The 111,774-nt window shown below is 72.0% G+C and carries 104 protein-coding genes and 4 pseudogenes (1 of these 108 cut by a window edge); 56 read left to right on the top strand and 52 right to left on the bottom strand.

Annotation, left to right across the window (positions count from 1 at the left end):
- Positions 1-67 precede the first annotated feature (67 nt).
- The 4 genes from QNO09_RS26485 to QNO09_RS26470 all read right to left on the bottom strand — a co-directional run bounded on the left by QNO09_RS26485 (position 68) and on the right by QNO09_RS26470 (position 2,611).
- On the bottom strand, positions 68-634 hold the full coding sequence (locus QNO09_RS26485) for a VanZ family protein (RefSeq protein ID WP_283972754.1): 567 nt from the start codon (positions 632-634) through the stop codon (positions 68-70).
- A gap of 195 nt (positions 635-829) precedes the next feature.
- Entirely contained in the window at positions 830-1,492 is a 663-nt protein-coding gene (locus tag QNO09_RS26480) for a DUF4230 domain-containing protein (RefSeq protein ID WP_283972753.1), read from the bottom strand.
- Positions 1,493-1,594: 102 nt separating this feature from the next.
- Positions 1,595-1,972, bottom strand: coding sequence for an anti-sigma factor antagonist (locus tag QNO09_RS26475; protein WP_283972752.1), 378 nt, complete (start codon positions 1,970-1,972; stop codon positions 1,595-1,597).
- A gap of 201 nt (positions 1,973-2,173) precedes the next feature.
- Positions 2,174-2,611 (bottom strand): MarR family winged helix-turn-helix transcriptional regulator, encoded by a 438-nt coding sequence (locus tag QNO09_RS26470; protein ID WP_283972751.1) that lies wholly within the window; start codon positions 2,609-2,611, stop codon positions 2,174-2,176.
- A 103-nt stretch (positions 2,612-2,714) separates the two neighbouring features.
- Here QNO09_RS26470 and QNO09_RS26465 point away from each other — a divergent pair, with 103 nt between their 5' ends.
- From QNO09_RS26465 to QNO09_RS26430, 8 genes and pseudogenes are all read left to right on the top strand, one after another.
- Positions 2,715-4,169, top strand: a complete 1,455-nt coding sequence (locus QNO09_RS26465) for an aldehyde dehydrogenase family protein (RefSeq protein WP_283972750.1) — start codon at positions 2,715-2,717, stop codon at positions 4,167-4,169.
- A gap of 21 nt (positions 4,170-4,190) precedes the next feature.
- The gene (locus QNO09_RS26460) at positions 4,191-5,297 is read left to right on the top strand and encodes an NAD(P)-dependent alcohol dehydrogenase (protein WP_283972749.1); all 1,107 of its coding nucleotides are present in this window, start codon (positions 4,191-4,193) and stop codon (positions 5,295-5,297) included.
- A 112-nt stretch (positions 5,298-5,409) separates the two neighbouring features.
- Positions 5,410-5,893: pseudogene (locus QNO09_RS26455) on the top strand (helix-turn-helix domain-containing protein); the annotation flags it as partial.
- Between the two features lie 264 nt (positions 5,894-6,157).
- Positions 6,158-7,894, top strand: coding sequence for a sensor histidine kinase (locus tag QNO09_RS26450; RefSeq protein ID WP_283972748.1), 1,737 nt, complete (start codon positions 6,158-6,160; stop codon positions 7,892-7,894).
- A complete protein-coding gene (locus tag QNO09_RS26445) occupies positions 7,891-8,301 on the top strand; it encodes a roadblock/LC7 domain-containing protein (RefSeq protein ID WP_283972747.1) in 411 nt (136 codons plus the stop codon). Before QNO09_RS26450 ends, QNO09_RS26445 begins: the two co-directional genes overlap by 4 nt.
- Positions 8,298-8,669 (top strand): DUF742 domain-containing protein, encoded by a 372-nt coding sequence (locus QNO09_RS26440; protein WP_030845180.1) that lies wholly within the window; start codon positions 8,298-8,300, stop codon positions 8,667-8,669. Before QNO09_RS26445 ends, QNO09_RS26440 begins: the two co-directional genes overlap by 4 nt.
- Entirely contained in the window at positions 8,650-9,252 is a 603-nt protein-coding gene (locus QNO09_RS26435; protein ID WP_283972746.1) for a GTP-binding protein, read from the top strand. Before QNO09_RS26440 ends, QNO09_RS26435 begins: the two co-directional genes overlap by 20 nt.
- On the top strand, positions 9,249-10,499 hold the full coding sequence (locus tag QNO09_RS26430) for a cytochrome P450 (RefSeq protein WP_283972745.1): 1,251 nt from the start codon (positions 9,249-9,251) through the stop codon (positions 10,497-10,499). The genes QNO09_RS26435 and QNO09_RS26430 overlap by 4 nt, the downstream gene beginning before the upstream one ends.
- A 47-nt stretch (positions 10,500-10,546) precedes the next feature.
- On the opposite strand, the gene QNO09_RS26425 is transcribed toward QNO09_RS26430, so the two are convergent.
- The gene (locus QNO09_RS26425; RefSeq protein ID WP_283972744.1) at positions 10,547-11,578 is read right to left on the bottom strand and encodes a 7-epi-alpha-eudesmol synthase; all 1,032 of its coding nucleotides are present in this window, start codon (positions 11,576-11,578) and stop codon (positions 10,547-10,549) included.
- A 304-nt stretch (positions 11,579-11,882) separates the two neighbouring features.
- Between QNO09_RS26425 and QNO09_RS26420 the strand changes: the two genes are divergently transcribed.
- Together QNO09_RS26420 and QNO09_RS26415 are read left to right on the top strand one after the other, a co-directional pair.
- The gene (locus tag QNO09_RS26420) at positions 11,883-12,347 is read left to right on the top strand and encodes a pyridoxamine 5'-phosphate oxidase family protein (RefSeq protein ID WP_283972743.1); all 465 of its coding nucleotides are present in this window, start codon (positions 11,883-11,885) and stop codon (positions 12,345-12,347) included.
- A gap of 79 nt (positions 12,348-12,426) precedes the next feature.
- Complete coding sequence (locus QNO09_RS26415; protein ID WP_283972742.1) at positions 12,427-12,819, top strand: VOC family protein; 393 nt, start codon at positions 12,427-12,429, stop codon at positions 12,817-12,819.
- A 192-nt stretch (positions 12,820-13,011) separates the two neighbouring features.
- On the opposite strand, the gene QNO09_RS26410 is transcribed toward QNO09_RS26415, so the two are convergent.
- The gene (locus tag QNO09_RS26410; protein ID WP_283972760.1) at positions 13,012-13,290 is read right to left on the bottom strand and encodes a DUF4235 domain-containing protein; all 279 of its coding nucleotides are present in this window, start codon (positions 13,288-13,290) and stop codon (positions 13,012-13,014) included.
- 50 nt (positions 13,291-13,340) lie between these two features.
- Positions 13,341-14,366: a glutathione S-transferase family protein gene (locus QNO09_RS26405; protein WP_283972741.1), complete on the bottom strand. Its 1,026-nt coding sequence runs from the start codon at positions 14,364-14,366 to the stop codon at positions 13,341-13,343.
- Between the two features lie 139 nt (positions 14,367-14,505).
- Here QNO09_RS26405 and QNO09_RS26400 point away from each other — a divergent pair, with 139 nt between their 5' ends.
- Positions 14,506-15,426 (top strand): cation diffusion facilitator family transporter, encoded by a 921-nt coding sequence (locus QNO09_RS26400; protein ID WP_502962347.1) that lies wholly within the window; start codon positions 14,506-14,508, stop codon positions 15,424-15,426.
- 87 nt (positions 15,427-15,513) lie between these two features.
- Here the strand turns inward: QNO09_RS26400 and QNO09_RS26395 are convergent, their stop codons facing one another.
- Together QNO09_RS26395 and QNO09_RS26390 are read right to left on the bottom strand one after the other, a co-directional pair.
- The gene (locus QNO09_RS26395; RefSeq protein ID WP_283972739.1) at positions 15,514-15,963 is read right to left on the bottom strand and encodes a nitroreductase family deazaflavin-dependent oxidoreductase; all 450 of its coding nucleotides are present in this window, start codon (positions 15,961-15,963) and stop codon (positions 15,514-15,516) included.
- A gap of 103 nt (positions 15,964-16,066) precedes the next feature.
- Entirely contained in the window at positions 16,067-16,699 is a 633-nt protein-coding gene (locus QNO09_RS26390) for a LysE family transporter (protein WP_283972738.1), read from the bottom strand.
- A gap of 628 nt (positions 16,700-17,327) precedes the next feature.
- Here QNO09_RS26390 and QNO09_RS26385 point away from each other — a divergent pair.
- The gene (locus QNO09_RS26385; RefSeq protein ID WP_283972737.1) at positions 17,328-18,524 is read left to right on the top strand and encodes a cytochrome P450; all 1,197 of its coding nucleotides are present in this window, start codon (positions 17,328-17,330) and stop codon (positions 18,522-18,524) included.
- A gap of 13 nt (positions 18,525-18,537) precedes the next feature.
- Positions 18,538-18,735 (top strand): ferredoxin, encoded by a 198-nt coding sequence (locus QNO09_RS26380; protein WP_283972736.1) that lies wholly within the window; start codon positions 18,538-18,540, stop codon positions 18,733-18,735.
- Between the two features lie 9 nt (positions 18,736-18,744).
- Here the strand turns inward: QNO09_RS26380 and QNO09_RS26375 are convergent, their stop codons facing one another.
- Complete coding sequence (locus tag QNO09_RS26375; protein WP_283972735.1) at positions 18,745-19,296, bottom strand: TetR/AcrR family transcriptional regulator; 552 nt, start codon at positions 19,294-19,296, stop codon at positions 18,745-18,747.
- Between the two features lie 91 nt (positions 19,297-19,387).
- On the opposite strand from QNO09_RS26375, the gene QNO09_RS26370 reads away from it, so the two are divergent.
- Both QNO09_RS26370 and QNO09_RS26365 read left to right on the top strand, forming a co-directional pair.
- Positions 19,388-19,846 carry a nuclear transport factor 2 family protein gene (locus QNO09_RS26370; RefSeq protein WP_283972734.1) on the top strand — a complete coding sequence of 153 codons (459 nt, stop codon included), beginning with the start codon at positions 19,388-19,390 and terminating at the stop codon, positions 19,844-19,846.
- A gap of 28 nt (positions 19,847-19,874) precedes the next feature.
- Complete coding sequence (locus tag QNO09_RS26365) at positions 19,875-20,414, top strand: flavoprotein (protein WP_283972733.1); 540 nt, start codon at positions 19,875-19,877, stop codon at positions 20,412-20,414.
- A gap of 285 nt (positions 20,415-20,699) precedes the next feature.
- On the opposite strand, the gene QNO09_RS26360 is transcribed toward QNO09_RS26365, so the two are convergent.
- Positions 20,700-21,542 (bottom strand): phytanoyl-CoA dioxygenase family protein, encoded by an 843-nt coding sequence (locus QNO09_RS26360; RefSeq protein ID WP_283972732.1) that lies wholly within the window; start codon positions 21,540-21,542, stop codon positions 20,700-20,702.
- Between the two features lie 63 nt (positions 21,543-21,605).
- On the opposite strand from QNO09_RS26360, the gene QNO09_RS26355 reads away from it, so the two are divergent.
- The 3 genes and pseudogenes from QNO09_RS26355 (at position 21,606) to QNO09_RS40040 (ending at position 25,591) form a co-directional block, all read left to right on the top strand.
- Positions 21,606-22,544: a helix-turn-helix domain-containing protein gene (locus QNO09_RS26355; protein WP_283972731.1), complete on the top strand. Its 939-nt coding sequence runs from the start codon at positions 21,606-21,608 to the stop codon at positions 22,542-22,544.
- Positions 22,545-22,918: 374 nt separating this feature from the next.
- Positions 22,919-23,842 (top strand): annotated as a pseudogene (locus tag QNO09_RS40045) (RNA polymerase sigma factor); the annotation flags it as partial.
- 177 nt (positions 23,843-24,019) lie between these two features.
- Positions 24,020-25,591 (top strand): RICIN domain-containing protein, encoded by a 1,572-nt coding sequence (locus QNO09_RS40040; RefSeq protein WP_502962346.1) that lies wholly within the window; start codon positions 24,020-24,022, stop codon positions 25,589-25,591.
- A gap of 12 nt (positions 25,592-25,603) precedes the next feature.
- On the opposite strand, the gene QNO09_RS26345 is transcribed toward QNO09_RS40040, so the two are convergent.
- Both QNO09_RS26345 and QNO09_RS26340 read right to left on the bottom strand, forming a co-directional pair.
- Positions 25,604-26,863 (bottom strand): arsenic transporter, encoded by a 1,260-nt coding sequence (locus tag QNO09_RS26345; RefSeq protein WP_283972759.1) that lies wholly within the window; start codon positions 26,861-26,863, stop codon positions 25,604-25,606.
- Positions 26,864-27,030: 167 nt separating this feature from the next.
- Positions 27,031-29,418: a SpoIIE family protein phosphatase gene (locus QNO09_RS26340; RefSeq protein WP_283972729.1), complete on the bottom strand. Its 2,388-nt coding sequence runs from the start codon at positions 29,416-29,418 to the stop codon at positions 27,031-27,033.
- A gap of 255 nt (positions 29,419-29,673) precedes the next feature.
- On the opposite strand from QNO09_RS26340, the gene QNO09_RS26335 reads away from it, so the two are divergent.
- The 3 genes from QNO09_RS26335 (at position 29,674) to QNO09_RS26325 (ending at position 36,034) form a co-directional block, all read left to right on the top strand.
- Positions 29,674-32,769: a glycoside hydrolase family 2 TIM barrel-domain containing protein gene (locus QNO09_RS26335; protein ID WP_283972728.1), complete on the top strand. Its 3,096-nt coding sequence runs from the start codon at positions 29,674-29,676 to the stop codon at positions 32,767-32,769.
- 153 nt (positions 32,770-32,922) lie between these two features.
- Positions 32,923-35,166 (top strand): glycoside hydrolase family 9 protein, encoded by a 2,244-nt coding sequence (locus QNO09_RS26330; RefSeq protein ID WP_283972727.1) that lies wholly within the window; start codon positions 32,923-32,925, stop codon positions 35,164-35,166.
- Positions 35,167-35,242: 76 nt separating this feature from the next.
- Positions 35,243-36,034, top strand: coding sequence for an alpha/beta fold hydrolase (locus tag QNO09_RS26325; RefSeq protein ID WP_283972726.1), 792 nt, complete (start codon positions 35,243-35,245; stop codon positions 36,032-36,034).
- Here the strand turns inward: QNO09_RS26325 and QNO09_RS26320 are convergent.
- Positions 35,994-36,260, bottom strand: coding sequence for a hypothetical protein (locus QNO09_RS26320; protein WP_283972725.1), 267 nt, complete (start codon positions 36,258-36,260; stop codon positions 35,994-35,996). The two genes, QNO09_RS26325 and QNO09_RS26320, sit on opposite strands and share 41 nt — an antisense overlap.
- A gap of 124 nt (positions 36,261-36,384) precedes the next feature.
- The gene (locus tag QNO09_RS26315) at positions 36,385-37,317 is read right to left on the bottom strand and encodes a sigma-70 family RNA polymerase sigma factor (RefSeq protein WP_283972724.1); all 933 of its coding nucleotides are present in this window, start codon (positions 37,315-37,317) and stop codon (positions 36,385-36,387) included.
- A gap of 175 nt (positions 37,318-37,492) precedes the next feature.
- On the opposite strand from QNO09_RS26315, the gene QNO09_RS26310 reads away from it, so the two are divergent.
- The 3 genes from QNO09_RS26310 to QNO09_RS26300 all read left to right on the top strand — a co-directional run bounded on the left by QNO09_RS26310 (position 37,493) and on the right by QNO09_RS26300 (position 40,062).
- Complete coding sequence (locus QNO09_RS26310; protein WP_283972723.1) at positions 37,493-37,738, top strand: hypothetical protein; 246 nt, start codon at positions 37,493-37,495, stop codon at positions 37,736-37,738.
- 3 nt (positions 37,739-37,741) lie between these two features.
- Positions 37,742-38,119, top strand: a complete 378-nt coding sequence (locus tag QNO09_RS26305) for a toxin Doc (protein WP_283972722.1) — start codon at positions 37,742-37,744, stop codon at positions 38,117-38,119.
- A 323-nt stretch (positions 38,120-38,442) separates the two neighbouring features.
- Positions 38,443-40,062 carry an RICIN domain-containing protein gene (locus QNO09_RS26300; RefSeq protein ID WP_283972721.1) on the top strand — a complete coding sequence of 540 codons (1,620 nt, stop codon included), beginning with the start codon at positions 38,443-38,445 and terminating at the stop codon, positions 40,060-40,062.
- A gap of 57 nt (positions 40,063-40,119) precedes the next feature.
- Here QNO09_RS26300 and QNO09_RS26295 read toward each other — a convergent pair whose 3' ends face one another.
- From QNO09_RS26295 to abmR, 3 genes and pseudogenes are all read right to left on the bottom strand, one after another.
- Complete coding sequence (locus QNO09_RS26295) at positions 40,120-41,289, bottom strand: lactate 2-monooxygenase (protein WP_283972720.1); 1,170 nt, start codon at positions 41,287-41,289, stop codon at positions 40,120-40,122.
- An 83-nt stretch (positions 41,290-41,372) separates the two neighbouring features.
- The gene (locus tag QNO09_RS26290) at positions 41,373-42,071 is read right to left on the bottom strand and encodes an alpha/beta fold hydrolase (RefSeq protein WP_283972719.1); all 699 of its coding nucleotides are present in this window, start codon (positions 42,069-42,071) and stop codon (positions 41,373-41,375) included.
- Positions 42,072-42,130: 59 nt separating this feature from the next.
- Positions 42,131-42,495: pseudogene (abmR, locus tag QNO09_RS26285) on the bottom strand (ATP-binding transcription factor AbmR); the annotation flags it as partial.
- A 313-nt stretch (positions 42,496-42,808) separates the two neighbouring features.
- Between abmR and QNO09_RS26280 the strand changes: the two are divergent.
- Complete coding sequence (locus QNO09_RS26280) at positions 42,809-43,243, top strand: protease inhibitor (protein ID WP_283972718.1); 435 nt, start codon at positions 42,809-42,811, stop codon at positions 43,241-43,243.
- Positions 43,244-43,407: 164 nt separating this feature from the next.
- Here QNO09_RS26280 and QNO09_RS26275 read toward each other — a convergent pair whose 3' ends face one another.
- The 9 genes from QNO09_RS26275 to QNO09_RS26235 all read right to left on the bottom strand — a co-directional run bounded on the left by QNO09_RS26275 (position 43,408) and on the right by QNO09_RS26235 (position 53,192).
- Positions 43,408-43,614 (bottom strand): CDGSH iron-sulfur domain-containing protein, encoded by a 207-nt coding sequence (locus QNO09_RS26275; protein ID WP_283972717.1) that lies wholly within the window; start codon positions 43,612-43,614, stop codon positions 43,408-43,410.
- A complete protein-coding gene (locus QNO09_RS26270) occupies positions 43,595-44,251 on the bottom strand; it encodes a HemK2/MTQ2 family protein methyltransferase (protein WP_283972716.1) in 657 nt (218 codons plus the stop codon). The genes QNO09_RS26275 and QNO09_RS26270 overlap by 20 nt, the downstream gene beginning before the upstream one ends.
- A gap of 21 nt (positions 44,252-44,272) precedes the next feature.
- Complete coding sequence (locus tag QNO09_RS26265; RefSeq protein WP_283972715.1) at positions 44,273-45,280, bottom strand: iron-containing redox enzyme family protein; 1,008 nt, start codon at positions 45,278-45,280, stop codon at positions 44,273-44,275.
- Between the two features lie 172 nt (positions 45,281-45,452).
- Positions 45,453-45,653, bottom strand: coding sequence for a hypothetical protein (locus QNO09_RS26260; RefSeq protein WP_283972714.1), 201 nt, complete (start codon positions 45,651-45,653; stop codon positions 45,453-45,455).
- A 52-nt stretch (positions 45,654-45,705) separates the two neighbouring features.
- The gene (locus QNO09_RS26255; RefSeq protein ID WP_283972713.1) at positions 45,706-46,716 is read right to left on the bottom strand and encodes a Ppx/GppA family phosphatase; all 1,011 of its coding nucleotides are present in this window, start codon (positions 46,714-46,716) and stop codon (positions 45,706-45,708) included.
- A gap of 287 nt (positions 46,717-47,003) precedes the next feature.
- Positions 47,004-49,829 (bottom strand): NHLP bacteriocin export ABC transporter permease/ATPase subunit, encoded by a 2,826-nt coding sequence (locus QNO09_RS26250; RefSeq protein ID WP_283972712.1) that lies wholly within the window; start codon positions 49,827-49,829, stop codon positions 47,004-47,006.
- Between the two features lies 1 nt (position 49,830).
- Positions 49,831-52,056 (bottom strand): NHLP family bacteriocin export ABC transporter peptidase/permease/ATPase subunit, encoded by a 2,226-nt coding sequence (locus QNO09_RS26245; RefSeq protein WP_283972711.1) that lies wholly within the window; start codon positions 52,054-52,056, stop codon positions 49,831-49,833.
- The gene (locus QNO09_RS26240; protein ID WP_283972710.1) at positions 52,053-52,859 is read right to left on the bottom strand and encodes a biotin/lipoyl-containing protein; all 807 of its coding nucleotides are present in this window, start codon (positions 52,857-52,859) and stop codon (positions 52,053-52,055) included. Before QNO09_RS26240 ends, QNO09_RS26245 begins: the two co-directional genes overlap by 4 nt.
- 117 nt (positions 52,860-52,976) lie before the next feature.
- Entirely contained in the window at positions 52,977-53,192 is a 216-nt protein-coding gene (locus tag QNO09_RS26235) for a type A2 lantipeptide (protein WP_283972709.1), read from the bottom strand.
- Between the two features lie 742 nt (positions 53,193-53,934).
- Between QNO09_RS26235 and QNO09_RS26230 the strand changes: the two genes are divergently transcribed.
- Positions 53,935-55,245 carry a S1 family peptidase gene (locus QNO09_RS26230; RefSeq protein ID WP_283972708.1) on the top strand — a complete coding sequence of 437 codons (1,311 nt, stop codon included), beginning with the start codon at positions 53,935-53,937 and terminating at the stop codon, positions 55,243-55,245.
- 109 nt (positions 55,246-55,354) lie between these two features.
- Here QNO09_RS26230 and QNO09_RS26225 read toward each other — a convergent pair whose 3' ends face one another.
- The gene (locus QNO09_RS26225) at positions 55,355-57,511 is read right to left on the bottom strand and encodes a SpoIIE family protein phosphatase (RefSeq protein WP_283972707.1); all 2,157 of its coding nucleotides are present in this window, start codon (positions 57,509-57,511) and stop codon (positions 55,355-55,357) included.
- A gap of 283 nt (positions 57,512-57,794) precedes the next feature.
- Here QNO09_RS26225 and QNO09_RS26220 point away from each other — a divergent pair, with 283 nt between their 5' ends.
- The gene (locus QNO09_RS26220; RefSeq protein ID WP_283972706.1) at positions 57,795-60,239 is read left to right on the top strand and encodes a SpoIIE family protein phosphatase; all 2,445 of its coding nucleotides are present in this window, start codon (positions 57,795-57,797) and stop codon (positions 60,237-60,239) included.
- A gap of 64 nt (positions 60,240-60,303) precedes the next feature.
- Here the strand turns inward: QNO09_RS26220 and QNO09_RS26215 are convergent, their stop codons facing one another.
- Positions 60,304-60,999, bottom strand: coding sequence for a type 1 glutamine amidotransferase domain-containing protein (locus QNO09_RS26215; RefSeq protein WP_283972705.1), 696 nt, complete (start codon positions 60,997-60,999; stop codon positions 60,304-60,306).
- 155 nt (positions 61,000-61,154) lie between these two features.
- Here QNO09_RS26215 and QNO09_RS26210 point away from each other — a divergent pair, with 155 nt between their 5' ends.
- From QNO09_RS26210 to QNO09_RS26180, 7 genes are all read left to right on the top strand, one after another.
- Entirely contained in the window at positions 61,155-62,090 is a 936-nt protein-coding gene (locus QNO09_RS26210) for a LysR family transcriptional regulator (protein ID WP_283972704.1), read from the top strand.
- 82 nt (positions 62,091-62,172) lie between these two features.
- Positions 62,173-62,592, top strand: coding sequence for a CBS domain-containing protein (locus QNO09_RS26205; protein WP_283972703.1), 420 nt, complete (start codon positions 62,173-62,175; stop codon positions 62,590-62,592).
- 201 nt (positions 62,593-62,793) lie between these two features.
- Positions 62,794-62,976 carry a hypothetical protein gene (locus tag QNO09_RS26200; protein WP_283972761.1) on the top strand — a complete coding sequence of 61 codons (183 nt, stop codon included), beginning with the start codon at positions 62,794-62,796 and terminating at the stop codon, positions 62,974-62,976.
- A gap of 104 nt (positions 62,977-63,080) precedes the next feature.
- Positions 63,081-64,148 (top strand): glucose-1-phosphate thymidylyltransferase, encoded by a 1,068-nt coding sequence (locus QNO09_RS26195; protein WP_283972702.1) that lies wholly within the window; start codon positions 63,081-63,083, stop codon positions 64,146-64,148.
- Positions 64,145-65,125, top strand: coding sequence for a dTDP-glucose 4,6-dehydratase (rfbB, locus tag QNO09_RS26190; RefSeq protein WP_283972701.1), 981 nt, complete (start codon positions 64,145-64,147; stop codon positions 65,123-65,125). The genes QNO09_RS26195 and rfbB overlap by 4 nt, the downstream gene beginning before the upstream one ends.
- Positions 65,122-66,009 carry a dTDP-4-dehydrorhamnose reductase gene (gene rfbD, locus QNO09_RS26185; RefSeq protein WP_283972700.1) on the top strand — a complete coding sequence of 296 codons (888 nt, stop codon included), beginning with the start codon at positions 65,122-65,124 and terminating at the stop codon, positions 66,007-66,009. Before rfbB ends, rfbD begins: the two co-directional genes overlap by 4 nt.
- Positions 65,996-66,799, top strand: coding sequence for a class I SAM-dependent methyltransferase (locus QNO09_RS26180; protein WP_283972699.1), 804 nt, complete (start codon positions 65,996-65,998; stop codon positions 66,797-66,799). Before rfbD ends, QNO09_RS26180 begins: the two co-directional genes overlap by 14 nt.
- Positions 66,800-66,958: 159 nt before the next feature.
- Here QNO09_RS26180 and rfbC read toward each other — a convergent pair whose 3' ends face one another.
- Both rfbC and QNO09_RS26170 read right to left on the bottom strand, forming a co-directional pair.
- A complete protein-coding gene (gene rfbC / locus QNO09_RS26175) occupies positions 66,959-67,564 on the bottom strand; it encodes a dTDP-4-dehydrorhamnose 3,5-epimerase (protein WP_283972698.1) in 606 nt (201 codons plus the stop codon).
- 4 nt (positions 67,565-67,568) lie between these two features.
- Entirely contained in the window at positions 67,569-69,512 is a 1,944-nt protein-coding gene (locus tag QNO09_RS26170; protein ID WP_283972697.1) for a glycosyltransferase family 2 protein, read from the bottom strand.
- Between the two features lie 209 nt (positions 69,513-69,721).
- On the opposite strand from QNO09_RS26170, the gene QNO09_RS26165 reads away from it, so the two are divergent.
- Positions 69,722-70,231, top strand: a complete 510-nt coding sequence (locus QNO09_RS26165) for a metallophosphoesterase family protein (RefSeq protein WP_283972696.1) — start codon at positions 69,722-69,724, stop codon at positions 70,229-70,231.
- Positions 70,232-70,362: 131 nt separating this feature from the next.
- A pseudogene (locus QNO09_RS26160) lies at positions 70,363-70,554 on the top strand (SAM-dependent methyltransferase); the annotation flags it as partial.
- A gap of 114 nt (positions 70,555-70,668) precedes the next feature.
- Here the strand turns inward: QNO09_RS26160 and QNO09_RS26155 are convergent.
- The 5 genes from QNO09_RS26155 to QNO09_RS26135 all read right to left on the bottom strand — a co-directional run bounded on the left by QNO09_RS26155 (position 70,669) and on the right by QNO09_RS26135 (position 75,187).
- On the bottom strand, positions 70,669-71,271 hold the full coding sequence (locus QNO09_RS26155; protein ID WP_283972695.1) for a carboxymuconolactone decarboxylase family protein: 603 nt from the start codon (positions 71,269-71,271) through the stop codon (positions 70,669-70,671).
- A gap of 73 nt (positions 71,272-71,344) precedes the next feature.
- Complete coding sequence (locus tag QNO09_RS26150) at positions 71,345-72,397, bottom strand: alcohol dehydrogenase catalytic domain-containing protein (RefSeq protein ID WP_283972694.1); 1,053 nt, start codon at positions 72,395-72,397, stop codon at positions 71,345-71,347.
- 25 nt (positions 72,398-72,422) lie between these two features.
- Positions 72,423-73,430 (bottom strand): NADP-dependent oxidoreductase, encoded by a 1,008-nt coding sequence (locus QNO09_RS26145; RefSeq protein WP_283972693.1) that lies wholly within the window; start codon positions 73,428-73,430, stop codon positions 72,423-72,425.
- Positions 73,431-73,609: 179 nt separating this feature from the next.
- On the bottom strand, positions 73,610-73,942 hold the full coding sequence (locus QNO09_RS26140) for a putative quinol monooxygenase (protein ID WP_283972692.1): 333 nt from the start codon (positions 73,940-73,942) through the stop codon (positions 73,610-73,612).
- Positions 73,943-74,080: 138 nt separating this feature from the next.
- Positions 74,081-75,187, bottom strand: coding sequence for an XdhC family protein (locus tag QNO09_RS26135; protein ID WP_283972691.1), 1,107 nt, complete (start codon positions 75,185-75,187; stop codon positions 74,081-74,083).
- Positions 75,188-75,372: 185 nt separating this feature from the next.
- Between QNO09_RS26135 and QNO09_RS26130 the strand changes: the two genes are divergently transcribed.
- On the top strand, positions 75,373-77,355 hold the full coding sequence (locus tag QNO09_RS26130) for a GTP-binding protein (RefSeq protein WP_283972690.1): 1,983 nt from the start codon (positions 75,373-75,375) through the stop codon (positions 77,353-77,355).
- Positions 77,356-77,437: 82 nt separating this feature from the next.
- The gene (locus tag QNO09_RS26125; protein ID WP_283972689.1) at positions 77,438-79,297 is read left to right on the top strand and encodes a cellulase family glycosylhydrolase; all 1,860 of its coding nucleotides are present in this window, start codon (positions 77,438-77,440) and stop codon (positions 79,295-79,297) included.
- Here the strand turns inward: QNO09_RS26125 and QNO09_RS26120 are convergent.
- On the bottom strand, positions 79,290-80,546 hold the full coding sequence (locus QNO09_RS26120; RefSeq protein WP_283972688.1) for a YncE family protein: 1,257 nt from the start codon (positions 80,544-80,546) through the stop codon (positions 79,290-79,292). The genes QNO09_RS26125 and QNO09_RS26120 overlap by 8 nt on opposite strands.
- Before the next feature lie 180 nt (positions 80,547-80,726).
- Here QNO09_RS26120 and QNO09_RS26115 point away from each other — a divergent pair, with 180 nt between their 5' ends.
- From QNO09_RS26115 to QNO09_RS39730, 3 genes are all read left to right on the top strand, one after another.
- Complete coding sequence (locus QNO09_RS26115; protein ID WP_283972687.1) at positions 80,727-81,386, top strand: TetR/AcrR family transcriptional regulator; 660 nt, start codon at positions 80,727-80,729, stop codon at positions 81,384-81,386.
- Between the two features lie 375 nt (positions 81,387-81,761).
- Entirely contained in the window at positions 81,762-81,902 is a 141-nt protein-coding gene (locus tag QNO09_RS39735) for a hypothetical protein (protein WP_349636987.1), read from the top strand.
- A gap of 11 nt (positions 81,903-81,913) precedes the next feature.
- A complete protein-coding gene (locus tag QNO09_RS39730; protein WP_349636986.1) occupies positions 81,914-82,078 on the top strand; it encodes a hypothetical protein in 165 nt (54 codons plus the stop codon).
- 43 nt (positions 82,079-82,121) lie between these two features.
- Here QNO09_RS39730 and QNO09_RS26105 read toward each other — a convergent pair whose 3' ends face one another.
- The gene (locus QNO09_RS26105; RefSeq protein WP_283972686.1) at positions 82,122-82,487 is read right to left on the bottom strand and encodes a nuclear transport factor 2 family protein; all 366 of its coding nucleotides are present in this window, start codon (positions 82,485-82,487) and stop codon (positions 82,122-82,124) included.
- A 171-nt stretch (positions 82,488-82,658) separates the two neighbouring features.
- Between QNO09_RS26105 and QNO09_RS26100 the strand changes: the two genes are divergently transcribed.
- A complete protein-coding gene (locus QNO09_RS26100) occupies positions 82,659-82,946 on the top strand; it encodes a hypothetical protein (RefSeq protein WP_283972685.1) in 288 nt (95 codons plus the stop codon).
- Between the two features lie 57 nt (positions 82,947-83,003).
- Here the strand turns inward: QNO09_RS26100 and QNO09_RS26095 are convergent, their stop codons facing one another.
- Entirely contained in the window at positions 83,004-84,758 is a 1,755-nt protein-coding gene (locus QNO09_RS26095; RefSeq protein WP_283972684.1) for an ABC transporter ATP-binding protein, read from the bottom strand.
- A gap of 161 nt (positions 84,759-84,919) precedes the next feature.
- Between QNO09_RS26095 and QNO09_RS26090 the strand changes: the two genes are divergently transcribed.
- From QNO09_RS26090 to QNO09_RS26075, 4 genes are all read left to right on the top strand, one after another.
- Positions 84,920-86,008 (top strand): S-(hydroxymethyl)mycothiol dehydrogenase, encoded by a 1,089-nt coding sequence (locus QNO09_RS26090; protein ID WP_283972683.1) that lies wholly within the window; start codon positions 84,920-84,922, stop codon positions 86,006-86,008.
- Positions 86,008-86,637 (top strand): MBL fold metallo-hydrolase, encoded by a 630-nt coding sequence (locus tag QNO09_RS26085; RefSeq protein WP_283972682.1) that lies wholly within the window; start codon positions 86,008-86,010, stop codon positions 86,635-86,637. Before QNO09_RS26090 ends, QNO09_RS26085 begins: the two co-directional genes overlap by 1 nt.
- A gap of 89 nt (positions 86,638-86,726) precedes the next feature.
- On the top strand, positions 86,727-87,641 hold the full coding sequence (locus QNO09_RS26080; protein ID WP_283972681.1) for an SDR family oxidoreductase: 915 nt from the start codon (positions 86,727-86,729) through the stop codon (positions 87,639-87,641).
- 176 nt (positions 87,642-87,817) lie between these two features.
- Positions 87,818-88,513, top strand: a complete 696-nt coding sequence (locus QNO09_RS26075) for a L,D-transpeptidase family protein (protein WP_283972680.1) — start codon at positions 87,818-87,820, stop codon at positions 88,511-88,513.
- 31 nt (positions 88,514-88,544) lie between these two features.
- On the opposite strand, the gene QNO09_RS26070 is transcribed toward QNO09_RS26075, so the two are convergent.
- From QNO09_RS26070 to QNO09_RS26055, 4 genes are read right to left on the bottom strand one after another with little or no spacing between them, the layout of a single operon-like run.
- Positions 88,545-89,744, bottom strand: coding sequence for a Gfo/Idh/MocA family protein (locus tag QNO09_RS26070; protein ID WP_283972679.1), 1,200 nt, complete (start codon positions 89,742-89,744; stop codon positions 88,545-88,547).
- Between the two features lie 14 nt (positions 89,745-89,758).
- Entirely contained in the window at positions 89,759-91,108 is a 1,350-nt protein-coding gene (locus QNO09_RS26065) for an ABC transporter substrate-binding protein (protein WP_283972678.1), read from the bottom strand.
- Between the two features lie 10 nt (positions 91,109-91,118).
- Positions 91,119-92,042 carry a carbohydrate ABC transporter permease gene (locus QNO09_RS26060; RefSeq protein ID WP_283972677.1) on the bottom strand — a complete coding sequence of 308 codons (924 nt, stop codon included), beginning with the start codon at positions 92,040-92,042 and terminating at the stop codon, positions 91,119-91,121.
- Between the two features lie 18 nt (positions 92,043-92,060).
- Entirely contained in the window at positions 92,061-93,026 is a 966-nt protein-coding gene (locus QNO09_RS26055) for a carbohydrate ABC transporter permease (RefSeq protein WP_283972676.1), read from the bottom strand.
- 170 nt (positions 93,027-93,196) lie between these two features.
- Between QNO09_RS26055 and QNO09_RS26050 the strand changes: the two genes are divergently transcribed.
- From QNO09_RS26050 to QNO09_RS26040, 3 genes are all read left to right on the top strand, one after another.
- The gene (locus QNO09_RS26050) at positions 93,197-94,357 is read left to right on the top strand and encodes an ROK family transcriptional regulator (protein WP_283972675.1); all 1,161 of its coding nucleotides are present in this window, start codon (positions 93,197-93,199) and stop codon (positions 94,355-94,357) included.
- Between the two features lie 164 nt (positions 94,358-94,521).
- Complete coding sequence (locus QNO09_RS26045; protein WP_180989589.1) at positions 94,522-94,680, top strand: hypothetical protein; 159 nt, start codon at positions 94,522-94,524, stop codon at positions 94,678-94,680.
- A 64-nt stretch (positions 94,681-94,744) separates the two neighbouring features.
- The gene (locus QNO09_RS26040) at positions 94,745-95,569 is read left to right on the top strand and encodes an EamA family transporter (RefSeq protein ID WP_283972674.1); all 825 of its coding nucleotides are present in this window, start codon (positions 94,745-94,747) and stop codon (positions 95,567-95,569) included.
- 34 nt (positions 95,570-95,603) lie between these two features.
- On the opposite strand, the gene QNO09_RS26035 is transcribed toward QNO09_RS26040, so the two are convergent.
- Positions 95,604-96,950: a S1 family peptidase gene (locus QNO09_RS26035; RefSeq protein ID WP_283972673.1), complete on the bottom strand. Its 1,347-nt coding sequence runs from the start codon at positions 96,948-96,950 to the stop codon at positions 95,604-95,606.
- Positions 96,951-97,072: 122 nt separating this feature from the next.
- Complete coding sequence (locus QNO09_RS26030; protein WP_283972672.1) at positions 97,073-98,062, bottom strand: hypothetical protein; 990 nt, start codon at positions 98,060-98,062, stop codon at positions 97,073-97,075.
- 24 nt (positions 98,063-98,086) lie between these two features.
- Between QNO09_RS26030 and QNO09_RS26025 the strand changes: the two genes are divergently transcribed.
- The 3 genes from QNO09_RS26025 to QNO09_RS26015 all read left to right on the top strand — a co-directional run bounded on the left by QNO09_RS26025 (position 98,087) and on the right by QNO09_RS26015 (position 100,304).
- A complete protein-coding gene (locus tag QNO09_RS26025) occupies positions 98,087-99,265 on the top strand; it encodes a MalY/PatB family protein (RefSeq protein ID WP_283972671.1) in 1,179 nt (392 codons plus the stop codon).
- Positions 99,266-99,295: 30 nt separating this feature from the next.
- Positions 99,296-99,676, top strand: coding sequence for a PPOX class F420-dependent oxidoreductase (locus tag QNO09_RS26020; RefSeq protein WP_283972670.1), 381 nt, complete (start codon positions 99,296-99,298; stop codon positions 99,674-99,676).
- A gap of 64 nt (positions 99,677-99,740) precedes the next feature.
- Positions 99,741-100,304 (top strand): Gfo/Idh/MocA family oxidoreductase, encoded by a 564-nt coding sequence (locus QNO09_RS26015; RefSeq protein WP_283972669.1) that lies wholly within the window; start codon positions 99,741-99,743, stop codon positions 100,302-100,304.
- A 7-nt stretch (positions 100,305-100,311) separates the two neighbouring features.
- Here QNO09_RS26015 and QNO09_RS26010 read toward each other — a convergent pair whose 3' ends face one another.
- On the bottom strand, positions 100,312-100,722 hold the full coding sequence (locus tag QNO09_RS26010) for a Zn-ribbon domain-containing OB-fold protein (protein WP_283972668.1): 411 nt from the start codon (positions 100,720-100,722) through the stop codon (positions 100,312-100,314).
- A 151-nt stretch (positions 100,723-100,873) separates the two neighbouring features.
- Entirely contained in the window at positions 100,874-101,542 is a 669-nt protein-coding gene (locus tag QNO09_RS26005) for a TetR family transcriptional regulator (RefSeq protein ID WP_451521724.1), read from the bottom strand.
- A 220-nt stretch (positions 101,543-101,762) separates the two neighbouring features.
- Between QNO09_RS26005 and QNO09_RS26000 the strand changes: the two genes are divergently transcribed.
- Positions 101,763-102,449 (top strand): peptidoglycan-binding domain-containing protein, encoded by a 687-nt coding sequence (locus QNO09_RS26000; protein WP_283972666.1) that lies wholly within the window; start codon positions 101,763-101,765, stop codon positions 102,447-102,449.
- Positions 102,450-102,458: 9 nt separating this feature from the next.
- Complete coding sequence (locus tag QNO09_RS25995; protein WP_283972665.1) at positions 102,459-102,947, top strand: flavin reductase family protein; 489 nt, start codon at positions 102,459-102,461, stop codon at positions 102,945-102,947.
- 392 nt (positions 102,948-103,339) lie between these two features.
- On the opposite strand, the gene QNO09_RS25990 is transcribed toward QNO09_RS25995, so the two are convergent.
- The 3 genes from QNO09_RS25990 to QNO09_RS25980 form a co-directional block, all read right to left on the bottom strand.
- Complete coding sequence (locus QNO09_RS25990; protein ID WP_502962345.1) at positions 103,340-105,742, bottom strand: SpoIIE family protein phosphatase; 2,403 nt, start codon at positions 105,740-105,742, stop codon at positions 103,340-103,342.
- Between the two features lie 274 nt (positions 105,743-106,016).
- The gene (locus QNO09_RS25985; RefSeq protein ID WP_283972758.1) at positions 106,017-106,391 is read right to left on the bottom strand and encodes a hypothetical protein; all 375 of its coding nucleotides are present in this window, start codon (positions 106,389-106,391) and stop codon (positions 106,017-106,019) included.
- 264 nt (positions 106,392-106,655) lie between these two features.
- Positions 106,656-107,573, bottom strand: a complete 918-nt coding sequence (locus tag QNO09_RS25980) for a MurR/RpiR family transcriptional regulator (RefSeq protein WP_283972663.1) — start codon at positions 107,571-107,573, stop codon at positions 106,656-106,658.
- Positions 107,574-107,727: 154 nt separating this feature from the next.
- On the opposite strand from QNO09_RS25980, the gene QNO09_RS25975 reads away from it, so the two are divergent.
- Positions 107,728-107,889, top strand: a complete 162-nt coding sequence (locus QNO09_RS25975) for a hypothetical protein (RefSeq protein WP_283972662.1) — start codon at positions 107,728-107,730, stop codon at positions 107,887-107,889.
- A 53-nt stretch (positions 107,890-107,942) separates the two neighbouring features.
- Entirely contained in the window at positions 107,943-108,344 is a 402-nt protein-coding gene (locus QNO09_RS25970; protein WP_283972661.1) for a DUF3662 domain-containing protein, read from the top strand.
- 19 nt (positions 108,345-108,363) lie between these two features.
- On the opposite strand, the gene QNO09_RS25965 is transcribed toward QNO09_RS25970, so the two are convergent.
- Together QNO09_RS25965 and QNO09_RS25960 are read right to left on the bottom strand one after the other, a co-directional pair.
- Positions 108,364-110,028, bottom strand: coding sequence for a phospholipid carrier-dependent glycosyltransferase (locus QNO09_RS25965; protein ID WP_502962344.1), 1,665 nt, complete (start codon positions 110,026-110,028; stop codon positions 108,364-108,366).
- 36 nt (positions 110,029-110,064) lie between these two features.
- Positions 110,065-111,774 carry the 3' portion of a phosphatase PAP2 family protein gene (locus QNO09_RS25960; protein WP_283972660.1) on the bottom strand. Its footprint extends 210 nt past the window's final position, so the window shows 1,710 of its 1,920 coding nt (coding positions 211-1,920); its start codon lies off the right edge, out of view; it ends in the stop codon at positions 110,065-110,067.

Raw genomic sequence — 111,774 nt, 5'->3', positions numbered from 1 at the left:
CAGGGGGGACCCCCAGAGCACGCACCGAACGCCGCTCCTTCTCCCACGGAGATCCATCAGAAGCGGCCTAGGCCCGGTCGGCGGTGCGCCGGACCTTGCCGGTGGACGGTTCCTCGTCCGCCCGGTCCGGGCGCGGCTTGCGCGCGTGGACGGCCCTGCTGAGGCGGCGCCCCAGGAGCAGGTAGCCGATGAGCGCGCCCGTCGTGTTGAGGATGACGTCGTCGATGTCGAAGGCGCGTCCGGTGACCAGGGCGCCCTGCGCGAACTCCACGAGGAGCATCACGACCGCCGTCAGGAGCAGCACGCGCAGGATGCCACGGGTGCGGGGGGCGACCACCGGCACCAGGACGCCGAAGGGAATGCCGAGCGCGATGTTGCCGCCGATCTGTTTGACGGCGTCCCGCAGCTCGGGCTGGTCGAGATAGGCCTTGATGGAGCTGCCCGGCTGGAGATTGCTGTGGGTCAGCGCCTCCGAGGCGGGGGAGGGCTGCAGGGTCAGCCGGGCCAGCACCACGGCGAAGGCGACCATGAACAGGAACGCGCACAGTGTCGCCAGCAGCCGGACGGGCCACGGGAGCGGGCGTCGCTCGCTCCCCGACCCGGTGTTCCGGGGACGTGAGGCTGCACTGGCCATGAGGGGGTCCTCCAGTCTTCGACTGCCCTGCGTGACACGGCGGTTACCCCCGGGCGGGCCGACGATGCCGTGGGGGGCCGTTCTCGGTCCGTCCCCGACGAGGTCGCCGGGGACCGTTCCCACCCTCGGTTGCCCCGTGTTCGCCAGGGCACTCCAGGCCGGGAGCCGACGTGTGCCGCCCCGTTCGGAAGCCGATCAGCTCCCGTACGAGACCCGCACCTCCTTGAAGCCCAGGGAGCGCAGCAGGCCTTCGAGCATGTCGGTGGTGTTCGACTCGGCGCGTGCGGTCAGCTCGCTCTCCTTCGCCGCGTCGCCGATGTGCCGCACCGCGAGCTTCTGCACGGCCTGTTCGCCGTTGGGGTTGTCCGAGAAGAGGTCGCCGAGACGGTCGAGGAGACCGCGCTGCTTGGAGACCGCGTAGGAGCGGTCGGGGTCGAGGGCGGGCTCGCCCAGTCGGGCGTGGGGCAGCCGGAGCGTGGCGGACGTGCGGTCGTCGTTGACCTTCACGTCGTTCTCGCCGATCTTGCCGAGGTCGACATAGGCGTCGACGGTGCCCGCGCCGACGTACAGGGTGCGGGTGCCGCGGATCGCGTCGGGCAGCAGCTTGGCGTCCTTCTCCAGGTCCACGACGACCTGGAAGTTGCCGGAGGCCGCGTCGTAACGGCTGATGTCCTGGATGGACTTCAGCAGCGCGGGGCCCGACCGGTCCTGCGTCTCGGTGCCGAACAGGTCCTTCAGGCCCGGGAGCACGCTCAGCCGGAGCCCGGCGAAGAACACGACGAGCACCAGCACGAGCGCGGCCACCACCTTCGCCCAGCCGGGCATGCGCCCGGGGAGGCGCTTGACGGGAGTCGTCATGCGACGGCCCTCCTTCCTATTGTCCGGATGCCCGCCACGCCCCGGTCCAGACCGCCGAGTTGCGGATCGGGTGACTCGGCGGAAGCACGCGGGGCGCACTTCTCACGGGCGAGAGGTCGCCTCCGGCCGTTCCAGCGCCGCGTCCAGCGTCGGCTGCGGAGGCAGCACCCGGGACAGTCCGGTGATCCGCAGGACACGCAGGGTCAGCGGGTGGGAGCAGACCAGGAGCAGGTATCCCCGCCGGTCGAGCACCCGCGTGCGGGCCCGGTACAGCAGCCGCAGACCGGAGCAGTCGAAGAACTCGATCCCGCTGAGGTCGATCACGACCCGGGCGGCCGGGCGGTCCGTCTCCCGGTCCAGGTGCGGGGTGATCTCCGCGGCCGCGGCGAGATCGATCTCACCGCGGAACTCCAGCACCGTGTGCCCCCGTTCCTGGCGGACGCGCAGATGCCGGGTGAGCGGTGCAGGTTCCTGCCGCACGACGAGATCGCCTCCAGCCTGCTCCGTGCGTGGGGAGGGGCCACGGCTCAACGCCGTTCCCTGCCCTGCAAGTTACCCTCCATCGAGTGAATTTGAGCATGTTCGATTGACATATGTCTCCGAATTGCGGCCGAGTTGGCCGGTGTTCGCGCCGGGGTGTGCGCGGGAGCGTTCCGGGGGCGCGCTCAGGGGGTGGCGGGGTTACGACAGCGCGTGCCAGGCACTGGTGAGCGCCTGGCGGAACTGCTCCGTCTGGTGTGCCGTGAGGTCGCGCACCATCCGCTCCTCCAGCTCCCGGACCGGCCCGGCGTGCCGGGCGAGCAGCTCGCGGCCGGAGTCGGTGAGCAGGATCAGCAGCTCCCGGCGATTGCGGGGGTTGCGCTCCCGGCGCACCAGCCCGCGGCCCTCCAGGGAACGGACCAGGTCCGCGATCGACTGGGCGGTGACGAAGGAGTCGCGCGCGAGCTGGGCGGCGGACAGCCCGTCGTGGCGTTCCAGCACGGTGAGCGCCGTGTACTGCAGAGCGGTGATCCCGGACGGTCTGACCAGCTCGTCCAGATGCGAGCGCACGACGAGCTCCACTTGCTTGACCATGTAGAGCAGGGAAGGAGGCGCCTTGGTCACCGGTGAGTCGAGCATGGGGGCAGGCTAGACCATTGACAGGAAACCTGTCTGTAAAGAGACTGCGCACAGACAGGAATCCTGTTTGTTGAAATCTTGGCGACGACGCTGAGGAGTGGCGATGACCACCTTCGAGAGCACACCCGGGCAGCTGTTCATCGGGGGCCGATGGCGCGAGGCCGCCGACGGTGCGCGTACCGGGGTGGTCGACCCGTCCCGGGGCGCGGTCGTCACCACCGTGGCCGAGGCCGGTCCCGACGACGTCGACGCGGCCGTGCGCGCAGCCCGCGAGGCCTTCGACGACGGTGCCTGGTCCGGCCTGAGCGGGCGCGAGCGCGGCCGGGTACTGCACCGCGTCGCCGAGCTGATCCGGGAGAACGCCGACGAACTCGCCGCGCTGGAGAGCCTGGACGTCGGCAAGCCGATCACGCTGTGCGGCGCGGTCGACATCACCAACGCGGCCAACGACTACGAGTACTACGCCCATCTCGCCCAGAGCCAGGACGGCGCCCTGCGTGACCTCCCCATGAACGCCCTCGCCTACACCAGGCGCGAGCCCCTCGGTGTGGTCGCCGCGATCACCCCGTTCAACTTCCCGCTGATCCTGGCCGGTTCGAAGATCGCCCCGGCGCTGGCGGCCGGCAACACGGTCGTCCACAAGCCCGCCGACGAGACGCCGCTCAGCGCCCTGTACATGGCCCGGCTGCTCCAGGAGGCGGGCGTCCCGGACGGTGTGGTCAACGTCGTGACCGGCAGCGGCCCGGTGGCGGGCGAGGCGCTGTTGCGGCACCGCGGTGTCGACAAGGTCGCCTTCACCGGCTCCACCGCGATCGGCCGTCACGTGGCGAGCGTCGCCGGTGAGGCGCTCAAGCCCGTCACCATGGAGCTCGGCGGGAACGCCGCGCACCTCGTGTTCGAGGACGCCGACCTGGAGAAGGCCGTCGGCGCGGTCATCAAGGGCTTCGTCTTCAACACCGGTCAGTTCTGCATGGGCGGTCCCCGCCTGCTGGTGGCCCGCTCGGTGTATCCCACCCTGCTCGGCATCCTCGCCGAGGCCGTGCCCGGTGTGCCGGTCGGCGACCCGCGCGACCCGGCCACCGTCATCGGCCCGATGGCGGCCGAGAAGCACCTGAAGAAGGTCGAGGAGTACGTCGCCCTGGCCCGCAAGGAGGGCGCCCGCATCGTCTGCGGCGGGGAACGGCTCGACCTCGACGGCGGCTACTACTACAAGCCCACCGTCATCGCCGACCTGGCCAACGACTCCCGCGTCATCCAGGAGGAGATCTTCGGCCCGGTCCTCACCGTGCAGCCCTTCGACGACGAGGACGAGGCCGTCGCCCTCGCCAACTCCACGCCGTACGGCCTGGCCTCGGGCGTCCAGACCAGCCATCTCGCCCGCGCCCACCGGGTCGCCGACCGGCTCCAGGCGGGCATCGTCTGGATCAACGACTGGGCGATGCTCGACCCGGCGGTGCCCTTCGGCGGAGTGAAGGACTCCGGCTACGGCCGCGAATACGGGCCCGAGGCACTCGCCGGTTACACCAAGGTCAAGTCCGTCGTCGTCTCGCTCGACTGAGCACGTCAAGGAGTCATCGCGATGCCCACCACCACCCGTGCCGCGGTCGTCGAGTCCGGCGGCGCGCCCTTCACCCTCTCCGACGTCGTCCTCGACGAGCCCGGCCCGCACGAGGCGCTGGTCCGTATGGTCGCCACCGGCCTGTGCCACACCGACCTCGGGGTGGCCGGCGGCGGGCTGCCCTTCCCGCTGCCCGGGGTCCTCGGCCACGAGGGCGCCGGCGTGGTCGAGGCCGTCGGGCCGGCCGTCACCGGCGTCGCGCCGGGCGACCACGTCCTGCTCTCCTTCACCTCCTGCGGCGACTGCCGCAACTGCCGCGGCGGGCACCCCGCGTATTGTGCGACCTGGCTGCCGCTGAACCTGATCGGCGGCAGCAGGGCCGACGGGACGAGCACCATCAGCCGGGGCGGCGAGGCCCTGGGCGGCCACTTCTTCGGCCAGTCCTCCTTCGCCGAGCGGGCCCTGGCCGACGAGCGGAGCCTGGTCAAGATCGACCCGGACGTACCGCTGGAGTCGATCGCCCCGCTGGGCTGCGGTGTGCAGACCGGTGTCGGGGCCGTGTGGAACGTTCTCAAGCCCGAGACCGGCGGCACGGTCGTCGTCCTGGGCGCCGGAGCGGTCGGCCTGTCCGCCGTGATGGCGGCGGCCCTCACCCCGGCCACCAGGATCGTCGCCGTCGACCGGGTCGCCGAACGCCTGTCGCTGGCCGAGGAACTGGGCGCCACCCACACCGTCGACACCAGCGGCACGGACCTCGGCGCGGCCCTCGCCGACATCACCGGCGGGCAGGGGGCGGACGGCGTCGTGGAGACCACCGGCAACGTCGGCGTCCTGCGCCAGGGCGTCGACGCGCTCGCCGCCCGCGGCACCCTGGTCGTCGTTGGCGCCCCGCCCTTCGGCACGGAGGTCGCCCTGGACGTCAACGGCCTGCTCGGCGGCAAGCGGATCGTCGGTCTCACCCTCGGCGACAGCGAGACCCGGACCATGATTCCGGCCCTGGTCCGCCTGGTGAAGGACGGACGACTCCCGCTGCACCGCCTGATCAGCACCTACCCCTTCGGGGACATCGACCGGGCGGCCCAGGAGATGAGGTCGGGCAAGACCATCAAGCCGGTCCTGACGTTCTGACACCGCCGTGGCCGCCGCCCCCGGGGACCGGCGCCACGGCCCGCGTCCGCGACCGGACCGGACACGACCGCCGCGCCGACCCGCCGCCGGGGGAGCGGCGGCCGGGGACGCCTCGGGTGGGGCCCGCCTCGGTGTGGACATCTGCCCGCACCTCGTCCGCGAGGACCACGGCAGCCACCTGGCCAACAGCGTCGCGCGCCGACGCGTCGTCCCGCCCTCCCGGGACGGCGGCCAGGCCCGGTACATCGAGCAGCCCGTCCCCGAGCGGGGCGCCGCCGGCACCGCCCCCCCCGGCGCCTGGGCACTGGAGCGCCTCGACGCACCGCTCACTCCGGCCGACCGCTCCGGTCACGCCCGGATGAGCCGGCGCACCTTCGCCCGCCGCTGCCACGACGAGGTGGATCTCAGCCCGGGCCGCCGGCTGATCCGGCAACGCGTGGCCCGGGCCCGGCATCTGCTGGAGTCCAGCAATCTGACGGTCAATCAAATCGCGGGCGGGGTGGGCTTCGCGGCCGGAGCCTCCCTGCGCCGGCATCTGAACGCGGCGATCGAGGCCTCCGCCGCAGGCCTGCCGCCGCACGTTCCGGACCGCCCGCCGGCGGCCGGTGCACCCGCGCGACCTGGCAAGCGGCCAATTCCACTGGGAGCAAAGCCATTTGTCGACCCGTTGCCTTCTCTCGGAGCGTGACGGAACCCTCACCTCCGGCGGGCGGGCGCGGTTGATCCTTTGGGGTCGAAACCCGATAAGGTTCCCATCGGCGCTGCGAGTTGACGCGATCGCGTCCGGTCGACCCGCAGTGCGTACTCATGAGTGCGGTCCACACCCCCCCTGTTGATTCGTGTTGCTTCGAAGGATGCAGATGGAACTCGCCACTCCGCCACCGGCGGCGCGGGCCCCTGTCGCCTGGTACAGCTGGTGGTTGTTGCCGCTGGGACTGGGAGGCGGGACCGTTGCCGCCACGTTCATGAGCTCGGAGCGAATAACCGCGGCCGTCGCCGGAGTCGCGGCGACGGCGGCCGGTGCCGTGTGCGTACGCCTGCTGCTGCGCACCCGGGCCCAACTGCACCGGGCGGAGGGTTCCTTCCGCACCACGCAGGCCGAGCACAACCAGCAGTGGCAGCAGCATGTGGCGGCCCTGGAACGCAAGTTCGCCGCCGAGCGCGCCACCCTGGAGTCCCAGCTCAACGAGCAGAACGCGACGTACGAGCGGCGTCTGGCCGACCAGAGCGCCACGTACGAGACGCAGCTCGCCGACCGGTCCCGGGCCTATGAGGAACGGCTGACCGAGCAGGCCACCTCCTACGAGGCCCAGCTCGCCGACCAGGCCGCGGTCTGGCAGGAGCAGCTCTCCCACCAGCTCGCCGCGGTCGCCCGGCTCGCCGACGAGCAGCTGCCCGACGCGATGGAGAAGCTGCGTGCCGGCGATGCCATCGACGACCTGCTGCCCACGGTCAACCAGTGCGCCAAGGTCAGTTCGGAGCTCCAGACCGAACTGCGCAAGTTGCTGCGCACCTCCCTGATCGGCCTGGAGGCGGAGTTCGACCGCTCCACCTCCGCCGAGCAGGCGGTGATCAGCATCGGCAACCGCATCCACGTCCTGACCAGCAAGCTCCGTGGCCGTCTGCACGAGATGCAGGGCGAGCACGGCCGCCTGCCGGCCGTCGCCCGAGGCCTGATGGAGCTCGACCAGGAACTCGGCCCCGCCGACTCCCTCGCCGCGAGCATCGGTGTGCTCGGCGGCTCGGACCGGCCCGGCCGGCAGTGGCAGGAGGCACAGCGGCTGCTGAGCGTGGTGCGCGGCGGCATCGGCCGTATCAAGGACTTCCACCGGATCCAGGTGCGCCACCTGCCCGAACTCGGCGTCGACGGCGGTCTCGTGGACCACCTCACGCTGATCCTGGCCCACCTCCTGGACAACGCGGCCCGCTACTCGCCGCCCACCGAGCCGGTGCTCATCTCCGGCAAGGAGGTGCCCAACGGGGTCGGCATCGAGATCCAGGACTCCGGCAAGGGCCTGAGCGAGGAGAAGAAGCGCGAGGCCGAGCACGCCCTCGCGGGCACCGCGCCCGGCGCGGGCCTCGGCGGCATCACCGAGGACGCCAACATCGGTCTCCGGGTCGTCGGCGCCCTCGCCCGCCGCTACGGCATCCGCGTCACCTTCGCGGATTCGCCGTGGCTCGGCACGTCCGTGGTGATCGTGGTCCCGCACAAGTACTTCACTCCCCTGCCCACGGCCGCGACCGCACCGGCCGCGACCGCACCGGAGGTCCGCACCGCCACGGCCGTCCCGGCCTCCGAGACGGTCATCGCGCCGGCCCCACCGGCCGCGCAGGCCGAGAGCGGGGAGACCACGCCCGGCGGGCTGCCCCGGCGCCGCAGCAAGCGGAACGAGACGGAGGCGTCGAAGCAGGCCGGGCGGACCGAGCGGGGAACCGTCGCGGCCGTCCCGCCGGACGCGTCCTTCTCGGGACTCGCCGCCTTCGCCACCGCCGGACGCGACACGGCGGAGGCCTTCCCGGCGGCCGACGAACGCGACACCGTCGCCGGCCGCGAGTACACCGAGCACCGCACCGAAGAGAGCGATCAGTCCTCATGACGCAACAAGGAACAGACGTGAGCTGGGCGCTCCGCGATCTCGTCGAGAGCATCCAGGAGATCCGTTTCGCCCTGGTGGCCTCCAGCGACGGCAAGGCCATCACCTCCTACGGCGCCGAAGACCCCGACGACGTCGACCGCTTCGCCGCCGTGGTGGCCGGCCTGCAGGCCCTGGCCCAGCCGGTCGCCGAGCAGTTCCCCAAGTACGCCGGGCAACTGCGGCTCGCGATGATCGAGGTGGACGGCGGGCACCTCTTCGTCGTGCGCGCGGGTGTGGAGACGTACCTCGGTGTCCTCGCCAGGGAAGGCCTCGACCAAGGCCTGCTCGGACACCAGATGAGGGACCTGGCCCGCAGGATGGGTGAGCTCCTCGGTACCACTCCGCGCCAGGAGGAGCACTCTGGATGAGTGCTCCCCGCAGGCCGTCGGACCCGTCCGGTCTCGAGCGCTACTACGTCCTCACCGGAGGGCGCAGCGGACCGGGCGGTTCGGCGTCGAGCCTCGACGTGGCGACCCTGGTGGTCTCCCGCGCCGCCCCCTTACCGGGCATGCAGCACGAGCACGAGGAGATACTCCGCCGCTGCCGCGACCCGCTGTCGGTCGCCGAACTCGGCGCTCATCTCGGGCTCCCCTTCAACATTCTCGCGGTGCTGCTGTCCGACCTGCTGGACGCAGGTCGCGTCGAAGCCCGTAATCCCATCCCGGCACACGAAGCCGGCCGCGGGCCCGACCTCGCGCTCCTTGAGGAGGTACTCAGTGGACTTGAAAGGCTTTGACCAACCCGGAGGCTCGGCCGGGGACACCCGTTCGGTGAAGGTGATGATCGCCGGCGGGTTCGGCACCGGGAAGACCACCATGGTCCGGTCGGTCAGCGACATCAAGCCGCTCACCACCGAGGAGACCCTCACCCAGGCCAGTGCCGACGTCGACCATCTCATCGGCGTCGCCGACAAGACGCAGACCACCGTCAGCCTGGACTTCGGCAAGATCGGCATCAACGAGAGCCTGGTGCTGTACCTGTTCGGCACGCCCGGGCAGGAGCGCTTCTGGTTCCTGTGGAACGGGCTGTTCAAGGGGGCGCTCGGCGCGATCGTCCTGGTGGACACCCGGCGTCTGGAATCCAGCTTCCGGGCGATCGAGGAGATGGAGCGGCAGGACGTCCCCTTCGTCGTGGCGCTGAACGTCTTCCCCGACTCCCGGAACTACCCCGTCGAGGAGATCCGGGACGCCCTGGACATCCCCGAGAACACCCCGGTGGTGACCTTCGACGCCCGCGACCGGGCCTCCAGCCGGGATGTCCTGGTCGCCCTGATCCACCATCTGAAGGAACGCTCGGCCGTGGCCCTGGAGCCCCGATGAACGACTCGACCGAAGCCGGCCTCCAGGCCATGCGCGGCTGCCCCGTCGCCCACCACGGGGCCGACCTGGCCCGGCTGTACGGCCCGGACGCCGCCACCGACCCGGCGGGCATCTACGAGCGGCTGCGCAAGGAACACGGTTCGGTCGCGCCGGTCCTGCTCGAAGGGGACGTGCCCGCGTGGCTGGTCCTGGGCTACCGCGACAACCGGCGGGTGCTCGACAATCCCCGCCAGTTCAGCCGGGACGCGAGGATCTGGCGGGACTGGGCCGAAGGGCGCGTCGAGGAGACCTCGCCGCTCATCCCGATGATCGGCTGGCGGCCGGACTGCGTGTCGCAGGACGGCGAACCGCACCGCAGGCTGCGTGCGGCCGTCACCGACGGGCTCCAGGCGGCGGCGGCCCGCGGCATCCGGCGCCACGCGACCCGCCTCGCGAACAAGCAGATCGACGCGTTCGCGGACACCGGCCGGGCCGACCTCGTCTCGGACTACGCCGAGTACCTGCCGATGCTCGTGCTCTCGCGCATCCTCGGGCTCCCCGAGGCGGAGGGGCGCGACCTCGTCGAGTCCTGCGCCCACGTCCTCAAGGGTGGTGAGGACGCCCTCGCGCACAACGAGCGCATCATGGTGATCCTCGGCGAACTGGCCGAACGCAAGCGCGCCGAGCCCGGCGGCGACTTCACCACCGCCCTGCTGGGGCACGCGGCCGGTCTCGACGAGGAAGAGGTGGTCAGCCATCTGCGTCTGGTGCTGATCGCCGCGCACACCACGACCAGCAACCTGCTGGCCCGCGTGCTGCAGATCATCCTCACCGACACCGCCCGGCTGTCCGGACTGATCAGCGGTCAGCTGAACATCTCCGCCGTGGTGGAGGAGGTCATGTGGAACAGCCCGCCGCTGGCGGTGCTGCCGGGCCGGTTCGCCGCGAGCGACCTGGAGCTCGGAGGACACCGGATCCAGGAGGGCGACCTGCTGGTACTGGGCCTCGCGGCGGGCAACACCGACCCCGAGATCCGGCCGGACACGGGCGTCTCGGTCCAGGGCAACCAGGCGCACCTGGCGTTCAGTTCGGGTCCGCACGAGTGCCCCGGGCAGAGCATCGGCCAGTCCATCATCGAGATCGCGGTGGACGTCCTGCTGCACCGCCTGCCGGGCCTGACGCTGGCCGTGCCCCCGGAGGAGCTGACCTCGACCGCCTCCACCTGGGAGTCGCGGCTGGACAGTCTGCCGGTGGAATTCGCCGTATAGGGCCGCCAGGTGGGGCCCGGCCGGACGCCCGGCCGGGCCCCACCCGGTCATATGGTCAGCAGGTCGTCCACCGAGCCGCGCCCGGCCTCTTCGGCCGTGGCCACCGCGCCCTGCTTCGCCGCCGCGTAGCGGCCGGTCGTCAGGGCCCACTCGTAGTTGCCGTTGATCCAGTGCTGGATGGCCTCCACCCCCATCCGCACCCGGTCCCGCTCCGCGTCGTCGAGCCGCAACTCGTCGCACATCCCGGGAACGCTCTCCTGGAGTTCGAGGTACTCGTCGAGACAGCCGATCGTCATCCGGTACGCCTCGTCGACGGCCTCCTGCCAGGAACAGCCCCGTTCCCGGCGGAGCACGGCGATGAGGTTGTGGCCGTCGCCGCGGCGCTTCTCCCGCTCGAAGGAGTGGATGTCGTTCATGAACCCGATGGTGTCCGCCGCCAGATCGCGCATCCGCTCCATCACCGGATGCGCCATCGCCTGAGCCGGCACCTCGAAGCCGCGACTGCGCTCACCCGCGTCGATGCTGTGGTGGATGCCGACCGTACGGCGCCGGAAGGCCGTGTACTCGTCGAGCGCGAGCGTTCCCTCCAGGCCCCGGGCGGCCAGGTCGACCTCCTCGCAGTGCGCGACGAGGAACCTCCCCCAGGAGGCGGCGAACCGTGTCTGCCATGTCAGGGACATGCCATGCGAGAGACGGTTCCACACCTCGGTCCAGGCGAGGGATATCGGACAGACCACCCGGGGCGGACTGCCCGCCGGGCGCAGGGGAGTGGCGATCAGCTCCCGGGCGACCTCCGCTATGCGGTCGGCCCGGTCCGGCCGGCCGACATCGAACTGGTCGTCGAAGAGGAAGGCCAGGGAGAACCAGTTCATCAGGACGACCATGTCCTCGGCCGACGCGTGGGGATAGGTCCGGGCGGCGGCCAGGGGCAGGTCCCATGACCTGTACTCCTCGAACCCCTCCCGGCTGCGGACCAGGCGCATCTCCCACACCCAGCGCAGATGCCGCGCCCGGGCGAACTCCAGATGCTCACTGACGGGTGTGTCGAAGGGGAGGTCGAACCGGACGTCCTGAGGCATGTGCTTCCTTTCGGGAGACGGACCGCAGAGCCCCCCGTCCCTGCGAGCGGACGGTGCCATGACCGGCCGCGCACTCGAACTCGGCTTCGCACGGCGAACGTTGAATCGAGAAGCGGTACGAGACTGCCCACGGCGCGAATCGGCCATTCCGTGACAATGCCGTGATCTCGGTTACTGCGAAAGGCGCTCGAGCTGCGTACACTGCCTCCTCCCTCACGGGGCACGGCCTGTCCGCCGAGCCTCCGGCGCCCGGGACGCCACACTGGTCCGAGTCCGTTCGACGACTCGCCAGGAGGCCACCGCGATGACGTCCGCACGCGTTCGCAGCGCCGAGCAGCGCAGGAAGGACACCCTGCACCGCCTGGACCGCGACGTGGACGCCTGGGTCGCCACGGCGGACGGCGCGACGGGGACTCCGTACCTCGTCCCGCTGTCCTTCCTCTGGAACGGCTCGTACCTGCTCTTCGCCACACCCGCGTCCAGCCCCACCGGACGGAACCTGGCCGGGTCCGGCCGGGCCCGGGTGGGCATCGGGCCGACCCGTGACGTCGTCCTCGTCGAGGGCACCGTCGAGACGGCGCAGCCCGGCGAGCTGACCGGGCAGGACGCCGAACTCTTCGCCGCCAAGACCGGGTTCGACCCCCGTAGGCTCGCCACGTCGTACCTGTACTTCCGGGTCGTGCCGCGGCGGATCCAGGCCTGGCGGGAGGCCGATGAGCTCGAGGGCCGCGAACTCATGCGCGACGGACGGTGGTTGCCGACCGACTGAATCGGCCGGTCCGGGATATCCGCAAGATACGGGTCCGCGGGGCACGACCGCCTTGCGACCGGAATCCTGCGGAGGAGACATGGCACTGGTGAAAGCGGGGGTCCTCGTGCTCGACTGTGCCGAGCCCGAGAAGCTCGCCGTGTTCTACAAGGAACTGCTGGAGGGGGAGGAGTCGGACGTCACCGCCAACCGGGTGGAGATCAAGACCGCCGACGGCTTCCGGGTCGCACTGCGCCGGGACGTCAATGCCACTCCGCCCAGCTGGCCGCGCCCCGAGAACTCCCTCCAGGCCCACCTGGAGTTCGTGGTCGACGACCTCGACGCGGTAGAACGCCGCGTCATCAGCCTCGGCGGCCGCCCTCTGGAGGCCAAGGAGCCCTCGGGCCCGCTGGAGGAGCGCGGCTACGCCGACCCGGCGGGTCACTCCTTCATCGTGCGCCGCACCGCACCGACGACACCCAAGCAGGGCTGACCGCGCCGCGCACCCCGCGCCGCGAGGTCCGGCGGGCGAGCAGCCATGGACCCGCGCACCGGGGCGCGCCCCGCACGCACACGACCGGGGCGGACGGCCGGACGCACAGCACTGCCCCGCCCGGCAGAGGCCGGGCGGGGCAGTCGCGGTATCAGTCCCGGCCGGCAGAGGCCGGGCGGGGCCGTCGTGGTGTCAGTCCCGGCCGCCCTTCTCACCGGCCGGCCACGTGCCGGTCGAACGCTCGATGGCCTTGGCGCCCGCGCGGTCCACGGCGCTGCGCACCACCCCGAAGAGGGCGCCCTGGATCGCGGCGGCCAGGAGCACTTCGCCCCAGCCGCGGTCCTTGTCCAGCGCGTCGGGCGCGTCCTCCTCGTGCCGGATCGCCATCCACGTCTTGCGGAAGGCCAGCCCGGCCAGCCAGCCGCCCGACCAGCCGAGAACGAACCCGAGGGGCTGGTACGCGAGGGACATCTTCTTCTTCGCCACGAGAACTCCTTGATCGCTGAGGGGAATGAAAGGGGTCAGGGGGTGTGCGCCGCCGGGATCCGCTCCTCGGCGCGGACCGGCCCGGGCGGTGTGCCGTCACCGAACGGTCGGCCGCCCAGCTCCTCACGCCGGTGCGGGGTCAGCCAGCCGGACAGATCCGGGCCCAGCGGCACGATGCCGGTCGGGTTGATGCCCGTGTGCACCTGGTAGTAGTGGCGCTTGATGTGGTCGAAGTCGACGGTGTCGCCGAATCCCGGCGTCTGGTACAGGTCGCGGACGTACGCCCACAGCACCTGGTTCTCCGTCAGCTTCCAGCGGTTGCACTTGAAGTGGCCGTGGTAGACGGCGTCGAAGCGGACCAGCGTGGTGAACAGCCGGATGTCCGCCTCGGTGATCGTGTCGCCGACGAGGTACCGCTGCCGTTCCAGCCGGGCCGCGAGCCGCTCCAGCCGCCGGAACACACCCGCGCAGGCGGCCTCGTACTCCTCCTGCCCGGTGGCGAAACCGGCACGGTAGACGCCGTTGTTGACGTCCTCGTAGACGTCCGCCATCACTTCGTCGATCTCGTCACGCAGCGCGTCCGGGTACAGGTCGGGCGCGCCGTCGCGGTGCAGGGCCCTCCACTCGGTCGCGAGATCGAGGGTGAGCTGCTGGTAGTCGTTGGTCACCAGCTGCCCGCTGGGCACGTCCACCATCGCCGGCACGCTGACACCGCCGGGGTAGTCGCTCTCGCGGCGGTCGTAGGCCTCGCTGAGGTAGCGGATGCCGAGGACCGGGTCGCGGCCGTCCTCGTCCAGCGTGAAGCGCCAGCTGCGGTCGTCCTGGATCGGGTCGGCGACGGCCAGGGACAGGGCGTCCTCCAGGCCGAGCAGCCGCCGGGAGACCAGCGACCGGCTCGCCCACGGGCAGGCCCGGCTGACGACCAGACGGTAGCGGCCGGCCTCCACCGGCCAGCCGTCCCGGCCGTCGGCGGTGATGCGGTCCGCGAAATGCGCCTTGGAGCGTTTGAACGCCCTCCTTCCGTAGCCGGTGTTGCCGTCGTCGCCGTCGTCGCGGCTCATGGGGGTGACCTCCTTGCCGTACGTGGACCCTGGTGAACGCGTTCCCCGTTTTCCGCGGACGGCACGGTGTGAGCACCGCCGACCGGGGCAATCGGCGGAAGTGAGTGATGAGGGAAGTGATCGCAGGACACGCGTCACCGTGCTGGTGGCGCTCGCGGCCAATCTGGTGATCGCGGTGGCCAAGGCCATCGGCGGACTGGCAGCCGGGTCGCCGGCTTTGCTGTCCGAGGCGGCCCACTCGGTGGCCGACAGTCTGAACGAGGTGTTCCTGCTCGCTGCGCTGCGCCGCAGCCGGCGCCCCGCCGACCGGCGTCATCCCTTCGGCTACGGCAAGGAGCGCTTCTTCTGGTCGCTCCTCGCGGCCGTCGGGATCTTCGTCATGGGCGGCTGTTTCTCCTTCTTCCAGGGTTTCGAGGCCCTGACGAGTGGGGCGGAGGAGGATCTCGACGGCTATGTCGCCGGCCTGATCGTCCTCGGGATCGCCCTCCTCGCGGAGGGCGGTTCGCTGGTGCGGGCGCTGTACCAGGTGCGCGGGCAGGGAGGAGCGGGTGCGGGCATGCGCGATCCGGCCCTGCGGACGGTCGTCGCCGAGGACGGCACCGCGGTGCTCGGCGTCACCCTGGCCATGGTGGGCATGGCGCTGCACATGGCCACCGGCCAGGTGGTGTGGGAGGCGTCGGCCTCCCTCGCGATCGGCGCGCTGCTGGTCTACGTGGCCTTCCGGCTGGGCCGTGAGGCTCGTGACCAGCTGATCGGCGAGGCGGCCGACCCGGAGTCGAGCGGGCGGATCGAGGCGCTGCTGCGGGCCCAGCCGGAGATCGACAGTGTGGAGGCGCTGTTCACGATGAAGACCGGCCTCGACACGGCCCTGGTGGCCGCCCGCGTCGACCTGGTGCCCGGTCTGGACAGCGAGCGCGTGGAGGAGGTCGCCGTGCGCATCAAGCGGTCCATCGCCCATACGGTGCCCGAGGCGGACCAGATATTCCTCGATGTGACCGACCGGCCCGCCCGTGAGGCAGCGGAAAGCCCCGCCGCGACGGGGGAACGCGGCGGGGCCTGAATCTCGCGTGCCCCGCCGGTGCCGGTTCACACACCCGGGGGAGGAAGATTCTTCCGCCGGCTGCCCGCACGGGCAGCCGGCCCCGCGTCAGCCGGTCTCGTCCGCCTCCAGGACGAACACCGGGATGTCCCGGTCCGTCTTCTTCTGGTAGTCGGCGTAGGCCGGGTAGGCCGCGACGGCCCGCTCCCACCACGCCGCCTTCTCCTCGCCCGTGACCTCACGGGCGGTCATGTCCCGCTTCACCGGACCGTCCTGGAGTTCCACGTGCGGGTCGGCCCGCAGGTTGAAGTACCAGACGGGATGCTTCGGCGATCCGCCGAGGGAGGCCACCGCGGCGTAACGCCCCTCGTGCTCCACGCGCATCACCGGCGTCTTGCGCAGTTTGCCGCTCCTGGCGCCCCGTGAGGTCAGGATGACGACCGGCATCTTCGAGCCCTGCAGTGTCGTCCCCTCCGTACCGCCGGAGCTCTCGTACAGCTCCACCTGCTTGCGCACCCACTGCGTCGGGCTGGGTTCGTACTCGCCTTCGAGAGGCATGACATCCGTCCCATCGTCGCGTCCGCGGCTCATTGCCACCTGTCTTCAACACCCGTACGGCCCGGAATCATCCGCCCCGGTGGATCCGGCCGGAAACGGAGCCTCACCCGGGCGCGAGCGCCATCCGCGCGGCCAGAGCGGTCATCACCGCGCTCGCCGCCAGTGCCGTCGCCAGTCGGCCCCGATGGCCGGTCAGCGCGCGGCCCAGCAGGGCCCCGCTTCCGGCCAGCAGCACCTGCCAGCTCGCGGAGGCGGCGAAGGCGGCCAGCACGAACACGCCCTGCGCCAGCGGACCGGCGGGGCCCGTGGCCTGGGAACCGAGCACCAGGGCCGCGAAGTAGATGACCGTGGTGGGGTTCAGGAGAGTGATGCCCAACAGGCCCAGATAGGCCCGGGCGGGGCCCGGGGGAGCGGGGGCGGTGCGGGTCGCGAGCCGGTGGCCGCGGTACGCACGCAGCGCGGTGACCGCGCCCCATGCCGCCAGGGCGAGCAGCACCAGCACGCAGACCCACCGCAGCGGCCCGAGCACCGGCCGCAGCGCGGATGCCAGGGCCGTGCCGCCCAGGGTGGCGGCGAGGGCGTAGAGCCCGTCAGCGGTGGCGACACCGAGCGCGGCGCAGACACCGGTGCGCAGGGAGGTGCGGGCGGTGAGGGACACGAGGTAGGCCCCGACGGCACCCACGGGTACGGCGATGCCGTACCCGGCGAGCAGCCCCGCGACGAGTGCGGCGGTCATGACCGGGGCGGCGTCGGTCCTCCCCGGCGGCCGGACCGCTGCTGTCGGCGCGCGGCGGAAGCGGCGGCGGACAACGGCGGGAGAACGGTGAACGTAGGCATGGCCGGATCCTGAGGCCTGGCCCGCCGCACCGACAACCGGTTTTCGCATCGGCGTCGCCGTGCCCGCGCCCGGGCCGGGACATCGATCCGGTGACGGGGGCACAGCCTCGGACGGTTCGAATGGTCGCCGCGTCCGCGCCCGGGCCGGGACATCGATCCGGTGACGGGGGCACAGCCTCGGACGGTTCGAATGGTCGCCGCGTCCGCGCCCGGGCCGGGACATCGATCCGGTGACGGGGGCACAGCCTCGGACGGTTCGAATGGTCGCCGCGTCCGCGCCCGGGCCGGGACATCGATCCGGTGACGGGGGCACAGCCTCGGACGGTTCGAATGGTCGCCGCGTCCGCGCCCGGGCCGGGGCACCGATCCCGCGACAGGGGCACAGCCCGGCCGGTTCGAACGGGAAGACGGCACTCCCCGGCCATGTTGACGCCGCGACCGATCTGGCCGAACTTCGCGTCGCCTCATAGGTGCCTGGGGCATCTAATGAAGATCGGCACGACGCACTACTCGTCTGCGAGGTCTTCATGACGGACACGACCGCACCCGTCGCCTTCCCTCAGAGCCGGACCTGCCCCTACCACCCTCCCGCCGCCTACGACGCACTGCGCGCCGAGCGCCCTCTGACCCGCATCACCCTCTTCGACGGCAGTGAGGCCTGGCTCGTCACCGGGCACGCCACCGCCCGCGCGCTGCTGGCCGACCCGCGCCTTTCGTCCAACCGCGACCGGCCCGGCTTCCCCGCCCCCACCCAGCGCTTCGCCGGGATCCGCAACCGCAGAACCGCCCTGCTGGGCGTCGACGATCCCGAGCACCGTGCCCAGCGGCGGATGGTCGTCGGGGACTTCACCCTCAAGCGGGCCGTCGAACTCCGGCCACGTATCCAGCAGATCGTGGACGAACGGCTCGACGCGATGATCGCCGAGGGCCCGCCCGCGGACCTGGTGAGCGCCTTCGCGCTGCCGGTGCCGTCCATGGTGATCTGCGCCCTGCTCGGCGTCCCGTACACCGACCACGACTTCTTCGAGGCCCAGTCGCGACGGCTGCTGCGCGGCCCGGAGACCGCCGACGTCCTCGACGCCCGGGACCGGCTGGAGACGTACTTCGGCGAGCTGATCGACCGCAAGCGGCAGGACCCCGGCACCGGCCTGCTGGACGATCTGGTCCACCGGCAGCCGCGCGCGGGCGGCCTGGACCGCGAGGGCCTGATCGCCATGGCACTCATCCTGCTGGTCGCGGGCCACGAGACGACCGCCAACATGATCTCGCTCGGCACCTTCACCCTGCTCCAGCACCCCGAACGGCTCGCCGAACTGCGCGCCGACCCGCGGCTGCTGCCCGCCGCGGTCGAGGAGCTGATGCGGATGCTGTCGATCGCGGACGGCATGCTGCGCCTGGCCGTCGAGGACATCGAGGTGGCCGGGACGACCATCCGTGAGGGTGAGGGCGTGGTCTTCGCGACCTCCGTCATCAACCGTGACGAGACGGTCTACCCGGAGCCGGACAGGCTCGACTGGAGCCGCCCGGCCCGTCACCACGTCGCGTTCGGCTTCGGCATCCACCAGTGCCTCGGTCAGAACCTCGCCCGTGCCGAGCTGGAGATCGCCCTGCACAGCCTCTTCGACCGGCTTCCCACCCTGCGCCTGGCCGCCCCGGCCGAGGAGATCCCCTTCAAGCCGGGCGACACGATCCAGGGGATGATCGAACTCCCCGTGACCTGGTAAGAGGCTTCCGCACATGCGCATCGGCATCGACAAGGACGTCTGCATCGGCGCGGGGCAGTGCGCTATGACCGCCCCGGACGTGTTCACCCAGGACGACGACGGCTACAGCGCCCTGCTGCCGGGCGGGGAGGACAGCGGCAGCCCGCTGCTGCGGGAGGCGGCCCGCGCCTGCCCGGTCGGCGCCATCACCGTGTCCGGGACGGCGACCTGAGGCCGGACGTCACACGGCGTCCAGGAGTCGCCGGGCCGCCTCGCGCGCCTCTGCCGCGGGCTCGGCGCTCCTGGTGACACCCGCCGTGACCATGGCACCCTCGGCCAGCAGGAACAGCTGCCCGGCCGCCGCGCCGGGCAGCCCCGCGTCCGACACGAGCGAGCCGAGGTATTCCCGGAACGCCCGCTTGTGAGCGCGGACCTGGGCGGCCACGCCCGCCGACGTGGCGCCCAGCTCGCCGTACGCGTTGATCCAGGCGCAACCGCGGAAGCCCGGCTCGCCGAACCACTCGCCGAGCCAGTCGAAGACGGCCAGGATCCGCGCCCGGGGCTCCTCGTGCCGCTCGACGTAGGCGGCCAGCTGCCCGCGCCAGCGCGCGTCGCGCCGTTCCAGGTACGCCTCCACGAGTTGTTCCTTGGCCGGGAACAACTGGTAGAGCCGCTTGAGCGAGACGCCGGAGGCGCCGCGCACCTCGTCCATGCCGACCGACCGCACACCCCGTCCGTAGAACAGTTCCTCGGCGGCGTCCAGCACCCGCTCCCGGGCCAACGCTCTGTCCATGGACGTCCCTCCTTGACGCGAGAACGAGCGTTCTCCTACCGTAGCAGCCATCTGGAGAACGCTGGTTCTCCCTCGCTGACCGGGAGGAACCATGACCGACCGCCCGCCGCTGCCGCCCTTCACCCGCGAGAGCGCCGCACAGAAGGTCCAGGCCGCCGAGGACGCCTGGAACACCCGTGACCCGCACAAGGTCTCCCTCGCCTACGCTCCGGATTCCGTCTGGCGCAACCGCGACACCTTCGTCACCGGCCGCGCCGAGATCGTCGCCTTCCTGACCCGCAAGTGGGAACGCGAGCAGGAGTACGCGCTGCGCAAGGACCTGTGGGCCTTCGACGGCAACCGCATCGCCGTTCGCTTCCAGTACGAGTGCCGCGACACCGACGGGCAGTGGTGGCGCTCCTACGGCAACGAACTGTGGGAGTTCGACGAGCACGGCCTGATGGCCCGCCGGGAGGCGAGCATCGACGACGTGCCGATCGAGGAGAGCGAGCGCCGCATCCACGGTCCCCGGCCGCAGGCCGAACGGGGAGACATGTTCCCCCTCCGGTGAACCCGGGGGAGTCGCTAGGGTCTCCGGGATGACCGAACAGGCCGCCGCCCGAAAGCCCTTCCTCTACGTCGTCGTCTGCGCCGCCGGCGTCGCCACCGACGTCGGCGAACTGATCACCGCCGCGCAGGAACGGGACTGGGAGGTGGGCGTCATCGCGACACCCGTCGCCATGAACGGCTTCTTCGACACCGCCGCCGTCGAGGCGCGGACGGGCCGCCCGATCCGCTCCGCCTGGCGTACCCCCGGCGCGCCGCGCCCGTTCCCGGCGCCCGACGCCGTGGTGGTCGCGCCCGCCACCTTCAACACCGTCAACAAGTGGGCGGCCGGCATCGCCGACACCCTCGCCCTGGGCACCCTGTGCGAGGTCGCGGGCCTCGGCGTGCCGATCGCCGTCCTGCCGTGCGTGGCCGACACCCTGGCCACCCACCCCGCCTACCGGGACAGCCTCGAACGACTGGGCGGGATGGGCGTGCGGTTCGGCGAGCCGTACACGGGAGAGCCGGGACAGGGCGGCGGGCGTCCGGAGTTCGGGTGGGAACGGGCCTTGGACCTGATCGCACGCGGCTGACGGCCGGGCCCGCTCGCCCACCGGCCCCCGGACACAACGGTGATGACGCCCCGTCAGGCGGCCTGACGGGCCGCGTCTTCGAGCACACACGAACACGTACGCTCGCCGTGGAACCCTCCCGACGGCAGGAGCAGCAACGATGCAGTACGTGCAGCTCGGTTCCACGGGCCTGGACGACGCGGTGGCCGCCGTGGAGATCGGGCTGAGCGACAAGGAGCTGGAGGAACTGCGGAGCCCGTACGGCCCACACCCCCATCGCCGGGCACTGAGCGGGGTCGTCGCAGATCAGTGCGGCCCCTGCGGCGCGAACTCCGTTCCGCAGGGACCCGCCCCCTCGCTCTCCGCCAGTTCCACCCTCGCGCCGCTCATCGCCAGCGTCCGGTAGAACCGTCCGATCCGCTCCGCCGACCGTCCCACGTAGTGCCCGATGAAGGACCGTCGGAACCGCTCGGCCGCCCGGTTCGGCTGCGACCCGTGCACCAGGCTCCCGTTGAAGAACAGGACGTCCCCCGGCGCCATGTCCACCGGCACCGGCGCCAGGCCGGCCGGCGGCGGAACGTACTCCCGGGCGAAGGACACCTCCGAGTCGGCGAGCTCGGGGCAGAACAGGTCCATCAGATGCGTGCCGGGCACGACCTCCAGACCGCCGTTCTCCCGGTCGATCACATCGCAGGCCACCCATGCCGCCACGCACGTACCCGGCTCCACCCGCAGATAGAAGTTGTCCTGGTGCAGCGCCTGTCCCCGGGCCCCCGGCGGCTTGAAGTAGAACATGCTCTGCGCGGCCAGCACCTCCTCCCCGACAAGTGCCTCGAGGACCGTCCGCAGCCGGGCGTCCAGCAGGACCGCGCGCGCGAGGTCGTTGATCTCGTGCGGATGCATCACCCGGGGCCACACGTGCAGCGGGTCGGCGCCCGGCGTGTCCGCCGCGCGCGGCTCGAAGTGCCCGGGGACCGGGCCGGCCGCCCGCAGGGCCGCGAACTCGCCGCACAGCCGATCGATCTCGTCACCCCCGAAGAGTCCGCGTACCACCGTGAAACCGTCCTCCTCGAAACCCTCCCGGTACCGCCGGAGCCCGGCGGGGTCCAGGATGGAAGCGCCGATGGCGCCATGGCCCGTGACTGTCATGAACACACTCCTCGGTTCGGTGTCCTCGGTCCGGAACGCTAGGCCGCCCGGCCGCCGAGGAGGATGCCCGTGCGTGCTGACCGATTGCCCGACACCGCTGAGCTGGGAGACGCCAACGGTGCCGGGGACCCGGCTCCGCCGCCCGGGCTGGTCGTGGTCGGACACTTCGACCAGGCGCCGGGCTACGGCGTCACCCGGCCGCACGGCTCCCCGAGCTGGCTCTTCACCTGGACCACCGGAGGCCGGGGGCACCTGTGGCAGGGCGGTGTGCGGACCTCGGCCGGCGCGGGGGACCTGGTCGTGCTCGCGCCGGGCGTCCCGCACGGCTACGGGGTCGAGGCCGGGGCCCGCAACTGGCGGTTCTGGTGGGCGCACTGCCAGGCCCGCCCGTCCTGGACCGCGTGGCTGCGGCCGTACGACACCGGCGACGGGGTGTACGCGGTCACCTCCGCTCCGGCCGGGGTGCACGGCCGCGTCGGGACGGCGTTCCGGCGGATGCACGCCGACGCCCGCTGGACCGGCACCGGAGCACCGCCCGATGCGACGTCACCGGACGGGCAGGTCGCCGTGGCCCACGGCAGCGCGGCGCGCGAACTGGCCCTGAGCGCACTGGAGGAGATCGTCCTCCTCACCACCGCCGGTGCCCGGCCGGCGGCACCCCGGCCGGGACTCGACGCACGGATCCGCCGCGCCCAGGAGCTGATCGACGCCGACCCGGGCGCCCCGCACACCGTCCGTTCGCTCGCCCGAGAGGTCGCTCTGTCGCCGTCCCGGTTCGCCCATCTGTTCAGCCGGCAGCTCGGCCGGCCACCCATGCGTGCCCTGCGCGAGGCGCGGCTGCGCCACGCCGCCCGGCTGCTGGAGAACACCGATCTGCCCGTGCAACGCGTCGGCGCGGCCTCGGGTTTCGCCAGTCCCTTCCACTTCAACCGCGCCTTTCGCGAGCGCTACGGTGCACCTCCCGGGGCGTACCGCCAGACGCACGGCGGCCCGCCCGGCTGAGCGCCGCTAATGGTTCCGCGGGAGGTGCCGAAAGGGCGGCGCGGAAAGGCGGCCGACGGTGTGAGCTGCTGTGCGGGGCCCATCCCAATGGTTTCCGGCCCGGCTTCCGGAAACGGACAAAATGTGAGCCGCTAAAGGAAGCGGACCGTACGGAAAAGATTTTCCCTCGACTGATTGACACTTTGTCAAAAGGCGCTGGCCTGGCACGCAATGCACGAAACCGTGACATCACTTGTTCCTGGTCCCTGACTTGTGCAAAGGTGTGCCGTGTCGGCGTGTCCCCACACGCCTTTCTTCGTATGCGCGAGGCCGCCGGGTCGGCATACCCCTTGGTACGGACTTTTATTCCGCAGGTCCTTGAGAGGAATGCAGCCGTGAAAGACGCAGGCCCGTCGAATTCTCCGGCCTCGGCCCGCGGGCTCGGCGCGACGGACGAGCAACTGAGCGCGGAGCTCAGGAAGTGGACCGGGGCGACGCCCGCGCTCCAGCCCGTCGGCGAACTGCTGGACCGGCACTGGGAGGCGGCCTTCGCCTACGCCCGGCTGTGCACCGACGGTCCCCGCTCGGCGGGAATTCTCACCACGGCCGCGTTCACCCGGCTCTTCGGCGAGACCCTCCGTCAGAACGGCCCGACCTCCGCCTGGCGGCCCCATCTGCTCGTCACCGTACGGCGTATCGCGGCCGAGTGGGCCGTCGACCATCGGCACGACATGCTCCACCCGGAGCTCCTCTCCGGAACCGGGGACAGGGAGCGGCCCACCGCCCGTCTGCTGCCGCCGCAGCACCGGCGACTGCTGTCCGGCGCGTTCCAGCGGCTGCCCCAGTCCGCCCGCTGTCTGCTGTGGCATGTCGAGGTCGAGGCCGAACCGCTCACCGCCCCGGCCGGGTTGCTCGGCCTGGACGAGGAGGGCGCGCGGGTCGAACTGGGCCGGGCCCGGGACCGGCTGCGTGAGGAGTGCCTCCAGCTGCACCGCGAACTCGCCCCCGACGAGGAGTGCCGGCGCTATCTGCGTCTGCTCGACGTGACGTACCGTCGCGGCGGTCGCGGCATCGACCCCGATCTACGCGCGCACATCGAGGGCTGCGGACACTGCAGCGCCACCGCCGACCAGCTCGACCAGTTCAACCACGCCCTGGGTGTCGCCCTGGCGGAAGGGGTACTGGGCTGGGGCGGCCGGGGCTACGCGGAGAGCCGCGCGGGCGAGGTGGGGGAGAGTGCCGGCGGCGGGCGTGCCGGGAAGCGGGGACGGCCCCGGGAAGCGGCCGGTGCGGCCCCTGCCGTTGCGGCACGCGACCTGTTCCCGGACCCGGTGGCTCTGGCACGCGAGGTCTTTCCGGACCCGGCCGGTGTGACGCACGAGATCATCCCGCCCCCGGCCGGAAGCGCACGTGAGGTGGTCCCGGACGCGGCGGGCGTGCCGCCCGAGGCCTTCCCGGGACCTTCGGAGCGGGCGCACGCGGCGTTCCCGGATCCGATGGGCGAGGCGCCCGAGGCCTTCCCGGGTGCTTCCGGGCAGGCCCACGGGGGGTTCCGGGACGCGGTCGGCGTGGCGCGCGAAGTCTTCCCGGACCCTTCCGGGCCGCAGGCGCCTGCGGGTTTCCCGGGCGTTTCCGGGCGGCAGGCGCGTGGGGGTTTCCGGGATGCTTCCGGGCGGCAGGTGGGTGCCGACTTCTCGGCTCCGTCGGGGCCGCAGGCGCCTGCGGGCCTCTCGGATCCCTCCGGGCGGCAGGCTAGGGGCGGGCATCGACGACGCCGCGCTCCCGCGCGCCAGGCGGCGGAGCCTGAGGAGGCGCGTGCGGGTTTCCCGGACCCTTCCTTTGCGGCGCGCGAGGTCTACCCGGACTCGGCGCGTGCGGCGCGCGGGGCTTTCGCCGATCCGGCCGGAGAAGCGCGTGACGTCTTCCCGGACCCGGTCGCCCTCGCCGGCGCGGTCGGGGAGTCGTTCACCGATCCGGGCGACGGCCCGGTGGCCGTGCCGCCGCCCCCCACGGGAGCCGACGGCGCGGACCCGGCCGTGGACAGGGGCCGGGCTCCGGTCCCGGCCCCCGCGGGCGTCTGCGTGCCGCCCCCCACCGCACCCCCTGGCCCCCGACCCCAGGGCCCTCGAACCGCCGCCCGGAGATCCGCCCACAAGGCGGCCCGCCGGGCCGCCCGGCGGCGCAACCTCACCGCGGGCATCCTGACCGCCGGCGGCCTCGTCGTCCTGCCGCTGGTGCTGTGGTCCACCGGCAACTCCGGCGACGGCGCCTCGACGGGCGCGGACCGGCCCGCCGGAGAGGCACCCGACTCCGCCGCGGACATGTCGGCCACCGATCCGTCCCGGGCCGGGTCGGGCGACGCCGGGAAGGGCGCCCTGCGCGGCCGACTGCACAACGTCGCCTCGGACCTGTGCGTGGGCATCGACGGTAAGAAGGCCGTCGCGGGCGGAGAGGCGGAGCTCACGGCGTGCTCCGCGGACTCCACCCAGCAGTGGACGTACGAGACCGATGGGCTGCTGCGCAACGGCGCCGCCCCCGACCTGTGCCTGGACTCGCAGCTCGGCTACTCGGTGCGGCTGGCCCCCTGCACGGGCGCCTCCCGGCCGGACCCGAAGAACATCCACTACGACTTCACCCTCCAGGGCGCCCTGGTGCCCCGCTGGGACCAGGACCTCGCCCTGGCACCGGCGGCGACCGACGGCTCCGGAGCCCTCGTCGTCAAGACCCGGACGGACGACGACGCGCAGCGCTGGGTGATCGACACATCCAAGGCCGATCTCCAGATGGAGGCCGTCAACTGGAACGCCGCCGTACCGGCGCCGCGCCCCACGCCCACGCCGACCCCCACCCCCACCCCGTCGAAGGCGCCCGAGCCGACCCCGTCCGCGACCTCCTCGGCTCCGCAGCCGGCGCCGAGCACCCCGGCCGCCACCGACTCGCCCTGCTACCGCTACGGCTACTACTGCGACGCCGACGGTCGGTACGGCAACCCGGACCACGGCTACCCGGGTTACGGCTACGGCTACGGCGGCTACGGACACGGCGCCGGCGGAGGCGGCCGTCGCTGACCCGGTGCGCGCTCAGGCCCCGACGACGCTCACGGACAGCCACAGCGCCCCCACGGCCGGGACCAGCGCTGCCGGTACGGCGAGCAGCCCGAGCCGCGTGAACTCCCCGAGTCCGACCCGGTGGCCGTGCTGCTGCACGATCCGCCGCCACAGCAGAGTCGCCAGCGATCCTGCGTAGGTCAGATTCGGGCCGATGTTCACACCGAGCAGTACCGCCAGCACGGTCCCCGGGCCGGATCCGGCGGTCAGGGGCAGCAGCACCAGCACCGCGGGCAGATTGTTGATGAGGTTCGCCAGGACGGCGGCCAGCGCCGCCACACCCAGCAGTGTGAGCAGTCCCGATCCGCCGGGCAGCACGCGCTGGAGGGCATCGGCGAGCCCATGGTCGACGACCGCCCGTACGACGACACCGAGCGCGAGCACGAACGTCAGGAACGCCGGGGCCGCGGAGCGCACCACTGTCAGCGGGGTGGCTCGGCGCCGCACCAGCGCCCGCCCCGCCAGCACCATGGCACCGGTCAGGGCGGCCCACGCGGGCGCGATGCCGACGGCGGAGGCCACCACGAACCCGGCGAGCGTGCAGCCGACGGTGACGAGGGCGAACAGCGGGAGCGGCTCGGGAGGCCCCGTGGGCTCGGGGGAGGGGAGAGGCGCCGCCAGTTCCTCGTCGAAGAACCGCCGGAACACCAGGTACTCGGCGGCGATCGCGACCAGCCAGGGCAGCGCCATCAGCGCCGCGAAGCGGGTGAAGCTCAGCCCGCTCGCCGTGAAGGCCAGCAGATTCGTCAGGTTGGAGACCGGCAGCAGCAGCGAGGCGGTGTTCGACAGATGGGCGCAGACGTACAGGTGCGGCCGGGCCCGGACCCCCATGCGGGTGGCGGTGGCGAGGACCACCGGCGTCAGCAGGACGACCGTGGCGTCCAGGCTGAGCACGGCCGTGATGACGGACGCCAGGGCGAACACCGCGGTCAGCAGTCGTGTGGGGCGCCCCGCCGCCCAGCGGGCCATCAACGCCCCGCACACCGTGAACAGTCCCTCGACGTCGCAGAAGTGGGCGAGCACCAGCACGGCCGCGAGGAAACCGACCACGGGCCCCAGCCGCTGGATCTCCTCCCAGGCGTGGTCCGGTGAGATCACTCCGAAGGCGACGGCGAGCCCGGCGGCGGGTACCGCCAGCACGGCCTCGGGCAGCCCTTTCGGCCGGGCGACGGCCCAGACGAGCACGGCGGCCAGCAGCGCCACGGACAGGACTTCGGCGAGCGGGGTGTTCAGGGCGGGGTCCTCCGGGGCGTGATCAGGTCGTGCGCGCCCATGGAACCAGGCGAGGGTAAGAGATCCTCGGCGGCCCCCGGTGCTGCCCGGAGCGCGCCGCCCGCCGTGGACGGCGCCGACGCCCTACCCCGGCGCAGGCCACACGGTCGCCGGCTCGGTGGAGGCGCTCAGATCTCGTCGTCGAGCAGGGCCAGCTCCGCCCAGATCGTCTTGCCCTCGGCGGTGTGCCTGCTGCCCCAGCGCTGGGTGAGCTGGGCGACCAGGAGCAGACCACGGCCGCCCTCGTCCCAGGTCTTGGCCCGGCGCAGGTGCGGCGCCGTGTGGTTGGTGTCGGACACTTCGCAGATCAGCGTGGACGCGTCGTGGATCAGCCGTAGCCGGATGGGCGGGGCGCCGTAGCGGATGGCGTTGGTGACCAGCTCGCTCACCACCAGCTCCGCGGTGAACGTGGCATCCAGCAGTCCCCAGCGTCCGAGCTGGTCGACGACCTGCTTGCGGATCGGGGCCACCAGCGCCGGGTCGGCGGGGATGTCCCAGGTCGCGACCTGCGCGGACGGCAGGCCACGGGTGCGGGCCAGCAGCAGGGCCACGTCGTCGGTGGAGCCGCCCGGCGGGAGCAGGGTGTGCAGCACGCGGTCGCAGGTCTCGTCCAGGGAGTCGGAGGGCGCCGACAGGGCGTTGCGGAGCATCCGGCTGCCCGCGTCGACGTCCCGCTCGGGGCTCACGAGCAGCCCGTCGGTGTGGAACGCCAGGACGCTGCCCTCCCGCAGTTCCACCTCGGCGGATTCGAACGGCAGCCCGCCGACGCCCAGCGGGGGGCCCGAGGGCAGGTCGAGCTGGTGCGCCGGGCCGTCCGGCGGCACCAGCAGGGGCAGCGGATGGCCGGCCCGGGCCAGGGTGCAGCGCCGCGACACCGGGTCGTACACCGCGTACAGGCAGGTCGCGCCCACCTCTCCGGTGCCGTTGTCACCGCCGGACTCCTGGGACAGCCGGACGACGAGGTCGTCGAGGTGGGTGAGCAGTTCGTCGGGGGCCAGGTCGATGTCGGCGAGGGTCCGGACGGCGGTGCGCAGCCGGCCCATGGTGGCCGAGGCCTGGATGCCGTGGCCGACGACGTCGCCGACGACCATGGCGACCCGCATCCCGGACAGCGGGATCACGTCGAACCAGTCGCCGCCCACGCCCGAGCGGGTGGCCGGCAGATAGCGGGAGGCCGCCTCCACCGCCGCCGTGCGCGGCAGCGTGCGGGGCAGCAGGCTGCGCTGCAGGGTGAGGGTCGTCTCCCGCTCGCGGGAGTAGCGGCGCGCGTTGTCGATGCAGACGGCGGCCCGGGCGGTGACCTCCTCGGCCAGCAGCACGTCGTCGTCGGTGAAGGCCTCGGGGCGCCGGAAGCGGGTGAAGACGGCGACGCCGAGGGTCGTGCCCCGGGCCTGGAGCGGAACGGACATCGTGGAGTGGATGCCGTACTCGCGGATCCGCCGGAAGCGGACCGGGTCCCAGGCGAGCCACTGTTCGAGGTCGCCGGAGGCTCCCGGGGCCACGACCGTGTGCCCCGCGACCAGCGAGGCGGCCTGTGGGGAGCTCTCCGGGTAGACGTCCACCTGCCCCGGCTTGGCGACGGCCTCGGGGCTGTCGGTGGTGACCGACCGGTGGGCGGTCCGGCGCAGGTTCACCGGCGGGACCGGCGGTCCGGCGGACTCGCCGCCGTGCTCTCGCGGGTCGAGCAGGTCGACGCTGACGAAGTCGGCGAGCGCCGGGACGCACACGTCCGCCAGTTCCTGGGCCGTACGGTCGACGTCGAGGGTGGTGCCGATGCGCACGCTCGCCTCGTTGACCAGTTGCAGCCGCTCCCTGGACCGGTACTGGTCGGAGAAGTCGTGGGCGGTCACGCACACGCCCCGAACCCGGCCGGTGCCGTCGGCGAGCGGTGCCATCCGGGCCAGCCAGGCGTGCGGGCCCCGGCTCTCGCCGGTCGCCTTCATGTACGTCTGCATGTCGTAGGGCCGCCCGGTGTTCAGCACCCGGCGCAGATGCTCCTCGAGCTCGGTGTTCTGCGGCCGGCTGCCGATGTCGGTGGGCCGCAGGCCCAGCAGCCGCTCGGCGGGCAGCCCCAACAGGGCCGCCATGGCCTCGTTGACGCCGCGCAGCCGCAGCCGCTCGTCGTAGACCATCGTGGCGCAGGGCGACTGGGTCAGGGCCATGCGCACCAGCGGGTCGTCCGGAAGTCCCTGCCCGGAGGAGTCCGGCGGGGACACCGCGAGCCAGTCGGTCGTCTCCGCCGCGTCCGGCGGTCTGCTGTGGGCGACCACCCATACGGAGACGAGGTGGCCGTCGCGGTGACGCAGAGTGAGTGTGCCGCTCCAGCGGGAGTCGTCCGGCACGGGCGGCGGGTCGTCGCGGTCGGCCAGCAGCGAGACGGCCGGGCGGCCCACGACCTCGGCGGCCGTGTGCCCGAGCAGACGGCGGGCGCCCTCGCTCCAGCCGGTGAGTGTGCCGTCGGCGGCGATGACGGCACGGGCGGCCAGGCCATCGTCGAACGGCTCGTCCGGGCTCATCGTCGCGACTCCATACGGACACTCACAGTGAACAGGGAAGTCAGTTGAGTTCCAGCGTAGTCCGTAGGTGCCCGGCGTGAACCGGTAACCCCCGTGCCGCCCGGCCCGGCCGGCGGGGCGCCGAACCGGCCGACGTGGCATCCGGAGCAGAAGAACGCTCCCGCACCCTTGACGGGCCGGTGTGACACCTCGACAGAATCTGTTTGTTCACGATGAGTTGTGAGTACTTCTGGGCCCTGATGAGGGAGAGCCGCCATGTCGGTCACGCGCAGATCGGTCTTACTCGCCTCCGCGGCCGCGCCCGCGGCCGGAGCGCTGCTCGGCGCCCCGGAGGCATGGGCCGCCGAGGAGGCGCGCGGAGCGTCCGGCCGCCGCGTCGTCGCGCTGCGCGACGGGTGGCGCTTCGCGCTGGTGAATCCGGGCGGGATCACCGACCCGACCGGCGCCTACGCCGACGCCCACCTTCCCGGACACGACGACTCCGGTTGGCGCGAGATCGCCGTCCCGCACGACTGGAGCATCGAGCAGGCCCCCACCACCGAGCACGGCACCACCAGCGGCACCGGCTTCCTCCCGGGCGGCCTCGGCTGGTACCGCCTCGCCTTCACCCTGCCGCCCGCACTCGCCGGCAAGCGGATCTCGGTCGAGTTCGACGGTGTCTACATGGACTCCTCCGTCTACTGCAACGGCAAGGAGGCCGGCCGCCACCCCTACGGCTACACCGGCTTCGCCCTCGACCTCACCGACCTGGTGCACACCGACGGCACCACCGAGAACGTGCTCGCGGTCAAGGTCCACAACCGGCTCCCCAGCAGCCGCTGGTACTCGGGCAGCGGCATCTACCGCGAGGCCCGGCTGGTGATCACCGAGCCGGTGCACGTGGCCCGCTGGGGCACCCGCGTCACCACGCCCGAGGTCTCCGCCCAGCGGGCCGTCGTACGGGTGGCCACCTCGGTCGTCGACGCGTCGGGCGAGGGCGCGGACGTCGAGATCGTCTCCCGGATCGTCGACCGCAAGGGCCGGACCGTCGCCCGTACCTCCTCCACCGTCGCCGTCACCGGCGAGCGGACCGAGACCCACGAGCTCACCGTCCGGCGGCCCGAGTTGTGGGACATCGCGGCCCCGCACCGCTACACCCTGCACACCGACCTGCGCGTCGGCGGCAGAACCACCGACACCTACCGCACGGTCTTCGGCGTCCGCACCTTCCGCTTCGACCCCGACGAGGGCTTCTTCCTCAACGGCACCCACCACAAGATCAGGGGCGTCGACCTCCACCACGACCTGGGCGCGCTCGGCGCCGCCGTCAGCGTCGACGCGGTCCGCCGCCAGATGGAGATCATGGTGTCCATGGGCGTCAACGCCCTGCGCACCGCCCACAACCCGCCGGCGCCCGAGGTGATCCAGGTCTGCGAGGAGCTGGGCGTCGTCATGCTGGTGGAGGCCTTCGACTGCTGGCGCACCGGAAAGAACCGGTACGACTACGGCCGTTTCTTCGACGAGTGGGGCGAGAAGGACGCCACCGAGATGGTGCTGGCGGCCCGCAACTCGCCCGCCGTGCTGATGTGGTCCATCGGCAACGAGGTGCCCGACTCCACCTCCACCGCCGGCCTCGCCATGGCCGACCGGGTCATCGCCGCGATCAGGGCGGCGGACGACACCCGCCCGCTGGTCATCGGCTCCGACAAGTACCGCCGCCTCCCCGCCAAGGGCTCCGCGGCCGACCTGATGCTGGCCAAGCTCGACGGCCTCGGCCTCAACTACAACACCGCCAAGTCGGTGGACCAGCTGCACGCGGCCTACCCGCACCTGTTCCTCTTCGAGTCCGAGTCCTCCTCGGAGACCTCCACCCGCGGCGCCTACCAGGAACCGGAACACCTCAACACCGGCGAGAACCACACGCCCGGCAAACGCGCGACCTCCTCGTACGACAACAACCTCGCCTCCTGGACCATGAGCGGCGAGTACGGCCACAAGAAGGACCGGGACCGGAAGTGGTTCGCCGGGCAGTTCCTCTGGTCGGGCATCGACTACCTCGGCGAGCCCACGCCGTACGACGTCTTCCCGGTCAAGGCGTCCTTCTTCGGCGCGGTCGACACCGCGGGCTTCCCGAAGGACATGTACTACCTCTTCCGGAGCCAGTGGACCGGCGAGCCGATGGTCCATCTGCTGCCGATGAGCTGGAACCACGCGAAGGGCGACACGGTCGAGGTCTGGGCGTACGCGAACGTCGACACCGTCGAGCTGTACCTCAACGGGAAGTCCCTGGGCGTACGGCGCTTCGACACCAAGAAGACCCTCGACGGCCGGGTGTACCTGGAGACGACCGAGGCGACCGGCGACGACAAGACCTTCACCGGCGGCCCGTACCCCGGCAGTTACACCAGCCCGAACGGCAGCGCCGGCAAGCTCCACCTGACCTGGAAGGTGCCCTACGCGCCGGGCGAGCTGAAGGCCGTCGCACGGCGGGACGGCAAGGTGGTCGCCACCGATGTGCTGCGCACCGCCGGTGCCCCGCACGCGATACGCCTGACCGCGGACCGCAAGGCCGTCGCCGCGGACGGCCGGTCCCTGGTCTTCGTGACCGCCGAGGTCGTCGACCGGCGCGGTGTGGTGGTGCCCGACGCCGAGCACCTGCTCTCCTTCGAGGTGGCGAACGGCTCCCTCGCGGGGCTCGACAACGGCCGCCAGGAGAGCGCCGAGCGGTACCGGGCGAGCACCCGGACGGCCTTCCACGGCAAGGCCCTCGCCATCGTCCGGTCCGGCACCTCGCCGGGCGCGGTGAAGGTGACCGCCCGTGCCGACGGTCTGCGCGCGGGCACGGCGACCGTACGCGCCACCCGGGCGCGGGACCGGGCCGAGACGGCCCCGGCCGCCTTCGAGCCCGAGCACCCGACCCCCGTCGGCTTCCCGCACGCGGACGCCAGTTACTCCGGACGCCCGGACACCCTGCCCGCCGCCATGCTCGACACAGACCCGGCCACCGGCTGGTCCAACGGCTTCTTCAAGCAGGCCACGGCCCTGCTGCCCGCCTTCGACGGGGCACGGGCCGAGGACTGGGTCTCGGTCGACCACGGGCGCACCCGCCGCTTCGACCGGGTGGACGTCTCCTTCACCGTGGACGCCACGCACAGCCTGCCCGCGGCGGTCGGCGTGCAGGTGTGGGACGGCCGCGCCTGGCAGGACGCGCGGAACACCGAGACCGGCTGGGCCACCGCCTCCGACACTCCCACCGTGATCACCTTCGAGGCCGTACGAGGCTCCCGGATCCGGCTCACCCTCACGAGCCGCCATCCCGGCGAGCCCCGGGGCGCGATCCGCATCACCCGGCTGGACACCCCGGCCGCCTGACTCCCCGGGCGCCACGGTCCGGACGGGTGGCGAACAGCCAGTCCTGTCCGGACCGTTGACGGCGCGTCACATCAGCAACAACCATGGCTTGCGTCCGCATCTGGGAGCGCTCCCACGCCGAGCGCCACCCGCACCTCCCGGAGGAGCCCAGACGTGAAACGACGGAGAACCGCCCTGCTGTCCCTGACGGCCCTGCTGGCGACCGCGCTCACCGCGCTGCCCTCCTCGCCGGCCGGGGCCGACGAGGTCGAGCAGGTCAGGAACGGCACCTTCGACACGGTCACCGATCCCTGGTGGACGACCAGCAACGTCACCGCGGGCCTGTCCGAGGGCCGGCTCTGCGCCGACGTCCCCGGCGGCACCGCCAACCGCTGGGACGCCGCCGTCGGGCAGAACGACATCACCCTCGTGAAGGGGGAGTCGTACCGCTTCTCGTTCAGTGCGACCGGGACACCCGCCGGGCACGTGGTGCGGGCGATCGTGGGCCTGTCGGTGTCGCCGTACGACACCTACCACGAGGTGTCACCGCAGCTCAGCGTCTCCGGTGACACCTACTCGTACACGTTCACCTCGCCCGTCGACACCGCGCAGGCCCAGGTCGGCTTCCAACTCGGCGGCAGCGCGGACGCCTGGCGCTTCTGCATGGACGACGTCTCGCTGCTCGGTGGCGTGACGCCGGAACCGTACGAGCCCGACACCGGGCCCCGGGTCCGCGTCAACCAGGTCGGCTACCTGCCGTCCGGCCCGAAGAACGCCACCCTGGTCACCGACGCCACGGCGAAGCTGCCCTGGCAGCTCAAGAACTCCGGCGGGACGGTCGTCGCCCGGGGCACGACCCTGCCGCGCGGCGTCGACGCCTCCTCCGGGCAGAACGTCCACTCGATCGACTTCGGCGCCTACCACAGGAAGGGCACCGGCTTCACCCTCGTCGCCGACGGCGAGACCAGCCGTCCGTTCGACATCGGCGCGAGGGCCTACGAGCGGCTCCGGCTGGACTCGGCGAAGTACTACTACACCCAGCGCAGCGGCCTCGCGATACGCGACGACCTGCGGCCCGGCTACGGCCGCCCGGCCGGTCACCTGGGCGTGGCCCCCAACAAGGGCGACACCGACGTGCCGTGTCAGCCGGGTGTCTGCGACTACACCCTCGACGTCAGCGGCGGCTGGTACGACGCCGGCGACCACGGCAAGTACGTCGTCAACGGCGGCATCTCCACCTGGGAGCTGCTGAGCACCTACGAACGCGCCCGGCACGCCCGCACCGGGCAGACGGACAAGCTCAAGGACGGCACGCTCGCCATCCCGGAGAGCGGCAACAAGGTCCCGGACATCCTCGACGAGGCCCGCTGGGAGCTGGACTTCCTGCTGAAGATGCAGGTCCCCGACGGCAAGCCGCTGGCAGGCATGGCCCACCACAAGATGCACGACGAGCAGTGGACCGGCCTGCCGCTGATGCCCCATGACGACCCGCAGAAGCGCGAACTGCACCCGCCCTCCACGGCGGCCACCCTGAACCTGGCGGCCACGGCCGCGCAGGCGGCCCGCCTCTATCGCTCCTACGACAAGCCGTTCGCCGCCAAGGCGCTGGCGGCGGCCCGCAAGGCCTGGTCGGCGGCGCTCGCCCACCCCGACCGCCTCGCCTCCGAGAGCGACGGCATCGGCGGCGGTGCCTACGCCGACAGCGACGTCAGCGACGACTTCTACTGGGCGGCGGCCGAGCTCTACCTGTCCACACGGGAGAGGCAGTTCGAGGAGTACATCCTGAAGTCCCCGGTCCACACGGCCGACCTCTTCAAGCCGATCGGCTTCGACTGGGCCCGCACCGGGGCGGCCGGCCGGCTCGACCTCGCCACGGTGCCCAGCAGACTCCCGGGCCGGGACACGGTGCGCCAGTCCGTGATCAAGGGCGCCGACCGCTACCTGGCCACGCTGAAGGCACACCCCTACGGCATGCCGTACGCCCCGGACGGCAACACGTACGACTGGGGCTCCAGCCACCAGGTCCTCAACAACGCGGTCGTCCTCGCCACCGCGTACGACATCACCGGCGCCTCGAAGTACCGTGACGGGGCGCTGCAGAGCATGGACTACGTCCTGGGCCGCAACGCGCTGAACATCTCCTACGTCACGGGCTACGGAGAGGTCAGCGCCCAGAACCAGCACAGCCGCTGGTACGCCCGCCAGCTCGACCCGAACCAGCCCGCCCCGCCGAAGGGCACCCTCGCGGGCGGGCCGAACTCGAGCATCCAGGACCCCTACGCACAGAGCAAACTCCAGGGATGTGTCGGTCAGTTCTGCTACATCGACGACATCCAGTCCTGGTCGACCAACGAGCACACGATCAACTGGAACGCCGCCCTGGTCCGCATGGCCTCCTTCGTGGCGGACCAGGCATAGGGACCGGACCATGATGCCGGGTGCCGGGGGAGTCGGCCGACAGGACGCCCCCGGCACCCGCGCGTAGCCTGGTGTCATGCCAGCGGTGCGGGTCGACGGCATCGAGGTCGCGTACGACCGGGCGGGCCAGGGCCCGCCCCTCGTGCTCGCGCACGGCGCCACGACGGACGCCCGGCTGTTCGGCGGCCAGATCGAGGACCTGGCCGACGAGTTCACCGTCGTCGCCTGGGACGAACCCGGCGCCGGCCGCTCCCGCGACGTACCGCCCTCGTTCACCCTGGCCGACTACGCCCGCTGTCTGGCGGCCGTCATCGAGGACGTGGACCTCGGCCCGGCCCATGTCCTCGGCCTGTCCTGGGGCGGAACCGTCGTGCTGGAGCTCTACCGGAACCACCCCGCGCTCGTGAGGACGCTGCTGCTCGTCGACACCTACGCGGGGTGGAAGGGCTCACTGCCCGCGGCGGAGGTGCGGTCCCGGGTCGAGGGTGCGGAGCGGATGCTCGCGGTCCCGGCGGAGGCGTTCGCACCGACCATGCCGGGCCTGTTCGCCCGGCAGCCACCCGCCGAAGCCGTACGCCTGCTGTCCGTGATGTCGGCCGACACCCGTGCCCGGAGCATGCGGACCCAGCTCACCGCCATGGCCGGGGCCGACCAGCGGGACCTGCTGCCGAAGATCGAGGTCCCGACGCTCCTGCTGTGGGGCGAGCTCGACGCGCGCTCGCCCGTGGAGCCGGTCGCCCACCAGTTCCTCGAAGCGATCCCGAGGGCCACACTGGTCGTGCTGCCCGGCGCCGGGCACCTCACCAACGTCGAGGCGCCGGAGCCGTTCAACCGGACCGTCCGGGAGTTCTGCCGCGCCCACTCCTGACCGGGCCCGCGACCGCCCGGCGCCGCGGTTCGTGGCCGACGGGTTCCCCGAGCCGCTCATGGGCGGTCGGGGTGTGCAGCCGGGCCCGGCCGAGCGGCTGGTGCACCTCGACGCACTCGCCGTACGGCAGCCGCTTGATCGACCGCAGTCCCAGGCGGATTCGTCGGGTGACGGCGAAGGCGGCCGCCGGGACGACGAACATCCCGACGGGTACCGCCCACGGCACCGTGCGACCGAGAGATGGAAGCGGGCCGCCACGACGTCGCCGCCGCCCGTCGGCAGTACCGGGCGAGCGTGCGGGTGCCGAGCCGCCCGTCGAACCAGTCGGCCGGGCGTTCGCCACCCGGTGCTCACGCCGCCGCCCCGGGCAGATGGGCCAGCTTGTCCGGATTGGCCACGACGTAGATGCCCCGCACCCGGTCGCCCTCCGGCGTGAGGTCCAGGACCAGGACGGCGAACGGCGCGTCACCGTCGAACAGGACCGCCGCGTCGTCGCCGTTCACCCGCCGGTAGCGCCAGACGGGGTGGTCCGGGCCGCCCCGGCCGGACGTGAGCAGCCGGGCCACCTTGTCCCGGCCGTGCACCGGGCGCAGGCCGGCCCGCCGGCGCTTGCCACCGGCGTCCGTCCACGCCGTGACGTCCGGCGCGAGCACCTCCATCAGCGCCGCGATGTCCCCGCCGAGCGCCGCCCGCACGAACCGCTCGGTCGCCTCCCGCCGCACCCGCGGGTGCGCCTCGTACCGTGGCCGCCGCGCGTGCACATGCTCCCGGGCCCGGTGCGCCAACTGCCGTACGGCGGCGGGGGAGCGGTCGATGATCTCCGCGATCTCGGCATGGGGATAGCCGAACACCTCACCCAGCACGAACACGGCCCGTTCCAGCGGTGTCAGCGATTCCAGGACCACGAGCATCGCCAGCGACACCGACTCGGAACGCAGCACCGGGGTCTCGGCCGTCTCGGTGTCCTCCGCGGAGACCAGCGGCTCGGGCAGCCACGGGCCGACGTACGTCTCCTGCCGGCGGCTGATCACGGCACGGCGGCGCAGCGCGTGGTTGACCGCGACCCGCACGAGGTAGGCGCGCGGGTTGTCGACGCCGGCCAGGGGGGCGCCCCCGCCGCGGGCCGTCCAGGACAGCCAGGTCTCCTGCAGGACGTCCTCGGTGTCGGCGACACCGCCGAGCATGTTGTAGACGACGCCGAACAGCAGCTCGCGGTGGTCGACGAACACCCCGGTCGCCGCGTGGAGCGGGGCGTCGGTGCCGGGTCCGGAGATCTCGGTCATGCGTGGGCCTCCCTCGGGCGCGCTCACCACTGAGAGGTGGGCAGGGCATCGCAATGTGACATCGCGCGGCCCGATGTGACCCACATCTCACGCCTGCCACCTCGTCGGTACCTCTTGGATGCCTATCTGACCTGGGGATATTTACGAGTAAGTACCCGAGCGGTACGGTAAAGGCATGCCAGCTCTCAACGTCGAGTTCAGCGACCGCGAACTTGAGGACCTGCGGCAGATCGCCAAGGAGCGCGGTACGTCCATGAAGGCCCTCGTCCGGGAGGCGGCCGCGGCCGACATAGCCCGTCACCGGGCGCTTCAGGAGGGCGCCGAGGCCTTCCGCCGGTTCTTCGCCACCCACGCCGACGAGTTCGCCGCCGCGTTCCCCGACGACGAACGGCCCGCCAAGGGCGAAGGGCGGGCCGCCTGACCCATGGCACCCGTGATCCATATCGACGTGCCTTGGCTGCTTCAGCGCCACGAGGAGGTCCTGCCGGACCAGCCCACCGTCAACGACTTCTCCGCGCTGGTCGCCGCCGTCGCCCGGCACCGCGTCGACCCGCCGCGCCTCGGGGTGAACTCCGACCCGGCCTGGCGGGCCGCCGCGCTGCTGCACACCATCACCGTGCTCCGGCCGCTGCCAGCGGCCAACGCCCGCTTCGCCTGCGCGACCGCGGTGGCGTACATGTTCGTCAGCGGTGTCGGCATCGACCCGCCCTACGGCGCTCTCGTCGACCTGGCCCGCGACCTCCTGTCCGGCACCACCGACGTCTACGGCGCGGCGGACCGGCTGCGCTCCTGGCAGATCTGAGGGCCCGCCCGATTCACAAGGGCCGCAGGGAAATGTCGAAAACGGGCGCGAGTCAGGCACATCCGTTCCCCCGTTTCTGACTTTCTGTCAATGGCGGGGATGTGGTCCGGGCGCCTTGTTGGCCGTGTGGGGGTTGTGCAAGAGTGAAACGCGCGTGCGGGGGGAATGGCCGGATGTCGCGCGTGATTTGTGGACCACGTCCGATGTGTCGTCGGTGAATTCGCACCTCCCGCGCCACGCCTAAAAGGTGCGCACCAACCGGGCCTCCCTTTTCGGCGGCAGGACTTCTGTGTGTCTCACATGCGTGGGAAGGAACCATCTCAGTGCCCACCCCCCACCCCCCTCGTCCTCCGTATCCCCCGCCCGGCGGGGATCCCGGGGAATCGGATGAATCACTCGCCGCCCCACTGAGAGGCAGCCCGGAGGGTGGGGTAGCCGCCCATTCCGTCGCGCTGCTGATGGCGCGGCACTACGAGCCGGCGCACGACTACGCGGTCATCTGTCTCGCCTCGTCGGAGCAGGTCGCCGCCATGGTGACCGGGACCGCCCTGCACCGGACCCTCAACCGACTCGCCTTCGGCGAGTCGGCCGTCGCGCTGCGCCCGGCCCTTCTGGTGACCGTGCGCGACACGATCCGCGAGTGGTCCGGCGACGATCGAATATCAGCCGTTCTGCCCGCGTTGCAGAAACCGGCCGGAGGACGCGGGCTGCGCGCGGCGACGTCCATGACCCCGGAAAATCGCACCCTCGCGGAGCGGGCATTCCAGGCACTTCCCGCCGCCTCACGCTGTTTGCTCTGGCATGTCGAGGTCGAGGCGGAGCCGATAAGCGTCCCCGCCGGGCTGCTGGGCATGGACACCGACCTCGCTTCGGCGGCTCTCGAACAGGCGCGTGCCGCATTCCGTGAAGGTTGTGTCCTCGCCCATCGCGAACTCGCACCGACCCACGACTGCCGGTTCTACAACCGCCTCCTGGATGTCCCGATACGCCGGGGCGGTGCCCTGCTGCCCGACGTCGAGCAGCATCTGGCGGAGTGCCGCTACTGCCGGCACGCGGCAGAGCAACTGAGCCATTTCGAGGGCTCGCTGGGGCCGCTGATCGCCGAGGCGGTGCTCGGCTGGGGCGCCCGCCGCTACCTCGACTCACGCCCGGGACGGGCGTCGCACGGCACGCGGGGCGCACGCTCGGGCCGGCGAGGTGGCGGACGGCGTGACGGCGGACGGCACGGGCTGCTGTCCCGGCTTCCCGTGCCCGTCCGGGTTCCGCAGACGCTGCGCTCCTCACGGGCGCTGCTCTCGGGCATCGGCGCGCTTTCGGCCGCGGTGCTGGTGACGGTGCTCATCATCAGCGCGTCCTCCTACGACGGGGGAGAGGCCGACCCGGCAGGCTCCGGCAGCGCCGCCGGCGGCGGGGGCTCCGCGTCGGCACCACCCGGTACCGCGGGACTTCCCGCGGCACAGGGGGTGACACGGCTGCGCAACGCGGGTGCCGACCTGTGCCTCGACATCCGGGGCCTGCCGAAGGAGGGCTCGGGCGCGAAGCTGGCGCAGTGCTCGACGGTGTGGACCCAGCAGTGGACCTACGAGGACGACGGGCTGTTGCGCAGCGTCGCCGATCCCGGGCTGTGCCTGGACTCGCACAAGGACGCCGGCGTCGTCGTGCTCGGTACCTGTGCCGACGAGGATGCCGAACGGGGTGACGACGTGCGCTACGACCTCACCGTGCAGGGGGAGTTGCTGCCCCGCTGGGACGAGCAGCTCGCCATCGCCCCGGCTGACGACGATCCGGACGCCGACATCGTCGTCAAGGTCCGCGACCGCACCGCCGGTATCCAGCGCTGGCAGCCGGATCCCCTGCCGACGGCGTCGGATTCGCTGTCGATCGAGGAGCAGGACGACCCGGCGGCCCGCCGTGTGACGCTGTCCGACGGCCGGACGGCGTGACGACGGGTCCCGGAGTCGAGCGGGGCCGCGCGGCGCGCACGCCGTGCGGCCCCGACGTCAGAACGGGGCCTCGACGAGGTCGGCCGGGCCGATCGTGCTCGGTGTCGCATGGCCCGACAGGGCGAGCGTCAGGTCGAGTTCGGCGAGCAGGCAGCGGATGACGTGCTCGACGCCGGACCGGCCGTCCAGGCCGAGGCCGTAGACGTACGGGCGGCCGACGAGGACCGCGCGGGCGCCGAGGGCCAGGGCCTTGAAGATGTCGTCGCCGGTGCGGATGCCGCTGTCGAACAGGACGGTGAGCCGGTCACCGGCCGCCTCGGCCACGCGGGGGAGCGCGTCGGCCGCCGCGACGGCCCCGGCCACCTGGCGGCCGCCGTGGTTGGAGACGACCACGCCGTCCATCCCGGCGTCGGCGGCCAGGCGGGCGTCGTCCGGGTGCAGGACGCCTTTGAGGACGATCGGGCCGTCCCAGTTCTCCCTCAGGAACGCGAGGTCGGGCCAGCTCTTGGCCGGGTCGGAGAACATGCCGACGAAGTGCATCACGGCCGCGTTCGGGTCCTCGTGCACCGGCTTGGCCAGACCGGCCTGGAAGGCCGGGTCCGAGAAGTAGTTGGCGGTGCCGACACCGTGCAGGAACGGCAGGTACGCCTGGTCGAGGTCGCGCGGGCGCCAGGACAGCAGCGGCGTGTCCAGGGTGACGACCAGCACGCTGAACCCGGCCACCTTCGCCCGGTGCAGGAAGCTGCGGGCCACCTCCGGGTCCTTCGGCCAGTACAGCTGGAACCAGCGCTCGGCGTCGCCCATCGTCTCGGCGACCTGCTCCAGGGGAGTGCTGGACGCCGACGACAGGATGTAGGGCACGCCCTGCGCGGCGGCGGCCCGGGCGGCGGCGGACTCGGCGTCCGGGTGCATGATCGACAGCACCCCCACCGGGGCCAGCGCGACCGGGGCGGACAGGGCACGGCCCAGCACCTCGACCGAGAGATCCCGCTCGTGCACGTCCCGCAGCATGCGGGGCACGATCCTGCGGCGCTCCAGGGCCGCCCGGTTGGCCCGGGCCGTACTGCCGTTGCCCGCGCTGCCCGCCACATAGCCGACCGGGCCGGGCCCGAGCCGCCGCTCGGTCAGCTCCTCCAGCCGGGTCAGATCGGTGGGCAGCCGCGGTACGGCACCCGTCATCCCGTTCAGATAGATCTCGTACTGGAAGTCCGCCCAGTGCTTGCCCACCGTAACGCCCCGCCTCTCGTCGTCTCCTCGTCGAGACCGTGCCGTACGGGCGACGATACCGAGCGGTATGCGCGGGGGGCGGATCAGGGACGGTCCGCCGCCGTGTGCAGCAGGCGGGCCAGTGCGCGTGGCTGCGAGAACATCGGCCAGTGCCCGGTGTCCAGCTCCACCAGCTCCCACGAGTCGCTCTCCAGGAGTGCGGCCACCGCCGGCATCGGCTCGTCCCCGTCGAGGAGACATTTCACATACGTCGCCGGGAGTTCGCCGAGGGGACGGCCGAGGACGGCCGGTTCGGTCAGCGTGACACCGGGGTGCGGGGTCGCGCCGTCCACCATGCGGGCGATCTGCTCATCCGTCAGCCCCTGCCCGGCGCAGTCCTCCGGGCCGAGCGGTGGCCAGTACCCGGAGTGGTCGGCGATGGCCTGCCGGACGTGTCCGCTCGGCCAGCCCGACAGGAACGACTCCCCGTCCACCGGCACGTTCGCGTCGACGAACACCACCCGTCGCAGCCGGTCGCCGATCCGCTCGGCGGCCTGCCCGACCGGGATGCCCGCGTAGCTGTGCCCGACCAGGACGACGTCCCGCGGGCCGAGGCGCTCCACCTCCTCGACGATGTCCCGGACATGCGTCTGCTGCCCGGCCGGCTGTGTGCCGCGCTTCTCGGCGAGGCCCGACAGCGTCAGCGCGTGGACGTCGTGCCCGGCGGTGCGCAGCTCCGCGGCCACCTCGTCCCAGGCCCACGCCCCGAGCCATGCCCCTGCCACCAGTACGAAGTTCGTCATGCGGGCAGCGTAGCCGAGGGGTCTGACAACGCCCCCCCGCATCCGGGTCCGTGCGATGGTCACTCCCGGCCGTCCGTGGGCGGTGTGAGGTCCGGCTCGGCGTCCGGACCCCGGGCCCTGACGCGCCGCACGTGTTCGAGCGAGTCGCGCGACTCCGCGAGCCAGTCGTCCGTGTGGCGTTGCACCAGGCGCACGCACCGGGCCGGCGCGTCGCTGCGGCTGCGGGCGCGCCGCCCGTGGTCGGGGTGTCGAGGACCTGGCGCTCCGATTGACGCAGCCGCGTCATGACCGGCGCGGGCCACGTGTGTGAAGAGCGTCCGACGCCTGCGCACTCCACGCCCCAGGACACCTTCCTGCCGAACCGCTGCTCGGCTTCCCGGGCCACGGCCATCCGATCCTCCCGGGTGCGCTCCCGGAACTCCCGCCCGACCGAGCCATGAACACAAGGGGTCACCAAGTGGTCGGCCGAGAGCAAAATCGGAATGTTTCAGGCCGATTAACGGACACCTGGAATTCGGCCATCTGGCCGCTTCGTACCCCCGACGACCGCCCAGTTACGGGCTTCGGCCAGGCGGATTCCGTAACTTCCCGCCACTGATTCAATACGCAATGTTACTGAAACCCGTGGGGTCGATGTGTGTTTCCGCGGCGGACTCGGCAGACTCGCGCTCGCCGCTCCGGGCACCGATCGAGCACGGGCCGGCGCACCCTGTAATCAATGCGGAAGGATGCACACAATGCGGAACACCGCGCGCTGGGCCATGACCCTCGGCCTGACGGCCACCGCCGTCTGCGGCCCTCTCTCCGGGGCCGCACTCGCCGCCCCGGGTCAGGCCCCCACCGCGCTCTACGCCCCGTCGGCCCTCGTCCTCACGGTGGGCCACGGTGAGAGCGCGAACACAGCGACTCCGGAACGCGCGGTCACGTTGACCTGTGCCCCGACGCCCGCCGGCACGCACCCGGCGGCCGGCCCGGCCTGCGCGGAACTGCGCGGCGTCGGCGGGGACTTCGACGCCCTGAAGGCGAAGGAGGGCGTGATGTGCACCAAGCAGTACGACCCGGTGGTCGTCACCGTCGACGGAGTCTGGCAGGGCCAGCGCGTCTCCTATGAGCGCACCTTTTCCAACGACTGCATGAAGAACGCCTACGGCACCGGCGTCTTCTCCTTCTGAGAGGGCCGGGCCCACAGACCGGGATCGCGCTGAGTCCGTGAAGCGCAGCGGGCCGTGGCTGGGGAGCCGGGTCGTTGTCACGGGAACGCGCGATCTCGCGCAAGGGAGCCGGCGGGCGGAGTGGGGCCGCCCGCCGGCTCCTGGGTTTCGCTACGCCCGGGGCCTCATGCCCGGTCGCGATGACTGGTGTCGCACCACGGGTAGCGGCGACTGCGGCGGCACGTGCACAGGGCCACGCGGAAGCGGTCGGAGGTGACCACGGAGCCGTCCTCCAGCTCCACCTCCACCGGGCCCTCCAGCAGCAGCGGGCCCTTGCGCTGGACGGCGACGCGACGCGCCGCCGCCGACCGGTCAGACGGGGAGTTCGGCACGGACGACCACCAGCTCTTCCTTGTCGTCGGCGGCGGGCAGCAGCCCCCGCTCCCGCAGCCAGCGTTCCCGGCCGCGCAGCACCGGCCCGAACTCGATCCGGTGCCGACGGGTCACCGCGGCCTTCAGACCGGCGGCGCGCAACTGTTCGACGGTCACGTCCGGGCCGCTGAGCGCCGACTGCACGAGCAGCAGCACTCCGCCCGGGCGCAGCAGGCCGGGCGCCTCACGGCAGATCCGGTCGACGACCAGGCGTCCGTCGTCGCCGGCGTCCCAGGCCCGGGCCGCGCCCCGCGGTGGCCTGCGATGACCGTCCGGCGCCGGCACGTACGGCGGATTGGCGAGGATCAGATCGAAGGTCCTCCCGCGTACGGGGTCGAAGAGATTCCCGTGCCGGATGCGGACCGGGAGCCCCGCCAGCCGGGCATTGACCCGGGCGGCCCATACGGCGCTCCAGGACACGTCCACAGCGGTCACCCGGCTGCCCCGGCGCGCGGCCTCCAGCGCCAGGGCTCCACTGCCGGTGCCCACGTCGAGGACCTCCGCGCCAGGGGGCAACGGCTCGTCTGACAGGGCACCGGCCAGCAGCTCGGTGTCTTCCTGCGGGGCGTACACGCCCGGGGGTACCAGTGCAATCACAGACGCCGGGTACCCCGGCCATCAGGAGATATGAGTAGCTTCCCGAGCCAGCGGTTCACGCAGTGACGAACGTGACGCACGCCAGTCCGCGAGCAGCCGGGTGCCGAAGCGTTCCTCGACGAATTCGGTGGCGTCGATGCCGAAGGCGACGTCCGCGGCGAGATGCGGCTCCTCTTCCAGGAGCCCGCCGATGACGTCGTGACGCACCACCTGCTCGTGGACGGCGTCCGCCTCGACGTGCTCGTCGTAGAAGTGCTCGGCGGCGGGGCCGGCGCCCGTGCGGCGCATCGCCTCGGCGAGCCGCCGCGAACCCGGTGACGAGGTGATCTCCACCGTCGCGAAGTGACCGACCAGGGCGCCCCGGAGGGCCCGGTGCAACCCGAAGAGGGACATCATGTTCACCGTCGTCAGGGCCTCGGCGGACGAGGCGTCGAGATAGCGGCCGTACGTGGTGTCCAGGCCCAGGTCCGTCATCAGGTCGGCGAACAGGGCAGCGTGCACGCGGTCCGCGCGGCCGCCGCCCCACTCGTCGAACTCCACCGCCGCCATCCCCGCCTTCGCCCGGCCGTACAGCCGCGGCAGCACCCAGGCGTGCGGGTCCGCCTCCTTGAGGTGGTACAGGGAGCGCTGTGCCGCGTACTCGCGCAGCTGCCACAGTTCGCCCTCGTCGCGCAGGAAATGGCTGACGCCGGTGCCGTCGACGGGCTCGACCAGCAGGTCGGCCAGTGCCTCGTCCACGGTGTCGTGGACGTGTGCGTCGGTGCGCAGCGCCGACAGGAAGCGGTGTTCCATGGCCGCGCGGACGCGCAGCAGGTCGGGGTCCCACTCGCGCTCGGGGGGTACGTCCGCGAAGCCGCGGTAGTGCAGCTCGTAGCAGAGGTACAGCGCGAGCTGGAGGTCGTCGCCGTACACCTCGGCCCGGGCGACGTCCTCCGGGCGGGGCAGCCGGCCCGCGCCCCGCAGATGGGCGTCCACACCCCTGCTCAGCGGGCCGCGCGGGGTGGGCAGTCGTGGTCCTTCGTGCTCCATGCGCGCCGGGTACCCGCCCGGCGGCGAAGGTCACCCGCCCCGTCGTGCGGGCACAGCCGCCCGGGCCGCCTCCGGTGGCCCGGGCCTGATGCGCGAGCGCGCCCGACGGGGTGCGGGACCTCCCGCGCGGTGTCCGTTGCGCACGGCGGCCGGGACCGGCCCCCTCAGTCGCTCAGTCGCCCTGGGACTGCTCCTGCGCTCGAGTGTTGGGGGTGGTGGCGTCGCCGGCCTCGCCCCGGTGGCGGCGTTCGTCGGCGGAGTCCCGGGTGCGGGTCTCGGCCTCCTCGACCTCCCGCAGCACCTCTTCGAGCGCCGTCGCGGGCGGCGTGGTGTGCTGGTCCTCGTCCCGGTCGTGATCCTTGTGCTCGGACACGGCGGTCTCCTTCCTGCGTTCGGTACGTCCCCGCTCATGGCGGGGTGGGTGTTCAGCTGGTGGCGGAGGAGGCGATGCGCAGCGGCACCGGGTCCGCGGGGGCCGCCTCCTCGCTGCGGCGGACGACCTCCGCCCACCAGGAGGGGCCGTCCTCGATGTGGCGCAACAGCACGCCCTCACGGATCGCCCAGGGACAGACCGTGACGGCCTTGATCCCGGTCAGCTTCAGCGCGGTGTGCCCGACCACCGCTCCCGCCAGGCTCTGCGCGGCGCGCGGTGCGGAGATGCCGGGCAGATGCGCGCGTTCGGCGGCGGGCAGGGCGGCCAGCTGCGTGATCGCCGCCCGCAGGTCCGAGCGGCGCATCTGCCGGTCCACGAACGGGCCGTGCCGCCCGGGTGCCGCGCCGCACAGCCGCCCCAGCTGCTGGAAGGTGCGGGAGGTGGCCACCGCGGTGCGCGGGCCCTCCCAGCGGACGCGTGCCGCGACGTCCCGCAGCTGATGGCGGACCTTGCGGCGCAGGGCCCGCACCCGCTCCGGCGAGGGCGGGTCCCCGTCCTCGAAGAACTCGTGCGTCAGCCGCCGCGCACCCAGCGGCAGTGACGCCACGAAGTCGGGCAGTCGGCCGCGCCCGAAAGCGACTTCGAGGGTGCCGCCGCCGACATCGAACAGGGCGAGCGGGCCCGAGCGCCAGCCCATCCAGCGCCGGGCCCCGAGGAACGTCAGCTCGGCCTCGACCTCGCCCGGCAGAGTGCACAGGTCGACGCCCGTGCGGGCCCGGACGGTGTGCAGCACCTCGTGCCGGTTCGGCGCGTTGCGCACCACGGCGGTCGCGAACGCCAGCGGGCCCGCCGCGCCCCACTTGGCGGCGGTTTTGCTCGCCTGGGCCACCGCGTCGACGAGTTGCCCCACGGCCTGCTCCGGGATGGGTCCCCCCGGTGTGACCTGCTCGGACAGTCTGAGCCGCCACTTGGCGGTGTGCACGGGCAGCGGCACTCCGCCCGCCGCGTCCGCGACCACCAGTCTGACCGTGTTCGATCCCACGTCCACCACGCTGATTCGCATGGGCGGTGGGTACCCACATACGGAGCCCGTCAACAGACCGCACGCTCCGCACCGGCGAGGACGCGCCACCGGACGGCGGGGCCGCCGCGGCTCCTGACGGTCGCATGTCCGCCACCGGCGGCGCTTCCTGCTCCGGCACGCGCCACGCCGTTGCCGGCCTCGTGCGGCCCGTCCGGGCACGCCGGGTCGGGGGAGGCGGGATCGCACGATAAGCGGCATCCCGGGACGACCGGGAGTGCCGGCAGCAGCGCCGTGCGGGACCAGGGGCTGCGGGGGAGTGCCCTGCGTCACGCCAGCTGGCGGCGGACCAGCTCGTGCAGGCGGCCGCTCGTGTCGGCCAGGAGCTGCGCGGGCGGGCCCTGCTGGATGACCTTGCCCTCCTCCATCACCACGACCCGGTCGGCGTCCATCACGGTCGACAGCCGGTGTGCGATGACGATCCGGGTCGCGTGCAGGGCCTTGGTGCTCTCGATGACCGTGCGCTGCGTGTCGTTGTCCAGGGCGCTGGTCGCCTCGTCGAAGAAGAGGATCCGCGGCCGGCGGATCAGCGCCTGGGCGATCATCAGCCGCTGGCGCTGCCCGCCGGAAACGGCTCCACTGCCCGCCACGATGGTGTGCAGACCCATCGGCATCCGCTTGATGTCCTCGGCCAGACCGGCCATCTCGGCGGCCGCCATCGCCTCCTCCGGCGTGTACGGCTCGGTGCCGCAGATGACGTCCAGGATCGAGCCGGAGAACGGCTGCGCGTGCTGGAGCACCACCCCGCACTGGCGACGCACCGCCGACTGGTCCAGGGCCGCCAGGTCCTGCCCGTCGTACAGGACGCTGCCCGACACGGGCCGGTCGAAGCCGATCAGCAGCCGCAGCAGCGTCGACTTGCCGCAGCCGCTCGGGCCGACGATCGCGACGAACTCGCCCGGCCGCGCCTCGAACGACACGTCGTCCAGGACCAGCGGACCGTCGTCCGCGTAGCGGAAGGACACCCGCCGTGCCTCGACCGCCCCGGTCAGCGGACCCGGCCGGGTGCTGGCCGTGCGCACCTCCGGCGTGGCGTCCAGCACCGGCTTGATCTCCTCGAACAGCGGCAGCACGGCCACCGCCGAGACGAACGCGCCCGTCAGCTGGGTGACGGAGGTCAGCAGCATCGTCACCGAGGTGTTGAAGGTGAGGAACGCGGCCGCCGACATCGAGCCCCGGGCCGGACCGGCCAGCAGCATGAACATCAGCAGGGTGCACAACGGCAGGTACACCGCGCCCAGCACCGCCGTGAGGTTCTTGATGGTGCCGACCTTCTGCTGGAGCTCCCGGCTGCGCGCGAACTGAGAGGCCCACGCGGCGTACGCGTAGTTCTCGGCGGCGGCCACCCGCAGCTTGGGCAGACCGCGCAGCGTCTGGAACGCCTGGTTGTTCAGCTTGTTGGAGAGCACCACCAGCCGCCGCTGCCAGCGCACCTGCCACAACCCGAGCCCCAGGAAGACCGCCGCGATCACCACGAGCATGCCGATCGCGGCCATCGCCATCGGCACGCTGTACCAGAGCAGCAGCCCCAGGTTCATCGCGCCGACCGTCACCGACTGGGCGACCGTCGGCCCGACTCCCGCCAGCAGCCTGCGGATCGCGCTGATGCCCATGGCCGCGCTGGCCAGCTCACCGGTGGAGCGTTCGGTGAAGAACTTCGTGGGCAGCCGCAGCAGCCGGTCCCACACCGCCGGCTGGAGCGTGGCCTCGATCCGGCCCTCCAGCCGCAGGATGGTCAGGTTCTGCAACAGCATGAAGGCCGCCGCCACCACGCTGCTCAGCATCACCGCCAGACACACCTGCACGATCAGTTCGGTCTGCGCCTTCGGCACGAACTCGCCCAGCACCTTGCCGGTCGCGACGGGCACGAGCGCGCCGATCGCCACCGTGACCAGACCACTGAGCAGCAGACCGGTCAGGTCGCCGCGCATGCCCTGTACGCAGAACCGCAGCAGCCTCAGCGGGCTGAGCCCGCGCTCGGGCAGCGGACGGTAGAACATCACCGCGCGCGGCTCGAACTCCTCGGCGTTGGCCTTCTCGACCGGCGTCTCACGACCGGTCGACGGATGCACCGCGACATAGCCGCCACGCCGCCACAGCAGTGCCACCGGCGCCCCCGACAGGGCCCGCCGGCCGACCAGCGGCCCCACGTTGTCCCGCCACCAGCGGCCGTCGAGCCGTACGGCCCGGGTGCGGACACGGGAGGCCAGGGCGACCTGCTCGACCGGGTCGAGGCGGTCGCCGCCGGTGTCCTTCCGGGTCGGCTCGGTGAGGCGGATCCCGGCCGCCTCACCGACCAGCTTGCAGGCCGCGTAGGTGGCGTCCGCGTCGGCCGCGGTGGTGCGCTGGGAGGAACGCGTGCCGATGGAGGCGAGCAGCGTCCGGTCGGCCTGGACGCGCACCGCCTCACCGGCCTTGATGCCCTCCGCCGTGCGCGTCTCGTGGGTGCGCTCCAGCTGCTCGATCCAGCGGTCCAGCGTGGTCAGCAGCCGGTACTGCTGGTCGACCATGGACTGCCACAGCGCGGGGTCCATCAGCAGGTCGGCCGCGGCCTCGGCGCCGTACAGCGAGCCGTACTGGACGCTGCCGGGCGGCACCTGCATCCAGAACACGTCGTCGTCCGTGGGTGCCGCGGCCCGTTCGGTGGCCATCGGCGCCTGGAAGAGGATGGACAGGCTGCGGCCGACGCCGAGCGCGAGCGCGTACTCCAGCGGGCTCGTCGTCGGCGGCACGTACTGCGGGTTGCCGTACGCGTCGTACGACCAGGTCGTGGTGTCGGCGGGCTGGTACAGCTCGCGCAGGCCGACGCGGTGCACCACGCAGTCCCGCAGCGGCCGGGCCACCAGGGTGTGCTGCGGGCCGGGAACCGGGCCGAGCACCAGCGAGCCCGCCTCCAGCCGGCCCAGATGATGCCAGTGGCCCTGCTGCCCGGCGTCGACCGCGAACAGGTCCACGGCCCCGGACGCAACCAGCCACAGCACCTGCGGGCCTTCGAGGTCGAGGCGGTTGAACCCGGCGCAGTCGATGCGCGAACCCAACTGCCCCAAGGCGCCCAGCACCAGGTCGCCGTCGTGCCCTTCGTGCACGGCCGTCATCTCACCGCTCCCTGACCAGTGCCGCGTACGCGCCGCCGCGGGCCACCAGGTCCTCGTGCCGTCCCCGCTCCACGACCGTGCCGTGCTGCAGGACGACGATCTCGTCGCTGTCGCGCACCGTGCTGAGCCGGTGCGCGATCACCACGCAGGCGCAGCCGCGTCGGCGCAGGTTGTCCATCACGACCTGTTCGGTCTCGGCGTCCAGGGCGCTCGTCACCTCGTCGAGCACCAGGATGCTCGGGCGGCGCACCAGTGCCCGCGCGATCTCCAGGCGCTGGCGCTGCCCGCCGGAGAAGTTGCGGCCGTCCTGCTCGACCCTGCTGTGGATGCCGCCGGGGCGGCGGGTGATCACGTCGTACAGGGCGGCGTCGCGCAGCGCGTCCTCCACCGCGTCGTCCGGGATCGACGGGTCCCACAGCGCCACGTTGTCGCGCACCGTGCCCTCGAAGAGGAACACCTCCTGGTCGACGAAGGAGACCGAGGCGGCCAGCGCTCCGCGCGGGATGTCCTCGATGCGCTGCCCATCGATGCGGATCACGCCCTCCCACGGCGCGTACAGCCCGGAGATCATGCGGGACACCGTGGACTTGCCGCTGCCCGAGCCGCCCACCAGCGCGACCTGCTGCCCGGGGCCGACCGTCAGATCGAAGCCGCTGAGCAGGGGCTTGTCGAGCGGGCTGTAGCCGAACGTGATGTTCTCCAGCTCGACATGGCCCTGAAGGCGGCGGGTGGACTCGACGGCGCCGGGGCGGCCGTAGAGCGGGTCGGCCTGGAAGTTCTCCACGTCCTTCAGCCGGGCCACGTCCGCCGCGAAGTCCTGGATGCGGCCCGCGACGCCGTTCAGCCGGGTCAGCGGTGCCGTGAACCGGGTGACCAGGGCCTGGAAGGCGACCAGCAGACCGACCGAGATGTGCCCCTCGACCGCGCGCATGCCGCCGATCCACAGGATGAGCGCGCTGTTCAGGGTGGCGAGGGTCGGCGCGACCACGCCCAGCCAGGCGCTCGGCACGCCCAGGCGCTGTTGCTCCTCCAACGTGGTGGCGTGCTGCCCGGCCCACTTGCGGAAGTAGCCGTCCTCGCCGCCGGTCGCCTTCATCGTCTCGATGAGCTGAAGGCCGGTGTAGGCGGTGTTGGTGAGGCGGGCGGTGTCCGCGCGCAGCTTCGCCGTGCGCGTCGCCCGCAGCCGGATCACCACGCGCATGGCCACGATGTTCAGCAGCGCCACACCGATGCCGACGAACGTCAGCTGCGGGTCGTAGGTGTACAGCAGGACCGCGTACAGGACGACCACGACCGCGTCCACGCCCGCCGCCGCGAGGTCGCGGGACAGCGTCTCGGACACCGCGTCGTTGGACTGCAGCCGCTGCACCAGGTCGGCCGGGCTGCGCTGGGAGAAGAACGTCACCGGCAGCCGCAGCAGATGCCGCAGGAAGCGGGCGCTGGAGAGCGTGGAGGAGATGATGCGGCCGCGCAGCAGGTTGGCCTGCTGGAGCCAGGTCAGCACGACCGTGAGCAGCACACACGCGGCCATTGACGTGAACAGCACGCCGAGCAGCGAGGTCTGGTCGCCGATCAGGAACGCGTCGATGTAGGTGCGGCTGAGCGCGGGCACCGCGGCGCCGACCGCCACCAGCAGCAGGCTCGCCAGCACCGCCACGGGCATCGTGCCGGCCGTGCCGCGCAACCGGGCGGGCATCGCGCCCAGGACTCCGGGCTTGCGGCCGCCCCGGGTGAAGTCCTCGCCGGGCTCCATCACCAGCACGACACCGGTGAAGCTGCCGTCGAAGTCCTCCATGGGCACGAACCGGCGGCCCTTGCCGGGGTCGTTGATGTAGACGCCGCGACGGCCGAAGCGGCGGCCCATGCCGTCGTAGACGACGTAGTGGTTGAACTCCCAGAACAGGATGGCCGGCGACGTCACCTCGGCGAGGGCGGCCAGGTCCATCTGCATGCCCTTGGCCGTCAGGCCGTAAGAGCGGGCCGCCTTCAGGAGGTTGCTCGCGCGCGAGCCGTCACGGGAGACACCGCAGGCGATGCGCAGCTCCTCCAGCGGGACGTGCTTGCCGTAGTGGCCGAGCACCATCGCCAGGGAGGCGGCGCCGCATTCGACGGCCTCCATCTGGAGCACGGTGGGCGTGCGGACGGTCTTCGCCCGGGCCTTGGGCACCTTGCGCTTCGGCGGGGCGGCGCGTCGCCTGCTCCGGGGCTCCTGTGCGGTGGCGCTCATGGCAGCAGCCAGTCGACGGGGCGCTGATCGGCCAGCCGGATCGAGCCGGAGGCCAGGGTCATGGAGGTCAGCTTGAACGGCGGCCCGTCAGCGGAGGACCACCGGTAGCCGCTCTTCGTGGCGGACGACCTGTCCAGCCGGACCGTCACGGCCACCGGCCTGCCCTTCTCGGTGAACTGCCGGCCCAGCTGGCTGTCCCCGAGGAACGCGGCGATCTGCTGCGGGGACTGGGCGGAACGGTCCACCGACTTCACATGGCCGCGCAGCACGCCGTACTCCTGCGTCGGCACCGACTGCACGGTCAGGTCCACGGCGGCGTCGTCGGGGATCGAGGCGGCGTTGGCGGGCGGGACGTACACGGTCGCGTAGAGCGGGTCCCCGGTGCGGGCGACCTTCTCGACGGCGGCGACGTTCGCGCCGGTCCGGATGATCTGCCCGACGGTCGCGGCGAGCGCGGAGACCCGGCCCGCGTCGAGCGTGCGCACGACCGCTTCCCCCTCGGCCGTACGGACCTTGAGCACGGGAGAGCCCGCGGGCACCTGCTGGCCCTGTTTCGCGAGCACGGCGGTGACCTGGCCCGCGACGGGGCTCTGGAGGACGTAACTGCCCCGCCCGTGCGTGAGGATGGCGGGCGCGCTGACGGTGGAGGTCACCGAACCGGTCACCGCCCAGACCGAGGCGGCCGCCATCGCGACCACCGTCACCGAGAGCACGAGCCAGCCCTGCGGGCGCGCGAACCGCACCGGCAGGTCGAGTTCCTCCGGTGACTGGAGCTTGGCGAGGGCCTGTTGGCGGAACTGCAAGGGAACTTCCCTCACCCGTAGAAGAGGTACCGACGGCCGCGACGGAAGCCGTCACGGCACCCGAAGAACCCGGAACCGCCGGCTGCGGCTCCGGGACTCAACGGCACGGGGGCTCGATCAGAGACCGGCGACCAGGTTGGTGACCGGGGCCGTGTTCAGGCCGGTGACACCCTCGACGGTGCCGACGGCCGTGTCGGCCAGGCCGGAAACCGGAGCGATGCCGTTCACCGTGTCGGTGACGGTGTTCAGGGCGTTCACGGCCAGACCGCCGGAGACGGCGTCGAGCTCGGCGTCGGCGATCTCGACGGTCTCAACCTGGGGGGTGGAGTTCATGATGGAACTTCCCTTCATATGGATATCTCACAAGGGGGGAGCGGCCCCCTCTGGGGACAGATGACGGCCGCGACCGCGAGTGCCGGACTTTCGTTTCCGAATGCCCTGGGCGGCCCCCGCGGTGCGATGGATCAAAGCACGCTGCTGGTCCGCCCTTCCAATCAACCACCTGCCCCACCAGGGAACTTGCGCCTCAGCGGCACCGATCCGTGCAGGTCTGGACACCGCATGGGAGCGAGTTCTTCACATGGGGCACCGCATCAGCGCATTCGGGCCCTTGCTTCTTCGGGCGGCGAATCCGGCACTCCCGCCCCAAAGGCGTGACCCACCCCGCCGGGGCGTGGACAACCCTTCTTTCGGTGACCGGTTTGAGCATTCGATGTGCAGATTCACTGAAGCCGGGATTCGACTCCGTCATGACAACGGATCGTTCCCGGGCGGATACGGAGTGTTCCGTTCCGCTATGGCGCGGGACCCCGCTGCCGGAAAGGCGGCATCCGGCCATGGCTTTCCGCGAGACCGCCGGACCCGCCCCGTCGGACCGGTCCGTGTGAGCAGGCCGGTCGCGGACCGAGCGGCCGACGCGCGGGCGACGGGAGTTGGCCGATTCCACGATGCGAAGGGATCACTTGCAAACGGAATTGAACGCCCCGTGCGGCCCGTGCGTACCAACAGCCATCCAGGCGCCCCCCAGAAGCTGCCGGACGGCGGCACGTACTCCGTCCCCCAGGAGGAGAGAAGTTTGAGTCACAAGCGAATTCCGAAGCGCAAGGCCGCGATAGCGGCGGGCAGCGTGGTGGCGCTCGGCGCGGCCGCGATCCTGCTCCCCAACGCCAACGCCTCCCAGGATGGTTCGTCCGGTGACGCGGCGGCAGCGCCGAAGACCCTGAAGGCGGGCGACGCCTCGGATCTCGCCTCGCAGCTCTCCGGGCTCCTCGGCGAGGCGTTCGGCGGCTCCTACTACGACAGTGCCGGCCGGCAGCTGGTCGTCAACGTCGTGCCGGGTGACAACAACAACGTGATCGTGCAGGCGAAGGCGGCCGGTGCGAAGGTCCGCGAGGTCGACAACAGCTGGTCGGAGCTCCAGGACGGGGCGTCGACGCTGAAGTCCGAGGCGACCATCGCGGGCACCTCGTGGTCGATCGACCCGCGCACCAACAAGCTGCTGGTGACCGCCGACAGCACCGTGACCGGCGCCAAGTGGGACAGACTGGAATCCACCGTGCAGGAGCTCGGCTCCGGCATGGCCACGCTCAAGAAGTCCTCCGGCGTCTTCAAGCCGTTCGTCTCCGGCGGGGACGCCATCTTCGCGGGCGGCTCGCGCTGCTCCCTCGGTTTCAACGTCACCGCGGGCGACGGTTCCCCGGCCTTCCTGACGGCCGGTCACTGCACCCTCGGCGGCAACGAGTGGTCCGACACGCAGGGCGGCCAGCCGATCGCCACCGTCGATCAGTCGACCTTCCCCGGCGCCGGTGACTTCGCACTCGTGAAGTACGACGACCCGGCGACCCAGGCCCCCAGCGAGGTCAACACCGGTAACCAGACGGTCCAGATCACCGAGGCCGCCGAGGCGACCGTCGGTCAGCAGGTCTTCCGGATGGGCAGCACCACCGGGCTCGCCGACGGCCAGGTCCTCGGACTCGACGCCACGGTGAACTACCCGGAGGGCACCGTCACCGGTCTCATCCAGACCAACGTCTGTGCCGAGCCGGGCGACAGCGGCGGCTCGCTGTTCACCCAGGACGGTCTCGCGATCGGTCTGACCTCCGGCGGCAGCGGTGACTGCACGGTCGGCGGCGAGACGTTCTTCCAGCCGGTGACCACCGCCCTGGAGGCGGTCGGCGCGACCCTCGGCGCGGGCGGCGGCGCCGGCGACGAGGCCGGTGCCGGCGACGAGGCCGGTGCCGGCGGCGAAGCGGGCGCGGGCCAGGAAGCCGGTGCGGGCGGCGAAGCGGGTGCCGGTGAAGAGGCAGGTGCCGGTGCGGAAGCCGGTGCCGGTCAGGACGCGGGTCATGACGTCGAGGACAACTCCGGTCTGACCGAGTCCCGCTGACCCTTGCACAGCCGTCGGCAGCCGGTCCGACGCGGCCGGTCCGGTTCCGCCCCCTTCCTGGCGGGACCGGGCCGGCCCACCGGCGTTCTCCGCCCCGGTGCCCGCTGCGTCAGCCGAGGGCCCTGATCAGCAACAGGGCGATGTCGTCGCGCCGTTCCTCCCCGTCCGCGTGGTGCCGCTCCTGGTGGACGAGGCTGTCGGCCAGCTCGTCCAGCGGCCGGTCCCCGGCGTCGGCCAGCCACCCGCCCAGATCCGCGAGAGCCTCCTCGAAGTCCGTGCCGGGGGATTCGACCAGCCCGTCCGTATAGAGGACGAGCAGCGAACCGGGGGGCAGGGCGACCTCCGTCGTCGGATACACCGCCGCGGCGTCGATGCCCAGCAACGGCCCGCCCGCCAGGTCGAGGACGCGCACCCGTCCGTCCGGCCGTCTCAGCAGCGGCGGGGGATGCCCCGCCCGGGACATCACGGCCCGCCCGCGCGCCGGGTCGAGCCGCAGATACAGGCAGCTGGCGAAGAGGTCGGACCCCAGGTCCAGCAGCAGCCGGTTGGTGCTGCGCATGACCTCCTCGGGTGCCTGCCCCACGGTCGTGTACGCGCGCACCGCGGTGCGGACCTGCCCCATCAGCCCGGCCGCCGTCACGTTGTGGCCCTGCACGTCCCCGATCACCGCGGCGGCCGTCCCCCGGGTGCCGACCAGGTCGTAGAAGTCGCCGCCGATGTCCATGCCCTGCGTGGCCGGCACATAGCGGCCGACCGCCTCGATGCCGGGCAACGTGGGCAGGGAGTGCGGCAGCAGCGCCTCCTGCAGCCCGTGCGCGAGCCGGTGCTTGGCGTCGTAGAGCAGCGCCCGCTCCAGCGCCTGCGCGATCAGCCCGGCCATGCTGATCATCACCGCCCGCTCCTCCGTCGGGAACGGATGCGGCTCGGCGTAGGACAGGACGCACGTCCCGACCGGGCGGCCCTGGGCGATCAGCGGCAGGTAGGCCCAGGCCGCGAACCCGTCGGGGGTCGCGGCCCGCGCCGGGTACAGCCGTTCCATCTGCTCCTGCGACTCGAAGAACGCGGGGACGCCCGTCCGCAGCACCTGGGTGCCGGGTGTCGGCTCGGTCAGGGGCATCCCGTCGAACCGTTCCACCAGGTGCGGGTCCCGGTACCCGCGGTGTCCGAGCACCCGCAGCCGGTTCGCCCGCGAGCCCAGCACGACCAGCGCCTGACTGCCCACGGCCGGGGCGATCTCGTCCGCGACCAGCTGCACCACGTCCTGCACCCCCACCGCCTCGGTGAGCGCGCCGGCCAGGTCCAGCACCTGTGTGATGGTGACCAGCCGGGACGGCGTCCCGTCCGGCGGCGGCGCGGTCCGGTTCATCTGCGACACGGCCTTGGACCTGGTGATGCGAACGCTCAGGCCCGTCGTGCTCGGGTACAGCCGGAACGACAGCCACTCGCCGGGCGGGCGCAGCGCCACGAACGACGTGACGTGCTGGCTGAGCAGAGCGGCCCGGTACCGGTCCTCGTACACCGGGTCGTTGAGCCACGGCACCGACGCCCACAGCTGGGTACCGAGCAGTCTGCTGACCGGCACGTTCAGCAGCTCGCCCGCCGCCGCGTTGACGAAGCCGATCCGGCCGTGCAGATCCAGCGAGACCAGCCCGTACGGCAGCCGGCTCACCATCCGGGCGGCCTCGACCGCGCCGAGCGTGCCGGCCATGCCACCCACCAGGGGCCCGGCGAGCAGATCGGTCTCGGGGTGCGGCGGGACGCTGTGCTCGGCGGCCCGCTCCAGCCGGACGGCCAGCCGACCGCAGGCCGCGGTCAGATGCTCGCGCTCATGGTCGGACATCTCCGCCGGATGTGAGCCCGGCCAGGTCACGAAGACCGCGCCGTACACCGTGGACTCGGTCGCGACGGGCACCGCGGCCAGGGCGAACGGATAGGGCAGCACCACGGCGATCCGCGGGTAGAGGCGGGCCATCTGCTCCTCGCCGCCGACCCACACCAGCCGCCGCTCGCGCGCGGCGTCGGCGACGGGGATCGGCGCGCTCAGGCCCACTCGTTCCCAGGGTGCCGCGAACGCCCGTGGCAGACCGGCCATCACCGCCATCTCCAGTACCGGCTGGTCCTGCGCCATCAGGTACACCGCGCCGGAGTGGGCGTGCACCTCGTCCATCATCGAGGCCAGAGCCAGGGAGAGCACGGGACGGCCGACCGGCGTCCTGGCGGCTGCCGGCGCCTGCGCGGACGACTGCCCGTCGGACACGCCGACCACCTCCTCGCACGGCCGCGCTACCGGGTCCAGGAACAAATCTCCCCCCTGGCGGCCCGTCCCGCACCACGAGCGGTCCCGCGGCGACCCCGGTTGTCGTCGGTCACAGGCATGTGACCCCCCAGGGGCACCCGGCCACCCACCGCGCCCGGACCGTCACGCCTGTCACGAGAACACCGTGCGCACCGCATGCCTAAGACATGTTCGGTTTCTTTCGAGCGCCGGTGTTCGACGCCGGTCCACGGAACGCCCACAGGGGCTGCGCAGGTGTCCCAATAGCGCTGTAATGGCCAACGTGGTCAGTCAGGGCGCCCAAGAGCGCGGAACGCGAACGTTGCGTGCCGAAGGTGCCCTCAAGGCGATCGCGGTCGATCACGAGTCGCCCGACCGGCTGCGCCGTATCCTCGAACAGGCACTCGTCTTCGCCGGTGCGGCGTTCGCCGCGGTGTACGCGCCCAGCGAGGACGGCGAGCTGCTGTGCCTGATGGAGTCGGCCGGCGTCCCGAGGACGCTCTACGGACTGCGCGACAGCTACCCGCGCGCAGGCCGGTCCCCGGTCGCCGAGGCCCACCGCGGTGGACGGCCGGTGTCACTGGGCCCGGCGGAACTCGCCGAGCACGCCCAGGCGCGGCGCGTGCCGTCCGGGGGCTTCTTCCTCACGGCCCTGCCCGTGCAGGAGGACGGCGGCTGCCTGCTGGCCGTGAGCGAGCACCCCGAGGGGTTCGCCGCCGACGACCTCAGGTGCCTGGAGCTCGTCTCCGGGGCGGTGGCCTTCACCGCCCCGGCCGCGCCCGCCGAGGCCGGCGACCTGCCGCCGAGCGCCTTCAGCCTCGCCATGGACACCGGCCGCGTCCGGGTCGGCGACGACCTGCTGGACCTGTTCGGCCTGGACCCCGTGGAGTTCGACGGCCGGATCGAGACGCTGCTCAGCCTGACCGTGCCCGAGGACCTGCCCTCGCTGATGTCGGTGGTGGAGGCCGACCACATGTCCATCGGCGACCGGGAGCTGGAGTTCAGGGTGCTCCAGCCCGCCGGGCCGCCGAAGTGGCTCCGGCTGCGCGGGCGGCTCCTGCCCGGCGGCGAGGGCCGCCCGGCCCGGCTCGTGGGCACGGTCGTCGACGTCTCCCTGCGCTCCGACGTCACCGACGTGGCGCGCGTCCAGCGTCTGGCCGCCGCGCTGGCCACCGCCGTCACCGTCCGCGACGTGGGCAAGGCCGTGGTGGCCGCGCTGCGCATGCCGCTGAGAGCCGACCGGATCGCGCTCGCCGAGCTGGAGAGCGACCGGCTCGTCGTCACCGTCCTCGACCCGCCCGAACCCGAGGCCTGGCCCGAGCTGTGGCGCTCGGAGTGGCGCACCGAGTGGCCCGACGCGCCCGTGCGCGCCATGCCCACCCTCGCCGCCGCGCTGCGCGAGGGCCGGGCCCGCATCTGGCCCGCCGGCAGCCCGCTGGAACGCGCCCTGGCCGAGGTCGGCCCCGGCGGCCTCGCCGTCCTGCCGCTGCCCGCCGGGAACCGCATGGCCGGCGTCTGCCTGATCGGCTGGGACACCCCGCACGACTTCGGCACCGACGAACGCGCCCTGCTCACCGCCTGCGCGGGGCTCGCCGGGCAGGCTCTGGTGCGGGCCCGGGCCTTCGACGCCGAGCACGAACTCGTCGGCATGCTCCAACGCCAGCTGCTGCCGCGCAGCCTGCCCCGGCTGCCGGGCGCGGAGGCCGTCGCACGCTACCTGCCCAGCACGGCGGGGCTCGAACTCGGCGGCGACTGGTACGACGTCATCCCGCTGCCCGACAACCACGTCGCCCTCGTCATCGGCGACGTCCAGGGCCACAGCGCCGGGGCCGCCACCCTCATGGGCCAGATGCGCACCGCCCTGCGCGCCTACGCCGTCGAGGGGCACCCGCCCGACGTGGTCGTCGCCCACGCCAACCGGCTGCTCATGGACATGGAGAGCGACCTCTTCGCGACCTGTTGCTACGTCGATGTCGACCTGGAGGAGGGCGCGGCGTGGTGTGTGCGCGCGGGGCACCTGCCGCCGGTGCTGCGCTACCCGGACGGCCGGACCGAGATCGCGGAGGCCGAGGGCGGGCCGCCCCTCGGGGTGGTCACCCGGGCCGACTTCCCCATGAGTCCGCTCCGGCTCCCGCCCGGCACCGTGATCGCCCTGGTCACGGACGGGCTCGTCGAGACGCCCGGCTCCGACATCGACGACGGCATGGAGCACCTCGCCGAGCGGCTGGCCGACGCAACACCCGCCGACCTGGGGTTGGTCGCCGATGCCCTCCTGGGCGATGCCCCGCGCAGCGACGACGTCGCCCTGCTCCTCCTGCGCTACGACGGCATGGAGCTGCGTCCGCTGCGAGAGGGCTGGACGGTCTGGCGCGTCCCGCAGGCCGTCGGGCACGCCCGCCGCTTCGCCCGCCGCACCCTGCGCTCCTGGGGCGTCACCGTCGACCAGGACGCCGCCCTCCTCGTCGTCTCCGAGCTCGTCACCAACGCCCTGGTGCACACCGACGGGCAGGTCCGCATGGACCTCACCCTCGTCAACAACCGCCTGCGTATCGCCGTCGCCGACGCCTCCCCCCGCTCGCCGGTGAGACCGACCAGCATCGGCTGGGAGGCCACCGGAGGCCGGGGCATCCTCCTCGTCGAGGCGCTGACCGCGACGTGGGGCACTCTGCCGGTCAGCGGCGGCAAGCAGGTGTGGGCGGAACTGACGCTGGGCCGCTGAACGCTCCACCGCCCGGCCCGGCCCGGCGCCCGCCGGAGCGTGACCGCACCGCCCCCCCGGGAGTTCAGCCCAGCCGCTTCAGCAGTTCCTCCGCCAGCGGAGCCGACGACGCGGGGTTCTGGCCCGTGACCAGGTTGCGGTCGGTGACCACGTGCGGGGCCCACGGCTCGCCGGCCCGGACGGTCACCCCGGCCTCGGTGAGACGGTCCTGGAGGAGCCACGGGGCGCGGTCGGCGAGGCCGCCCTGGATCTCCTCGGCGTTGGTGAACGCCGCGACCTCGTAGCCGGCGAAGACGTTCGCGCCGTCGGCCCCGACCGCGGCCAGCAGTGCGGCCGGCCCGTGGCAGACGACACCGAGCGGCCTGCCCGACTCCAGGGCCCGGGCGAGCAGCCGGCCGGATGCGGCGTTGACGGCGAGGTCCTCCATCGGGCCGTGACCGCCGGGGTAGAAGACCGCCGCGTAGTCGTCCAGCCGGACATCCTCGAGACGGACGGGACGCCGCAGCTCGGTGAAGGACTCCAGCGCCTTGGCGATCCGGTCGGCGTTCTCCCGGCCCCCGTTCACCTCCGGCGCGAGGGAGGCCCGGTCGACGGTGGGCTCGACCCCGCCGGGTGTGGCCACGACGACCTCGTGTCCGGCGGCCCGGAACGCCTCGTACGGGGCGACGGCCTCCTCGGCCCAGAAGCCGGTGGGGTGCTCGGTGCCGTCGGCCAGGGTCCAGCTGTCGGCTCCGGTGACGACGAAAAGGATCTTCGACATGGCGGGTGATCTCCAGGGGGACGGGCCGCGGTCGGACAGCGCGGCGATGACTCGGACGATGACGACCGTAGGCGTCCGCACCGCCGTTTTTCCAATGGGTGAACCAATGGCTTCCATAGGAATTCCAATGGCGGTGCGCGATAGTGTCGGATCGCGTGAGGCCCATCGATCCCGTCGGCGCGACCGGCCCGCCCGCGCAGCCCGACCTCAACCTGCTGCGCACCTTCCTGGCCGTCTACCGGTCCGGCTCCTTCACGGCCGCCGCGCAACTGCTGGGCCTGTCCCAGCCGACCGTCACCACGCAGATCCGCACGCTGGAGCGGCAGACCCGCCGTGAGCTGTTCGAACGGCTGCCGCGCGGCGTCGCCCCGACCGCCGTGGCCGACGAACTCGCGGCCCGTGTCGCGGCCCCGCTCGACGCGCTCGCCGAGGCCACCGGCCACGGCTCCCGGGAGGAGTCACGCGCCGAACCGGTCCACCTGGCCGGACCCGCCGAACTGCTGTCGACCCGGGCCCTGCCCGCCCTCGCCCCGCTCGTCACCGAGGGCGTGCGGCTGCGCGTCTCCCCGGGACTGACCGAGCCCTTGCTCGACGAACTGCGCGCCGGCCGCCACGACCTGGTGATCGCCACCGCCCGGCCCCGCGGTCGCACACTGTCCGCCGTGCCTCTCACGGACGAGGAGTTCGTCCTGGTCGCCGCCCCCGTCTGGGCCGATCGCATCGCGCGGCGCCCCGTCGCGGACGGCCCCACCGCGCTGCACGACATCCCGCTGATCACGTACGCCGAGGACCTGCCCATCGTGCGCCGCTACTGGCGGCACGTCTTCGGCCGGCGTCTGAACTGTGGCGCCGCCGTCTCGGTACCGGACCTGAGGGCCGTCCTGGCACTGGTGACCGCCGGTGCCGGCTTCAGTGTGCTGCCGCGCTACCTGTGCGCCGGGGAGCTGGCGTCCGGTGCTCTGGTGCTCCTGCAGGCCCCGGAGGACGTACCGATCAACACCGGCTTCCTCGTCCAGCGGCCGGGCGCCTCCGGCAACCCGCATGTGACCCTCGTCCGCGACCTTCTGCTGAAGGCCGGCCGTACCTGGTGACACCGCGGGCCGACCGGGGTACCCGACGCGGCACGGGACGGAGAAACCGCCACGAGCCGAAGGAAGAGGGAAGAGGAACGTCATGGCTCAGCACGTCCGCGACATCATGACCGGCGACCCTGTCACCGTCGGGCCGCAGACCTCTGTCGCCGAAGTGGCGCGCATCATGCGCGACGAGGACCTCGGAGTCGTCCTGGTGACGGACGGCGACGACCTGCGCGGTCTGGTCACCGACCGTGACCTGGTCGTCCGGTCCGTCAGCCGGGGCGGCGACCCGGAGCAGACCACCGTGGCCGGGGCGTGCAGCGACGACCTGGTCACCGTCGGTCCCGACGAGGACCTGGGGCACGCGGTGGAGCTGATGCGCGAGCACTCCGTGCGCCGCATCCCGGTCGTCGACCACGGGCATCCCGTGGGCATCGTCTCCCTGGGCGACATGGCCATGGAGCGCGACCCGGACTCGGCGCTCGGCGACATCAGCGCCGCGCGTCCCAACGCCTGACCCGGACCCCCGGACGGTCCCGCGCACTCCGTCGTGCGCGGGACCGTCGTACGTCCGCCGCACCACGATCGCTGAACACACCGTCCGAACTCCTGCGAGGGAGGAGAGTCGGGGCGCGGCGCAGGCAGGGGCGGGCCGGGTTTGTTCGGTTTTTCGCTGGGGACTCGAACAGGAGCGCAAGCAGAAGGAAGATGATGAGTCGTGGAGTCCATGTACACCAGTGAGAAGCCCGTCGTCCGTCAGCACGAGACCGGCTGGTCGAAGGCGCGCCGGCTGCGCGGCAAGGCCGCGCTGCGGACCTGCCTCCCGGCCGTCGAGGACCGGGGCACCCCCGGGACGGTGCGCTCCGGGGCGGAGTGGAACATCGTCCGGGGTGAGGACTGACCCCTCCCCGCAGGACAGCTCGGTGACGATCCGAGTAACTGCGCGCATCCACAACTAAAAGAAGTGATGTTCACATCCGCCGGATCGCGACTAAGGTGAGCCGAATGAAGGCTCTCGTGCTGTCCGGCGGCGCAGGAACGCGGTTGAGGCCGATCACCCACACGTCGGCCAAGCAACTGGTGCCCGTGGCCAACAAGCCCGTGCTGTACTACGGGTTGGAGTCGATCGCCGAGTCCGGCATCACCGACGTGGGCATGATCGTCGGGGATACGGCCGGGGAGATCGAGGAAGCGGTGGGGGACGGGTCGAAGTTCGGCCTCGACGTCACCTACATCCCCCAGCAACGGCCCCTCGGGCTGGCCCACGCGGTGCTGATCGCCCGGGACTACCTCGGCGACGACGACTTCGTGATGTATCTCGGCGACAACTTCATCGTCGGTGGCATCACGGGCCTCGTCGACGAGTTCCGCAGCCATCGGCCCGACGCCCAGATCCTGCTCACCCGCGTGGCCGACCCGCGTGCCTTCGGAGTCGCCGAACTCGATGCGTCCGGCCAGGTGATCGGCCTGGAGGAGAAGCCCGACCAGCCCAAGAGCGACCTCGCGCTGGTCGGCGTCTACATGTTCACGCCCCTCATCCACGAGGCGGTCCGCGCCATCGAACCCTCCTGGCGCGGCGAACTGGAGATCACCCACGCCATCCAGCACCTGATCGACACCCGCGCCGACGTGCGCTCCACGGTCGTCAAGGGCTACTGGAAGGACACCGGCAACGTCGCCGACATGCTCGAGGTGAACCGCACGGTCCTCGAAGTCATGGAGCGCCGCATCGACGGCGAGGTGGACGACGCCTCGGAGACCATAGGACGCGTGGTGGTCGAAGAGGGCGCGCGGATCGTCGGCTCCCGCATCGTCGGGCCCGCCGTCATCGGCTCGGGCACCCTCGTCAGCAACTCCTACGTGGGCCCCTTCACCTCCGTCGCCGAGAACTGCCGCATCACCGACAGCGAGCTGGAGTTCTCTATCGTGCTGCGGGACTCCTCGATCCTGGGCGTCGGCCGGATCGAGGCCTCGCTGATCGGCCGGCACGTCGAGGTGACCCCGGCCCCCAGCGTGCCCAGCGCCCACCGCTTCGTCCTCGGAGATCACAGCAAGGTGCAGATCACTTCATGAACCTCCTCGTCACCGGCGCCGCCGGGTTCATCGGTTCGCGCTACGTGCGCGCACTGCTCGCCTCGGAGGCGCCCGACGCGCCCCGCATCACCGTGCTGGACAAGCTCACCTACGCCGGCACCCTCGACAACCTCGAACTGACCCACCCCCGGCTGGAGTTCGTGCAGGGAGACATCTGCGACGCCGAGCTGGTCGACAAGCTGATGACCGCTGCGGACCAGGTCGTGCACTTCGCCGCCGAGTCCCATGTGGACCGCTCCATCACCGGCGCCGCCGACTTCGTCCGCACCAACGTCCTCGGCACCCAGACCCTCCTGGACGCCGCCCTGCGCTACGACGTGGGCCCCTTCGTGCACGTCTCCACCGACGAGGTCTACGGCTCCATCGAGTCCGGATCCTGGCTCGAGGACCACCCGCTCCAGCCCAACTCGCCGTACTCGGCCTCCAAGGCCTCCTCCGACCTGCTCGCGCTGGCCTACCACCGCACCCACGGCCTGGACGTGCGCGTCACACGTTGCTCCAACAACTACGGCCCGCACCAGTTCCCCGAGAAGGTCATCCCGCTGTTCGTCACCAACCTCCTCGACGGCCACAAGGTGCCGCTGTACGGCGAGGGCCGCAACATCCGCGACTGGCTCCACGTCGACGACCACTGCCAGGGCGTCGACCTCGCCCGCACCCACGGCCGGCCCGGCGAGGTCTACAACGTCGGCGGCGGCACCGAGCTCACCAACAAGGAGCTCACCGGGCTGCTCCTGGACGCCTGCGGAGCGGACTGGGACCGGGTGGAGTATGTCGAGGACCGCAAGGGCCACGACCTGCGCTACTCCGTCGACTGGTCCAAGGCCCGCGACGAACTCGGCTACCGCCCAGCTCACGACTTCACCGCCGGCCTCGCCGAGACCGTCGCCTGGTACCGCGACAACCGGGCCTGGTGGGAGCCCTTGAAGCGGCGCGTCGCCCAGGAGCGGGCATGAGGTGGCTGATCACCGGGGCGGGCGGGATGCTCGGCCGTGACGTCGTCGAGGAACTCACGAGGCGCGGCGAGAACGTCACGGGTCTCGACCGCACCGCCTTGGACATCACGGACGCCGGGGCCGTCGACGCCGCCGTGCGGGAGCACCGCCCCGACCTCGTCGTGAACTGCGCCGCGTACACGGCCGTCGACGACGCCGAAACCGACGAGGCCCGCGCCCTGGAGATCAACGGCGACGGTCCGCGCCTGCTGGCCCGGGCCTGCGCCGCGCACGACGCCCGCCTCCTCCACGTCTCCACGGACTACGTCTTCTCCGGCGAGTCCCGCACCGGCCCGTACCCGGAGGACCACCCGACGGGCCCGCGCACCGCCTACGGCCGCACCAAACTGGCCGGGGAACAGGCCGTACTGGAGGAACTCCCCGGGGCGAGCGCGGTGCTGCGCACGGCGTGGCTCTACGGCGTCCACGGCTCCAGCTTCGTCCGGACCATGATCGGACTGGAAGCGCGCCGCGACACCCTCGACGTCGTCGACGACCAGCGCGGACAGCCCACCTGGAGCGCCGACGTCGCCGAGCGGATCGCCGACCTCGGCCGCCGGCTCGGCCCCGACGCGCACGGTGTCTTCCACGCGACCAACTCCGGCGAGGCCACCTGGTACGACCTCGCCCGCGAGGTGTTCTCCCTCATCGGAGCCGATCCGGACCGAGTGCGCCCCACCAGCAGCGCGGCCTTCCCCCGGCCCGCACCCCGCCCCGCGTACAGCGCCCTCGCACACCACCGGTGGCAGGAGATCGGCCTGCCACTGCCGCGCGACTGGCGTTCCGCCCTGCACGAAGCACTGCCCCGCATCCGCAAGGAAGGTCTTCCTCGTGAAACGCCATGAGTTCCTCCGGGAACTGCACAAGGTCAGCGCCAATCGCAACTACCTGGAGATCGGCGTCAACGACGGTCGCAGCCTGACGCTGTCCCGCGTCCCGAGCATCGCGATCGACCCCGCCTTCAAGGTGGTCTCGGAACTGAGGTGCGACGTCCACCTGGTGAAGGCCACCAGCGACGACTTCTTCGCGCGCGACAACCCCCTCCAGCACCTCAAGGGCGGCCGTCACCCGCTGCGCAACCTGCGCCGGGGCCGCAGCCCGATCGGCTACTGGCGCCGCACGACCCTGGACCTGTCGTTCATCGACGGCATGCACCTGTTCGAGTTCGCGCTGCGCGACTTCATGAACGTCGAGAAGTACTCGGACTGGTCCAGCGTGATCGTCCTGGACGACATGCTGCCGCGCAGCATCGACGAGGCGGCCCGGGACCGGCACACCAACGCCTGGACCGGCGACGTCTACAAGATCACCGAGGTGCTGGCGCGCTACCGCCCCGATCTGGTCACGGTGCAGGTGGACACCGCACCCACCGGCCAGCTCGTCGTCTTCGGCGCCGACCCGGACAACCGGGTCCTGCACGACAAGTACGACGAGATCATGGCCGAGTACAAGATCCCCGACCCGCAGAAGGTTCCCGAGGCGATCCTGGAGCGAGCCGGCGCCGTCCGCCCCGAGGCCCTCCTGGAAGCGGGCTTCTGGCGTCCCCTCGCCCAGGCCCGCAACCGCGGTCTGCCCCGCTCCATGGGCTGGGAGCCCCTGCGCAAGGCCCTCCAGCAGGTCGGTGTGAGCCGCTGAGCGACGGCGCCGGCCACCGCCCGGGGCGGCCGGCGCCGACGACGTTCCTCTTCGGCCTTCTCGGTCTTTCCGGCTTGCTCGGCTTTCCCGGCACACAGGCCCGGACGCTGCACGCGTCCGGGCCTGCGGTGTGTCCCCTGGGCGGCTAGTGCCGCGGCACTAGGTCCCCTGCCCGCCTCGCAGTTCCTCGTAGTAGGCCAGGCAGACTTCGTACGACGGCAGCAGTCCCTGCCGTTCCGCCTCCGCCAGCGTCGGGGCCTGCTCGTCCTTGGGGGACAGGAGCGGGGTGATGCCCTCCGGCCACTCGATGCCCAGGGCCGGGTCGAGCGGGTGGATGCCGTGTTCGCGGTCTGGGGCGTAGCCCTCCGAGCACAGGTACACCACGGTCGCGTCGTCCGTGAGGGCCATGAAGGCGTGACCCAGCCCCTCCGCGAGGAACACGGCGTGCCGCGTGTCGTCGTCGAGGCGTGCGGCTTCCCACGCGCCGTAGGTGGGGGAGCCCACGCGGATGTCGATCACCACGTCCAGGACGGCACCGCGCACACACGTGACGTACTTGGCCTGGCTGGGCGGCACATCCGCGAAGTGCACACCCCGCAGCACGCCCCGCTTCGACACCGAGCAGTTCGCCTGGGCCAGGGACAGGTCGCGGCCCGTCGCCTCGCGGAACTCCGCACCGCGGTACCACTCGTGGAAGCTGCCCCGGTCGTCCGGGAAGACCTTGGGCTCCAGAACCCAGGCGCCCTCTATCTCCATGGGTCGCATTCCGTCACCGCCCTCCGGTCCTGGTACGGGACTTCACCTTCCGGCGCGCGGCACCGAGCACGCGTCGGGCACGCCGGGCCAGCCGCAGCGCGACACCGGGCCCCGGCGGCGGTGTCACCAGCAGGCTCCCGCCCCCCGCTCGCAGGGCGAACGGCAGGCCGGTGAAGCGAGCCCGGTCCGCGGCCGGATCCAGGCACACGGCCACCCGCCAGACGTCGTCCGAGAGGTCCTCGGCGGGCAGGTCCGCGGACAGCACCGAGCCCGGCCGGCCCGCCTCGGGGGTGAGATGGCCCGGCACCTCCAGGATCCGGTCAGCGGAGACGAACCTCAGCCGCACCCCGGTGTCGTCCGGGACGTGCACCGGGAGCTGGACGCGGAAGCGCCCCTCGGAGACGGCGACGTCCCCCAACTGCACGCGGCCCAGCCCGAGCCGCTTGCCGCGCGCGCCGAGTTCCAGGGAGAGGTTGCCGTGCGGCTCGGTCCAGTAGGGCAGGACCGGGCGGTCACCGATGACGCCCACGTCCGGTGTGGGCCGGTCCTCGCGCGGCGCCGGACCCAGCCGGCACTCCTTCGTCCAGCCGCCCGCCTTCACCCGGACGAGTGCGTCCCAGGCGCCGTCACGCGGCAGCTCGGCCGGGTCGACCGTGGCGGTCGCCCGCAGCACCAGCCGGACCTCCTCGCCGTCCCCGACCGGCACGGTCTCGCGCGTGAACTCCACCGGCTGGAAGTACTGCGCGGCGCTGGAGCGCTCCCGCAGCAGCAGATCGGCCGTGGCCTGCCCGAACCGCGCGGCGGTCTCGGAGGCCACCCACCCCACCGCCTCGGTCACGTCCTTCGGTACATCGGTCAGCGGCGCGGACTCGGCACCGGCCGGGAACAGCATCGGTTCGCCGCCGGACAGGTACTCGGCCGTGAAGCCGACGATGAGGGAGCCGTCGCGCCACTCGATGTCCCCGGGGGTCGCCCGGGGCGTGACACCCGCCTCCCACTCCGCGAAGGCCACCACGTCGTCGTAGCGGTCGGCCGCCGTCAGCGCGGCGATGACCTGCTGCGTCGGCTGCAGGCCGGCCGCGACACCGGGCCCGAAGCGCTCCACGACGACTTCGTGGATCTCTCCGAACAGTTCCCTGCGGTAGTCGTCCGGCAGGTTCAGCAACCGCCGCGCCCGCAGCCGCTCGACCATCTCCACACGCAGCCAGCGCCGGAACAGCCGATCGCGCACCGGGCCGGGTTCCGTGTACCGCTCGACGACGTCGAGGGCCTCGCGCAGGTTCCTGAAGTAGCCGACCGGGTCGAAGCGTTCGAAGCCGGCGTTGGAACCGTCGTCCCGTCGCAGGTGGTAGTAGCAGACGTAGTCGCTGAGCACGGAGACGTTCTCCGCGCGCAGATACGCCTCGGCGACGAAGACGTGGTCCTCCAGACGCCGCCTGCCCTCGGGAAAGCGCAGGCCGATGCGGTCCAGGAAGGCCCGGCGGACCATCTTGTGCGGGGTGAGGCTGTCGATGAGCGGGGCGTTCTCCACGGTGGCCCGCGGGTGGTTGCGGCGGAACAGCTCCACCGGCACCCCGCGGCCCTTGCCGGCCATCTTGCCCACCACGACGTCGGCGCCGTTGGCCACGCCGTAGTCGTACATCCGCTCCAGGGCCTCGTCGCCCAGGTAGTCGTCGTTGTCGACGAACATCACGAACTCGCCCCGGGAGGCCTCGATGCCGACGTTGCGGGGCTTGCCCGACCAGCCGGAGTTCTCCTGGTGGATGACCTTCATCCGGGGGTCCTCGGCGGCGAGCGCGTCGAGCCGGGCCGGGGTCTCGTCGGTCGAGCCGTCGTCGACGAAGATCACCTCGAACTCGTCGGGAGGCAGCGACTGCCGCTGCAGCGAGGAAATGCAGTCCTCGATGTAGATCCCCGGGTTGTACACGGGGACGATGACGCTGACCTTGACCGGCATCGGGTTTCCGGGCCCCTTCGCGTCGCTTGCCGTAGACGTCCTGTACTACTGCGTGTTGCCCGATGCTAACCCGGTCGGCGACGCGGTCCCACCTTCCGAGACCCGGCCGTGATCATCTCCGCAGCACGACAACTGGGCTGCGCCGTCTGTCTGTTCGCGGTCAAGCCGCCTTACGGGCGGGAGCACCCGGCAGCCCCTAGGCTGAGGACGTGCGCCTGCTTCTCATGTCCGATACTCACCTGCCCAAGCGGGCCCGGGAACTGCCCGCCCCCCTGCTGGCCGAACTCGCGCAGGCCGACGTCGTGTTCCACGCCGGGGACTGGGTCGACACGGCCACCCTCGATCTGCTGGAGGCCCGCTGCCGCAGGCTCGTAGGGGTGTACGGCAACAACGACGGGCCGGACCTGCGCGCCCGGCTGCCCGAGGTGGCCTACGCGGACCTGGGCGGGGTGCGCTTCGGCGTGATCCACGAGACGGGTCCCAGGCAGGGCCGGGAGCAGCGGTGCGCCGCCCGCTTCCCCGACCTGGACGTGCTGGTCTTCGGCCACAGCCACATCCCGTGGGACACCACGGCCCCCACCGGCCTGCGTCTGCTGAACCCGGGCTCCCCGACGGACCGCCGCGCACAGCCCCACTGCACCTACATGACCGCCACCGTCGCCGAGGGGCTGCTCTCGGACGTGGAACTGCACCGGCTGCCGCCCCGTCCACGGCGCTGAACGTCCCGCCGGGCCGTGACATGATCCCCGGATGGATCAGGACGGGCGGACACCTCCTGGACAACCGGCAGGCCGAGGCCGGTACGCGCTTCGACGCCCTGTCGGCCCGCTTCGACGCCTCGACGTTCCGCACGTCGCCCGCCTGCGACGTCCTGGAGGCGGCCACCGTCCGGCAGGTGCGTGACCAGCTCGTCGCCGCGGGTCTCGCCACGGACGAGGAGATCGAGGGGCACCTCGCCGCCGTCGAGGCGGGACGCCTGGACCTCGCCACCTCACCGACGATCTCGGCCTGGGGCCGCAGACCGTCGGGCGATGGTACGTAGCGACGCATCCGGCGCCGGTCCCGTGACGGAGCATCGCCGGCGACACCGACACCGACACCGACACCGACTCCGGCCCTGAACCGTGGCACGCGATCCCGTGCCGCGGGGCCGCCCTCACCTGTCGTGTCTCTCCCCCTCCGCGAAGCCGGTGCCGTCGAAGCCGGACTCCAGTTCCACCCCGGTGGCATTCAGGAAGAACGCCAGCATCTGGTACTGGCCGACCAGCATGACGATCTCGATGAGTTCGGCGTCGCCGAAGTGTTCGGCCAGACCTTCCCAGGTCCCGTCGGACATCGAGGCATCGCCGTGCAGCTCGTCCGCCGCGCGGAGCAGGAGCCGCTGGAGGTCCGCCCAGCCGGGTGCCTCAGGCCCTTCGCCGATACGGTCGATGTCCGCGTCCGTCACCCCCGCGGCCCTGGCCAGGGGGAGATGCCGGCCCCACTCGTACCGCGCGCCGGTGTTCCACGCGGTGCGCAGGATCAGCAGCTCGCGCACGTTCCCCGGCAGTCGGCCCCTGGCGAGCAACTGGCCGCCGAAAGGCATGAACTGCTCGTAGAGATCGGGATGGCGCACGAGCGTGGTGAAGATGTTCGGGATCCCGCCCCCGGGGTCGTGGGGAGCGACGGCCAGCAGTTCCCGGGTCCGTGGGTCCCACTGTTCCTCGGGGAGCGGCTTCAGCCGCGGACGGGCGGGGCGGGCGGCGTGGGGCTGTGACATGGCGGCCTCCGGTTTCCGAGGGACTCACCCTAGGAGACCGGCCCGGCGCCTGGCAGTGAACGGCCGGGAACAGTCAGCCCGTCGGGTCGAGAACGATCTTGCGGACGCCGTCGGAGCGGCCTGCGAACAGTTCGTACGCCGCCGGTCCTTCGGAGAGGGCGAAGCGGTGGGAGACCACGACCTCGGGCTTGATCCGTCCGGCCCGGGTGAGGGCGAGCAGGGGAGGGAGTTCGTAGTGGACCGAGCACAGGCCGATGGCGAACTCCAGTTCCTTGACCTGCGCCAGTCCCATGTGGAACGGGAACGCCCTGCTCTGGCTGACCCCGACGACACTGACCCGGCCGGCCTGCCGGACGGCCTTGAGGGCGAGCTCGATGGTGGCGTCGGAGCCCACGGCCTCCACTACGGCGTCCGGCCCGCGACCGGCGGTCATGTCCCGGACGGCGGTCCGTGCGTCGTCGCCCTCGACCGGCTCGACACCCAGGCCGGCCGCGAAGGCGCGGCGTTCCGCGACCAGGTCCACGCCCAGCACCCGTGCCGCGCCCATCGCGAAGGCGGACTGCGCGGCCATGAGGCCGACCGGGCCGAGGCCGACGACCAGGACGGTCTCACCGGGCTGGATGCGGGCACGACGGCAGCCGTACCAGGCGGTGGGGGCGTTGTCCGTGAGGACGACGGCGGCCTCGTCGGAGATGTCCTCGGGCAGGTGCACCAGATTGACGTCCGCGCAGGGCACCGCCAGGGCCTGGGCCTGGCTGCCGGGGAGCTTCGGGCCGACTCCGTAGCAGAGCTCCGTGCTCGACGTGGCGCGCTCGCATCGGGCGGTGAACCCGGCCGCGCACTGCCGGCACCGCGCACAGCCGACGGAGGCGGGCACCAGGACCCGGTCGCCTGGCTTGAAGCGGGTGACCTGGTCGCCGGTGTCGACGACCACGCCGACGCACTCGTGCCCCGGTGTGTAACCCAGTTCCGGGCTGAACGCGTTGCCGCCGTAGAGGTGCAGGTCGCTGCCGCAGATGCCGGCCGCGGTCACCTGTACCACCGCGTCGGCGGGGCTGGTGACGGCCGGGTCGGGGACGTCCCCGTAGCGGATGTCGTGACGGCCGTGGTAGGTCAGTGCCTTCATCGGATCTCCCCTCCCCTCGGTCCGGTCAGTCCGCGATCTTCAGCACCAGCTTGCCGTGGTTGTCACCACGGAACAGGCGCATCAGGGTCTCCGGGAACGCCGCGACCGAGCCGGACACCACGTCCTCCAAGGACTTCAGCCGCCCCTCCGCCCGCCAGGCGGCCATCTGCGCCATGCCCTCCCCGTACCGTTCGGCGTAGTCGAACACCACGATGCCCGTCATGGAGGCACGGTTCACCAGCAGCGACAGGTAGTTGGCGGGGCCTTGCGGCTTGGTGCTGTTGTACTGGGAGATCGCGCCGCAGACCACGACGCGGGCGCCGCGCGCCAGCCGCAGCAGCACGGCGTCCAGAACGTCGCCGCCGACGTTGTCGAAGTACACGTCGACGCCGTCGGGAGCGTGCTCGCGCAGAGCCTTGCGCACGTCCTCGCTCTGGTAGTCGATCGCGGCGTCGAACCCGAACTCGTCCACCACCAGGCGGCACTTGGCCTCGCCGCCGGCGATGCCGACGACCCGGCATCCGAGGATCTTGGCGATCTGCCCGACGACGCTGCCCACGGCCCCGGCCGCTCCGGAGACGACGACGGTCTGCCCCGGCTGGGGACGCCCGACCTCGATCAGACCGAAGTAGGCCGTCAGGCCCGACATGCCGAGCGTGCCGAGGTAGGTCGGCAAGGGAGCAGCCGCGGGGTCGACCTTGGTCACGCCGCGCCCGTCCGACACGCAGTACTCCTGCACGCCGAACGTGCCCGAGACATGGTCGCCGACCGCGAACCCGGAGTGCCGGGAGGCGACCACCCTCCCCACGGCGCCGGCGCGCATCACCTCGCCGATCTCCACCGGGCGGATGTAGGACCTGCCCGCGTTCATCCAGCCGCGCATCGCCGGGTCGATCGACGGACAGAGCACCTGTACCAGGAACTCCCCGTCGCCCGGCTGCCCCGCCGGCTCCTCGACATGCTCCCAGTCGGTGGGGCGCGGCTCTCCCACGGGACGTGCGGCCAGGCGTATCTGGCGGTTGATCGTGCTCATCAGCGGCACCTCTCCTCGGCTGCATACCGTCCAGTCGGTACGGCGGTGAGCGTACGGGTGGCCGCCGTCCGAGGCAAGAGCCGGTTCGCCACGACCTGCGGTTCATGCACGCGGCCGGTCACGGCTCATGCGAGCGGCCGGTCGCGCGGGCAGCCACCTGTTCCTGTCCCGGCAGCCACCTATTCCTGTCCCGGCACCGCCATCTCTCCGAGCAGCGACCAGTCGTCCTGCGGGACGTTCGCGTTCACGATGCGCGGCGTCTCGGCCAGATGGGGAGGAAGCGTCTGCTGCGCGGTCTTGAAGTGCGCGGACTGTACGTGTGCGGCTCCGGCCTCGTCGTCGCGGAAGGCCTCGACGAGGACGTACTCCGACGGCTCGTCCACGCTGCGCGACCAGTCGAACCACAGGCAGCCGGGTTCGGCGCGGGTCGCCCGGGTGAAGTCGGCGGCGATCTCGGGCCAGCGGTCGGCGTGCTCGGGGCGGACTCGGAACTTCGCGGTGATGAAGATCATGGGATTCCCTTCGGTGAGGTGCTGAGGCCGGTTGCAGAACCCGTCGTACGGCGTCCGATTACTGATGTCCGATGTGCTGCCGGCGACACGTTCGTACGAACCCCGCTCGATGGCGACATGACGGGAGCGCTCCGGTGATCAGGAGGATCGGTGTGGGTGCACCGCCCCCTCCGTCGCGGTGAGCGGCGCACCGGTGCCGCCCCAGCGCAGCGCCACGATCTCGGCGGCCACGGACACCGCCACCTCCTCGGGCGTACGGGCCCCGAGATCCAGGCCGACCGGTGAGCGCAGCCGGGACAGCTCGCGGTCCGTCAGACCGGCCTCGGCCAACCGCCGCGCCCGGTCGGTGTGGGTGCGGCGGCTGCCCATCGCGCCGATGTAGGCGGCCGGGCGGCGCAGCGCCTCGGTCAGCAGCGGAACGTCGAACTTGGGGTCATGTGTCAGGACGCAGATGACCGTGCGCTCGTCGGTGTCCGTGTCCCGCAGATAGCGGTGCGGCCATTGCGCGACCACCTCGACACCGTCGGGGAAACGCCGTGGCGTGGCGAAGACCGGGCGGGCATCGCAGACGGTGACGCGGTAGCCGAGGAAGTCCCCGATGCGGGCCACCGCCGCCGCGTAGTCGATCGCGCCGAAGACCAGCATCCGCGGTGGCGGCGCGAACGACTGCAGGAACACGCTCACGGAGTCCTCGCGGCGCTGCCCCTCGGGCCCGTAGTGCCGCAGGCCGGTGGCGCCGAGAGCGAGTTCGCCACGGGCGTCGGAGGTCACGGCCGCGTCCAGGCCGCTCGCGCCGAGCGTGCCGGCGGTCCCGTCCGGCCGGACCACGAGCGCCGCCCCGCGCCGGGCCGGGCCGTCGGTGACGGTCGCCAGGATGACCGGCTCGCCCGCCGCGACCGAGTGCACGAGCACGCCGAAGCCGGGATCCCGCTCGGCCGTGACCGCGCGCACCAGCAGCGTGATCTCGCCGCCGCAGGTGAGTCCGACGGCGAAGGCGTCCTCGTCGCTGTAGCCGAAGGTCTCCAACCGGGCCACGCCATCCGCGGCCGCCTCCTGCGCCAGCTCGAACACCGCGCCCTCGACGCAGCCCCCGGACACACTGCCGACGACCTCGTCGCCCGGGCCCACCGCCATCGCCGCGCCCGGGGCGCGCGGCGCGCTGCGGCTGACCTGGACGACGGTCGCGAGACCGAACGGGGCCCCGGCCGCGTACCAGCGGCCGAGTACCGGGAGAACGTCACGCACGAGCCGCTCCCTTCCCTGTACGCGCGCCCGCCGGGTACCCCGGCGGCGGCTAATTCCGTTGTGACCCTCCGTACCGGTCTGCTCCACTGGAGGCGACGTCACCGATCCGAAGGAGCCCCAGATGCGCGCAACGTTCATGTCCCCCCAGCCAGGAACGGACCTCTCTGCGAAGGACATGACGCTTCGTGCACATGCTCAACCTTGGAATCCTCGCCCATGTCGACGCGGGTAAGACCAGCCTGACCGAGCGGCTGCTCCATTCGGCCGGGGTGATCGACGAGATCGGCAGCGTCGACGACGGGAACACCCGCACCGACACCCTCGACCTGGAACGGCAGCGCGGCATCACCATCAAGTCCGCCGTCGTCTCGTTCCCGCTCGACGGCGTGACCGTCAACCTCATCGACACGCCCGGCCACCCCGACTTCATCGCCGAGGTCGAGCGGGTGCTCGGCGTGCTGGACGGCGTCGTCCTCGTGATCTCCGCCGTCGAAGGGGTGCAGGCCCAGACGCGCGTGCTGATGCGCACCCTGCAACGGCTGCGCATCCCGACCCTGCTCTTCGTCAACAAGATCGACCGGAGCGGAGCTCGCCACGAGGAGGTGCTGCGGGAGATCTCGGCCGGTCTGACACCGGCGATCGTGCCGATGGGGACCGCCTGCGGTCTCGGCACCCGGTCGGCCCGTTTCGAGCCCCGCACCGCACCGGCCGCCGCCCGCGCCGCCGTCGATGTTCTCGCCGACCGCGACGACGCCCTGCTGTCCGCGTATGTCGGGAACACCGTCACGGACGCCCTGCTGCGGCGGTCCCTCGTCGCGCGGACCCGGGAGGCGCTCGTCCACCCGGTCTACTTCGGTTCCGCCGCCACGGGCGCGGGTCTGGAAGCGCTCCTGTCGGGCATCGAGGAGCTGCTCCCTGCGGCCCACGGGGATGCGGACGGGCCGGTGTCCGCCCGTGTGTTCAAGGTCGAGCGAGGGCCGGCGGGGGAGAAGCTCGCCTACGCCCGGATGTTCTCCGGGACCCTGCGCGTCCGCGACCGGGTCCCCTTCGGGGCGGACGGAGCCGAAGGCCGGATCACCGGGATCAGCGTCTTCGGCGACGGCACGGACACCCGCCGGGACACCGTCGCCGCCGGCCGGATCGCCCGCCTCACCGGGCTCGGCGACATCCGGATCGGTGACGCGATCGGCGAACCCCGCAAGGCCTGGGAGCACTTCTTCGCCCCGCCCACCCTGGAGACGGTCGTCGTTCCCGGCCCGGGCGTGCACCGGGGAGCGCTCCACCTCGCACTCACCCGGCTCGCCGAACAGGACCCGCTGATCGGCCTGCGCCATGACGAACGCCGCCGGGAGACCTCCGTCTCCCTCTACGGCGAGGTGCAGAAGGAGGTCCTCCAGGCCACCCTCGCCGACGAGTTCGGCCTGGACGTCACCTTCCGCGAGACCACCCCGCTGTGCGTCGAACGGCTCGTCGGGACCGGGCAGGCCGTCGAGTTCGACAAGAAGGACCCGAACCCGTTCCTCGCGACGGTCGGCCTGCGCGTCGAGCCCGCGCCGGTCGGCTCGGGCGTCGCCTTCCGGCTGGAGGTGGAGCTCGGCTCCATGCCGTACGCGTTCTTCAAGGCCGTGGAGGACACCGTGCGCGAGACGCTCCTGCAGGGGCTGCACGGCTGGCAGGTTCCCGACTGCACGGTCACGATGACCCACAGCGGTTACTCGCCCCGTCAGAGCCATGCCCACCAGGGCTTCGACAAGAGCATGTCGAGCACGGGCGCCGACTTCCGCGGCGTGACCCCGCTGGTGCTGATGGAGGCGCTGCGGCGGGCGGGGACGCGCGTCCACGAGCCGATGCACCGTTTCCGCATCGAGGCTCCGGCCGACACGCTCGGCGCCCTGCTGCCGGTCCTCGCCGGGCTCACGGCCGTGCCCGAGACGACACTGAACCGGGACGACCGCTGCGTCCTGGAGGGCACGGTGCCGGCCGCCCGGGTGCACGCCCTCGAACAGCGACTGCCGGGACTCACCCGGGGCGAGGGCGAGCTGGAGAGTTCCTTCGCCCACTACGCGCCGGTCACCCACGGCACGATCCCCGAGCGCCCGCGCACCGATCACAACCCGCTGAACAGGAAGGAGTACATGCTGAACGTGACACGAAGGGTGGGCGGCTGAGGTGTCGGCACCGGCCGAACCAGAACTTACTCCGGAGTCAGGGGTGTTGACGGTGTCCTGATATGGCCTGACTGTAGTGGACATGCCGACTATCCGAGCGCGTCTGCTGGTCGTCCTGGCTGTCCTCTTCGGTTCCGTGTCGGTGGCGGGTGTTCCGCCGGCCGCCGCCGCGTCCCCTCCCGGCTCCCTCTGGTTCGACGACCCCACCGTCACCGTGCGGAACGGCCGCTTCACCGATGCCCACGGCCGCGAGGTCGTGCTGCGCGGCTACAACGTCTCCGGCGAGACCAAGCTCGCGGAGAACAAGGGCCTGCCCTTCGCCTCGGTCGCCGACGCCCGCACGTCGGCGACCGCGCTGCGCGCCCTCGGCGGCGGCAACACCGTCCGCTTCCTGCTCTCCTGGGCGTACGCCGAGCCCGAGCGCGGCCGGGTGGACCCGGCCTACCTGGCCGCCGCCACCGACCAGATGAAGGCCTTCCTCGACGCCGGCATCCGGGTCTACCCCGACTTCCACCAGGACCTGTACTCGCGCCACCTCTTCGACGACGACAGCTGGTACACCGGCGACGGCGCGCCCAAGTGGGCGGTGGACGCCGGGAACTACCCGGACGAGTCCTGCGGGATCTGCCTCTTCTGGGGGCAGAACATCACCCAGAACGAGGCCGTCAAGCGCGCCACGTACGACTTCTGGCACAACGCGCACGGCGTGCAGGACGCGTTCCTCACCACCGCCGAGAAGACCATGGCCTACGTGCGGCAGCACCTGAGCGCCGACCAGTTCGAGGGCATCGTGGGTTTCGACCCCTACAACGAGCCGCACGCGGGCAGCTACGACTCCGGGCAGACCAGCCGCGCCTGGGAGAAGGACGTGCTCTGGCCGTTCTACGAGAAGTTCCGGACCCGCATGGACGCGGCCGGGTGGCGCGACAAGCCCGTCTTCGCGGAGCCCAACCTCTTCTGGAACGCCAACCTGGACTTCCAGAAGCAGGAGGGCGGTCTGCTCGACGCCGGGAAACTCGGGCCGCGCTACGTCTTCAACACCCACTTCTACGACCAGAAGGCCATCTCCGGCGTCTTCATGTGGGGCAAGGCGGCCGACGGCCAGTACGCGGGCGACTTCCGCACCGTCCGGGACCGGGCCGCCGCCGCGCAGACGGCAGCCGTGGTCAGCGAGTTCGGGCACCCCCTGGCCGGCAACGTCTCCGACAAGGCGCCGACCGTCCTCAAGGCGATGTACCAGGCCCTCGACTCCCGCCTGAAGGGCGCCGACTGGTGGTCCGATCCGGCCGCCTCGGGACCCGTGCTCTCGGGCACGCAGTGGCAGTGGGACATCTACAACGGCCGCCATCGCGAGCTGATGAACGGCAACCCCGACAAGGTTCTCACCGCCGGTGACGCCTGGAACGACGAGGACCTGTCCGCCGTACGCCTGGACGACGCGGGCAAGCCCGTGTTGCGCCAGGACGCCCGGCTCCTGGACCGCCTCTACCCGAGCGCCACGGCCGGTGAGACCGTCGGCTTCACCTACGAGGACCGCTCCCGGGACGGCTCGACGACCCTGACCTGGAACCCGGTGCCCGGTGCGCTCCCGAACGTGCAACGGCTCGTGGGGTCCGGCCAGTACGGGCTGCTGCTGTGGCGCTCGGACGGCGGCCCGGCCCCCACGGAACTGCACCTCCCGGCGAGCTTCCCGACCGCGTCCACCACGGTCGTCTCCGACCTGGGCACGGCCCACGCCCCGCCGGCCTACACCTCGGCCACCCCGGTCGGCGTGGCGCAGGAGCCCGGCGGCACGGGAAGCCGCCGCCTGCTGCTCAGCGCGCCGGACTCGGGGGTCCTGCACTACGCGCTGGTCACCAACGGGGCGACGGCTCCCTCGGGGGAACTGCTCGCCGCGGCTCGCTCCGAACTGGAGGCGTGGGCGGCGAAGGAGGTCACCTAGCGGACGGGCTCGTCCAGTCGGCCGTCACATGGCCGAGCCGGACGCGCTGCGGGTGGTCACCCACCGGCACGGACACGACCTTCTTCCCGGTGGCGAAGTCGATGGCCGTGACCTGGTCGGTGCCGCTCTCGGAGACCACGCAGGACCTGCCGTCACCGCTGACCGTGGCCCAGTAGGGCTTGGAGGCGGTGACGAGCGGGCCCTGCTGGAGGGTGGCGCGGTCGACGACGGTGGCGTAGTCGTCCATGGTGCCCGCGACGCACAGCTTGCGTCCGTCCGGGCTCATCGAGATGCCGTGGTGACGCGAGTCGTTGACGAAGGTCGTGCGGTCGTCGCTGGTGGCCGCGTTCTTCGGCAGGGTCTTGGTGCGGGTGATCTTGCCGGCGGCCATGTCGTACTCGAAGAAGCCGTTGAAGAAGGAGACCTGGAAGTACAGCTTCGACTCGTCCGGCGAGAAGACGGCCGGGCGGACCGCGTCGGAGTAGTCCTTGAGGCCGAGCGCGTCCAGCTGGGGGCGCATGTCGATGACCTTGACCTGCTTGAACATCGTGGCGTCGACGACGGTGATGCGCCGGTCGCCCTTCGTCCAGTCCAGCCACGGGGCGTCGGTCTGGGTGTTCACGTCGCCGATCGCCATGTTGTAGATGTACTTGCCGTCCTGGGTGAAGATGTTCTCGTGCGGCTTGTCGCCGGTGCCGAACCTGCCCAGTTCCCGGCCGGAGACGATGTCCAGCACGTGCACGGTGTTGGAGGTCGACGCCGACACCGCGACCCGCTTGCCGTCAGGGGAGACCGCCATGTGGTCGGAGCGGTAACCGGACACCGGGAAGCGCCAGTTGAGCCGCCCGGACGCGAGGTCGATCGACACGACGTCGGCGAAGCTCGGCCGGGAGACGACCACCGACTTCCCGTCCGGCGTGGAGTACATGTCGTCGACGAGCTGGTCGTGTCCCTCGCCGACGCTGTTGCGGATCGTCATGAAGGCGATCCATCTGATCGGATCGGCGTTGATCTCCGCCATTCGCTCGGCCTTGTCGGGGACAACGTTGATCCGGCCGATCTTCGCGAAGTCGCCCGTGGAGCGGATGACATCGGCGGTGCCTTCCCAGTTGTTGCCCACGAACAGCACCTCGCGCAAGGCGGCGGAGGAGCCCGGGGAGGCCGCGGTGGCGGCGGTCGCGGGAGCGGTGACGGTCAGGGCGAGAGCTGCGGCTACGGAGCACAGGTGCCGGCGTCGGACGACGGGCATGACTGCTCCCCTCTCTGCTGTGGGGTGAGCTCTGTGAGTGGAACATGCCAAAGCTGAGCGCGTGGAATCTGAACACACGTGCTTTCAGAGTGAACTTACTGCAAAGTAAGGAAGGGGCGGCCTTCTCCACAAGACCGCGTGCACGACAAAATCAGCGTTCGAACCACGAAGGGAGAGCCGGTGCCGGGCAGACTCAGAGCGCCGACCGGCCGCTACGGCGGTAAAACCGCCGAGGAGCGGCAGGCCGAGCGGCGCCGGCGGTTTCTCGACGCCGCGCTCCGGCTGTTCGGCGACACGCCCGGCTTCCGCTCCACCACGGTCGCGACGCTCAGCGAGACGGCCGGGCTGTCCACGCGGCAGTTCTACGAGGAGTTCCGGACGATCGAGGACGTGCTGGCCGCCCTGCACCTCGAGGTCAACGGCTGGGCCGAGGCGGCCGTGCTGGATGCGGCCGCGGCCGCCGCGGACCTGCCGCTCGTCGAACGCGTCACGGCGATCTTCCGCGCCTACGCCGGCAGTCTCGCCGCCGATCCGCGCCGGATCCGCATCACCTTCGTCGAGATCATCGGCGTCAGCCCGCGCCTGGAGGAGCAGCGACTCGCCCGCCGGGCCGGCTGGCTCGACCTCATCTGCGCCGAGGCCGACGCGGCCGCCGCACGCGGAGAAGCCGCGCCCCGCGACTACCGCCTCGCCGCGACGGGCTTCATCGGCAGTGTCAACGGCCTGCTGCACGACTGGAGCGCCGGCTGGGTCGACGCGACACTCGACGAGGTCGTCGACGAACTGGTCCGGCAACTGCTGGGCATCCTGTGGCCACCGGGATGGAAGCCGGAGGCATGACAGCGGGCGCCGGGTGCGGGGGGAGCGTCGAGCCGCACGCCGCACGCCGCACGCCGCACGCCGCACGCCGCACGCCGCCCGGGGCCCGGGGCCCGTGATGCGACCGGGAGGCCTCGATCTCCGGGCGTCTGCCGGATCCGGGCGACCAACTGCCCGGGCCCCGGGAGGCGGGACGGGGCGGCTCTCCCGTCGTCTGCGGGACCGGCGGGGCCTGCCTTCCGGCCGCCTGAGGGACCGCCTGCTGCCAGGCGCCGGTCTGCCTTCCGGTCGTCTGAAGGACCGGGGGGACTGGACCGCACGTGCCCGCCGAGCTGGAGCGACGCTTCGCCTCAGCCGCCCCCGCCGCACGACCCGGCCCGGCTGCGTGCCTGTCTCATGGAGGCCCGGTTCGCCGACGCCCCGCTGACCATGCCCGAGCGGCTGGACGCCACGGCGACGCTGCTGGACCACTGGACGCTCGGAGCGCGCGAGAGCGCGGCGCTCGTCCGGCGCATGGTCGGCGCCGAGGGGTTGTGACCGGTGGGCGGGTGACCGACCGGCTGGGCCGGCGCGGTCTGGCCCATGTGAACGACGCGCGGGGCGTCCGCCGCATGCTGATCATGGACCCGGGCACCGGTGCCGTCCTCGGGCTGGAGAGCACCATCACGGAGCCGGAACCCGCGTTCGGCGTCGAGGAGGGCGGCGTCATGTGACGGGCGCGGCCTGCACCGCCCGTCCCGGCAGGATGGCGACCTGCTACTCGTCCCAGGCCTGGACCAGGGTCTGCTCGGCGATCTTGCCGTCGCGCAGCGCGAGCATGGACTCGGACAGGACGCGCACCCCGTCCGCGTACTGGCAGCTCTCGCTGTAGGCGGCCTCGTCGCCCTGGATGACGCACTGCTCCAGCTTGTGCGACATGTCGCGGCCGTAGACGTCCTCCAGCATCCGGCCGATCTCGTCCCGGCCGTGCAGGACTTTGGGATGGCTGGGCTGGGTCGTGCGGTCCACGATGCGGATCTCCGCGTCGTCGGCGTACAGGGAGAGAAGGATGTCCGGGCTCTGTCCTTCCACGGCCCGGCGCAGGGTCTCTCGGTCGAAGGCGGGGTCTGCCGCGGTTCCCATGATGACCTCCTTCGAAGACCGCGGCCCGGTGGGAGTGGGCCGCGAGGGCCTCTCCTGTCGAGCGTCCCCCCTCCCGCCGGTCACGGCAAGCGCGGCCGGGACACTGGGCCTGACGGGTGAGCGGCACCGTCCGCCCGTGTCCGCGGGGGACCCGTCCGCCCTGCGACAGGCATGATCTCAACACGACGTATCGTCGCCGCCGTTGGTCTCGCCGCCGGCGCCACCGGCCTCGTCGCGCCGATGGCGAACGCGGCCGACGCGGAAGCCAAGAGCCCGCTCAGCCCGATGGCCACGCTCGACTCGCTGACCGTGAGCGACATCCCCGCCGAGCACAAGGACGAGATCCCGCGGCCCTCCTCACAACTGGCCGGGCTCAACCGCCTCAACGACCTCGACCAGCTGAACCAGGTCGTCGGCCTGGTCTCACCGGTCTTCGGCTTCCTTCCGAACGTCCGCTGACGGCGGCGCGTGGCTGAGGGCCGCCCGGATCCGGGCGGCCCTCAGCCACGCCCGGACTCAGTCCGCCGTGGCGAGGAACTGCGTCGCCGCCAGCTCCGCGTACAGCGGATCGGCCGTCACGAGCTCGCGGTGCGTACCGACGGCCCGCACCCGGCCCGCGTCCATCACCACGATCCGGTCGGCCATCGTCACCGTGGACAGCCGGTGCGCCACGACGAGGACCGTGGTCGTCCGGGCCACGTCCGCGACGGTGTCGCGCAGCGCCGCCTCGTTCACCGCGTCCAGCTGCGAGGTCGCCTCGTCGAGCAGCAGCAGCCGGGGGCGGCGCAGCAGCGCGCGGGCGATGGCGACGCGCTGCCGCTCACCGCCCGACAGCTTGGTGCCGCGGTGCCCGACGAGCGTGTCGAGACCACCGGGCAACCTGGAGACCAGGTCGTCGAGACGGGTCGTCTTGAGCACCCGGGCAAGGGCGTCCTCGTCCGCCTCCGGATTGCCCAGCAGCAGGTTGTCCCGCAAGGAGCCCGACAGGACCGGCGCGTCCTGCTCCACGTAGCCGATCGCGGCGCGCAGCCGGGTCAGCTCCCAGTCGTTCAGGTCCCGCCCGTCCAGCGTGATCACGCCGGACTCGGGGTCGTAGAACCGCTCGATCAGGGAGAAGACAGTGGTCTTGCCGGCGCCGGACGGGCCGACGAACGCCGTCATGCCCTGTGCGGGCACGGTGAACGTCACTCCGTGGTGGACATGGGGCAGGTCGTCGGCGTAGCGGAAGCGGACGTCGTGGAAGGCGAGGGCGGCGGGCCGCGCGCCCGGGGAGGGCAGCGGCGCGGCCTCGGCGGCCGGCTCGGCGGGCAGGCGCAGCGCCTCCTCGATGCGGGTGAGGGCCGCGGCGCCCGTCTGGTACTGGGTGATGGCGCCGACGACCTGCTGTATCGGCGACATCAGGTAGAAGACGTACAGCAGGAACGCGACCAGTGTGCCCACGTCGACCGCGCCGGTCGCCACCCGGGCGCCGCCGACCGCGAGCACCGTGATGAAGGCGATCTGCATCGAGAGCCCCGCCGTGTTGCCCGCGGCCGCCGACCACTTGGCGGCGCGCACGCTCTGCCGCCACGACTCCTGCGCCGCCTCGTGCAGGGTCCGCTCCTCGCGGTGCTCCGCCCCGGACGCCTTCACGGTGCGCAGGGCGCCGAGGATCCGCTCCAGCGAGGCGCCCATGACACCCACCGCGTCCTGCGCCTGCCGGCTCGCCTTGTTGATACGCGGCACGATCACGCCGAGGACCACGCCCGCGCCCAGGATCACGGCCAGGGTGACTCCCAGCAGCACGGCGTCCACCAGGCCCATCATCACCACCGTCGCGACGAGCGTGAGGCCGCCGGTGCCCAGGCCGACCAGCGAGTCGGTGGTGACCGCGCGCAGCAGGGTGGTGTCCGAGGTGATGCGGGCCATCAGGTCGCCGGGTTCACTGCGGTCCACGGCCGTGATCCGCAGCCGCAGCAGATACGACGACAGGGCGCGCCGCGCGCCGAGCACCACCGACTCGGCGGTGCGGGTCAGCACGTACGAACCCAGTGCGCCCACCGCCGCGTTGGCCACGACCAGGGCCGACATGGCGAGCAGGGCGCCGGTGATGGCCCGGTCGTGCGACAGGTCGTCGATCAGTTCCCGCGCGACCAGCGGCAGCAGCAGCCCGGTCGCCCCGGTGACCAGCGAGAGCAGCGCGCCGGCGAACAGGGACCAGCGGTGCGGCCGTACGTATCCGAGCAGCTGCCGCCACGCGGGTGCGGCGGTCCGGGTCTCTGCGATGCTCACGGCGCTCCCTCGGCGTCGGCGGAGCGTTCAGGCTACGTCGCCGCCGACCCGCACGGCCTGCCTTTTCCGCACAGCCGGCGCCGGCCGATCCGCGCCCCTTACCGATCAGTCGCGCGTAGGGTCGGAAAGGAACGGACCCGGCCGACGAAGGAGTCAGCACCATGGCCCAGGAAGTACGCGGCGTGATCGCACCCGGCAAGGACGAGCCGGTGCGGATCGAGACGGTCGTGGTGCCCGACCCGGGCCCCGGCGAGGCCGTGGTGCGGGTGCAGGCCTGCGGGGTGTGCCACACCGACCTGCACTACAAGCAGGGCGGCATCAACGACGACTTCCCGTTCCTGCTCGGCCACGAGGCCGCGGGTGTGGTCGAGACGGTCGGCGCAGGCGTCAGCGATGTCGAGCCCGGCGACTTCGTGATCCTCAACTGGCGTGCCGTGTGCGGGAAGTGCCGGGCCTGTCTGCGCGGGCGGCCCTGGTACTGCTTCGACACCCACAACGCCGAACAGAAGATGACCCTCGCCTCGACCGGCCAGGAACTGTCCCCGGCCCTCGGCATCGGCGCCTTCGCCGAGAAGACCCTGGTCGCCGCCGGGCAGTGCACCAAGGTCGACCCGGGCGTCGCCCCGCAGGTGGCCGGGCTGCTGGGCTGCGGCGTGATGGCCGGCATCGGCGCCGCGATCAACACCGGGAACGTCGGCCGGGGCGACTCGGTCGCCGTTATCGGCTGCGGCGGCGTCGGCGACGCGGCCGTCGCCGGATCGCACCTGGCCGGAGCGGCGACGATCATCGCCGTCGACATCGACGACCGCAAGCTGGAGACCGCCCGCTCCATGGGCGCCACCCACACCGTGAACTCGCGCGAGACCGACCCGGTCGAGGCGATCCGCGAACTCACCGGCGGCTTCGGCGCCGACGTCGTCATCGAGGCCGTCGGCCGCCCGGAGACGTACAAGCAGGCCTTCTACGCCCGCGACCTCGCCGGCACGGTCGTCCTCGTCGGAGTCCCCACGCCCGAGATGAAACTCGAACTGCCCCTGCTCGACGTCTTCGGCCGCGGCGGAGCACTGAAGTCGAGCTGGTACGGCGACTGCCTGCCCTCCCGCGACTTCCCGATGCTGATCGACCTGCATCTGCAGGGGCGCCTGGACCTCGGCGCGTTCGTCACCGAGACGATCCGGCTCGACGAGGTGGAGAAGGCGTTCGAGCGGATGCACCAGGGCGACGTGCTGCGCTCGGTGGTGGTGCTGTGATGACCACGCGCATCCAGCACCTCGTCACCTCCGGGCAGTTCAGCCTCGACGGCGGCACCTGGGACGTCGACAACAACGTGTGGATCATCGGGGACGACCACGAGGTGATCGTCATCGACGCCGCCCACGATGCCGACGCCATCGCCGAGGCCGTCGGGGACCGCCGGCTCACGGCCATCGTGTGCACGCACGCCCACAACGACCACATCGACGCCGCCCCCGCCCTCGCCGAGCGCACCGGCGCCACCATCTGGCTCCACCACGACGACCTGCCGCTGTGGAAGCAGACCCACCCGGACCGCGAACCCGACGCCTGGCTGGTCGACGGCCAGGTGATCGAGGCCGGTGGCGCCGACCTGCGGGTGATGCACACCCCGGGACACGCGCCCGGCGCGGTCTGCCTCTACGACCCGGGGCTGGGCACCGTCTTCACCGGCGACACCCTCTTCCGGGGCGGCCCCGGCGCCACCGGCCGTTCCTTCTCGCACTTCCCGACGATCATCGACTCGATCCGCGACCGGCTGCTGACGCTGCCGCCCGGGACGACGGTCCGCACCGGACACGGCGACTCCACCACCATCGGCGCCGAGGCCCCGCAGCTGGAGGAATGGATCGCCCGGGGTCACTGATCGCGTGTCGCCGGTGAAAGGCGACAGAAGATGTCCGGTTTACCCGTCACGCTGAAGGCGACAAGCAGTCAGCTCACGGGAGGTCGGACATGTCAGCTCCGTTGCAGGGCAAGGTCGCACTGGTCGCCGGTGCGACCCGGGGCGCCGGACGGGGAATCGCCGTCGAACTCGGCGCGGCCGGCGCCACGGTCTACGTCACCGGCCGCAGCACCCGGGCCCGCCGCTCGGAGTACGACCGCCCCGAGACCATCGAGGACACCGCCGACCTGGTCACCGCCGCCGGCGGCCGGGGCATCGCGGTCCCCGCCGACCACCTCGACCCGGCGCAGGTCCGGGCCCTGGTGGACCGGATCGCGGACGAGCAGGGCCGCCTCGACGTCCTCGTCAACGACATCTGGGGCGGCGAGAAGCTCTTCGAGTGGGAGACCCCGCTCTGGGAGCACGACCTCGACAACGGCCTGCGCCTGCTCAGACTCGCCGTCGAGACGCACGCCATCACCAGTCACCACGCCCTGCCCCTGCTGCTGCGCAACCCCGGCGGCCTGGTCGTCGAGGTCACCGACGGCACCGCCGACTACAACGGCGAGAACTACCGGGTGAACTTCTTCTACGACCTCGCCAAGACCTCCGTCCTGCGCATGGCCTTCGCCCTCGGCCACGAACTCGGCCCGCGCGGCGCCACAGCCGTCGCCCTCACCCCCGGCTGGCTGCGCTCGGAGCTGATGCTGGACGCCTTCGGCGTGCGGGAGGAGAACTGGCGCGACGCCCTGGAGCGCGTCCCCCACTTCGCCATCTCCGAGACCCCCCACTACGTGGGCCGGGCCGTGGCCGCACTGGCCGCCGACGCCGACGTGGCGCGCTGGAACGGCCGGTCCCTCTCCAGTGGCGGACTCGCCCGGGAGTACGGCTTCACCGACCTCGACGGCAGCCGCCCGGACGCCTGGCGCTACGTGGTGGAGGTCCAGGACGCGGGCAAGCCGGCGGACACGGCCGGCTACCGCTGACGCCGGGGACTCGACCGCCGTAATCAACCGCTCTGCAGAGATATGCCCCACCTCGTACCGGTGGGGTATGTCACTGTTCCGTCGCAGCGCGGCCGACAGCACAACCGGAATCCGGCTCCGCCCGTCTCGCTGGCAGACATCGCACACTCATCTTCCGCGAAAGGGCATGACCAGCCATGGGGGACGTACGCAGACGGAGTGCCGTCGCACTGGGGATCACCGGACTGGTGGCACCGCTCACGCTCGTGCTCGGCGCCACGCCGGCCGCCGCCGCGAGCTGCACCACGCAGACCGGCCCGTACCAGAAGAAGGTGGAGAAGTTCCTCGGCCGTCCGGTCGACGGCAAGCAGTCCGCCGCCGACTGCAAGGCCGTCAAGGCCTTCCAGACCAAGCACGGCATCTCCCCGAACATCGGCTACGCCGGTTCCATCACCTGGGGCGTGATGGACCTGATGCAGAAGCAGAAGGCCGTCGGGAAGAACCCCGACAAGGACGGCAAGTGCCCGGTGAACAAGGGCCGGATCGCCTGTGTGAACCTGACGCTCCAGTTGAGCTGGATCCAGGACGGCAAGAAGCTCGTCTACGGCCCGGTCCCGGTCCGCACCGGCCGCAACGGCGACGAGACGCGCACCGGCCTGAAGAAGATCTACTGGCGCAACATCGACCACGTCTCGTCCCTCTACGACGTGCCGATGCCCTACGCCCAGTTCTTCGACGGCGGCCAGGCCTTCCACCAGGCGAACGTCAGCATGTGGAACCCGCCGGGCTCCCGCGGCTGCGTCAACATGACCAAGACCGACGCCAAGAAGTACTGGTCGATGCTGAAGAAGGGCGACGACGTCTTCGTCTACGGCCGCAAGCCGGGCACCTGATACCGGGCACCCGGCCCGCACCGGACGTCCCCTACCGCGGGGCGTCCCCGAAGTCCGGGATCTCCAGCCTGACCCCGCCCCGCTGCGCCGACTCGTGCGCGATGATGCCCGGCAGGGTGTAGCGGGCGGCCACCCAGGCGTTCACCGACGGCAGTGTGCGGTCGTTGACGGCGGTGACGAAGTCGTCCACCAGGAAGTGGTGGCTGCCCTCGTGGCCGTTGTGGAGGTGGTCGAACTCCCGCGGCAGCCGCGCCCGGTCGTGCACGGGAGCCGACCCGGAGGTGAAGGCGGCCCGCAACTCCGGTGCGATGTGCTGGAGTGACGGGTCGTCAGGAGACAGGGTGGGCTTGGGCTCCAGCAGTTCGCTGATGTCCTTCACCCCCTGCTTGTCCTGCCACAGGGCGGCCGTGGCGAGCTGCTCCATGCTCGCCTCGGTGCCGAAGAAGCGGAAGCGTGACTCGCGTATGTGCGAGGGGTAGCCGACCCGCCGGAACTCGTTCGTACGGAACGAACCGCCGCCCGCCACCTCGAACAGCGCCGTGGCGTTGGAGACGTCGTTGCCGAACTGGCTGACGTCCTTGTCGAAGACGCCGTCGCCCCGGTCGTCGACGACACCGATCGCCGACACGCTCACCGCGTGCGTCCGCCAGGCGCCCAGCACCCCGCCGACCGCGTGCGTCGGGTACAGCAGCGGGGGATAGCTGGCGGTTGCCTTCCAGTTCTCGCCGCCGCTGTACTGGTACGCCTCGTAGAACCCCAGGTCCATGTCGTGGACGTAGTCGCCCTCGGCGTAGAAGAGCCGACCGAAGGCGCCCTCGGCGATCTGGTTGCGGGCGTGGACCGTGGCCGGGTTGTACTCGCTGGTCTCGCCCATCATGTAGGTCAGTCCGGTGGCCTTGACCGCGTCGATGATCGCCGCGATCTCCTCCGTGCTGATCGCCATGGGGACCGCCGAGTACACGTGCTTGCCGGCGTTGAGGCCCTGGAGCACCAGCGGTCCGTGTGTCCAGCGCTGGGTGAAGATCGCGACGGCGTCGACGTCCTCCGACTCCAGCATGGCCTGGTAGGACGGGAAGGTCCCCGCCAGGGACTGGGCGGAGGCGAGGTGCGCGGCCCTCTCGGGCAGCAGGTCGGTGACGTAGACGGCGCTGACGCCGGGGTGGGCCTGGAACAGGGTGGCGAACTGGCCCGAGAACTGTCCGGCGCCGACGATGCCGAGGGAGAACGTCATGGAAGGTGTGCCCTTCACTGGGAGAGGATCAGGTTGATCTGTTCATTGGTCTGGTCGAGGCTGCTCACGGGCTTTCCGTTGCCGTAGATGTCCTCCATCGCGGGCGACATCAGCGCCGTCATGTCCGCCGAATAGCTGGCGATCGGGTAGGAGAAGGTCCGGAAGCGCTTCTTGTCGGTCAGGGGCTCGGTGAACGCCGAGACGTCGATGCCCTTCTTCCGGTACGCGGCGACGGCCGCCGCGGTCCCGGCCGGGGTGGCGGGGAAGACGACCCCGGACTTGCCGACGACGGTCTGGCACCGGTCCGAGGCCAGGTAGGCCACCCACTTGCGGGCGCCGGCCTTGTTCTTGGAGGCCTTGGTGATGGAGTCGGCGAGGCCGTTCATCATGGTGGCGCGCTTGCCCGTCGGGCCGATCGGCGTCAAGGCGGTCTTGATGTCCTTGCCCTTGAAGCCCGCGTACGTGGAGATCATCCAGGCGCCGTCGAACGCCGTGGCCGCCTTGCCCGCCGCGACCTGGGTGTTCGCCTGGTTGGACTGGACGTTGTAGTCGGACAGCGGCGGCATGTAGCCCTTCTTCGCCAGGCCGAAATACCACTGGATCACGGACTGGAAGGTCTTGCTGTCGTACTGGTACTTCGTGCCCCAGCGCGGCTTGTCGAGGTAACTCCATCCGGCGGAGGCGGCGAAGTTGCTCCACTGGGTCTGGCCGTCGCCGAACCCGCCGCCGTTGCTGGCCAGGCCGTAGACCTTGACGTTGTTCTTGTCGAAGCCCGGCTCGTCGCCCCGCTTGCCGTTCTTGTCGACGGTGAGACGCGCGACGGCCTTCTCGAAGGTGCCGCCGTCCTTCGGGTTCCAGGAGAGGCCGTTGAGCTGCTCGGCCGTGAGACCGGCGTCCCGCGTCAGTTCCTCGTTGTAGAAGAGCGCGACGGTGTCCCAGTCCTTCGGCGCGCCGTAGCGGTGGCCGTCCTGGCCGACCCAGTTGGCGGCGAGGCCCGGCTGGTAGTCGGAGTCCTCGATGCCGAGGTCGTCCAGCGGTTCGAGGACCTTCAGGTCGGCGAACTGGCCGAAGTTCTGGATGTGGTCGGTGAACACGTCCGGCTGGGTGCCCGCGATGAACCCGGCGGTGAGCTTGGTCCAGTAGTCGCTCCAGCCCAGTTGCGTGATCTTCACCTTCAGTGAGGGGTTCTCCTTCTCGAACCCCTTCGCGCAGGCCTGGTAGGCGGGCAGCTGGTTGGCGTCCCAGAGCCAGTACGTGACGGTGTGCGCGGAAGAACCCGCGGCACCCCCCTGCGCGCACCCGCTGACCAGGGACAGCGCCAGCGCTCCGGTCGCCGCGACGAGCGGACGAAGACGAATTCGCATCACAGTCCCCTTACTTGATCCCGGTGAAGCCGATGGAGCTGACGATGCGGCGGGCGAAGCAGGCGAACAGCACCAGCATCGGCAGCGCGGCGATCAGCGTCGCGGCCATGAGCCCGGACCAGTCGACGCCGGTCGCCGGGGTCTGCGCCCGGAAGACCGCCAGCGCCACGGTCAGCACCCGCGAGCTGTCGCTGTAGGAGACCATCAGCGGCCAGAAGTAGTCGTTCCAGGAGGTGATGTACGTCAGCACGGCCAGCGTGATGATCGGCGTGGACGCCATCGGCAGGACCACCCGGAAGAAGATCTTGATTTTCCCGGCGCCGTCGAGCAGCGCGGCCTCCTCGACCTCCCGGGGGATGTTCATGAAGAACTGCCGCAGGAAGAACACCGCGAACGGGGTCATGAACAGGCTGGGCAGCGCGATGCCGAGCAGTGTGTCCACCAGGTGCAGTTGCTTGATGAGCACGAAGTTCGGCAGCAGCGTGAAGATGGTCGGCACCATCATCCCGGCCAGGAACAGCCCGAACACCTTGTCCCGGCCCCGCCAGCGCAGCCGCGAGAAGGCGTACGCGGCCATCGCGGAGAAGAAGATCTGGCAGCCGGTGATCAGGGTCGAGACGAGCACCGAGTTGAGCAGGTAGCGCCAGAAGTCCAGCCCGCCGCCCGCGCCGCCCTGCGCGATCGCCTCCTCGGCCGGCTGGAGGCCCAGGGCCCGTTCGAAACCGCTGGTGGTGAGGTCCACCGGCAGGGGGTTGGTGGGGTCGGCGTTCAGGCCCGCGTTGGTGGACAGCGCGGTACGCAGGATCCAGTAGAACGGCAGCAGGGTGATGAGGACGGTCAGCCCCATCACGGTCCAGGCGGCGGCCCGCCCGAAGGGGAACCTGCGCCGCACCGGCCGCAGGGTCGTCGGTGGCGTGGTCGTCACGGCAGCCATGGCGGTCTCTCCCTTCCGTCAGCCGAGGTCGGTCCGGCCGGCCCGGGTGAGCCGGTACTGGAGGATCGTGATCGCGCTCAGCACGACCAGCAGGGCGACGGACATGGCCGAGGCGTAGCCGAACTGGAAGCGGCCGAACGCCGAGCCGTAGATGTAGTACTGCAGGACGTTGGTCGCGTTGGCCGGGCCGCCCGCGGTGGTCACGGCGACGGTGTCGAAAACCTGGAACGACCCGATCACGGTCATGATCAGCACGACCGCGAGCACCGGCCGCAGCAGCGGCATGGTGATCCGCCAGAACATCCGCCACTCGCTCGCGCCGTCCACCCGGGCCGCCTCGTACATGTCGTTCGGGATGGCCTGCAGACCGGCGAACAGCAGCAGGGCGGTGTACCCCACGTGCCGCCAGACGTTGATGAGCGCGATGGTCGGGATCGCCCAGGTCTCGTCGGCGAGGAACGGGATGCGGTCGGCGCCGAGGCCGCTGATGATCTCGTTGCCGATGCCGAGCTGGGTGTCGAGGATCCAGAGCCAGACGAGACCGGCGACGACGTTCGACATCAGATACGGCGTCAGCACGATCCCGCGCAGCACCGCCGACCGGGTCAGCCGCTGGAGCAGGACGGCCATGGCGAGCGCCGCGACCGTCTGGACGCCGATGTTGATGACGACGTACTCGACGGTGACCCCCAGGGAGTCCCAGAAGATCGGGTCGTTGACCATGCGGACGTAGTTGTCCAGGCCCACCCACTCCGCCGGTGTCAGGAGGTTGAAGCGGGTGAAGCTCAGATAGATGCCCCGCAGGGTCGGCCAGAGCAGGAAGACCAGGAAGCCGAGCAGCGCCGGCGCGATGAAGAAGGCGGCCAGCCGCCCATCCCCCCGGTCCTCGCCGGACACCCCTTGCCGTGCCCTGGTCCTGCTCTCGGCCTCCGCGGCGGCGCCCGAGGGCAGACGCGACGGAGGACTGCTGGAGGCGATGGTCATCGGGAGACTCCCTCGCTGCGGCGGCTCGTCCTCTGGCGGGACTTACTTTTGGTGCGAAACAATTGCTGCGTCAAGAGGGGGGCAAACATCTTTTCCCAGGAACCGTCATCAATCTAGAGTGGTCATGTTGGTTTCAGTGCGAAAAAAAGGCTGAGGGGAGTCGGACGTACATGACCGAAGGCACCGCCGACTGGTTGCCGCTGAGCCCGGGGGAGCGCTCCGTGGCGATCGAGGTGCTCGTCCACGGCCCGCTGTCGCGCACGGAACTCGCCCGCAGGCTGGGCCTGTCGGCCGGCAGTCTCACCCGGCTCACCAAGCCGCTGATCGAGTCGGGCCTGCTGGTCGAGGTACCCGAGGCCGGGGTGCCCGCGGAGGCGCGGCAGGGCCGCCCCTCCCAGCCGCTGGACGTCGTCGCCGACTCGGACTTCTTCCTCGGCTTCAAGATCACCGAGGACACGGTCTACGGCGTGGTCACCACCCTGCGGAGCCACATCGTCGCCCGCCACGACCGCCCGCTCACCACCCACGACCCCGCCGAAGTCGCCGACGTGCTGGCCGAGATGACCGCCGAACTCGCCCAGGACCACCCCCGGCCCGCCGGGATCGGCATCGGGGTCGGCGGCTTCGTCCAGGACCGTGCCGTGGTGGGCGAGTCCCCCTTCCTGCTGTGGCGCGACGTCCCCCTGGCCGACCTGGTGGCGGAGCGCACCGGGCTGCCGGTGGTCGTCGAGAACGACGTCGCCGCCCTGGTCGAGGCGGAGACCTGGTTCGGTGCCGGGCGGGGCCTGGACCGCTTCGCCGTCCTCACCATCGGCGCCGGCCTCGGCTACGGGCTCGTCCTGGGCGGCAAGCGGGTGCCCTTCGCGGAGGAGGACCGGGGCTTCGGCCGGCACTGGATCGTGGACCCCCACGGCCCGCTCACCCCGGACGGCAGGCGGGGCAGCGCCGTGTCGCTGCTGACCATCCCCAGCATCCGCTACCAGATCCGGGCCGCCACCGGCGGCGACCGGACCTACGAGGAGATCCTCGCCCTGGCCGCGGCCGGGGACCCGATGTCCGCCCGGGTCGTCGAGGAGGCAGCGCGGGCCCTGGGCACGCTCGTCGCGCAGATCTCCAACTTCGTGATGCCGCAGAGGATCCTGCTCGCGGGGGAGGGGGTGGGGCTGATGGACGTGGCCCGCGCGACGGTCGAGGAGACGGTCCGCGAGCACCGGCATCCGCTGGCCGCCCCGGTCGACCTGGAGACGAAGGTGTCGGACTTCCACGACTGGGCCCGTGGTGCAGCCGTGTTGGCCATCAAGGTGCTGGTGCTCGGATCGGCCGAAGCCTGAACGACGGTGAACGGGCTCGTTGGCGAAAGGTACCCGCAGGTGGCGGATGTGAACAGGCTCACGTTTACCGGGAGATGGACGTGATCAGTAACACTGTCCGAAATGCCCCATTGGTTCACGATGGCTCACATCGCCTTCACGTCCGGCGCCGTATGCTTCACAGCATGTCCACCACCGTTGAAACATCATCCGAGCGATCGGCTGACGAGGTCAACGAGGAGATCCGTGCGCTGTGGCGCCGGTCGGGCGGGACACTGAGCGTCGAGCAGCGCGAGGAGTACCAGCGGCTCGTCCTGGAGTGGGCCTCCGCGGCCCCGCAGTAGGAGACCGCGGCCCGACCTCGTCCCGGCCCGCATCGAACCCTCGTCGAGGGGCACCCCTGATCCGATGGGTGCCCTTCTCGCACTTTCCTCGGCCGTCGTCTACGGCATCGTGGACTTCGCGGGCGGTGTGCTGTCCCGGCGCGTCCATCACACCGCCGTCACCTTCTACGGCCAGTTCGGCGGGCTGCTGCTCGCCGTGGCCGCCGCCCTCCTCCTGCCCGTCGGCGCCGTCCACCCCGCCGACCTGTTGTGGGGTGCCCTGTCCGGCGTCGGCAGCGGCACGGCCATGTGGTTCCTCAACCGTGGGCTGAGCCGAGGGGACATGAGCGTCGTGGTGCCGGTGAGCGCCGTCACCGGCGTCGCGCTGTCGGTGCTCTGCGGGGTCCTCGTCCTCGGCGACCGTCCGGGCGCCGTCGCCTGGCTGGGCATCGCCGTCACGGTGCCCGCGCTCTGGTTCGTCGCCGGTGGCAGGACCGGTGCGGGAAAGGGAACGGCGGACGGGCTCGTCGCCAGTCTGGGCGTGGCCGTGCAGTACCTCGCCCTCGGCCAGGCCGGGCCCGCAAGCGGGCTGTGGCCCGTCGCCGCAGGCCGGGTCGCCGCGGTCCTCGTCCTCCTGCCGGACGTGGCACGTCATGCCCGCCGCCTGAAGCTGCCGCCGGTGCGCTGCGTGCAGTCCGTCCTCATCGGGGCCGGGGCCGCCCTCGGCCTCGTGCTGTATCTGCTCGCCGCCCAGCGGCAGTTGCTGGCCGTGGCCGTGGTGCTGGCCTCCCTCTACCCGGCCCTCCCCGTGGTGCTGGGCTTGGTCCTGCTGCACGAGCGGATCGGCCGCCGTCAGGCGGCGGGGCTGCTGGGGGCGGGCGTCGCGACCGTACTGCTCACCCTGGGCTGAGGGAAGCAACCGGCCGCCGCGGGCCGCCGAACGTTCATCCCCACGTGGCCGAGTAGTGCTGCCGGTACGCCTTGCGGTCCTGCTCCGCGCGGATCCACCGGGTCGCCACCAGGGCGACCAGGCTGCCCGCGATGACAAGCATCCCGGGGCCCACATTGCGCGGGTCGGTGAGGCGGCTCAGCAGCGTCGACACGTCGGTGCCCGTGATCGGCGCCGTCGAGCCCGGGGAGGCGGCACCCGGTGAGGCCGACGGTGCCGGTGCGGCGCCCGTGCCGCCTTCCGACTTGGCCACGATCAGCTTGACTCCCAGCTCGGTCAGCGCCTTGGTCACCGGCTGGAAGAACGTCGTGCCGCCCGCCCTGCAGTCGCCGCTGCCGCCCGACGTCACGCCGAGCGCGACGCCGTCGGCGAACATCGGGCCCCCGCTGTCGCCCGGTTCGGCGCACACGTTCGTCTCGATGAGCCCCGTGACGGTGCCCTCGGGGTAGTTGACCGTCGCGTTGAGCGCGGTCACCTCTCCCTCGCGCAGTCCGCTGGTGCTGCCGCTGCGGAAGATCTTCTGCCCGACCTCCGCATCGGCGACGCCCGTGATCCGCACACCCTTGCCGTCACCGACCGCCACGATGTCCGCGCCCTTGCCCGCGCGGCCGCCGTCGTACTTCACCAGGGAGTAGTCGTCGCCGGGAAAGCTGCCCTTGAGTGACGTGCCGACCTGGCTCCGGCCGCGGTCGTCGGCGAACCAGATGGACCCGTCGGGCCCGCAGTGGCCGGCCGTGAGGATGAAGTCGCTCGTCCCGTCGGTCACGTTGAACCCCGCCGAACAGCGCCCGGCGGTCGACAGGATGGGCTGCGCGCCGTTGATCCGCGTCGTGAACGTGCCCTCGGTGCGCTCCATGCGCACGAAGGAGCCGATGCCCTCGGCGACCTCGGTCATCCGGGACCAGTCGGAGGCGGAGACGGTGCTGTCGCCCCGCACCACCACCTGGTTGCTCTTGTAGTCCAGGGCCCACGAGGTTCCGGAGACCTTGGGGGCCGAACGCAGGGCCGCCGTGGCGGACTTGAGGTCGCTCATGCTGTGGCTGACCATCTTGGCCCGTGCGCCGGCGCGCTGCACCTCGGCGGCCGCCTTCTCGTCGGTGACCGCGACGACCGGCCGTCCCGCCGAGTCCACCCAGCTGCCGGCCGTGCGGGAGTTCCCGAGCCGGGACATCAGGTCGGTGCCCTCACCGGTCGCCGGCGGCGCGGTGAACGGGACGCCGATGGACGGGGCCGGGGGCTCGCTCGCCACGGCGGTGGTGACCATCGCTCCTCCGAGGAGGAGTCCGCCGACGGCCGCCAGCCGTGTCACTCGCCGGACGACCCGTCGTCGTGCGTGCCTCATGCATGGCTCCCGAACCCGAACATCACGGTGCGAACACCGCGGAGCCCTCCTTGAGTTGAGTGCCCCTCACCCATACGGGGCGGAGCCGCGCCGCGTTCAGCGCCCCGGTGATCTCTTCGGCCTCACCCGGCCGCCGGGGCCGCGAGCAGGGCCCCGCTGCGCGCGTCTCCCCACACCGAGTCCGGATCGACATAGGGCCGCAGCAAGGCGGTGAGCGCCGGGTCGCCGCGGCCGTTCAGCTCGTCGGAGGCGATCTTGCGGGCGATCCCGGCGAGGAAGTCCGCGACCTGCACCCGCGCGTCGTCGCGTGCGACGACGAGCCGCACCCCGGCCAGGCCGATCCCGGCCCGCCGGGCCGTCCCCTCGATCCACGCGATGCGGTCCGGCGTCAGCATGTTCTGCCGGTCGTGCACCAGCCGGAGCGGCCGTCCGTCCCCGTTCCAGAGCGCGGCCGTCCGCACGATCGCCGGGAGCAGCGGATTGAGCGGCGGGATCAGAGGCGGCCCGGACAGCAACCCGTCCCGGTAGGACACCGCGCGGGGCCGGGTCGCGGCGAGCCGCTCCAGGATGCCCGCCGCGTCCGTCCGCGGATGCGCGCGGCGCAGGGCGTCGACCGTGCCGTAGAAGGCGTCCACCGGGTCCCCGTCGTGCCGCACCCGCAGCAGTCGGTTGGCGGCCTCCAGGAACGCCCGCCAGCCGTCCTCCCCGAAGGCCGGGCGCCCCCCGCGGAACAGGGCGATCGCCTCGGCCGGGTCGCCCAGCAGCAGGCCGACGGCCCGGTCCACCACGAAGAAGCTCTTCTCCATGAGGTGCACCCGCGCCTGCCCGTGGATCGGCCCCTCCGGCGCGAGCAGCCAGTCCAGCACCGCGCGGTGCTTCTCCCGCAACAGGTGGTTCGCCTTGTACTCCTCGGCCGGTGACCGGATCCGGTCCCGGATCTCTCCCACCGTCGCCGCGGCCGACGCCACGGACAGCGAGACACCGGCGTGCGCGAACACGTCCGTGTTCCCGCCGGTGAGGTTCTCACCGTCCGACCCCGACTCGTCGCACGCGATCTCCAGGACCGCGCCCGCCGCCCCGCCCCGCTCCCGGTCCGCATGATTCCCGCTCACCGCACAGCCCCCTATCGTGTGCCCATGACCAGGATCCCGCACGAGTCGTCCGGTGAACCGAATCCCCTCCAGGCCCTCACGCTGGACCGCCTCCGCAGGCGCACCAGCATGAAGTGGCGCACGTATCCCGAGGACGTGCTGCCGCTGTGGGTGGCCGAGATGGACGTTCCGCTCGCCGAGCCCGTCGTGCGGGCCGTCACCGACGCGCTGCACCTCGGCGACACCGGCTACCCCGCCGGCACCGCCTACGCGGAGGCCCTGGCCGCCTTCGCCGGGAAACGCTGGGGCTGGCACGGGCTCGCCGTGGAGCGCGCCGCGATCGTGCCCGACGTCATGCTGGGCGTCGTCGAGATGCTCAAACTGGTCACCGGCCCCGGCGACACGGTGATCGTCAACCCGCCCGTGTACCCGCCGTTCTACCCCTTCGTGGAGCACCTGGACCGGCGGGTGGCCGAGGCCCCGCTCGGCACGGACGGCCGGATCGACCTCGATGTCCTGGAGGAGGCCTTCCGGCAGGCCGTGGCGGGTGGGCGCCGCGCCGCCCACCTGCTGTGCAGCCCCCACAACCCGACCGGCACCGTGCACACCGCCGAGGAGCTGTCCGCCGTCGCCGGGCTCGCCGAGCGGTATGGGGTGCGCGTCGTCGCCGACGAGATCCACGCCCCGCTCGTGATCGGCGGAGCCGGTTTCGTGCCGTATCTGAGCGTGCCGGGCGCCGAGCGCGGCCTGTCCCTGATGTCGGCCTCGAAGGGCTGGAACCTGCCCGGGCTCAAGGCCGCCCTCGCGATCGCCGGGCCCGGGGCCGCCGCCGACCTGGACCGGATGCCCGAGGAGGTGGGACACGGCCCCAGTCACGTGGCCGTCATCGCCCACACCGCCGCCCTGCGCGACGGCGTCACCTGGCTGGACGCCCTGCTGGCCGGCCTCGACGACAACCGGCGGCTGCTCGCGGACCTGCTGGCCGAGCACCTGCCCGCGATCCGCTACCGGCCCGGCGACGCCACCTACCTGGCCTGGCTCGACTGCCGCGCCCTCGGGCTCGGCGACGACCCGGCCGACGTCTTCCTGCGCCGCGGCCGCGTCGCCCTCAACTCCGGCCTCCCCTTCGGCACCGGCGGCACCGGCCACGTCCGCCTCAACCTCGCCACCTCGACGGAGGTGCTCACGGAGGCGGTGGGCAGAATGACGGCGGCGCTGCGCTGAGACCGGGGACGCGCTCATACACTTCCCGCCATGGACGACAGAACGCTGGACCGACTCGGCGCGGGAAAGTACCTGCTGATCACCAGCTACCGCGAGAACGGTACGCCGGTCGCCACCCCGGTCTGGGTGGTACGCGACGGGGACGCGCTCGGGGCGTGGACGTCGGCCGAGTCCTGGAAGGTGAAGCGGATCCGCAACCGCGCCGACGTGCTGGTGGGCCCCTGCGACCTGCGTGGCAACCCCACCGGCGACCAGGTGCCCGCGACGGCGGAGATCTGCGACCCGGCCACCACCGCCCGCTACCGGAAACTGATCGCCCGCAAGTACGGCCTGACGGGCCGGCTGACCCTGCTCGGCAGTCGGCTGCGCCGGGGCGTGGACGGCACCGTGGGGATCCGCGTCACCCTCTGACACCCGGCAAGCGCTCACGGCCGCGGGGGAGTGGACGCCCCGTGCGCGGGAAGGGGCACCTGCCATGAGCCGAACTCCCGTCCTGCGCGCAGCCGTCGTCGGCACCGGCCACCGGGCCCAGCTGTTCACCCGCGGCCTCGCCGAACGTCCCGGCCATGTCGTGGCCGCGCTGTGCGATCCGAGCCCGACCCGCATGGCCTTCCACAACCGGCTGCTGGCCTCGACCGGCGCACCGGCCGCCACCCCGTGGGAGCCGGACCGCTTCACCGGCATGCTCACCGAGGAGGGCATCGACGAGGTCGTCGTCACCTCGGCGCCCGGGGCGGTGCACGGGGACATGGCGGCCGGGCACACGGGCGGCGCCCGCCTCACCCTGCGCCCGCTGTGGCGGCCCCCGGTGGACGTGCCGCTCGCGGTCGCCCACGAGGCCCACGGCGGCGGCGATCCGCGCATGCTCGACGCGCTGTTCGGCCCCGTCGGCCCCACCCGCCCGGCGGACACGGCCGCCGCCCCCCATCCGACGGCCACCGAACGCGACGGCGCGCTGGCCCTGGCGGTCGGACTGGCGGCCAACCGGAGTTTCGAGACGGGCCGGCCGGTGCGCACCGACGAGCTGATCACCGGCTGAGGGAGGCTCAGCTCCACGCCCGGTACGGCTCGTCAAGCAGCTGGAAGACCGGCTCGCCCCGTACCGGGTCCTTGGCCGTGGACAGCCGTACCCGGTCCCCGCTGTGGATGCCGATCGGCGGGCCCATCACCCGGCCGCGCACCACGAACCCCTCGGCCATCTCGATCTGCGACACATTCCGTGCGGCCGGGGTGTTGCGGTGCACCACCGTGGAGTGGCGGACGGTGCCCGTGCCCTCGGCGCGCTCCGTGCGCAGATCGCTGCCCCGGCAGACCGGGCACAGCAGCCGGTGGTACATGGCGGTGCCGCACCAGGTGCAGCGCTGGAAGAGGATGGCCTCCGCGTTCCGGGCCCTCGAATCGAGCAGACCCGTCGCGGAGCCGGCTGCCTGCTGAGCGACGCTTCCTGAGTGGTACACGCTGGTCAACTCCCTGCACTCGGCCGGAATCCGCGCACGCGATCACCCGCGCACACGTGTGCGCGGTTCGCCGTGCCACCGTGCACGCAGCACAGAGTATGGCACTCAGTGCCACTCGTAAAGGCACTCCGTACCCTCAATGTGCGGGGTCTCAGTCCCGCCCCAGCGCCGTCTCGATCTCCTGCACGACCCGCCACAGGGGCGCCCCGCGCCGTGACACGACGACCACCACGTCCTCCGGCTGCTCCACGGACGGCGGCACCGGCTCGCCGCCGAACGCCGACTGCACCAAGGCCATCGCGTGGTCGACCGCCGCGCTCGCCTCGCCCTGCCCGTCCGAGCGCAGCCAGGAGCGCAGCGCGTTGTTGTGGGCCGCGACGACCGCCGCCGCGATCACGTCGGCCTGCAGGGTGCCGTCCCGGCGGGCGGCGAAGCGCCGGCGCAGGTACTCGGCCAGGGCCCGCTCGTAGCGCCACACCACCGACAGCTCATAGGCGCGCAGCCCGGGCACCCGCTTGGTGAGGCGGTAGCGCTGCACCGAGAACGTCGGGTTCTCGGCGTACATCCGCAGTACCAGCCGGGCCGCGTCGCAGACCCGTCCCACGGGTTCGTCGTCGTCGGAGCCGTCGGCGAGGAAGGCCGTCATGTCGGCCAGGCACCGCTCGTGGTCCGGGAAGACCACGTCCTCCTTGGAGGGGAAGTAGCGGAAGAACGAGCGCCGTCCGACACCGGCGAGGGCCACGATGTCGTCGACGGTGGTCTGCTCGTACCCCCGCTCCAGGAACAGCTGGAAGGCCGCCGCCACCAGGGCGTCCCGCATGGGCGGTTTTCCGGCGCCGGCGTCGGCCTTCTCGGAGCTCATGAGCGGGAACGTAGCACTCATAAGACCCTTCATGGCACTCAGTGCACTCCTGGGGAGGTACTGAGTGCTCTGCTCGCCGGGCCGATCGGCCTCTGAACCGGAGGCGGGGAAGCCGCGTATCTAGCGGCAGGACGATCCTCGAAGCCGGGCGCCCTGGGCCCGGACGAAGGAGAGCAGCGTGTCGACACCGTCCGAGCCCCGGCCGCCGCACGACGGCCCGGCCCTCGAACCCATCCGCGTCCTGCGGCCCCGCCGCACCGACGCCCTCGCGGAACTGATGCGGGAGTTCCGCGAGGACACCGGCCAGGACGACAGCGGCTACGAGTCCGTAGCGCTCCCGGGGAGACCGCCGGCCGGTTCCGAGGCCCTGACCCGGGAACTCCCGCCCGTCGCCCGCGCGACCCGCCCGCGTACGGACGCCGCATCGCCGGGGGCCGGACTGCGCCGCGCCGCCGTCGCGGTGGCCGTCCTCGCCGCCGCCGTGATCGGCTTCGGCGGCGCACTCCTGCTCCGCGGCGAGCCCGACGACGCCGGCGCGGCGCCCGCGCCCCACCCGCCCCGCTCCGCCGCCCCCACGCCTGACCCCACCCCCACACCGCCCGCCACGGCAGCCGTGGACCCCGACGGCGCGGGCACCCTGCGCGAGGGCGCGAGCGGCCCCGAGGTGACCGAACTCCAGCAGCGCCTCCTGCGCGTCCCGGACGTCTACCGGGACGGCTCGACCAGCGGCCGCTACGACCCCACCCTCACCGCGGCGGTCGCCCGCTTCCAGCTCTGGTACGGCATCCGCGGCGACGAGACCGGCGTCTACGGCGATGACACCCGGGCCGCGCTGGAGTCCCGCACTCCTGCGGGTACGGGCTGATGTGTGACCATGGCCGGCATGGACGAGTTCATCGACCGGCTGAACCCCGACATGGTGGTGGTCACGGCCGCCGCGGGCGGTGAACGGGCGGGCTGCCTCGTCGGGTTCGCCTCGCAGTGCTCGCTGCGGCCGGTGCGGTTCGCGGTGTGGCTGTCCGAGCTCAACCACACCTTCCGGGTGGCCCGGAACGCCGAAGTCCTCGCCGTGCACCTGCTCGGCCGCGAACAGCACGGCCTCGCCGAGCTGTTCGGCGGGCAGACCGGCGACCGGACCGACAAATTCCAGGATGTCCGCCTGCGGGAGGCGTACGGCGGGGCCCTCGTTCTGGAGGACACGCCGGCCTGGTTCGTCGGCCGCACCGTGACGCGAGTCGGCGGCGGCGACCACATCGGCTTCATCCTCGACCCGGTCGAGTGGGGCGGACACGAGGACTGTGACGGGCCGCTGCTGCGCCTTTCCGACGCCCTCACCATCCACCCCGGTCACCCGGTCGACTGACGCCGCCGCCCGTTCCTCGAACGCAGGGCAAGGGCTGGGGAAAACAGCGGACAGCGGGGCCGCCCGACGTCACCCTGGGCCGGGGCGACGCAACGAGGCGCCCGAACCGCCGCGAACCGAAGGCCACGCCCATGAACGGCTCCCGCATCCCGGGTCTGGTGCTGCCCACCTTCTTCCTGCTGGCCCTGCTCGTGGGCCTGTGGTGGTACTGGAGGCACCGCGGGGACTCGTGAGGCGACCCTGCCCCTACCGGCCCTGCTCCTCCGATCCTGCGCCTACCGGCCCTGCTCCTCCGATCCTGCGCCTACCGGCCCTGCTCCACCGACCCTGCCCCTACCGGCCCTGCTCCACCGACCCTGCCCCTACCGGCCCTGCTCCACCGACCCTGCGCCCTACTGGTCCTGACCCCCGGGGACCCGGACATCCACTACGCACACGTCGTCCCGCCGCTCGTCCGGCAGCATCCGCGCGAGCAGCGGCCCCAGCGATCCGGGCCCGTCGCCGTGCGGAGCCGCCACCGCCTCGGCGAGCCGCTCCAGACCCCGGTCGATGCTGTCCGGGGGGTGCTCGACCAGGCCGTCGGTGTAGAGGATGAGCCGGTCGCCCGGGTCGAGACGGCACTCCGCCTCCTGGTAGACCGACGTGGCGGTCGCCCCGAGCAGCATGCCGGCGGGGCGCCGCAGATACCGCGCCTCGCCGTCGCGCAGCAGCAGCGGCGGGGGATGACCCGCCTGGGCCCAGACCAGGCGCCCGCGGCGGGGGTTGTAGCGGGCCAGCACCATCGTGGCGCTGGCGTGGGAGTCGCGCGAGTGCAGCAGCAGCGTGTTCAGCCGGGCGAGCGCGCCGGTCAGCGACGAGCCCGTGATGACCATGCCCTTCGCGGTGAACCGGAGCTGGGCCATCGTGGCCACGGCGTCGACCCCGTGCCCGGCGACGTCGCCGACCACCAGCAGCGCGTCCCCGTCGGGCAGTTCGATGGCACTGAACCAGTCACCGCCGACGTGCACCCCCGACTGGGCCGGCAGATAGGCGACCTCGACGCGCAGCCCGGCCAGGTGCACGGGCCGGTTGGCCAACGGCAGCAGCGCGTGCTGGAGCCGGGAGGCCAGGGTCCGCTCGGCCTGGAGCACGTCGTGCTGCGTCAGGATCGCCCGCTCGCTCTCGACCAGCGCCAGCTCCGCCCGCCGCCGGGCGGTCATGTCCTGTACGAAGCCGTGCACCTCGACGGGCGTGCCGTGCCGGTCGGCCACCGCCTCGGCCGCCAACCGCAGATGCCGGATGCCGCCGCTGGTCCGGATCCGGAACGGCACGTCGAACGGACGCCCCTGGTGGAGGAGTTCGTCGACGGCGCGGGTCAGCGCGGGTGTGTCCTCCGGCAACGCGAGCTCCGGCACCTGGGAGAGGCCCACCGGACCGTGCGCGGGATCCCGGCCGACGAGGGAGAACACCTGGGTCGACCAGGAGGCCTCCTGTGTGACCAGGTTCCAGTTCGCCCAGCCGAGATTGCCCAGCCGCTGCAGGTCCGCCAGCCGCTGCTCCTGCCGGTCGGAGGAACCGTGCCGGATCCACGAGACGACGAGGGCGTCGCCCAGCGGCGCGGCCCGGGCCGTGTACAGCGACAGCTCGGCGACGCCCGCCACGACCTCTTCGTGCGCGAACGGCTCGCCCTCGTACGCCTGCCCGGTGGCCAGCACCCGGAGGCAGCCCCGCCACAGCGGCTCGGCGGCCAGGGCCGGCCGCAGTTCCAGTAGCCGCCGCCCTGCCGGTTCCTCACCGGTCCGGCCCAGCAGATCGCCCACCTGGTCGGTCGCGGCCTGCACCCGGAAGTCCTCGACCTCACCCGTCGCGGCCCGCAGCGGCGTGAGCAGCATCGCCGCGACCGGCAGCGCCTCGAACAGCGCCTGCACCGCGTCCGTTTCGGCGTCGGCGCTCCGTTCGGGCGGGGCGTCGAAGGCGCGCAACCGGCCGGCGCACAGCCTGGTGACGCCCCGCAGATGGGCGCGGTCACGCGCGGTGAACGCCCCGGCACGGCCGCGCAGTACGCCGATGCAGACCTCGGGCACGGCCGGGCCCGCGGTGAGTACCGGAAGCCAGGCACGCGACCGCCACCGGTCGGAAGGGTCGCCGATGAGCAGGTACCGCCGCTCGTCCGCGGCGAAGTCCTCCAGCCAGCGCGGCTCGCCCGCTCGCAGCGCGTCCAGCGCGGCCATGCCGCTCAGCGGCGGCACCTGGCCCCACTGGGCCGCGAGGGTGTCGTCGACACCCGCGTGACCGATCAGTCCGAGGCCGCCGTCGGGCCTGCGCGCGTAGATCAGGACCGCGTCCGCCGACATGTCGGGGCCGAGATGCTCCAGCAGACACCGGGCGAGGTCGTGCGGTGTCATCACCCGAACGAGGGCCTTGCCGAGGCGGGCCAGAGCGGCGGTGACGTCGTCCGGCACGGCCGACTGCTCCAGCGCGGTCGCCTCGGAACCGGGACCCCCGATGTCGACCGCCTCGCGCGCGCCGCTCCGGCCGGCCGGCGCCGGAGCGAGACCGCCCAGCGTGATCCAGCACTCCTCCAGCAGGGTGTGACGGGCGGCCTTGGCCCGCTGGAGCAACTGTTCGCCCGCCGCGTCGGCGGTACAGCCGGTCAGCGCCATCACCGCGCCCTTGGCGCGTTCCACGACAGCCGAGGTGGCCGCCTGGTCGCGCAGCCGGTCCAGTTCGGCGCGCTGCCGGGCGACGATCTTGGCCAGTTCGGCCAGGTCCGGTGCGCCACCGGGCTGCGCCGGCGTCACGGGCTCGCTCGTCACGCGTTGAGCATTGCACACCTGGCCCGAGGGGAAGAACGCCTTGTGCGCAGGCATTGATCGCCCGCCTCAGGCACCCCGTCGGCCACATGGACCTCGTGGCGCCGTCCGCGGCCGTGCGGTTCCAGCGTGCGGATACGGCCACAGCCGCGGCAGCCGGCTGAGCCCCCGGCACCACCGGGTAGGTCGGCACCGGTAGCGGGACCGTCGGGAAGACGGCGCCCGCAGTGGCAGCGGCCGGCCGGGGTGGTGTGGGGTTCGCCGCGCCGGACTTCCGTCAGGGCTGGCGGTTCGCCTCCACCAGGGCCTGGGTGACCGCCCGGACGCTGCGCGCGATGTGCTGGAGCTGCATGACCTCGGCCGCGTACAGCTTGATCGTGTGCTCGATGACGCCCTCGTGCAGGCCGAGTCCGGGCAGGTCGGCGCGGGCGGTCTGGAGGGCGGTGCGGGCGACCCGGATCTCGTGCTGGACCTGGATCTGGGCATGCCGCGCGAGGAGGACGGGGTGCCGGATGAACACCGGGTATCCGGCGTAGCGCGTGGGCACCAGCTCGCGCAGCCACTTGGCCGCCGAGCGCTCCCAGTCGTAGCTGCCTGGCATCTTGACCTGGCAGGGCCAGTCCGGGCTGATGCGCGTGGTCGTCAGGGGCATGTTCATCGCTCTCGGGTGTGCGGCGTCGCGAGGGTGGACGACGAGTCGGGGCGGCCCCGGCCTAGGGGATGACCGGGGCCGCCACGAACACCCGGGACGCCGGAGTGGGTAGGACCCGGCTCCACGGGTGCGGAACGGATCCGGGACAACCGGGTCGCGATCCGTGAGCAGTATTTATATATGCCAATCGGTTTGCAAGGAGCATGAAAACATTCATGCGCGCTTTGTTGCGGATGGTCCCCTGTTGGGATCGCGACGTGCCCTTCAGTCCCGGAGGAAGAACTGGTGCTGGTCGGCGACCTGCTCGTACTCCTCCAGCCGGGCCTGCGTCCGCTCCGGATCCGCGTCCGTCATGGCCTGCAGCAGCGCCGAGCACATCACGCCCGGAGCCGCGTAGGAGTCGAAGACCAGTCGCGAACCCGTCCCCAGGGCGAAGACGACGTCCGCCTCGTCCGCGAGCGGCCCGAGCGCCAGGTCGGTGATCAGGACGACCTTGAGCCCGGCGCCCCGCGCGACCCGCACGGCCGTCAGGGTCTCCTGGGCGTGCCGGGGCATGGAGAACGCCAGCACCCACGTACCGCCGGCCTCACGCGATTGCAGCAGCGCGTCGTAGGCGACGCTGCCGCCCCGCGTCACCAGCCGGACGTCCGGATGGATCCGGCGGGCGGCGTAGGCGAAGTACTCCGCCAGGGAAACGGAGATGCGCAGGCCGAGGACCGTCAGGGGGGCCGACGAGGAGAGCTTGCGGCCGACGTCGATGACCACGTTCGGGTCGGCGAGGTCGCGCCGCAGGTTCTCCAGGTTCTCGATCTCGGCGTCGACGGCCGCCTGCAGTTCGTTGCCCCGGTTGTCGTCTGCCGCACCGACGGCGAGGGTGCCCAGCGCGATCGACTGGAGCTTCTCCCGCAGCGCCGGGTATCCGCTGAAGCCGACCGCCGAGGCGAACCGTGTCACCGAGGGCTGGCTGACACCGACCCGGTCCGCGAGATCCGTGATCGACAGGAACGCCGCCTCGGTGATGTGCTCGATCAGGTACTGCGCGATACGGCGCTGCCCGGGGGACAGCCGGGGCCGGTCGAACAGTGCCCGGAGCTGGGCGGACGGGGAGACCTCCGCTTCGGGGGCGGCCTTCCCCGAGGTGATCGCGGATGCCTGTGCGCGTGCCTGCTGCGGCGATGGCACCGGTGCGCCTCCTTCGTCTCCCACGGACGTTCAACATAGCTCACGCACCGTGGTGACCAGGGCTTCTTCCGGGCGCATGAGCTGCCCCGCACGGGGTTACCCGTACGCCGGGCGGGAACCCGCCGCCGCACACGATCACGAGAGGAGTCAGCGAATGACCGTCCCCGAGGAGAACCGGCCCAAGACGAAGACCACCGACGAGCTGCTGGAACACCGCGACGAGGACCGCTCCCGGGCGCAGGGCGGGACCGGCCGCACGATGCGCGAGGCCCTGGAGGAGGCCGAGGTCCGCCCTGATGACTACGACGACCGGTAGGGCATCCCCGGCATCCCGACCCGACCGACGACGTTCCCGGCAGGAGAGACGGCATGGGTGCGCTGAGTGCGCTGGAACAGGCCCTGGAGAACCGATGGGACGCGCTGTGGGCGCGGCTCCTGGACAAGGAACCGGTCGAGATCCTCGACGCGCTGCGACGCGAGTGCGACGACAACGCCGTCGTGTGCGGTGAGGGCCGCGTCATGGTCCCCAACGCCTACGACGTGGAACTGCCCGACGACGTGCACGACTGCCTGACCCGCACCGGCACGGACGTGGGTCAGGTCCTCACCGACAGCCTGTCCCGGCACGCCGAACGCCGCGGCTACGAGTTCGCCGGGCCGCTGGCGGTCCACGTGGCGAGGTGCACCGACGTGCCCAACGGCCGTTACCGGGTGGCAGGCCGGGTCATGCGGTATGTCAGCGCGGACGGGTTCTTCCACGCGACCCACTGATCCACGCGTCCTCGCGCACTCACCGGCGATACACCGTGATCGAGTGCCCGACATCGTCGACGGGGCGGCTGCCGCGGAGCAACCCGGCCAGCCGCCCCGTGGCCTTCGCGGCGGCCGAATCGGACACGACCAGCAGCCCGCGCACCTCACGCACCGGCACCCGCAGGGGGTCCGAGGCGCGGATGCCGTAGAAGGACGGCACCCCGCTGCCCTTGTACACGAGCCACACCCGCTCACCCGGGTACCGGTCGCGGAGCCGCTCCGCGAGCCGCCCCAGATCCTGCCCCCAGTCCACGTTCGAGTCGTGCAACCACTCCCGGGTCCTGCCCGGCCCCCCGAACGCCTCATTGGAGTACGGCAGATAGTAGGGGTACGCCCGGACCGAACCGACGGCGGTGAACGCCACCAGCACGGCCACTCCCACGGACACCCACCGCCGCCGCACCACCAGCGCGCAGCCCGCCGCGACCGCCAGGAACAGCGGCAGGAACACGGCGTACCGGGTCCCCAGGTCCCGCGCCGCCTGCATGGCCGCCACCAGCAGCACCAGCGGAGCCGCCAGCACATACGGTGCGGCGGGCCGCAGCCGTCGGACCGCGACGACCGCCCCGGCGCCCCCGGCCCACAGCGCGAGCACCCCCAGCGGGGTCTTCACCAGCAGCGCGGCCGGCAGGTAGTACCAGAGCGAGCCGTCGTAGCGTCGCCCGAACAGAAAGCCCTGCCAGGGCCGGTTCTCCAGACCGAACTGCACGCGCATCCCGTCGCGGTAGGCCTCCGGGAACGGCATCGCCCCGACCAGCAGTCCCCGCAGTCCGCGCACCACCGGCACATGCTGCTCCGGAGTCCAGCGCAACCGCGGATCGACCACCAGATACGTGGCCCACACGAGCGCGATCGCGGCCAGGGCCACCAGGCCCGCGGCGGCGACCGCCCGCGGAAGTCGCCGGCCTCCCGCGGACGCGTGCCACACCGACACCCCGGCCAGCACCATCAGCACCGGCACAGCGGGCAACGCACTCATCTTCGTGGCCGACGCGGCACCCGACGCCACTCCCGCGAGCGGCACATACAGCCGTGGCCTCCGGCGCGCCCGCCACAGCAGCCACGCCGACGTCAGGACGAACCCGGCGGCCGGCACGTCCAGCGTGGCGAGCGAGCCGTGGGCGATGACGTCGGGGGAGAAGCAGTACAGCGCGAGCGCGGCCGACCCCCCGGCGAGCCCGGCCAGGTCCCGGGCGAAGGCGAACACCACCAGCCCGAACGACAGAGTCAGCGCGATCACCGGAAGTCGGGCCCACAGCATCAGCCGCCAGGGGTCGTTGCCCGACTCGTACAGCAGCTGCCGGCCCGACTCCCCCTGGTCCCCCGCGACATCAGGGCCGGCCTTCGGATCCGCGAGGGCGACGCCCGCACCGATGACCAGCTTGCCCAGCGGGGGATGCTCGGGGTTGTGCCGCAGCCGGTGTTCGCGCACGTACTGCGCGGCGGCGCCCACGTACACCGGTTCGTCGATCGTCGGGGTCTGCCGCACGGCGGTCGTGACCATCGCGAAGGCCATCTGGGCGAGCAGCAGGGCCACCAGGAGCGGCACCGGCCACCGTCCGACGGGCCGGCGCGCGGGGCGGGCAGGGGGTGAGGGCGACACGGGCCGGGGAACGGCGGGAGCGATCCAGAGGTCCCTCATGGACCCACTCTGCATCAGCCCCCGCCGTGGAAAGCGCTACCGCCTCACGAGTCGTACCGACAGACCGTCAGCGGTGTGGACGGGCACGGCCCGCAGCGTCTGCGAGTCCAGCTCCACACGGTCGAACCGGCCGCGCACCCGTGAAGCGGACAGCACCGGGACGGTGGTCCCCGCGACCGGCGGCCGCTCGGCGTCCAGCCGCAGCGACAGCACACTGTCCCGGCCCAGCAGGACCCGTCGGCCCACCCTGAGCGCCGGGCCGTGGTTCCGGCGCAGCGGCAACTCCAGCGTGGACTCGCACTCCTGGACGTACGAGCCGCGCACCCGCAGCACCTTGTCCGCGCGCAGCGTGCCGCCCGTGACCCGGACGTCGCCCTCTCCCAGGGCGTTCGGCGAGGCGGCGACCAGTGTGCCGGCCTCGACGGCGGTCCCGCCGCGGTAGCGGTTGTGGCCCGCGAGCGTGAGCGTGCCCGTGCCGCGCTTGGTCAGCCCGCCGTCTCCCTCGATGTCGTTGCGCCAGCTGTCGGCCGCGTGGAAGCCCCCGGCCGCCGCGTCCAGCGTCACGATGACGTCCCGGTCGAAGGCGCCGTAACCGTCCGCCGCGGCGAACAGGTTGAGCCGGCCCCACTGCTCGAGGCCGTCCAGCAGGACGTACCCGGAGGGCAGCGCGGTCGTCCGCAGCACCTCGCGCCGCTGGGCCGCGGTCAGGTACGGCAGCCGTGTCTCCAGCAGCACCTCCGCGCCCTTGGGCACGGAGGTGAGCGGGTCCTTGCGGCCGCGGCGCGGCAGGACGTACGTCAGCCGGGACCTCACCGCACGGGCGTTGGCCTCGCGGTCGGCGTAGACGTCCCCGGCGCCCGGGTGGGCATAGTCGTACAGCGTGTCCGCCGTCGTACCGGTCCGCTGCGTGAAGTAGGCGAGGGCCTGGGCGCGGGCCGCGGCCTTGAGCTCCGCGTTCGCCGGGTCCGCAAGCGCCGCGGCGGTCAGGGCGGTGGCCATGATCCGGCCGCCGATGACGTCGACGGTGGAGTGCATGCCCGCCATGATCCGGGTGTGGCTGAGCTCGAACGCCCGCGTCACGAGCTCCTGGAACCGCTCGGGCACCGCGTACGCCAGGGCCAGAGCGGCCAGGTGGAAGGCGTTGGTGTGGCCGCTGGGGAAACCGCCGTCCTCCTCCGCGTTCTCGGAGCGCTGGCGCAGCAACTGCGGGGCGACGACCACGTCCGAGTCGTACACCGGGTAGCCGAGGGCGTCCTTCCTGCCGGTGTCGACGACCTCGCTGTCCTCGTTCATCCGCCACGGGCGCGGGTACTGGAAGGTGTACTTGGCCGGGTTGCTCGAGGCGAACGGCCCGCGCACGGTGTCCACCAGCCTGGCCACCCGGCCGAGGTCCGAGTCGTACGAGCCGGCCCCGAGGGCGGACCCGGCCGGGGCGTCGGCGGGCAGGCTGTCGCTGATCTTCCCGGGGGGAGTGCCGTCCGGGGCGGTGGTGATCGACGTGACCGCCTTGGCGCCCGCCTTGTACAGCCCGGCGAGCGGGCCGAGACCGCCGATCATGGCGTAGCTCTGGTGCTGACGGTCGTAGAGGAAGGCATCCTTCGCCTGCGCCTCGGTGCGGGCCTGGGTGACGCGGGCGCAGTAGCGCATGTTCGCGCGCAGCACCTCGCGGTCCAGGACCCGGCCGTTGTCCCAGGCGTCGCCGGTCTTCCACACCTTCGCCATGCCGCCCAGGATCCGGACGACGGC

Source organism: Streptomyces sp. 378, from assembly GCF_030124145.1.
In the GTDB taxonomy this organism is placed as follows: domain Bacteria; phylum Actinomycetota; class Actinomycetes; order Streptomycetales; family Streptomycetaceae; genus Streptomyces.
This window is presented reverse-complemented; position numbering and strand designations above follow the sequence as displayed.

What these genes read in the sequence shown, in the direction of transcription:
- QNO09_RS26485 (WP_283972754.1), bottom strand. Translation starts at nt 634, where the DNA reads ATGGCCAGTGCAGCCTCACGTCCCCGGAACACCGGGTCGGGGAGCGAG.
- QNO09_RS26480 (WP_283972753.1), bottom strand. Translation starts at nt 1,492, where the DNA reads ATGACGACTCCCGTCAAGCGCCTCCCCGGGCGCATGCCCGGCTGGGCG.
- QNO09_RS26470 (WP_283972751.1), bottom strand. Translation starts at nt 2,611, where the DNA reads ATGCTCGACTCACCGGTGACCAAGGCGCCTCCTTCCCTGCTCTACATG.
- QNO09_RS26465 (WP_283972750.1), top strand. Translation starts at nt 2,715, where the DNA reads ATGACCACCTTCGAGAGCACACCCGGGCAGCTGTTCATCGGGGGCCGA.
- QNO09_RS26460 (WP_283972749.1), top strand. Translation starts at nt 4,191, where the DNA reads ATGCCCACCACCACCCGTGCCGCGGTCGTCGAGTCCGGCGGCGCGCCC.
- QNO09_RS26450 (WP_283972748.1), top strand. Translation starts at nt 6,158, where the DNA reads ATGGAACTCGCCACTCCGCCACCGGCGGCGCGGGCCCCTGTCGCCTGG.
- QNO09_RS26445 (WP_283972747.1), top strand. Translation starts at nt 7,891, where the DNA reads ATGACGCAACAAGGAACAGACGTGAGCTGGGCGCTCCGCGATCTCGTC.
- QNO09_RS26440 (WP_030845180.1), top strand. Translation starts at nt 8,298, where the DNA reads ATGAGTGCTCCCCGCAGGCCGTCGGACCCGTCCGGTCTCGAGCGCTAC.
- QNO09_RS26430 (WP_283972745.1), top strand. Translation starts at nt 9,249, where the DNA reads ATGAACGACTCGACCGAAGCCGGCCTCCAGGCCATGCGCGGCTGCCCC.
- QNO09_RS26425 (WP_283972744.1), bottom strand. Translation starts at nt 11,578, where the DNA reads ATGCCTCAGGACGTCCGGTTCGACCTCCCCTTCGACACACCCGTCAGT.
- QNO09_RS26420 (WP_283972743.1), top strand. Translation starts at nt 11,883, where the DNA reads ATGACGTCCGCACGCGTTCGCAGCGCCGAGCAGCGCAGGAAGGACACC.
- QNO09_RS26415 (WP_283972742.1), top strand. Translation starts at nt 12,427, where the DNA reads ATGGCACTGGTGAAAGCGGGGGTCCTCGTGCTCGACTGTGCCGAGCCC.
- QNO09_RS26410 (WP_283972760.1), bottom strand. Translation starts at nt 13,290, where the DNA reads ATGTCCCTCGCGTACCAGCCCCTCGGGTTCGTTCTCGGCTGGTCGGGC.
- QNO09_RS26405 (WP_283972741.1), bottom strand. Translation starts at nt 14,366, where the DNA reads ATGAGCCGCGACGACGGCGACGACGGCAACACCGGCTACGGAAGGAGG.
- QNO09_RS26395 (WP_283972739.1), bottom strand. Translation starts at nt 15,963, where the DNA reads ATGCCTCTCGAAGGCGAGTACGAACCCAGCCCGACGCAGTGGGTGCGC.
- QNO09_RS26390 (WP_283972738.1), bottom strand. Translation starts at nt 16,699, where the DNA reads ATGACCGCCGCACTCGTCGCGGGGCTGCTCGCCGGGTACGGCATCGCC.
- QNO09_RS26385 (WP_283972737.1), top strand. Translation starts at nt 17,328, where the DNA reads ATGACGGACACGACCGCACCCGTCGCCTTCCCTCAGAGCCGGACCTGC.
- QNO09_RS26380 (WP_283972736.1), top strand. Translation starts at nt 18,538, where the DNA reads ATGCGCATCGGCATCGACAAGGACGTCTGCATCGGCGCGGGGCAGTGC.
- QNO09_RS26375 (WP_283972735.1), bottom strand. Translation starts at nt 19,296, where the DNA reads ATGGACAGAGCGTTGGCCCGGGAGCGGGTGCTGGACGCCGCCGAGGAA.
- QNO09_RS26370 (WP_283972734.1), top strand. Translation starts at nt 19,388, where the DNA reads ATGACCGACCGCCCGCCGCTGCCGCCCTTCACCCGCGAGAGCGCCGCA.
- QNO09_RS26365 (WP_283972733.1), top strand. Translation starts at nt 19,875, where the DNA reads ATGACCGAACAGGCCGCCGCCCGAAAGCCCTTCCTCTACGTCGTCGTC.
- QNO09_RS26360 (WP_283972732.1), bottom strand. Translation starts at nt 21,542, where the DNA reads ATGACAGTCACGGGCCATGGCGCCATCGGCGCTTCCATCCTGGACCCC.
- QNO09_RS26355 (WP_283972731.1), top strand. Translation starts at nt 21,606, where the DNA reads ATGCCCGTGCGTGCTGACCGATTGCCCGACACCGCTGAGCTGGGAGAC.
- QNO09_RS40040 (WP_502962346.1), top strand. Translation starts at nt 24,020, where the DNA reads ATGGGCGAGGCGCCCGAGGCCTTCCCGGGTGCTTCCGGGCAGGCCCAC.
- QNO09_RS26340 (WP_283972729.1), bottom strand. Translation starts at nt 29,418, where the DNA reads ATGAGCCCGGACGAGCCGTTCGACGATGGCCTGGCCGCCCGTGCCGTC.
- QNO09_RS26335 (WP_283972728.1), top strand. Translation starts at nt 29,674, where the DNA reads ATGTCGGTCACGCGCAGATCGGTCTTACTCGCCTCCGCGGCCGCGCCC.
- QNO09_RS26325 (WP_283972726.1), top strand. Translation starts at nt 35,243, where the DNA reads ATGCCAGCGGTGCGGGTCGACGGCATCGAGGTCGCGTACGACCGGGCG.
- QNO09_RS26315 (WP_283972724.1), bottom strand. Translation starts at nt 37,317, where the DNA reads ATGACCGAGATCTCCGGACCCGGCACCGACGCCCCGCTCCACGCGGCG.
- QNO09_RS26310 (WP_283972723.1), top strand. Translation starts at nt 37,493, where the DNA reads ATGCCAGCTCTCAACGTCGAGTTCAGCGACCGCGAACTTGAGGACCTG.
- QNO09_RS26305 (WP_283972722.1), top strand. Translation starts at nt 37,742, where the DNA reads ATGGCACCCGTGATCCATATCGACGTGCCTTGGCTGCTTCAGCGCCAC.
- QNO09_RS26290 (WP_283972719.1), bottom strand. Translation starts at nt 42,071, where the DNA reads ATGACGAACTTCGTACTGGTGGCAGGGGCATGGCTCGGGGCGTGGGCC.
- QNO09_RS26280 (WP_283972718.1), top strand. Translation starts at nt 42,809, where the DNA reads ATGCGGAACACCGCGCGCTGGGCCATGACCCTCGGCCTGACGGCCACC.
- QNO09_RS26265 (WP_283972715.1), bottom strand. Translation starts at nt 45,280, where the DNA reads ATGGAGCACGAAGGACCACGACTGCCCACCCCGCGCGGCCCGCTGAGC.
- QNO09_RS26255 (WP_283972713.1), bottom strand. Translation starts at nt 46,716, where the DNA reads ATGCGAATCAGCGTGGTGGACGTGGGATCGAACACGGTCAGACTGGTG.
- QNO09_RS26250 (WP_283972712.1), bottom strand. Translation starts at nt 49,829, where the DNA reads ATGACGGCCGTGCACGAAGGGCACGACGGCGACCTGGTGCTGGGCGCC.
- QNO09_RS26245 (WP_283972711.1), bottom strand. Translation starts at nt 52,056, where the DNA reads ATGAGCGCCACCGCACAGGAGCCCCGGAGCAGGCGACGCGCCGCCCCG.
- QNO09_RS26235 (WP_283972709.1), bottom strand. Translation starts at nt 53,192, where the DNA reads ATGAACTCCACCCCCCAGGTTGAGACCGTCGAGATCGCCGACGCCGAG.
- QNO09_RS26220 (WP_283972706.1), top strand. Translation starts at nt 57,795, where the DNA reads ATGGCCAACGTGGTCAGTCAGGGCGCCCAAGAGCGCGGAACGCGAACG.
- QNO09_RS26215 (WP_283972705.1), bottom strand. Translation starts at nt 60,999, where the DNA reads ATGTCGAAGATCCTTTTCGTCGTCACCGGAGCCGACAGCTGGACCCTG.
- QNO09_RS26205 (WP_283972703.1), top strand. Translation starts at nt 62,173, where the DNA reads ATGGCTCAGCACGTCCGCGACATCATGACCGGCGACCCTGTCACCGTC.
- QNO09_RS26195 (WP_283972702.1), top strand. Translation starts at nt 63,081, where the DNA reads ATGAAGGCTCTCGTGCTGTCCGGCGGCGCAGGAACGCGGTTGAGGCCG.
- rfbB (WP_283972701.1), top strand. Translation starts at nt 64,145, where the DNA reads ATGAACCTCCTCGTCACCGGCGCCGCCGGGTTCATCGGTTCGCGCTAC.
- rfbD (WP_283972700.1), top strand. Translation starts at nt 65,122, where the DNA reads ATGAGGTGGCTGATCACCGGGGCGGGCGGGATGCTCGGCCGTGACGTC.
- rfbC (WP_283972698.1), bottom strand. Translation starts at nt 67,564, where the DNA reads ATGCGACCCATGGAGATAGAGGGCGCCTGGGTTCTGGAGCCCAAGGTC.
- QNO09_RS26170 (WP_283972697.1), bottom strand. Translation starts at nt 69,512, where the DNA reads ATGCCGGTCAAGGTCAGCGTCATCGTCCCCGTGTACAACCCGGGGATC.
- QNO09_RS26155 (WP_283972695.1), bottom strand. Translation starts at nt 71,271, where the DNA reads ATGTCACAGCCCCACGCCGCCCGCCCCGCCCGTCCGCGGCTGAAGCCG.
- QNO09_RS26150 (WP_283972694.1), bottom strand. Translation starts at nt 72,397, where the DNA reads ATGAAGGCACTGACCTACCACGGCCGTCACGACATCCGCTACGGGGAC.
- QNO09_RS26145 (WP_283972693.1), bottom strand. Translation starts at nt 73,430, where the DNA reads ATGAGCACGATCAACCGCCAGATACGCCTGGCCGCACGTCCCGTGGGA.
- QNO09_RS26140 (WP_283972692.1), bottom strand. Translation starts at nt 73,942, where the DNA reads ATGATCTTCATCACCGCGAAGTTCCGAGTCCGCCCCGAGCACGCCGAC.
- QNO09_RS26125 (WP_283972689.1), top strand. Translation starts at nt 77,438, where the DNA reads ATGCCGACTATCCGAGCGCGTCTGCTGGTCGTCCTGGCTGTCCTCTTC.
- QNO09_RS26120 (WP_283972688.1), bottom strand. Translation starts at nt 80,546, where the DNA reads ATGCCCGTCGTCCGACGCCGGCACCTGTGCTCCGTAGCCGCAGCTCTC.
- QNO09_RS39735 (WP_349636987.1), top strand. Translation starts at nt 81,762, where the DNA reads ATGGAGGCCCGGTTCGCCGACGCCCCGCTGACCATGCCCGAGCGGCTG.
- QNO09_RS26105 (WP_283972686.1), bottom strand. Translation starts at nt 82,487, where the DNA reads ATGGGAACCGCGGCAGACCCCGCCTTCGACCGAGAGACCCTGCGCCGG.
- QNO09_RS26100 (WP_283972685.1), top strand. Translation starts at nt 82,659, where the DNA reads ATGATCTCAACACGACGTATCGTCGCCGCCGTTGGTCTCGCCGCCGGC.
- QNO09_RS26090 (WP_283972683.1), top strand. Translation starts at nt 84,920, where the DNA reads ATGGCCCAGGAAGTACGCGGCGTGATCGCACCCGGCAAGGACGAGCCG.
- QNO09_RS26085 (WP_283972682.1), top strand. Translation starts at nt 86,008, where the DNA reads ATGACCACGCGCATCCAGCACCTCGTCACCTCCGGGCAGTTCAGCCTC.
- QNO09_RS26080 (WP_283972681.1), top strand. Translation starts at nt 86,727, where the DNA reads ATGTCAGCTCCGTTGCAGGGCAAGGTCGCACTGGTCGCCGGTGCGACC.
- QNO09_RS26075 (WP_283972680.1), top strand. Translation starts at nt 87,818, where the DNA reads ATGGGGGACGTACGCAGACGGAGTGCCGTCGCACTGGGGATCACCGGA.
- QNO09_RS26070 (WP_283972679.1), bottom strand. Translation starts at nt 89,744, where the DNA reads ATGACGTTCTCCCTCGGCATCGTCGGCGCCGGACAGTTCTCGGGCCAG.
- QNO09_RS26065 (WP_283972678.1), bottom strand. Translation starts at nt 91,108, where the DNA reads ATGCGAATTCGTCTTCGTCCGCTCGTCGCGGCGACCGGAGCGCTGGCG.
- QNO09_RS26060 (WP_283972677.1), bottom strand. Translation starts at nt 92,042, where the DNA reads ATGGCTGCCGTGACGACCACGCCACCGACGACCCTGCGGCCGGTGCGG.
- QNO09_RS26055 (WP_283972676.1), bottom strand. Translation starts at nt 93,026, where the DNA reads ATGACCATCGCCTCCAGCAGTCCTCCGTCGCGTCTGCCCTCGGGCGCC.
- QNO09_RS26050 (WP_283972675.1), top strand. Translation starts at nt 93,197, where the DNA reads ATGACCGAAGGCACCGCCGACTGGTTGCCGCTGAGCCCGGGGGAGCGC.
- QNO09_RS26045 (WP_180989589.1), top strand. Translation starts at nt 94,522, where the DNA reads ATGTCCACCACCGTTGAAACATCATCCGAGCGATCGGCTGACGAGGTC.
- QNO09_RS26040 (WP_283972674.1), top strand. Translation starts at nt 94,745, where the DNA reads ATGGGTGCCCTTCTCGCACTTTCCTCGGCCGTCGTCTACGGCATCGTG.
- QNO09_RS26035 (WP_283972673.1), bottom strand. Translation starts at nt 96,950, where the DNA reads ATGAGGCACGCACGACGACGGGTCGTCCGGCGAGTGACACGGCTGGCG.
- QNO09_RS26025 (WP_283972671.1), top strand. Translation starts at nt 98,087, where the DNA reads ATGACCAGGATCCCGCACGAGTCGTCCGGTGAACCGAATCCCCTCCAG.
- QNO09_RS26020 (WP_283972670.1), top strand. Translation starts at nt 99,296, where the DNA reads ATGGACGACAGAACGCTGGACCGACTCGGCGCGGGAAAGTACCTGCTG.
- QNO09_RS26015 (WP_283972669.1), top strand. Translation starts at nt 99,741, where the DNA reads ATGAGCCGAACTCCCGTCCTGCGCGCAGCCGTCGTCGGCACCGGCCAC.
- QNO09_RS26005 (WP_451521724.1), bottom strand. Translation starts at nt 101,542, where the DNA reads ATGCGGGACGCCCTGGTGGCGGCGGCCTTCCAGCTGTTCCTGGAGCGG.
- QNO09_RS25995 (WP_283972665.1), top strand. Translation starts at nt 102,459, where the DNA reads ATGGCCGGCATGGACGAGTTCATCGACCGGCTGAACCCCGACATGGTG.
- QNO09_RS25985 (WP_283972758.1), bottom strand. Translation starts at nt 106,391, where the DNA reads ATGCCCCTGACGACCACGCGCATCAGCCCGGACTGGCCCTGCCAGGTC.
- QNO09_RS25975 (WP_283972662.1), top strand. Translation starts at nt 107,728, where the DNA reads ATGACCGTCCCCGAGGAGAACCGGCCCAAGACGAAGACCACCGACGAG.
- QNO09_RS25970 (WP_283972661.1), top strand. Translation starts at nt 107,943, where the DNA reads ATGGGTGCGCTGAGTGCGCTGGAACAGGCCCTGGAGAACCGATGGGAC.
- QNO09_RS25965 (WP_502962344.1), bottom strand. Translation starts at nt 110,028, where the DNA reads ATGAGGGACCTCTGGATCGCTCCCGCCGTTCCCCGGCCCGTGTCGCCC.